Below are 89225 nucleotides of genomic sequence, written 5' to 3'. Positions count from 1 at the left end.
CCGCCGCCTCCGGCGCCCGCACCCACGAAGCCACCCAAGCCAAACGCCTGCACCTACCCGCCCGACTACGCCACCACAACCTCGCCATCATCTGCGACCGCATCCACACCCGCCTCGACGACCAACCCGACACCCCCACCGTCATCACCGGACGCCACGGCAACCGCCACCACCGCCTCACCCCCGCCCAACACACCGTGAACACCCTCACCAGCCGCGAACGGGCCGCCAACGAACACGCCCACGCCCACCTCAAGAACTGGCGTTTCCTCACCCGACTACGCCACGGCTGACGCCAAGACACCACCACCCTGCTACGCGCCCTACTCGTCCTCACCAACACCGAAATCAACCGCTAGGCAAACGATCAACACCGAAACTCCACCCCACCCACCAGCACCCCACCACACCAACAAGACCTGTCAACCACTCCTGAACAGCCCAAACAGGATGAGACAAGCTCCTGGATCGAGCGTGATCTTGCCGGCTCCGGGACGCCGGGACGCCGGGACGCCGGGACGCCGGGACGCCGGACACCGTCCCACGTCGCGCCGGGCGCCAGGCGGGCCTCCGTGCACCGCACCGGCGCAGGACAGCGGTGATCCACCCGAGATCGCCGAAGTAGGGGTGACCCGCGTGAGCGGACACCCCCATTTCCGCGATCTCGTGTGGATCAATACCCGTCAGAGGCGGCAGGCGTGGATGTTGGTGACCAGGATGGCGCGGGCGCCCAGGTCGTACAGCTCGTCCATGATCCGGTGCACGTCGTCGCTGAGCACCATGGCCTGCACGGCCACCCAGCCCTCGCGGTGCAACGGCGAGACCGTGGGCGACTCGATGCCGGGGGTCAACCCGCTGGCCCGGTCGAGCAGACCGGCCGGCACGTCGTAGGCGAGCATCACGTAACGGCGGGCCACCAGCACGCCGTGCAGGCGACGCAGGAGCTGCTCGGCCTGCTGGTGGGCCGGCGCGCCGGCACGGCGCACCAGCACCGCCGACGAGCGCAGCAGCGGCTCGCCGAACACGACGAGGCCCGCCTGACGCAGCGTCGCTCCGGTCTCCACCACGTCCGCGATCACGTCGGCCACCCCGAGGCGTACGGCGTTCTCCACCGCGCCGTCGAGGCGGATCACCTCGGCCTTGACGCCCGCCTCGTCGAGGTGCCGCTCGACCAGCCCCGGGTACGCGGTAGCGATCTTGTGCCCGCCCAGCTCCTGGACGGAGGCGATGTCGTCGGGGCGGGCGGCGAAGCGGAAGGTGGCCCGGCCGAAGGCGAGGTCGACGACCTCCTCGGCGGGCGCGGCCGAGTCGATCAGCAGGTCACGGCCGGTGATGCCGAGGTCGAGATCACCGGAGCCGACGTAGGTGGCGATGTCCTTGGGACGCAGGTAGAAGAATTCGACGTCGTTGGCCTCGTCCCGGCAGACGAGATCCTTGGGGTCGGTGCGCTGGCGGTAGCCCGCCTCGCGCAGCATCTGGGCGGCCGGCTCGGCCAGGGTGCCCTTGTTGGGGATGGCGACACGCAGCATGACGGAGTGCTCCTTCGATCGGTTCTGATCAACGACGGGGCGCACTCACAGATGTCGGTAGACGTCCTTGAGCTCGAGACCGCTGGCGAGCATCAGCACCTGGACCTGGTAGAGCAGTTGGGAGATCTCCTCGGCGGTGCGCTGCGGCCCCTCGTGCTCGGCGGCCATCCACGACTCGGCCGCCTCCTCGACGACCTTCTTGCCGATGAAGTGCACGCCCTTGTCCAGAGCGGCGACGGTGCCCGAGCCCGGGGTGCCGGCGGCGGCCTTGGCCTGCAGCTCGGCGAACAACTCCTCGAACGTCTTCACGGGGAACGATTCTTCCAGCCGCCGGGCCACCACCGGACGTCCGGGTCCGGCCCAACCCAGCAGGCGGACAATTCCCTATCGTCACGGTGGGAAGATCTTCGATCGATGCCCGTGGAGCTTTACGCTGTCCGCCATGGCCAGCCGCTCACGTCTTCTCGCGCTCACCCTCGTCGGCGCCGTTGTCGGCGCCGTCGCCGCCTGCGCGCCGCAGGACGAACCGACCCCCACCGTCACCGCCGCGCCGTCCTGCGTCAAGGACAGCCTGCCCACCCGTACGCCGGGCAAGCTCACCATCGCCACCGACCAGCCGGCGTACGAGCCGTGGTTCCGGCAGGACAAGCCGGAGAACGGCGAGGGCTTCGAGGCCGCCGTCGCGTACGCCGTGGCCGAGAAGCTGGGCTACGCACGGGGGGACGTCACCTGGACCCGGGTGAAGTTCGACACCGCGATCGCGCCCGGGGAGAAGACCTTCGACTTCGACATCAACCAGTTCTCGGTCACCGACGAGCGCAAGCAGGCGGTGGACTTCTCCGCGCCGTACTACCTGGTGCGGCAGACGGTCATCGCGCTCAAGTCGTCGAAGATCGCCGGCAAGAAGACCGTTGCCGACCTGAAGGGCGCCAAGCTCGGGGCCCAGGTCGGCACAACCAGCTACCAGGCGATCACCGACGTCATCAGGCCCACCGCGAAGCCGCAGGTCTACAACAGCAACGACGACGCCAAGAAGGCCCTGCAGAACGGGCAGATCGACGGTCTCGTGGTGGACCTGCCGACGGCCTTCTACATCACCGGCGCGGAGGTCACCGACGCGGTGATCGTCGGTCAGCTGCCGCGGGTCGGCGTGCCGGAGGTGTTCGGGCTGCTGCTGGACAAGAACTCGCCGCTGACCCGCTGTGTGAGCGGGGCGGTCGGTCAGCTCAGCGAGGCCGGCGCGCTGAAGGAGTTGGAGCAGAAGTGGCTCGCGCAGGTGGCGGGCGCGGCCGAGCTGACGTGACGCCGCGGGAGACCACCCCCGCCCTAGCGCCACGGGAGCACATCCCGTCGGCGGCCCAGGCGCGGCGAACGGCGTACCGACGTCGACAGACCATCTACAGCGTGCTGGTCGCGGCCGCCTCCACGGCGGCGCTCGGCACGTTGCTGGTCGTCGCGGTGACCGGCGCGCCGGGCTGGGCCCGGGTACGGGAGTCGTTCCTGGACCCGGGGATCGCCGCCGACGCGCTGCCGGCCGTGCTGGACGGGCTCTGGCTCAACGTACGGCTGCTGGTCTGCTGCGCGGCCGGAGCCCTGCTGCTGGGGCTGGTGATCGCCGTGCTGCGGACGCTGCGCGGCCCGATCTTCTTTCCGGTACGGGCGCTGGCCGCCGGCTACACGTACACGTTCCGGGGTTTACCACTGATCATCGTGCTCTACCTGCTCACCCTCGGCGTGCCGGGGTTGCGGCTGCGCGGCATGCCGTCGGTGCTGGTGCTGGGTGGGCTGGCGCTGGTGCTCACCTACGGCGGCTACCTCGCCGAGGTGTTCCGGGCCGGCATCGAGTCGGTGCACCCCAGCCAACTCGCGGCGGCGCGGTCGCTGGGCCTGACCTACCGGCAGACGATGCGGCACGTGGTGCTGCCGCAGGCCGTCCGCCGGGTGGCGCCACCACTGCTCAACGACGTGGTGGCCCTGCAGAAGGACGTCGGGCTGGTCTCGCTCGCCGGCCCGATCGACGCGGTCCGGGCCGCCCAGATCGCCACCGCCCAGACGTTCAACTACACGCCGTACATCGTGGCGGGCGTGCTGTTCGTGCTGCTCGCAATTCCGCTGATCGCGGTCACCGACTGGGTGACGCTGCGCTCGGCCCGCCGCCAGTCGGGAGGCTGACCATGACGCTGCTGCGCTGCCGGGGGCTGCGCAAGGAGTTCGCCGGCCACGTCGTGCTGGACGGGCTCGACCTGACGGTCGCCGAGCACCGGGTGGTGGCGCTGATCGGGGCGTCCGGGTCGGGCAAGTCCACGCTCCTGCGGTGCGTGAACCTCCTCGACGAGCTGGACGACGGCACGATCGAGCTGGACGGGGAGGACATCTCCGACCCTGGGGTGGACCCCGACCGGGTACGCCGGCGGATCGGCATGGTGTTCCAGGCGTACAACCTGTTTCCGCACCTGAGCGTGCTGGACAACATCACCCTCGCGCCCCGGCGCGTACACCGGCGGGCCCGCGCGGAGGCCGAGGCCCAGGCCCGCGACCTGCTCGACCGGGTGGGTCTGGGCGCGAAGGCGCACGCCTACCCGGACGCCCTCTCGGGCGGGCAGCAGCAGCGGGTGGCGATCGTCCGGGCGCTGGCGAACTCACCTCGGCTGATGCTGCTCGACGAGGTCACCTCGGCGCTGGACCCGGAACTCGTCGGCGAGGTGCTGACGATGATCCGGGACCTGAAGGCCGACGGGATGACCATGGTGCTGGCCACCCACGAGATGGGCTTCGCCCGGGAGGTCGCCGACGAGGTGTGCTTCCTCGACGCGGGGCGCGTCGTCGAGAGCGGCCCGCCGGAGCAGGTGCTCGGCGAGCCGACGCAGCCCCGTACCCGACAGTTCCTGCGCCGGATCATCGAGGCCGGTCGGCTCTGACGGTCAGCCGGCGAAGCCGACCCGCTGCGCGTTGCCCGCCGCCACCGTCCGCACGGCCAGCGCGGCGTCGAGCGCCGCGACGGTCGCCGCCCAGCCCTTGTCCTCCGCGGAGCCGGGCAGCCCGGCCCGGTCCTGGGCCTGCTCGATGGTCTCCACGGTGAGCACACCGTGCGCGACCGGCTTGCCCTCGTCCAGCGCCACCCGGGTCAGCCCGTCGGTGACCGATCGGCACACGTAGTCGAAGTGGGCGGTCGCGCCGCGCACGACCACGCCGAGCGCGACCACCACGTCGCAGCGGCGCGCGAGGGCCTGGGCGACGACGGGCAGCTCGACCGAGCCGGCGACGCGGGCGACCACGGAGCGCGCGCCGCACGCCTCGGCGGCCGCGACCGCGCGCTCCAGCATGTGGTCGGTCAGATCACCGTGCCAGCGCGCGGCCACCACGCCGACGGTCAGCCCCGCCGCGTCCACCGCGTCGACTCCCGGCTCACCGAAACCCGCCATCGTCATGCTCCGATCTCGTCGTTGGCGACCGGACGCCCCAGCGGCGCCTCGGACACCTCGTCCAACTCGTCCAGCAGGTGACCCATCCGGTCCCGCTTGGTGCGCAGGTAGCGCAGGTTCTCCGGGTGAGCGCCGGCCGGCAGGCCCTCGCGGCCGGTGATGGTGAGCCCGTAGCCCTCCAGCCCGGCCCGCTTGGCCGGGTTGTTGGTGAGCAGTCGCATCGAGCGCACGCCCAGGTCGTACAGGATCTGCGCGCCGGTGCCGTAGTCGCGGGCGTCGGCCGGCAGGCCCAGGTCGAGGTTGGCGTCCACGGTGTCGCGGCCCTGGTCCTGCAACTGGTACGCCTGGAGCTTGTGCAGCAGCCCGATGCCGCGCCCCTCGTGGCCGCGCATGTAGAGCACCACGCCCCGGCCCTCGTGGGCGACCCGGGCCAGCGCGGCGTCCAACTGCGGCCCGCAGTCGCAGCGCAGCGAGCCGAACACGTCCCCGGTCAGGCATTCGGAGTGCACCCGGACCAGCACGTCCCGGCCGTCGCCGAGGTCACCAATGACCATGGCGACGTGCTCGGCCGGGTCGTGCTCGGCGCGGTAGCCCAGCGCGCGGAACACCCCGTGCCGGGTGGGCATCCGGGCCTCGGCCACCATCTCGACCTGCTTCTCGGTCCGCCGTCGGTAGGCGATCAGGTCGGCGATGGTGATCAGGACGAGGCCGTGTTCGGCGGCGAACTTCTCCAGGTCCGGCAACCGCATCATGGTGCCGTCGTCGTTGACCAGCTCGCAGAGCACACCCGCCGGACGCAGCCCGGCGAGCCGGGTCAGGTCGATCGCCGCCTCGGTGTGCCCGGGCCGGCGCAGCACCCCACCCTCGCGGGCGCGCAGCGGCACCACATGCCCGGGACGCGCCAGGTCCGTCGGGTCGGTGGCCGCTCCGGCGAGCAGTCGGATGGTGTGCGCGCGGTCGGCCGCTGAGATGCCGGTGCTGACGCCCTCCCGGGCGTCGACGGTCACCGTGTACGCGGTGCCACGCCGGTCCTGGTTGGTGTGGTGCATGGGCGGCAGGTCGAGCCGGTCGGCCTCGCTCTCGGTCAACGGCACGCAGACGTACCCCGAGGTGTAGCGCACCATGAACGCCATCAGCTCCGGCGTGGCCAGCTCGGCCGCGAAGATCAGGTCGCCCTCGTTCTCCCGGTCGGCGTCGTCGACCACGACGACCGGCCGTCCGGCCGCGATCTCGGCGATCGCCTCGTCGATACTCCCGAAACTGGTCACGCGACGGCCTCCGTGTAGGTGGGCGGGAGCGCGGTGGCCGGGCGGGTGGCGCGCGACGTGTGCCACCAGGCGGCGAAGCCCCAGGCGCAGAGGGCGCCGTAGATCAGGTACATGACCGCCGACGGGTAGAACCCGCCGCGCAGCAGCAGCGGCACGCCGACGGCGTCCACCGCGATCCACACCAGCCAGAACTCGACCCAGCCGCGGGCCATGCCGTAGGTGGCGAGCAGACTGCCGGTGAGGATCCAGGCGTCCGGCAGCGGGCCCCAGGAGCCCAGCGCCTTGAGCAGCGGGTACGCCGCGGCGGTGCCGACGACGGCGGCCAGCAGCAGGGCGAGCCGTTCCCGGCCGGTGGCCCAGCGCGGCAGCACCGCGGCGTGCTGGGCGTCGGCCCGACGGTTGCGCTGCCAGCGCCACCAGCCGTAGACACTCACCGCGAAGAAGAAGACCTGCCGGCCGGCCTGCCCGTACAGGTCGTGGGCCTGCGGGGTGACGAATACGCCGCCGAGGAAGACGGTGAACAGCAGCGCGTTCCCGATCATGCCGACCGGCCAGGCCCAGACCAGCCGGCGCAGCCCGAGCAGCGCCGAGAAAAGGCCGAACGCGTTGCCGACGATCTCCCGGACCAGCACCGGCGAGCCGGCCACCTGCACCTGGGCGTCGAGGAGCCAGCCGACGGCGCTCATCAGGCCACCTCGCCGGTCTCGGCGAGCCGACTGCCCAGCAGCCGCTCGACGTACTTGGCCACCACGTCGACCTCGAGGTTGACCGGGTCACCGACGCCCTTCGCGCCGAGGGTGGTCAGCTTGAGGGTGGTCGGGATGAGCCCGACGGCGAACTCGTCGACGCCGACGGCCGCCACGGTCAGCGACACGCCGTCGATCGTGATCGAGCCCTTCTCCACCACGTACCGCGACAGGTCGGCGGGGAGCCGGAACCGCACGGTCTCCCACTGCTCGGCCGGTTCGCGGGAGATCAGCTCGCCGACACCGTCGACGTGACCCTGCACGAGGTGCCCGCCGAGGCGGCTGCCCAGCGCGGCGGCCCGTTCCAGGTTGACCGGGTCGCCCGCGTGCAGCGCGCCCAGCGCGGAGCGGCGCAGGGTCTCGCCCATGACGTCGGCGGTGAAGACGCCGTCCGCCGCGTCCACGACGGTCAGGCAGACACCGTTGACGGCGATGGAATCACCGTGCCGGGCGTCGGAGGTGACGAGCGGGCCTCGCACGGCGATCAGCGCGGAATCACCCGCCGTGGCCGTGACGCGCACGATCTCGCCCAATTCCTCGACAATGCCGGTGAACATGTCAGCCCTCCCTCTTTCGGGGCAAAGCGGTGATCCGGAGATCCGGACCGACCTGCGTAACGTCGACGAGCTCCAGATCGATGGCCTCAGCGATGGTCGTCACTCCCGCGTCGACCAGGGCGGTGGGGCCGGCGCCGAGCAGCCGTGGCGCGACGTACCCGACGATCTTGTCCACCAGGCCGGCGGCGAGGAACGCGCCGGCCAGCCGGGGCCCACCCTCCAGCAGCACCGCGCGCACACCGCGCTGGTGCAGCGCCGCGAGCAGCGCCGGCAGGTCGACCCGGCCGTCCTTGCCCGCGCCGACCTCGGCGGCGGTCGCGATCCACATCCGCGCGGCGCCGTCGCGGACCCGGGCGTCCACCGGGGTACGCCCCGAGCTGTCCACCACGACCCGCAGCGGCTGCCGGATGGCCAGGCTGCCGTCGCGCAGGTTGCGGGCGGTCAGGCGCGGATCGTCGGCCAGCACCGTGCCCACCCCGGCGATGACCGCGTCGACAGTGCCACGCAGCGCGTGCACGTCGATCCGGGCCGCCTCCGAGGTGATCCACATGCTGGTGCCGTCCTCGGCGGCGGACCGGCCGTCGAGGGTGGCGGCGTACTTCCAGATGACGTACGGCCAGCCCCGGCGCATCGAGGTCAGCCAGGCCACGTTGCCGGCCTCGGCCTCCTCGCCGCGTACTCCCAGGTCCACCTGGACCCCGGCGGAGCGCAACGTGGCGGCGCCGCCGGAGGCCACCGGGTTGGGGTCGGGTACGGCGATGACCACCCGGCCCACGCCGGCCTGGACCAGCGCGGTGCTACAGGGGCCGGTGCGGCCGGTGTGGTCACAGGGTTCCAGAGTGACGACCGCCGCGCCGCCCTTGGCCCGCTGGCCGGCCTGGGCCAGCGCGACGATCTCGGCGTGCGGTCCGCCCGCGTACGCGTGGAAGCCCTCGCCCACGACCTGGCCGTCCGCGTCGAGCAGCACGCACCCGACCACCGGGTTGGGGCTGGTGGTGCCCAGCCCGCGCGCCGCCAGCTCGATCGCACGCCGCATCGCCTCGTCGACGGAGACGCTGGCCATCGCCCTGTCCTGCCCTCTCACTCGCCTCATCGCGCGGGCGGTCAGGGAGGCGGTATGGACCGCGGTCAGGCGGCGGCGGATTCCGGGTACGGCACAGCCGCCCCGGGAGGGCGGCACGGCACGCTGAAGCCAGCGGCCGGCTCGGACCCGTCCGTCCCGCGCGCTGTCTCCCATCCGGACTGTCTGGGCGCGAACGAGCCGCCCCCAACCGTCGGCCCCGGATTTTCACCAGGTCCACCGGGCGGCAGAGCCGTCCGGGTCGCGGGCTGACCACGGTTGGACCGTGGATCACCGCCGGTTCGGAATTTCACCGAGTCCCGCCAGCGCGTGGTGGGTACTTCGCAGTCTTACACGCCGAACCCGGCGTGTCGTTATTGAGGCGAGCTACTTCACAGCGGGATCACGCGTCAGGTGACGCCGCGCCGCCGGTCCACGGCGACGTACGACCCCGGTTGGCTCTTGGCGACCGTCTTCATCTCCGAGGCCACCGCGATGGCCTCGAGCGGGTCGGTGAACCGCTTGCCGGCGTCGGACAGCGAGACGCCGATCGAGAGCGTGACCAGGGCCGCCCGGCGGACGTTGCCGCGCCGGTCCTTCAGCTCGACGAAGCCGCGCTCACGGTCGGTCGCGTCGTAGAGCGTGTCGGCGGACTTCTCGAAGTCGACCACCGCCCGGGAGGTGAGCGGGCGGACCTGGTCGGGCGCGCAGACGATCACGAAGTCGTCGCCACCGACGTGGCCCAGGAAGGCCGGCGGCAGCCCTACCGCCACCACGGCCCGGTGCAGGCTGCGGGCCAGGGCGGAGATGAAGTCGTCGCCCCGGACGAAGCCGTACCGGTCGTTGACGCTCTTGAACCGGTCGATGTCGATGTAGCCGACCGCGTAGTCCACCCCCTGCCGGACCCGGTCGCTGATCTCCCGCCGGATGCGACTGTTGCCGGGCAGTCCGGTGAGCGGGGACACCTCCCGGAACTCCTTGTTGCGCCGCAGCGTCGAGGAGACCCGGGCCACCAGCTCGGCGGTGTCGAACGGTTTGACCAGGTAGTCGTCCGCGCCCGCGCTGAGCCCGTGGACCTTGTCCACGGTCATCCCCTTGGCCGTCAGCATGATCACCGGCAGGGCGGAGGTCATCGGGTCGGCGCGCAGCCGCCGGGTCAGCTCCAGCCCGTCGACGCGGGGCATCATGAGGTCGACCACGGCCAGGTCCGGCCGCTGGCGCTCGATGACATCGAGGGCCTCCTGACCGTCGCTGGCGTGGATCACCTCGAAGCCGTGCAACCGCAGGTTGAACTCGACGAACCGGGCGATGTCCTCGTCGTCGTCGACGACGAGGATGACGTCCTTGCGGTCGGCCTCGGGCTCCACCTCAGGCCTCGGGCGCCGCGCGTTCCGCCAGCGCCCGCAGGTGCCGTACCGCCTCCGCCGGGTCGGCGGCGCCGTAGACGGCGGTGCCGGCCACGAACGCGTCGGCACCGGCCGCGGCCGCCTGCTCGATGGTGTCGGCGGCGATCCCGCCGTCCACCTCGATGCGCAGTTCCAGGTGCCCGGCGTTCACGTGCCGACGGGCGGCGCGGACCTTGTCCAGCAACTGCGGGATGAACCGCTGCCCGCCGAAGCCCGCCTTGATCGTCATGATCAACAGGGTGTCGAAGCTGGGCAGCAGGTCCAGGTACGGCTCGATCGGGGTGTCCCGGTCGATGGCCAGTCCGGCCTTCGCGCCGGCCGAACGCAGGTCCTTGGCCAGGGCCACCGGGTCGTCGGCCGCCTCGACGTGGAACGTGACGTTGTACGCCCCGGCGTCGGCGTACCCCGGGGCCCACCGACGCGGGTCGGAGATCATCAGATGGACGTCGAACGGCATCGTGGTGGCGGCCCGCAGGCTCTGCACCACGGGCAGCCCGATGGTCAGGTTGGGCACGAAATGGTTGTCCATCACGTCCACGTGCAACCAGTCCGCGGCGTCCTCGACGGCACGGACCTCTTCGGCGAGGTGAGCGAAATCGGCGGCCAGGATGCTCGGCGCGACGATTGGCGGCGGTACGGTCACGGGGCCAGTGTACGAACGCGGCCACCCGCCGCCCGCAGCACGGCACCAACTCCGACACGCTGTGATCCAGCAGTGACCAGTAGTGCAGAATAAGCCGGTCCGGATCCTCGAATCCCGACGAACAGACATCAGTGGCTGGCCGATCGACCCAAACGCGACGACACTCCAAGCGGGACGGTGCCGTAGGCTGCACGCCCGCCGGGGTCGCGCCACGGGGCGCGGCGACCGGTCGCCAGCTCCCGGGAGGGCGGACGATGCGACGGTGGCTTGCAGCGCTGGCGCTGGTCGGCGTCACGACGATGCTGCTGTCCGGCTGCGCGCCGGCACGCGGCGCGGACGGTGATCTCACCGACGACTGGCCGGACCTGCGGGTTCCCCGACCGTTCACCCCGGCCACCGACACCTGCCTGCCCCGGATCACCGCGGTCGTGCAGGCCAGCACGTACGAGACCGTCGACTGCGCCCGCAGCCACCTCGCCGAGGCGATCCACGTCGGCACGTTCACCGGCCCGGCCGCGCGGGCCGGCGCCCGGCCGGGCCCGGGTTCGACCGCGCTGCGCGCGGCCCGCGCCGAGTGCGACCAGCGGGCCCGGGACGTGCTCGGCGGCGACTGGCACACGGCCCGGCTCACCCTGACGCTCTCGCTGCCCACGGCACCGGCGTGGACCGGCGGCGCACGCTGGTTCCGCTGCGACCTCAGCGAGACCGACAGCATCGACAACACCCGCCCGGTGAACCGCGTCGGCAGCCTGCGTGGCGCGCTGATCGGCGACAGCCCGCTGACCCACCGCTGTTTCGACCCCAAACTGATCGGTGACAACCTCAACTACATGGCCCCGGTGCTCTGCACCGAGCCGCACCGCGCCGAGTTCGTCGGCGTCTACGAGGAGAAGGACCTGAGCTGGGCGGCCTTCACCCGCTCCGGCGAGCAGGCGCACCGGCGCTGCATGGCGCTGATCGCCGCGTACGTGGCCGTGCCCAACAACAGCGAGCTGCCGTACCGGGCCGGGTCCATCTACTACCCACCGTCGCAACGGGAGTGGGAGGAGGGCGACCGTGGGGTGCGCTGTTTCCTGTGGAGCGACGACCGGAAACTCACCCGTTCGATGCGCGGCGCCGGCCCCGAGGGACTACCCGCGATCTGAGCTACGGTGCCGTATGCTGCTGCGCCGTGGCGTTACCGGCCGGCTGGAGGTCGTCCGGAGGTCACCGGCGGCGGGAGGTCGAAGATGCGACGGTGGTTGACGGCGATTGCCGGGGGCGCGGCGGTGGCCCTGGCCCTCACCGGCTGTGGCACGCCCACCGGAGTTGACCGGAACCTCACCGACGACTGGCCGGCGCCCGTGGCGGCGCAGCAGTTCGTTCCCGCGGCCGGTGTCTGCCACCACTCCTCCCAGCAGGTCGGCTTCCTCAGCGGCTACAACCCGATGGAGTGCAGCGAGGCGCACCGGGTGGAGACCATCCACGTCGGCACGCTCACCGGTCCCGGCGCGGAGCGCGGCACCACCCCACCCCCCGGCTCCGAGGGCATGCGGGCCGCACAGGCCGGCTGCGAGAAGGAGGTCACCAAGGCGGTCGGCGGCGACTGGCGCTCCGGACGCCTGGGACTGACCGTCGTGCTGCCGTCCGCGCCCGCCTGGGCCGGCGGCGCCCGCTGGTACCGCTGCGACATCACCGAGATCGCCAGCATCGACGACACCGCCGTCGACCTGCGCACCGGCAGTCTGCGGGGCGCGCTGACCGGCGCGGCCCCGCTGGCCTACCGCTGCTTCAACCCGAAGCTGGTCAAGGACGACATCGAGGCGATGACGCCGGTGTCCTGCACGGCGAAGCACCACGCCGAGTTCGTCGGGATCTGGCGGGCCCCGGACATCAGCTACGCGGAGTTCAACCGCACCACCAAGCGCACCCACCGGGCGTGCCAGTCGGTCACCGCCAAGTACGCCAAGGTGCCGGACGACTCCAAGCTCGACTTCCGCGCCGGGACGATCTACTACCAGCCGTACGAGCAGGAGTGGAAGAACGGCAACCGCGGGGTGCAGTGCTTCCTGTGGATCAGCGACCGGAACCTGACCCGCTCGATGCGCAACGCCGGCGACAAGGGCCTCCCGGTCACCTGACCTGTCCGTCGTACCGCCCCCGGCCCCGTCTCGGGCCGGGGGCGTCGTCGCGTCAGCCCTTGCGCAGGACGGCGAGGAACATCGCGTCGGTGCCGTGCCGGTGCGGCCACAGCTGCACGGTGGGGCCGTCACCCAGGCCGGGCATACCGGCCGGCAGCAACGGTCGGGCGTCGACGAAGTCCACCGCCACGCCGCTGCGGCGGGCCGCCTCGGTGACCGTCACGTGGGTCTCCACCGTGTGCGGCGAGCAGGTCACGTAGGCGACCAACCCGCCCGGCCGGACCGCCCGCAGCGCGGCGCCCAGCAGCTCGCGTTGCAGCCGGGTCAGCGGCGGCAGGTCCGACGGCTGCCGCCGCCAGCGCGACTCGGGACGCCGGCGCAGCGAGCCCAGCCCGGTGCACGGCGCGTCCACCAGCACCCGGTCGAAGTGGCCCTCCGGCAGCTTCGGGTCCGCGCCGACGTCACGACCGTCCATCGCGAGCACGGTCACCGGCAGGCCCCGGGTCGCCTGGGACACCAGCCGGGCCCGGTGCTCGGCCACCTCCACGGCGGTCAGGCGGGCGCCCCGCTGCGCGGCCAGCGCGCCGAGCAACCCGGCCTTTCCGCCGGGACCGGCGCACAGGTCCAACCAGCGCCCGTCCGGGCCGTCCAGCGGCGCGTCGGCGAGCCCGACGGCCACCAGTTGGGAGCCCTCGTCCTGGACGTGGGCGCGGCCGTCGACCACCGCCGCCACGTCGCCCGGGGCGCCGCCCGGCAGATATACGGCGTACGGGGAGAAGGCGCCGGGCGCCCCGCCGACCGCATCGGCCAGCTCGACCGGATCGATCAACCCGGGTCGGGCGCACAGGTGCACCGGAGGACGCTCGTTGTCCTCGATCAGGAGTCGGGCCGTCTCGCCCAGGTCACCGCCGAGCGTCTCGGAGAAGGCCCGCACGATCCACTGCGGGTGGCTGTAGGCCAGCGACAGGTGCCCGACCGGGTCGGTCTCGATCGGCGGCGCGAGCTTGGCCACCCACCCGTCGATGTCACGGGTCGACACCTCGCGCAGCACCGCGTTGGCGAACCCGGCCGCGCCCGGCGCGACCGAGCGGACCAGGTCCACGGTCGACGACACGGCCGCGTGCGGGGGCACCCGCGTGTGCAGGAGCTGGTACGCCCCGATCCGCAGCGCGTCGCGTGCCGGCGGGTCGATCCGGGCCACGTCCCGGCCGGCCGCGTCGCTGAGGATCGCGTCCAGGGTGCCGAGATGGCGCAGGGTGCCGTAGGTCAGTTCGGTGGCGAAGGCGGCGTCCCGGCCGAACAGCCCCTCCTCGCGCAGGATGATGGGCAGCACCAGGTTGGCGAACGCGTCGTCGCGGTGCACCGCCGCCACCGCCTCGTACGCGGCGCGGCGCGGTCGGTCCATCGGTGGCCGGGCCGGTCGACGATCCCCGCCCCGATCGGCCCACGAGCCGGAGCGCGTCGGGCGGGTTCCCTCCGGTGCCGTCACGCGAATTCCTCTCCAGTGCCGACCCGGACGCCGCGCGCCCAGTCGGTGGCCGCCATGGCCCGCTTGCCCGCGGCACGGACCTCGCCGAGGCGCACCGGCCCGGTCGCCGTACCGGCCAGCACCCGCGTCTTCTCCACCAGCAACTCCCCCGGCTTCAGCTCGGGGCCGTCGGGCACCGGGACGACCGGACCGAGCTTCACCCGCTCGTCGCGGAAGGTCGTCCACGCGCCGGGCGCCGGGGTGCAGGCGCGGATGCGCCGGTCCACCGCGAAGGCCGGGTCGCCCCAGCGGACCCGGGCGTCCTCCACGGTCAGCTTCGGCGCGAGGGACACCCCGTCGGCCGGCTGCGGCTCGGCGCGGGCGGTGCCGTCGGCGATCGCGTCGAGCACGGCCACGAGCAGCCCCGCGCCACTGTCGGCGAGGCGTTCCAGCAGGTCGCCGGAGGTGTCGCCAGGACGGATCTCGTCGGTCAGGGTGCCGTAGACGGGCCCGGTGTCCAGGCCCTGCTCCAGCTCGAAGACGCTGGCCCCGGTCAGCTCGTCGCCGTGCAGCACCGCGTGCTGCACGGGTGCGGCACCCCGCCAGGCCGGCAGCAGCGAGAAGTGCAGGTTGATCCAGCCGTGGCGGGGGATCTCCAGCGCGGACGGCGGCACCAGCGCGCCGTAGGCCACCACCGGCACGCAGTCCGGGGAGAGCGCGCGCAGTCGGTCGAGGAACTCCGGGTCGCGGGGACGGGCCGGCGTGAGCACCTCCACGCCGTGCTCGTCGGCCCACACGCCGACCGGGGAGCGGGACAGGCCCCTCCCCCGTCCGGCGGGCGCGTCGGGTCGGGTGACGACGGCGACCAGTTCGTGCTGGGAGGCCGCGACGGCGGCCAGGGCCGGTACGGCCACCGCCGGAGTGCCGGCGAAGATCACGCGCATCCGGGTCACCGACCCAGACCGAAGGGGTCGCTGATGTGCGGGCTCAGCTTGACCGTGGGCGGGGCCGAACCGTCGTACCACTCGGCCTCGCGGATCGCCTTCATGGCCTCCTTGCGCCCCTGCGCGTCCAGTCGGTCCAGGAAGAGCACCCCGTCGAGGTGGTCGGTCTCGTGCTGTACGCAGCGCGCCATCAGGCCGCTGCCGACGATCTGCATCGGGTCGCCGAACGAGCTGAAGCCCTTGGCGACGACGTTCTGCCGACGCTTGGTGTCGAAGTAGAGCCCGGGGATCGACAGGCAGCCCTCCGGGCCGTCCTGCTCCTCCTCGTCGGGGAACTCCAGCACCGGGTTGATCAGGTGCCCGAGCACGTCGTCGACGTCGAAGGTGAACACCCGCAGGCTCACACCGAGCTGCGGGGCGGCCAGACCGGCGCCGTTCTGCTCCCGCATCGTGTCGGTGAGGTCGGCGACGAGCCGACGTAGCTCGGCGTCGAAGGTGACCACCGGATCGGCCGGCGTGCGCAGCACCGGATCCCCAAAAAGACGGATGGGCTGGACGGTCACGCGGGACGGCTCCTTCGTCGGACGGGCGGGCGGTGCCGTACCAGTCTACGGAGTGCCCGGCAGCGCTCCGGCCGGCGTACCTCAATCGGCCACCGCCGGTGTGTCCCGTGTCACCAGCAGGCTCTCGTAGCCGCGCAGGGTCAGCCGGGTCCGGTGCCGGGGCGACCCGGCCAGGGCCAGCTCGGGCAGCCGGCGCAGCAGCAGCGGGAACGCCAGCTGCGCCTCCAGCCGGACCAGGCCGGCGCCGAGAAAGTAGTGCGGGCCGACACCGAAGGACAGTGGGTGCGCCTGCTCACGGGCGGGATCGAAACGCTCCGGGTCGGCGAAGCGGCGGGGGTCGCGGTTGGCCGCGCCGAGCAGCAGCAGCGCCGTGCTGCCAGCCGGCAGGTCGAGCCCGCCGCAGCGCACCGGTGCCGTGCTGGTCCGGGTGGTGAGCTGCACCGGGGAGTCGTAGCGCAGCAGTTCCTCGACGTACGCCGGGACGAGCCTGGGGTCGGCGCGCAGCGCGTCGGCGGACTCGGGGTGGCGCAGCAGCACGACGAGGCCGTTGCCGAGCAGATTGGTCATGGTCCGTTCCAGCGTCCCTAGCCTGGACGTGCGAGAGCCCCCGACGTCTGCCGAGGGCTCTCGTGCGTTGCCTACTCAGCCCACCGGGCCGATGGCCTTCGCGAGGTTGACGAATCCCTGCCATGCTGCCGGTCCGAAGGCCAGCGTTCCGCCGTCACGGTCCTTGGTGTCGCGAACCAGGACAGTGCCGGGCAGGTTATCTGCGACCTCTACGCAAGATCCACCGTTCGACGACGAGTAAGACGACTTGCGCCACAGCGCGGCCTTCACGTCCATGTCTCCGCTACTTCCTTGAGAAGGTCTAGGGATTGCCAGCGCGGGAGCGCCAGACCTCGAACGGTCTCCCACGTCACTCCAAGGCTAGCAATGTCCTCGGCACGTCCCACGATCTGCGCGTCGAGCTGATTGTCGGCGTGGCCGAAGCGAACCGCCCCCGGCAGCTCCGCGAGGATGAACGCGCCCGCTAGCCCCGGGTACATACCAAGCGATGCGGGCACGATGTGCAAGTGGATTCTCGGCCGCTCGGCGCATTCGGTTAGGTGTGCTAGCTGCTCGGCCATGATCGCGCGTCCACCGCATGCTCGGCGGATGACCATTTCATCGAGCACAACGAAGAGCTGTGGCGGTTCTTCCCTGGCGAGTATGTCTTGCCGCTGAAGGCGCGAGGTGACCCGCTGATCGACGGCAGCAGGGGCCAGCGACCCGGCCAACGTCGCCCGCGCGTACGCCTCCGTCTGGAGTAGACCTGGCACGTATGCCGGCTCATACCACCGCAGTGTTAGCGCCTCGCGCTCGACTTCGAGCCATTCGCGCAGCCACGTCGGCGCTGCCCCGTCCTTCACGAGGTCGTCCCACATCCGTACAAGCCGCCCGCCGGCTTCTACGGCGTCGTCTATGAGCTTGACCAGATCGGGCGTCAGCGGCGCACGGCCCGTCTCGATGGCGCTGACTTTTTGCGCTGAGAAGTGGATGCGCTCGCCTACGGCGTCCTGAGTAAGGTTCGCGGCGGTTCGGGCGAGGCGTAATTCACGCAGCAGGAATTCGTATGGCGACATGCTCACGGAATCCTCGCCCTCTCTCCTCTTGGCTAGATCAACTCCCGCATGCCCTTGTCCCTTGCTGACAGTCCCTAGACGACAGCGGGGAGTGTTCCGAGCCTAGGCCGCTTCACGCAGAGTGTCACTAACAGGACCGCTTACGGAGATCGGGCCGGGGGCGGAACTGGCTGGGGCCGCCTCGGGCGGGTGGTGTCGGGGTGGCCCCCTCCGACGACAACACGAGAGGAGTCATCGTGCGCTTCAAGTTCTGGCGCAGCGAACCTGCCCCGAAAGTGCCTGTGCTGCGGCCTGCCCCGCGACTTCCGGCCTGGGCCACAGCGCACACCGAGGCGTTTCGGGTGGACGAGGTCGGCCGGGTGGGTCATCTGACTCGGGCGCAGGAGTTCCGGGCCAACGGGGGTCGGGGATGATCTCCACTCAGGTTTCCGTCCCTGACCGGGGGCCGGTCGCGGACCGCCCGCGTCGGCACGGCCAGGCCCCGCCGCACACGCCGTTGCGGCCGCACTGGGCGTGCCGCGCTGACGGGCAGCCGTGGCCGTGTGCGACGGCGCGGCTCATGCTCAAGGCAGAGTACGAAAACAAGATGCCGAGCCTGTCGATCTACCTGGCCGGGCTGCTCTACGAGGCGATGCGCGACCTGTACCACCTCAACCCGCACGACGGCCCGAGCCCGCGCGCCCTGTACGACCGGTTCGTGGGCTGGGGCCCGTTCCGCAAACCGGTCATCGAGGCTCCGCGTTGAAACGCCTCCCACCACGGCGGGAGAGAGGGCCGCCCTGGTGCCGCCGACCGAGTCTCCCGGATTCATCAACGCACCAGTGCTGAACCACCGAACAGCCACGACCAACCCCCGCTCGTGTCATGAGGAGACGCAATGACCCCCGTTCCGCTTAAGCGACGGATCGCCACCGCGTTCGCCACGCTCGCCCTGCTCGTCGCGGCCAGTGCCGCCTGCCCGCAGTCGGCCGTCGCCGCCCCCCTCGTGGAGCCTGGCTCCACCGTGGCGGGAATGCTGTACTACGGCACAACCCTCACGCTCTCCGGCTCTGGCGTCACGAACGGTTGGAGCAAGGGCAGCATCAACATCCACGGTTACCTCTACCAGCCCAACGGGAGCAAGGACCGGGAATACCACAACTCCTGCTCGAACAGCACTTACTGCACCCTGCCGACATGGTCCTTCTGCCCCGGCCTTCCCGGGGTGTGGCGGTACGTCGTCACCGGCAACGGACCCGGCGGCAGCGATACTGACCAGGCCGTCGCCACGGTGCTGTAGCAACTAGTCAGGAGTAGAGCATGACGAAGCGGCTACCCCGGGTGGAGTTCCCCGTATGGGATCTGAGCGAGCATCCCTCCCTGTCGCCGTTGGATTTCGCGATCGTGGAAGGTGACAACGGCACAACGGCCGTCGGACTCTCCCGGGGTGCCGCCCTCGGCGCTGGCGAGGGGGTCATGATCTGGTCCTTCGCGCCAAGCGTCACCCAGCGGTTTCCGCTCTGGCCCCTGCAACACGCCGCAATGGCCTTCGTCGCACCGTTGGCGGCCGCCGCCGGGATCACGCACCGGCAGGCCGTCGAGCGCATCACACACTGCCTCGAAGACGCCGAACCGGCGACGCTCGACGTTGACGGGCAGGAAGTCCCGGCGACTGCTTGCAGCCTCTACGCGGACTGGCGGGTAGCGGCCTCTACTGCTGCCAGCGTCCCTGTGGCCGTCGCGTCTAGTGGGCGCGACCTCCCAACTATCTTGCACGCCGCGTAACTAACCCTACCGTCACGACCGCCCGCCCTGGGACGTCCTCTCCCCCGTGGGGGATGACCCGGGGCGGGCCTCCTTCTGCCCTGAACACCTCGCGCACCGCTGTCCGACTCGCTGTGTGACCGCATCACAGAGCGCCGAGGAGGCTCCCGAATGCTGATGTCCGCTGGCGCCACGCTGATAGAGCGACTGTCCGAGGCGACCACCGTCGACCACCCATTCTCCGACGAGCCGGGCCTGACCATCGATCAGCATGAAGCCGTCGCGAAGCTGCTCGTCAACCTGAGCGAGGCCGCGTCCGTGCTCGCCGTCGACCGGCGCGGGTCCGCCCGCCTCGCCGGTCTGCTGGACGCAGCCGCTCGTACGTCGGGTACGGATCGACGCGTCCCGGCGGCGACATGAGCAGCGTGAGCGCCTCGGTAGCCTCCATGGCCGGCCTCCCCGTCGATGCGTGGAAGGCTCCATCATCCCGGTGCCACCGCCGGTGGGCAGCCCCTGCCCGGTATCCGTCAGCCCCGGGCGGTCGCCAGCAGGGCACGGACCCGCTCGGCGTCGGGATGGCCGAGGTCGTCGAGGATGCGCAGGGCACGCCGCCAGGTCCGCACCGCGCCGACGGTGTCCCCCGCCGCCTGCCGGCTCTCGCCGCGCCGGGACAGGGTGTCCGCCTCGTCGTACCGGTCGCTGATCCGCCGGTAGAGCCGGAGCGCACGCCCGTAACAGCGGATCGCCTCGGCGTGGTCGCCCAGGCGGGCGTGGATGAAGCCGAGGCTGTCCCAGGTGTTCGCCTCACCGTGCCGGTCACCGGTGCGGCGCAGCAACGTCAGCGCCTGCCCGCAGTGCGTGAGCGCCGGGGCGTACTGCCCGAGCTGGGCGTGCGCCCAGCCGACCGCGTTGCGGGCGCTCGCCTCCCCGGCGAGGTGGCCGGCGTCGCGGTACAGCGCCAGCGCCCGCTGCCCGTGCTCCAGCGCCTCGGCATGCCGGCCGAGGCCGTCGAGCATCGCCCCGAACGCCCGGTGCGTGCGCGCCTGCCCGGTGTGGTCACCCAACGCCCCGAAGATCGCCAGGGCGTGCCGGTAGTTGGTCGCCGCCTCGTCCACCCGACCCAGCCGGGACAGCACTCGGGCGAGGTCCCGGTGGGCGTTCGCCTGCCCGAGTCGGTCGCCCGCCCGGCGGGCCCCGGCCAGGGCGGTCCGCTGGGCGGCGGCGAGGTCCGGCCACCGCCCCCGGCGTTGCAGGAAGTCCACCAGCGTCCACGCCAGCTGCCAGGCATGGCCGTCGAACCCGACGTGCCGGGCGTGCGCGACCGCCGCCAGCAGCACCGGGTACTCGGTGGTGAACCAGGCGAGCGCCCGCCCGTGGTCGACGATCTCCTCGGGCAGCACACCGGGGGCGACCGGGGCCAGGGTGACCGGATCCCGGCCCGGTTGCAGCAGCAGCGCGGCCGCGTGAGCGGTGTGCAGGTAGTGGTCCAGTCCACGCCGGATCGCGGCCCGTCGGGCGGCGGCCGGCTCGAACCGTTCGGCCTGCTGGACGGCGTACGCCCGGAGCAGGTCGTGCGCGCCGAACCGCCCGGGGGCGTGCTCGGTGACGAGGTGCGCGTGGGCCAGCTCCGCCAGCAGTCGGGGCGCCTGCTCCCGGGGCACCCCGGCCAGGCTGGCCGCCGCCGCCACGCCGATGTCCGGGCCCGGATGGCAGCCGAACAGCCGGAACAGCCGTGCGGCCGGGGGCGTCAGGCTCCGGTAGGACCAGGAGAACACGGCCTGCACGTCGGTGCCGGCATCACCGGCGTCGAACGACTCCAACGGGCGGGGCGCCTCGCGCAGCTCGGCCGCGAGGCTGGCCAGGGGGAACCCCGGATTTGCCGCGCCCCGCGCGGCGAGTACCGCCAACGCCAGCGGCAACCGCGCGCACCGCTCGATGATCTCGTCCACCGCCCCTGGCTCGAGGGTCAGCCGGTCCGCGCCGAGCCGGCGGGCCAGCAGCTGCCACGCCTCGGCGGCGCTGAGCAGCTCCACGCCCACCGGCCGGGCGCCCTCGGCGGCGACCAGACCGGCCAGGCGGTTGCGGCTGGTGACCAGGACCAGGCAGGTCGGGCTGCCGGCCAGCATCGGCCGGACCTGCTCGGCGTCGCGGGCGTTGTCCAGCAGCACCAGCATCCGACGGCCGGCGAGCAGGCTGCGGTACAGACCCACCTGCGCGCTCAGATGGGTGGGGATCCGTTCGGGCGGCACCGCGAGGGCCTCGAGGAACCCCCGGACCGCCTCGACCGGCGTCACCACCGTGCCGGTGGAGTCGAATCCCCGCAGGTCGACGTAGAGCTGACCGTCCGGAAAGCGGTCGGCGACCCGATGCGCCCAGTGCACCGCCAGAGTGGTCTTGCCGACCCCGGCCGTACCGGACAGGGTCACCACCCCGGCGGGCGCCGGGCCGCCGTCATCGGCGGCGTCCGGGCTGGCCCAGGCCGCGTCGAGCTCCGCGAGCTGGGCGGTACGTCCGACGAATCCGGGCAGCGCCGGGGGTAGTTGACGGGGTACGGGGAGGCGGTTCGACGTCGCGGCGACCCGTGCGCCGCCACCCTGGGGGCGCGCCGCCCGTACGTCGGTCGCGTGGTCACCGGTCGGGCGTCGGCGTCGCTCCTCGATCCGGTCCCGCGCGGTGGCCAGCACGCCCTGCTCGGTGGGGCTCGCGCCGAGCAACCGGATGAGCGCGTCGAACCGCTCCGGCGGGGGCAGGACGTTGCCGGCGAAGTACTCCCCGATGATGCCGCGTGACCAGCCGGTCTTCGCCGCCAACTGCCGGTATGTCAGCCGGGTCTCGCCCTGCTGCCGTGCTTCGCGGCGGCGCAGTTGGCGCAGCAGACCGGCCAGATCCGGCAGGGTCTGCGCCGCGACGGCGCGGCGTGCCACGTCGCACGCCCCGGGCGACTCCTGCGCCCCGGCACGAACGCCGGGAGGAATCCACTGGTCGGACATGCGGCCCCCACCCCCTCCCGGTCACCCGGCGCCCCGGATGCCGACACGGGCAGGCTAGACGCGGCTACCAGCGGTGAGATAGGAGATGGCCGATGTCTGACAGTTCACATCGGACCTTTCGCCGTCCGATGGTGTCCGACCGTGTCCAATCCCGTCCAGGATCGCCGTCCGGATCGGACGTCGCGTGCCACCGTCCCTGGTGCGGGCCCGGCCCGCGCCACGAACCCTGGGGAAGGGGTACAGATGATCCGTCCACACCCGAACACCCGACGGTCCGCGTCGATGCTGCGTCGCATCGCCGTGGCCGCCTGCGGCCTCACGCTGCTCGTCACGGGCGTGACCGCCACGTCGGCCACCGCCGCGCCGAAGGGCAAGGCCACCACCACCGGATCGTTCGTCGACAGCACCGCAGTGCCGGGCGGCTTCGCCTCCTGGTCGGAGCTGCTCCAGTTGCAGCAGCGGATGAACACCGCCGCCGCCCAGATCACCAACGCCGCGCAGCGCAGCGCGAACTCCGGCTTCGCCGGAATCGTCGCCGATCCCGCCACCCGTCATCTCCAGGTCTACTGGAAGGGCGAGCCGCCGGCCCGACTGGTGGCCAATGCCCGGGCCACCGTCGCGACGACGGTGCTGCCCGCCGCGTACTCGCAGCGGGAGCTGATGGTCGCGGCCGACAAGCTGCGCGCCACGGCCGGCGACAAGATCACCACGGTGGGGCCGCGCGCCGACGGCGCGGGCCTGCTGGTCGGTACGCAGAGCGGGCTACTCGGAGCGACGGCTCTCGCCGGCGTGCCGGTGACCGTCCAGACCGGCGTCGCCGCCGCTCCCGCCACCCGGTGGGACGACTCGCCGCCCTGGTGGGGTGGCGCTGCGTGGCGCAACACCTCCACCGGTGGCGGCTGCTCGACCGGCTTCGGCGTCTGGCAGGGCGGGGTGTCGCGCGTGCTCTCCGCCGCGCACTGCGCCAACCTCAACGTCGTCGCGGCCGACCCGACCGGGCAGACCATCGGCACCGTCACCAGCCGCAACGTCAGCAGCGACACCCTGCTCATCGCGGGCTCCGGGGGCGGCCGGGTCTTCAACAACAGCACGGACGCGGCCGGCGCGGTGGTCAGCGAGTTCAGCAACCAGGTGATCGGCGCGCAGGCCAGCCAGGTCGGCAACTGGGTGTGCACGTCCGGCGCGTACTCCGGCACCCGGTGCTCGATCCAGGTGAAGGCCCGCAACCTGTGCATCAACGTGCGCAACTTCGGCACGGTCTGCGGTCAGGTGCAGGCGGAGAACACCGCCCACACCAACGCGGTCGGCCAGGGTGACAGCGGCGGCCCGGTGGAGATCGTGAACGCGGCGAACACCCTCCAGGTCTGGGCGACCGGCACCAACACGGCCATCGACGACACCAACACGTCGACGGCGTGTACGGGCTACGTTCCGACCGGGCGGGTGTGTGCCTGGCGGTTCTACTACGAGGACATCTTCTCCGGCATGGCCGGCGTGGGCGCCTCGGGAGTCGTCCTGGGCTGACGCCTCCGCACGGCCATCGTCCAACCCGACACCCGGGCCGGCGCGCATCCCGCGCGCCGGTCCGGCGTCGCGCTGGGGCTCCGACTAGGCGCCGACGCCCGTGTCCGCGGCGAGCACGGCGTCGCCGCGGAGCAGCGCCGGCTCCGGCAACGGCAGGTGGATCTTGTGGGCGGCCTCCCAGTCGTAGACCAGGCCCGGCCGCACCTGAGCGGCGAAGTAGTCCACGGCGCTCATCCCGCCGACCACTGGCTCGTCGACCTCGGCGACCAGCTGGGCCGGCACCAGGGAGAAGCCGTTCTGCAGGGCGGCGCTGAGACGCCGGTGACCGTCGACGACGAAGAAGTACTCCCCCGTGAAGCCGATCTTGAGCGGCTCCAACGACTCGTCGCCGGCCTCGGCCACGTCGCCGACGAACTCGCTGTCCCAGAGGCCACGCAGGGTGGCGATGTCCTCGGTCGGGTAGACCCGCGCCGGATCCAGTAGCAGCAGCGGCGTGCCGTCGCGCAGCACCTCGGCGCCGAGCGTGCCCTCGTACGCGGCGACGATGTGCTCGACCACCTCGGCGGCGGAAGCCCGGGTGGTGTCACAGATCAGGTCGTAGTTGCGCAACCGCGCCTTGTCCACCCCGTAGCGGAGGATGAACCGGCTGCGTTCGCTGGCGCTGCGCTCGCGGAGCTTGGCCTTGGCCTCCTCGTGCGAGGCGTAGCTCTCCGCCGGGCCGGACGGGCGGGCCAGCACCCGGCGGGCCGCCTCACCCGGCTCGGTGATCATGTGCACCTTGAGCGCGTCGGTGAAGAAGTGCCAGGCCAGCCGCGAATCCATGACGAGGTGTTCGCCGGAGGCGGCGATGTCGCGCTGGAGCTGGTCGACGTACCCGTCGACGGCCTGGTCCAGCTCGGCGTGCAGGTTGAGTTGCAGGGCGGTCATCTGCCGCTGCTGTGCCATCTCCCGATAGAGATCACCCACGCTGACCCGGCGCATACCGAGCCGCTTGGCGATCTCCACCGACACCGTGCTCTTGCCGCTGCCGAGGTCGCCGTTGAAGACGATCGATTGTCGAACGGTCACGACTGGTCCACCCCTGATAACCGGCTTCCTGACATCATCGACAGCCCGAGCATGACGGGCGATGCTACCACCTCGTCACCAGCGTTCTGCCGGACGCGGTGTGCGGGCACCGGTCGCCGCGCCCGCCTGCCACCGCCCGCAAACGGTCAGAACAGGCTCAACGGATCGACCTGGAGACGAACCGGCTCGGCGGCCTTGCGGGCGGCGCGCACCCCGGCGGCCGAGTGCAGAGCCTCGGCGAGCGCGGCGGCCCGCGCCCGGGGCACCCGCAGCAGCATCCGTTCGCGCCCTTCCTCGGCCGGCACGGGCCCGAGCACCTCGGCGTCGGCGGGCAGCCGCGCCGCGTCGAGCAGGTCGGCCACCGCCTCGGCCGGGCCGGTGACGCTCGCCATGCGTACGGCCGGTGGGAAGCCCAGCTCGCGGCGCTCGGCCAGCTCCCGACCGGCGAACCAGGCGGCGTCCCAGCGCAGCAACGCCTGCACCGGGGCGAGCGCGCCGTCGGCGACGACCACCACGCGGCCGGCCGGCGCCGGGCGGGCCAGTGCCGCCGCGGCCAGCCAGCGGCGCAGCGCCTCCTCGCCGGCACGCAGGTCGGCCCGGGTCAGCAGGGCCCACGAGTCGAGCAGCAGCACCGCGCCGTAGCCGCCCGCCGCGACCGGTTCGGCACCGGGCGTGGCGACGACCAGGGCGGCCGTGCCGGGCACGTGGGTCAACACCTCCTCGCGCCCCGAGGTCCGCACCGGCACGTCGGGGAACGCCCGGCCCAGTTCCTCGGCGGTACGGCGGGCGCCGGTTACCGCCGCCCGCAGCCGCCGCCCGCCGCACTGGGGACAGGCGTACGCGGCGGCGACCCGGGCGCACCACCGGCAGACGGGGGTGCCGCCGGCCGACGGCAGGGCGAGCGGGCCGGCGCAGTGCGCGCAGCGGGCCGGGGTGCGGCAGTCGGCGCAGGAGACCGAGGGCAGATAGCCGCGGCGGGGCACCTGCACGAGCACCGGCAGGCCCGCCCGGAGCGCGTCGCGGGCGGCCGTCCAGGCCAGGCTGGGCAGCCGGGCGGTGGCCGCACCGGGATCACGGGCGAGCTGCGGATCGTCCCCGGTCGGCGCGATGGCCGGTATCCGCGCCCGCACCGTCGCCCGGTCGGCGACCACCTCGCGGGCCCAGCCGGTCTCCAGCAGCAACTGTGCCTCGGCCGTACGCGCGTACCCCCCGACCAGCGCTGCGGCCTCGCCGAGCCGCGCCCGGGTGAGCAACACATCCCGTGCGTGCGGGTAGGGCGCGCGGGGTTCGGAGTGCAGGTCGTCCCCGTCGTCCCAGACGGCGACGAGACCGAGCCGGCCCACCGGGGCGAACATCGCCGCCCGGGTGCCGATGACCACCGGCACCTGCCCGCGACGGGCGGCGAGGAACGCCCGGTAGCGCCGAGCCGGCCCGAGGGCGGCGGAGAGAGCGACGTGCCGGCCCGGGCCCAGCACGTCGGTCAGCGCCGCGTCGAGACGGTCGAGGTCGCGCGCGTCCGGCACGACGACCACCGCGCCGCGCCCACCGGCGACGGTGGCGGCCACGGCGTCGGCGTAGCGGGCGGCCCAGTCCTCGCCGGGCAGGGCCGACCAGACCGCACGGGCGGGCCGGCCGTCGGTGAGCGCCCGCAACAGCGCCGGCCCGGCCGGATAGTCCCGCCATCCCCTCGGGTCGATCGGCTCCCCCGCTGCGGCGGAACCGCCCGGCACGTCGGACTCCCCGGGCACCGCCGGTCCGCCCGGTACCGCCGAAACGGCGGCACCGGACACGGCGGCACCGGACCCGGCCGCATCACCGGACACGGCCGGACCGCTGGGCACGGCGACATCACCGGACCCGGCCGCATCACCGGACACGGCCGGACCGCTGGGCACGGCGACATCACCGGACACGGCCGCATCGCCGGACACGGTCGGACCGGCGGGCACGGCGACATCACCGAGCACGGCCGGACCGGCGGGCGCGGCTGTCGCGGCGGCCTCGTCGGGTTCGGGAGCCTGGGCTGGCAGGTCTGCGGAGGGCTCCTTCTCGACACGGGCGTGTCGGGGTGGCACGGCGAGGCGGAGGACGTCGGCGAGATTGCCCGCGTACCGGTCGGCGACCGCGCGGGCCAGGCGGGCGACCTCGGGGGTCAGCACCGGCTCGGGCGAGACGACCTTCTCCAGGTAGGCGAGGCGGCCGGTGTGCCCGGAGTCGTCCGCCCGGGACAGCAGCCAACCGTCGACCAACTGCCCCGCGAAACGCACCTTGACCCGGGTTCCGGGCACCGCCACGTCGTCCAGCTCGGCGGGCACGAGGTAGTCGAACGGGCGGTCCAGGTGCGCCAGCGGCACGTCCACGCAGACGCGCGCGACCGGCGACCCCGGTGCGGGTCGCCGGTCGCTAGGCCTGGTGGCGGTCAGGCTCCCGCAGCCGACTTGAGGTCGGCGGCCCGGTCGGTGCTCTCCCAGGTCAGGTCCGGCAGCTCCCGGCCGAAGTGGCCGTACGCGGCGGTCTGCTGGTAGATCGGGCGGAGCAGGTTGAGGTCCCGGATGATCGCGGCCGGGCGCAGGTCGAACACCTCGGCGACGGCGCTCTCGATCGAGGCGACCGGCACGGTCTCGGTGCCGAACGTCTCGATGAAGAGGCTGACCGGGTGCGCCTTGCCGATGGCGTAGGCGACCTGCGCCTCGCACCGCTCGGCGAGGCCGGCGGCGACCACGTTCTTGGCCACCCAGCGCATCGCGTACGCGGCCGACCGGTCCACCTTGGACGGGTCCTTGCCGGAGAACGCGCCGCCGCCGTGCCGGGCGTACCCGCCGTACGTGTCGACGATGATCTTGCGGCCGGTCAGGCCGGCGTCACCCATCGGGCCGCCGATCTCGAACCGGCCGGTCGGGTTGACCAGCAGCCGGTAGCCGTCGGTGTCCAGTCCGAGGCTCTCCAGCTCGGGCGCGATGACGGAGTCACGCACGTCGGGGGTGAGCAGCGACTCCAGCGAGATGTCCGCGGCGTGCTGGCTGGACACCACCACGGTGTTCAGCCGGACCGGGCGCAGCCCCTCGTACTCGATGGTGACCTGGGTCTTGCCGTCCGGGCGCAGGTACGGAATCGTGCCGTCCTTGCGCACCGCGGCGAGCCGACGTGCCAGCCGGTGCGCCAGGGCGATCGGCAGTGGCATCAGCTCCGGCGTCTCGGAGCAGGCGAAGCCGAACATCATGCCCTGGTCGCCGGCGCCCTGCGCGTCCAGCGCGCTCTCCGACGCGCCGGTCCGCAGCTCGAAGGCGTTGTCGACACCCTGCGCGATGTCCTCGGACTGCGCGCCGATCGAGACGCTGACTCCACAGGAAGCGCCGTCGAAACCCTTCTTCGACGAGTCGTAGCCGATGTCGAGGATCGTCCGGCGGACGATGGTCGGGATGTCGGCGTACGCCTTGGTGGTGACCTCGCCGGCGATGTGCACCTGGCCGGTGGTGATCATGGTCTCGACGGCGACCCGGCTGTGCGGGTCCTCGGCGAGCAGCGCGTCGAGGATGCCGTCGCTGATCTGGTCGGCAATCTTGTCCGGGTGGCCTTCCGTGACCGATTCGGACGTGAAGAGGCGGCGTGTCACGGCACTCCTAAGCGTGTGATGTCGTTCCGCGGCAGTCTAGTCACCGCTGCGGCCGGTGTCGGGATAGGTCGCGCCTGTTCCACCCGTCAGGAGCGGTTGGCCAACCGCGCCACGACGAGGTCCCACACGGCGTCGGCCACCGCCTCCTTGGCCTGCTCCGGCAGACGACGCACCGAGCCGTCCGCGCCGATGACCGTCACCGTGTTGGTGTCGGCGCCGAAGACCCGGTCCGGACCGACCTCGTTGACCACGATGAGGTCGGCCCGCTTCCGGGCCAGCTTCGCCCGGCCGTTGGCCTCCGCGTCGCCGGTCTCGGCGGCGAACACCACCAACACCTGCTCCGGTCGCTTGCGCTGGCCGAGCTCCGCCGCGATGTCCGGGTTCGTGACGAGCTCGATGGTGGGAGCGACGCCGTCGTCCGACTTTTTGATTTTGCCAGGCGCGTACGTCGCCGGACGGAAATCGGCCGGAGCCGCCGCCATCACGACCGCGTCGGCCTCGGCGGCGGCCTTCAGGGTCGCCTCGCGCAGCTCGGCGGTCGTGCCGACCCGGACCAGGTCGACCCCCGCGGGGTCGGCGAGGGACACGTTGGCCGCGATAAGGGTGACCCGGGCACCCCGGGCGACGGCCGAGCGCGCGAATGCGTAGCCCTGCTTGCCTGAGGAGCGGTTGCCGAGGAAGCGGACCGGGTCCAGTGGCTCGCGGGTGCCGCCGGCGGTGACCACCAGCCGTCGACCGGTCAGGTCCGCCGGAGCGGAGACACCCCGGGCGAGGACCTGGCGGGCGATCGCGAAGATCTCCGCCGGGTCGGGCAGGCGGCCCTTGCCGGTGTCGGCGCCGGTGAGCCGCCCGACGGCCGGCTCGATGACCCGGACGCCCCGGGAGCGCAGCGTGGCGACGTTGGCGACGGTGGCCGGGTGCTCCCACATCTCGGTGTGCATCGCCGGGGCCAGCACCACCGGGCAGCGGGCGGTCAGCAACGTGTTGGTCAGCAGGTCGTCGGCGAGCCCGTGGGCGGCCTTGGCGAGCAGGTCGGTCGTGGTCGGCGCGACCACCACCAGGTCGGCCTGCTTGCCGAGGCGGACGTGCGGCACCTCGTGCACGTCGGACCAGACGTCGTCGGCGACCGGCTGGCCGGAGAGCGCCGCCCAGGTCGGCGCGCCGACGAATCTCAGCGCCGACGCGGTCGGCACGACACGGACCCGGTGGCCCGACTCGGTGAAGAGTCGCAGCAGCTCACACGCCTTGTAGGCGGCGATGCCGCCGCCGACCCCGAGAACGATCGAGGCGGACATCGACGGGGACGGGCCTACGGCTGGTCGGTCGGCTCGGCGGTGAGCAGACCGCCGTTGATCTCGCGCATGGCGATGGAGAGCGGCTTCTCCTGCGGGGTGGTCTCGACGAGCGGGCCGACGTACTCCAGAAGGCCCTCACCGAGCTGGCTGTAGTAGGCGTTGACCTGGCGCGCGCGCTTGGCGGCGAAGATGACCAGCGCGTACTTCGACGTCGTCTTCTCGAGGAGCTCGTCGATCGGCGGGTTGGTGATGCCTTCGGGGTTGGCGATGGATCCCACGAATTAACCTCTGCGTCTTTCGAGCCGCGCGGACGCGGTGCTGAGTCCCGACGGCGGCCGGCCATCAGCCACGCAGGCGCGACCAGGCCGGATCCGGATGAGTTGAACCGAGTAAGCCTACCAGCTCGTCCGCCACCCGATCGGTGCGGTCGTGCGTGAGGGTGTCCGCGAAGGCGGCCGTGACGGCGGCGTCGGGCCGGCGTCCGGGCGGGATCAGCAGCACCAGACGCGCGTCGGGCAGTCGTTGCCGCACCAGCCGGGCTCCGGCCACGTCGAGCGGAAGCAGGACCGGCTGCCCGGCGTCGAGGCGGGCGCCCAGCGGCGGGTGCAGGGTCCCCCGGCGGTACGCGCCGATCCGGGACCACTCCAGCAGCTCGCCGGCGGCCACCCGGCGCTCGAACTCGGCCGGGGCGAGAAAGACCCGTTGCTCCCCGTCGACCTCCGGCTCCCGGCGCGGCCTGGTCGTTGCCGGCACCGGGATCCACACGGACGGGAAACGCGCCCGGACGAGCTCGACGACACTCTCCCTGCCGGAACCCGAAGGTCCAGCCAGGACAGTGAGCCGAGCCGCCGGGCGCGCCTCGTCATCCGTGCTCACTGCTTGTTTCTACACGCTGCCAGGTTCAGTTGGCGGCGAACTCTCCAAGCAATGCCTTGCGCTGCTGCTCGCCGAGGCCGCGCAGACGACGGCTGTCGGCGATCTTGAGCTTCTCCATGATCTGGGTAGCCCGGATCTTGCCGATGCCCGGCATCGCCTGCAGGACAGCCGAAACCTTGAGCTTGCCGACGACGTCGTCGCTCTCGGCGCGCTCGAGGACCGCGCCAAGGGTGGTCTTGCCCTGCTTGAGCTGCTCCTTCAGCTCGGCACGGGCCTTGCGGATCTCCGCGGCCTTCTCGAGCGCGGCAGCGCGCTGTTCGGGGGTCAGTGACGGGAGCGGCACCAGTTCTCCTCAGGTCCCTATCGCGGCGGGCGGGGCGCACCGCCGCATCTGTGAAACGTGGTGTCGCTGTGAACCAAGGGGTCCATGGTTCCCAGCGCGGGGAAAACTAGCGGTCAACGGAGCTTTCGGCAACGTGGGCGCGCGATGATCATCGCAAAGTGACCGAGCCGTCAGTCAGTCACCGGGCAGCCAGAACGGCCCGACACTCGACCAGCACGCGGTCGGCGGCGGCCCGCAGGGCGTCGGTGTCCGGTCCCGCCGACAGGACCTCACGGGAGTACGACGGGAGCACCGCGGCGAGGCTGGAGCCGAAGACGGTACGCAGATCGGCGGCGCCCGCACCCTGCGCGCCGAGCCCCGGAGCGAGCAGCGGCCCCCCAACCGTGGACAGGTCATGACCGGTGTCACCGATGGTGGCCCCGACCACCAGACCGAAGCTGCCGAGAGGGTCCGCACCGCTGTTGAGCTGGGAAATCTCGTCGATCACGGTCTGCGCCACGGTGCGTCCGTCGGCCGTCCGGGCTCGCTGCACGGCCGCGCCCTCGGGGTTCGAGGTGAGGGCCAGCACGAAGACCCCGCCGCCGTGTTTGGCGGCCAACTCGAACATCGGCGCCAACGAACCTACTCCCAGGTAGGGACTGGCCGTCACCGCGTCGACATACAGAGGGCTGGATGGATCCAGGTACGCGGAGGCGTACGCGCTGACCGTTGAGCCGATGTCGCCACGCTTGACGTCGAGCAGAACGAGCGATCCGGCTTCCCGTAACTGTCGGATAGTTGACTCGAGAATCGCCACACCGCGGGATCCGAATCGCTCGAAAAAGGCCGACTGAGGCTTGACAACCGCAACCCGGTCACCGAGCGCATCCACCACGGTTCGGGTGAACCGGTCCAGACCGTCAACGTCGTCGGCGAGGCCCCAGCGGGCCAGCAGGCCGGGATGCGGGTCGATGCCCACGCAGAGCGGACCGCGCTCGGTGACGGCCCGGTGCAGCCGGGTACCGAAGCTCTCCATCGGCGTACTTCCCCTCTTGTCGTCCGGGCGGCGGGCGGCCTCCCGGGATGCTTGTCGGTTCCCGCTCAGCCGGCCGCCACGGCCGCCGCCACCCCGGCCGCGATCCGGGCCAGGTCGGCGTCGTCCGTGACGTACGGCGGCATCGTGTAGATCAGGTCGCGGAAGGGCCGCAGCCAGACGCCACGGTCGGCGGCGGCCGTGGTGGCCGCGCCGAGGTCGACGTCGTGGTCGAGCTGGACCACGCCGATCGCCCCGAGCACCCGCACGTCGGCCACGCCCGCCACGGCGCGCAGCGGCTCCAGGCCGGCGCGCAGGCCCGCGCCGATCCGGGACACCTGCGCCGCCCAGTCGCCCGCCCGTAGCAACCCGATGGAGGCGTTGGCGACCGCGCAGGCCAGCGGGTTGCCCATGAACGTCGGACCGTGCGCCAGGACGCCGTCAGCGGAGATCCCACGGGCGATCTCCGGGGTGCACAGCGCCGCGGCCAGGGTCAGGTAGCCCCCGGTGAGCGCCTTGCCCACGCACATCACGTCCGGGGACACCCCGGCGTGCTCGGCGGCGAACATCGTGCCGGTCCGGCCGAACCCGGTCGCGATCTCGTCGAAGACCAGCAGCACCCCGTGCGCGCGGGTCACCTCGCGCAGCACCCGCAGGTAACCCGGATGGTGAAAGCGCATCCCACCCGCGCCCTGCACCACCGGTTCCACGATGACCGCGGCCAGTTCGTGGGCGTGCCGCTCGACGGCGTCCACCAACGCCGCCACGTACGCCTCGTCCGGCGGATCGGCGAAGCCGCCCGGCGGGACCGGGGCGAAGACCTGCCGGGGCAGCACGTCACCCCAGAGGTGGTGCATCCCGCCCTCCGGGTCGCAGACGCTCATCGGATGGAATGTGTCGCCGTGGTACCCGCCCCGCCAGGTGGCCAGCCGACGCCGTTCCGGCCGGCCGACCGCCCGCTGGTACTGCAGGCACATCTTCACGGCCACCTCGACGCTGACCGACCCGGAGTCGGCCAGGAACACGTGCTCCAACCCCTCCGGGGCCAGCTCGACCAGCGTCCGCGCGAGTCGCACGGCCGGCTCGTGGGTGAGCCCGCCGAACATCACGTGGCTCATCCGCCCGAGCTGGTCGGTCACGGCCGCGTCCAGCACCGGGTGCCGGTAGCCGTGGACCGCCGCCCACCAGGACGACATCCCGTCCACCAACTCCCGGCCGTCGGCAAGGGTCAGCCGTACCCCCTCGGCGCTGCGGACCACGAACGGCGCGTTCGCCGGCGGCAGCGTGGCGTACGGATGCCAGACGTGCGCGCGGTCGACGGCCAGGATCTCCTCGGGTGTCACGCGTACTCCTCGTGTGCCTGAAGCCGGCCGGACGACGGACGTCGCGCGGCCGGGTGGAACCGCTCCGCCGGCCCCGCCCCGACCCCGTACCGCAGGGCGGGCACCGGGCCGGGGACGGTCACCGGCCGGCGACCGGATCCGGCGTCGCCGCCGTGGCGCTCGCGCGGGCCGCCGTCCGGACCAGGGCGGGGCCCCGGTAGATGAAGCCCGTGTAGAGCTGCACCAGGGCGGCGCCGGCGTCGAACATCCGGGTGGCGTCGTCCGGGTCGAGCACGCCGCCGACCCCGACGATGGGCAGCCGGCCGCCGGTCTCGCGGTGCACGAAGGCCACCACGTCCCGGGCACGGCCGGTCAGCGGCCGACCGGACAGGCCGCCGGCCTGTGCGCCACGGTCGGTGTCCACGGCGGCGAGCCCGTCGCGGGCCAGTGTGGTGTTGGTGGCGATCACCCCGGCGGCGCCCCGGGCCAGGCAGACCTCCAGCAACTCGGCGATCGCCGCCTCGGTCAGGTCCGGCGCGATCTTCACCAGCACCGGCTTCTCCCCCACCAGCGCGCCGAGCAGCGCGTCCAGGTGGGCACGGTCCTGCAACGACCGCAGGCCTGGTGTGTTCGGCGACGACACGTTCACCGCGAAGTAGTCACCGTGCCCACGCAGCGCCCGGTACGAGGCCAGGTAGTCCTCGACCGCCTCGTCGAGCGGAGTCACCTTCGACTTGCCCAGCGAGATGCCCAACGGCACGCCGAGTGGACGGGGCAACGCCGCCAGCCGGGCGGCCAACGCCTCGGCGCCGGCGTTGTTGAAGCCCATCCGGTTGACCACCGCCTCGCTGGCCGGCAGCCGGAACAGCCGGGGCCGCGGATTGCCCGGCTGGGCGTGCGCGGTGACCGTGCCGACCTCCACGAAGCCGAAGCCGAGCGCCGGCCAGGCCGGCAGCGCGGCGCCGTCCTTGTCCATGCCGGCAGCCAGCCCGACCGGGTTGGGGAACCGCACGCCGAAGACCGTGCGCGGCGCCCCGACGGCGTACCGGGCCCGCAGCGCGGCCAGGGCGGCGGGACGCCGCGACAGTGCGGCCAACCGCCGCAGCGTCCACTCGTGCGCCGTCTCGGCGTCCCCGCCGCCGAGCCGGAACAACCCGGGCCGGACGACCCGCTCGAACAGCGTCACTGCGCCGCCCGGAGGGTGGCGTGCAGATCCTGCAACGGTCGCACCCGCATGTCGCCCCGGATACGTGCCTCGATCCCCATCACGGCCGCGGCGGCACCGGGGACCGTGGTGATGCAGGGGATGTCGGCGGTGACGGCGGCGCTGCGGATCTCGTAACCGTCGGAGCGGGCACTCGCGCCCGAGCCCTGCGGCGTGTTGATCACCAGCGCCACGTGGCCGCCGAGGATCAGCGACACGGCGTCGTCGCCCTCGCCGGCCTGGTAGTGCTTGCGGATCTGCTCGCAGGCGATGCCGTGCCGGCGCAGCACCTCGGCGGTACCGGCCGTCGCCACGATCTCGAAGCCCAGGTCGGCCAACCGCTTGATCGGGAAGATCATGCCGCGCTTGTCCCGGTTGGCCACCGACACGAAGATCTTCCCGGCGGTCGGCAACGACCCGTACGCGGCCGACTGGCTCTTGGCGAAGGCGTGCCCGAAGTTGGTGTCGATGCCCATCACCTCACCCGTCGACTTCATCTCCGGGCCGAGCAGCGAGTCGATTCCCTTGCCGGCGCGGGTACGGAAGCGCTTGAACGGCAGCACCGCCTCCTTGACCGCGATCGGCGCGTCGGCGGGCATCGTCCCACCGTCCCCCGTCGCCGGGAGCAGACCCTCGGCACGCAGCTCGGCGATGGTCGCGCCCAGCGCGATCCGGGCCGCCGCCTTGGCCAGCGGCACCGCCGTCGCCTTCGAGACGAACGGAACCGTCCGCGACGCGCGCGGGTTGGCCTCCAGCACGTAGAGCACGTCGTCCTTGAGCGCGTACTGCACGTTGAGCAGACCACGGACGCCGACACCCCGGGCGATGGCCTCGGTGTACCGGCGGACCTCGGCCAGGTGCGAGCCCGCCAGGGTGATCGGCGGCAACGCGCAGGACGAGTCTCCGGAGTGGATACCGGCCTCTTCGATGTGCTCCATCACGCCGCCGATGTAGACCTCGCCGTCGGCGTCGCACAGGGCGTCCACGTCGATCTCGATGGCGTCGTCGAGGAACCGGTCCACCAGCACCGGGTGGTCGCCGGAGATGTCGGTGGCCCGACCGATGTAGTCACGCAGCGTCGGGTCGTCGTACACGATCTCCATGCCGCGCCCACCGAGCACGTAGGACGGACGGACCAGCACCGGGTAGCCGATCTCGTCGGCGATCGTCTTGGCCTCGTCGTACGAGGTGGCCATGCCGTGTGCCGGCGCGCGCAGCCCGGCGCGGGCCAGAACGGCACCGAACGCGCCCCGCTCCTCGGCCAGGTGGATCGACTCCGGCGAGGTGCCGACCACCGGCACGCCGGCGTCCTTGAGCCGCTGCGCCAACCCCAGCGGGGTCTGCCCGCCAAGCTGCACGACCACACCGACCACGCCCGGGCCGCCGGCCGCGCGGCCGGAGGAGTCCTCCGCGTGCCAGGCCTCCAGGACGTCCTCGAAGGTCAGCGGCTCGAAGTAGAGCCGGTCGGCGGTGTCGTAATCGGTCGACACCGTCTCCGGGTTGCAGTTGACCATCACGGTCTCGTAGCCGGCCGCCCGCAGCGCCTGCACGGCGTGCACACACGAGTAGTCGAACTCGATGCCCTGCCCGATCCGGTTCGGGCCGGAGCCCAGGATCAGCACCTTCGGCCGGTCCGACGGCACGACCTCGGTCTCGAAGTCGTACGACGAGTAGTGGTAGGGCGTGCTGGCCTCGAACTCGGCCGCGCAGGTGTCGACGGTCTTGTAGACCGGGCGGACGTCGAGGCGGTGCCGCAGGGTGCGTACGCCGTCCTCGGCCGCCAGCTCCGGACGCAGCGCGGCGAGCTGCCGGTCGGAGAGCCCGGCCCGCTTGGCACGGCGCAGCAGCTCGGCGTCGAGCACCGGCGCGTCGACGATCTCGGTCCGCAGCTCGATCAGCGCCGCGATCTGGTCCAGGAACCAGGGGTCGATTCCGCCGGACGCCTCGCTCACCTCGCTGATCGACGCGCCGAGACGCAGCGCCCGCTCCACGGTGTAGAGCCGGCCGTCGTGCGGGATACGCAGCGCGGCGAGGGTGTCCGCCAGGGTGGTGCCCGCCGGATCCGGAGTGGTCCAGAAGCCGACCGCCTTGGTCTCCATCGACCGCATGGCCTTGTTCAGCGCCTCGCTGAAGTTGCGCCCGAGACTCATGGCCTCGCCCACCGACTTCATGGTGGTGGTCAGCTCCGGGTCCGCGCCGGGGAACTTCTCGAACGCAAACCGGGGGATCTTCACCACCACGTAGTCCAGGGTCGGCTCGAACGCCGCCGGGGTCTTCAGCGTGATGTCGTTGGGGATCTCGTCGAGCGTGTAGCCGATGGCCAGCTTCGCGGCGATCTTCGCGATCGGGAAACCGGTCGCCTTGGAGGCCAGCGCCGAGGAGCGCGACACCCGGGGGTTCATCTCGATCACGACGATCCGGCCGTCGACCGGGTTGACCGCGAACTGGATGTTGCAGCCGCCGGTGTCCACCCCGACCTCGCGCAGCACGGCGATGCCCAGGTCACGAAGGTGCTGGTACTCCCGGTCGGTGAGCGTCATGGCCGGGGCGACGGTGACGCTGTCGCCGGTGTGCACGCCCATCGGGTCGATGTTCTCGATGGAGCAGACCACCACCACGTTGTCGTGCCGGTCGCGCATCAGCTCGAGCTCGTACTCCTTCCAGCCGAGCACACTCTCCTCGATCAGGACCTCGTGCACCGGGCTGGCGGCCAGGCCGTCGCCGGCGATGCGGGCCAGGTCCTCCGGGGTGTGCGCCATGCCGGAGCCCAGGCCGCCCATCGTGAACGACGGCCGGATCACCACCGGCAGGCCCAGCTCGGCGACGGTCGCCTCGACCTCGTCCATCGAGTGGCACACCCGGGAGCGGGGCACCAGCGTGGCCGGGTCCTCGATGCCGAGGCGGACGCCGGCCTTCGCGACGATCTCCTTGAACAGCTGGCGGTCCTCGCCCCGGTTGATGGCGTCGATGTTCGCGCCGATCAGCTCGACGCCGTACTTCTCCAGAACGCCGTTGGAGTGCAGGGCGACGGCGGTGTTCAGCGCGGTCTGCCCGCCGAGGGTCGCCAGGATCGCGTCCGGGCGCTCCTTGGCGATGACCAGCTCGACGAACTCCGGGGTGATGGGCTCGACGTAGGTCGCGTCGGCGAACTCCGGGTCGGTCATGATCGTGGCCGGGTTGGAGTTGACCAGGCTGACCCGGATCCCCTCGCTGCGCAGCACCCGGCACGCCTGCGTACCGGAGTAGTCGAACTCGCAGGCCTGCCCGATGACGATCGGCCCGGAGCCGATGACGAGGATGTGCTTGAGGTCGGTCCGCTTAGGCATTCTTACCGCCTTCGATCAGCTCGGCGAAACGGTCGAAGAGGTAGTCCGCGTCGTGTGGACCGGCCGCCGCCTCCGGGTGGTACTGGACGGTGAAGGCGGGCACGTCCACGGCCCGCAGCCCTTCGACCACGTTGTCGTTGAGGCAGACGTGCGACACCCGCACGCCACCGAAGTCGGTGTCGATCACCTGGTCGGGGACCACCGCGCCGGCACCCACGCCCACGCCCGGCACCTCGACCGCGAAGCCGTGGTTGTGGCTGGTCACCTCGACCTTGCCGGTGGCCCGGTCGAGCACCGGCTGGTTGATTCCCCGGTGGCCGTAGCCCAGCTTGTAGGTGCCGAAACCGAGCGCCCGACCGAGGATCTGGCTGCCGAAGCAGATACCGAACAGCGGCACCTGCCGCCGCAGCGCCTCCCGGGCCACCGCCACCGGACCGTCGGCCGTGGCCGGGTCGCCGGGTCCGGGCGACAGGAAGACAGCGTCGGCGCCGGCGGCGAGCAGGTCCTCGATGCTCGACGAGGCCGGCAGCACGTGGGTGGTCACCCCGCGCGCGGCGAGCCGGCGCGGCACGTTGCGCTTGATGCCCAGATCGAGCGCGGCCACCGTGAACCGGTGCTCGCCGATCGCGTCGACGACGTACGGCTGGGGAGTGGTCACCTCGGCGGACAGGTCCGCGCCGACCATCTGGGCTGACTGCCGGACCCGGGCCAGCAGGCTCTGCGGGTCCTTCTCGACGCTGGAGATGCCCACCCGCATGGCGCCCCGATCGCGCAGGTGCCGGGTCAGCGCCCGGGTGTCCACCCCGCTGATGCCCACCACGCCCTCGGTGGCGAGGCGGTCCTCGAGACCTCCGGTGGCCCGCCAGTTCGAGCCGATCCGGGCCGGGTCGCGGACCACGTACCCGGCCACCCAGATCCGGCCGGACTCGTCGTCCTCGCCGTTGACGCCGGTGTTGCCGATGTGCGGGGCGGTCTGCACGACCACCTGACGGTGATAGGACGGGTCGGTCAGCGTCTCCTGGTAACCGGTCATGCCGGTGGTGAAGACCGCCTCGCCGAAGGTCTCCCCGACGCTGCCGTACGCCTCACCGGGGAACGTGCGCCCGTCCTCGAGCACGAGAATCGCGGAACGTCTACGCGTCACTTGATTGCCTTTCCGTCCAGGACCGTCGGCTCGCCGCGCAGGAAGGTCGCCACGATGCGACCCGGCAGCGTCATGCGGGCGTACGGGGTGTTGCGGCTGCGGCTGGCCAGCTCCGCCGGCTCGATGGTGCGGCGGGCGGCCGGGTCGACCAGGGTCAGGGTGGCCGGGACGCCGGGCGCCGGATCGACGCCGTGCCCGGTCAGTCCCGCGATCCGGGCGGGGACGCGGGACATCCGCTCGGCGATCAGGTCCCACTCGGGACCGAGCACGTCAAGCGCGATGGACAGCGCCGTCTCCAGGCCGAGCATCCCCGGCCGGGCGTACGCCCACTCGCACTCCTTGTCCTCCACGGCGTGCGGGGCGTGGTCGGTGGCGATGATGTCGATCACGCCGTCGGCGAGCGCGGCGCGCAGCGCGGCGACGTCGGCGGCCGTACGCAACGGCGGGTTGACCTTGAAGACCGGGTCGTAACTCTCCGCTGGAGTCCAACTGTTCCCGAGTGCGGGGCTCGCAAGCTCACTCCTCCCGCTCACGGCCTCGTCGGTGAGCAGCAGGTGGTGCGGGGTGACCTCGGCGGTGACGCGCACCCCGCGGGCCTTGGCCTGGCGCAGCACCTCGACGCTGCCGGCGGTGGAGACGTGGCAGACGTGCAGTCGGCTGCCCACGTGCTCGGCGAGCAGCACGTCCCGGGCGATGATCGCCTCCTCGGCGACCGCCGGCCAGCCGATCAGCCCGAGCCGGGTGGAGACCTCACCCTCGTGCATCTGGGCGCCCTCGGTGAGGCGGGGCTCCTCGGCGTGCTGGGCGATGATCCCGTCGAACGCCTTGACGTACTCCAGGGCGCGGCGCATCAGCAACGGGTCGGCGACGCAGTGCCCGTCGTCGGAGAAGATCCGTACCCGGGCGGCGGAGTCGGCCATCGCCCCCAACTCGGCGAGGCGCTCGCCGGCCAGCCCGACGGTGACCGCCCCGATCGGCTGCACGTCGACCATCCCGGCCTCCCGGCCGAGCCGCCAGACCTGCTCGACCACGCCGGCGGTGTCCGCGACCGGCGACGTGTTGGCCATCGCGCAGACCGCCGTGTAACCGCCCAGCGCCGCCGCCCGGGACCCGGACTCGACCGTCTCGGCGTCCTCCCGGCCGGGCTCGCGCAGGTGAGTGTGCAGGTCGACCAGGCCGGGCAGGGCCACCAGGCCGGTTCCGTCGATGACGGTGGCGTCCGGCGCGGACAGCCCCGGACCGACCTCGGCGACGACGCCGTCGCGGATCAGCAGATCGGTCGGCGCGGCGCCGACGATGCTCACGCTGGTGATGAGGTACGCGGTCACCGGTTGTTCCCTCCGAGCAGCAGGTACAGAACAGCCATCCGGACGGAGACCCCGTTGGTGACCTGTTCGACGATGGTGGAGCGGGGTGAGTCGGCGACCTCGGGGGTGATCTCCATCCCGCGGTTCATCGGACCGGGGTGCATGACGATCGCGTGCTCGGGCAGGCGACGCATCCGGGGACCGTCCAGCCCGTAGCGGCGGGCGTACTCGCGGGCGGAGGGGAAGTAGGAATCCCGCATCCGCTCCCGCTGCACCCGCAGCATCATCACCGCGTCCACATTCGGCAGCACCGCGTCGAGGTCGTACGACACGTCGATGCCCGGGGCGAGCGCTCCGGCGATGTCGACGGGGATGAGGGTGGGCGGGCCGACCAGGGTGACCTTCGCGCCGAGGGTCGACAGGAGCAGCACGTTGGAGCGGGCCACCCGGGAGTGCAGCACGTCCCCGACCACCGCGACCGACAGGCCGGCGAGCCGGCCCAGCCGGGACCGCATGGTGTACGCGTCGAGCAGCGCCTGGGTCGGGTGCTCGTGGGTGCCGTCGCCGGCGTTCACGACCGACCCGTCCACCCAGTTGGCCAGCCGGTGCGGGGCGCCGGAGGCGGGGTGTCGTACGACGACCGCGTCCGCGCCCATCGCCTGCAGGGTCAGCGCCGTGTCCTTCAGGCTCTCGCCCTTGGCGACACTGGACCCCTTGGCGGAAAAGTTGATCACATCGGCGCTCAGTCGCTTCGCCGCCGCCTCGAACGAGATCCGGGTCCGGGTGGAGTCCTCGTAGAAGAGGTTCACCACCGTCCGGCCGCGCAGCGCGGGCAGCTTCTTGATCTCCCGGCCGGCGACGGTGGCCATCTCGGCGGCGGTGTCCAGGATCTCGGTGGCGGTGTCGGCGTCCAGGTCCGCGCCGGAGAGCAGGTGCTTGATCACTGTGCCTGCCTTTCGTTCGCGACTGCGGGGCTCCGCTGCGCTGCACTCCTCGCGCTCACTGGGCTTGCCTTTCGTTCACGACTGCGGGGCTCCGCTGCGCTGCACTCCTCGCGCTCACAGGGGGGCCACCCCGAAGAGCTTGACCTCGTCCGTTCCGTCGGTCTCGGCGAGTGTCACCTTGACGCTCTCGGCGAGCGCGGTAGGGATGTTCTTGCCGACGTAGTCGGCGCGGATCGGCAGCTCGCGGTGGCCGCGGTCGACCAGCACGGCGAGTTGCACGGACGCCGGGCGGCCGACGTCGTTGAGCGCGTCGAGCGCGGCCCGCACGGTGCGGCCGGAGAAGAGCACGTCGTCGACGAGGATCACCCTCTGACCGTCGATGCCGCCGCTGGGCACCTGGGTGGGGCCGATCGCGCGGGTGGCGTGCCGGCGCAGGTCGTCGCGGTAGAGCGTGATGTCGAGCACACCGACCGGGACGACGACGTCTTCGAAGGTGCTGATCCGGGCGGCGAGTCGCCGCGCGAGGGGGACGCCGCGGGTGGGAATCCCGAGCAGCACGGTGTCGGCCGCGCCCTGGGTCTTCTCCAGGATCTGGTGGGCGATGCGGTCAACCACCCGCTGTACGTCGGCGCTGGCGAGGATCACCTTCACCGAGGGTTGTCGCGGTGGTGACGGGCGGGCAGCCGGTGGGGACGCCACGGCGGACCTCCTTCCCCGCCTCACGGGACGGGTCGTTAAAGGATGTCGGGCACCTCCGGCCGGGGAGCGCGAGCTGACCTGGCCGGGGCTTCACGCCACGTTACCAGTGGTCACCGCGCCGACCGACAGCGGCCGCTGACCATCGGATCAGATCCAGGAAACACCGATGACCCCTCGGCCCGCCCCAACGGTAAGGTCACGACCACTTGACCAGGTGTCCCATTCCCCGTACCGTCACGCTCCGTAGCGATCGACGGGAGAACCCCGAGCAGCACTGGGAGTGTCCGAATGCCCTCTGAATACGCCAAATCTCTGGGCGCCCGCCTGCGCTCCATCCGCCAGCAGCAGGGCCTCTCCCTGCAGGGTGTGGAGGAGAAGTCGAACGGGCGGTGGAAGGCCGTGGTGGTCGGCTCGTACGAGCGTGGCGACCGGGCCGTGACGGTGTCCCGTCTGGCCGAGCTGGCCGAGTTCTACCGTGTCCCCGTTTCGGAGCTGCTGCCCGACGGCAGCGGTGTCCGGCACGAGCCCACGAGCAAGATCGTCCTGGACCTGGAGCGGCTCTACGACGAGGCCTCCGAGGACCTGGCCTACGTCGCCCGCTACGCCCGCGCGATCCAGCAGCAGCGCGGTGACTACAACGGCCGGGTGCTCTCCATCCGCGCCGACGACCTCCGGGCGCTCGCCATCGTCTACGACGCCTCACCGTCGGGTCTGATCGAGCGGCTCACCGAGCACGGCGTGCTGGTGGCCGACCCCCGGGCGTTCTTCGCCTCCTGAGCTGTCGCTTCACTGATCTGCCGTTCGACGAGAAGGGCCCGTGCCGCTGGCCCGGGCCCTTCTCGTTCGCGGTGCTCGCGTCGGCTCAGCGGGTGGCGTACTCGGCGATGCGGCCGAGCACACCGTTGAGGAAGCGCGGCGAATCATCGGTCGACATCTGCCGGGCCAGCTCGACCGCCTCGCTGATCGCTACCGCATCGTCGATCTCGTCGACGTAGAGCAACTCGTAGACGGCGATCCGGGCCAGGTTGCGGTCGACCACCGGCATCCGGTCGAGGGTCCAGCCCTCGGCGTAGCTGGCGATCAGCTCATCGATCCGATCCAGGTGCTCGGCGACCCCCTCGACCAACCCCACGGCGTAGCCAAGGTGCTCCGGCCGGGGCTGTTCGATGCGCTGCAGGTAACCGGCCAGGACCTCGACCGGCGGACGATCCCGCAGATCGGCCTCGTACAAGACGTCCAGCGCCCGCTTGCGCGCCTTGCGGCGCGCCGGCATCTGCTGCTTGGGACCCTCAGCCATCAGGCGCGGCCGAGGTAACGGCCGTCGCGGGTGTCGACCTTGATCTTCTCACCGGTGGTGATGAACAGCGGAACCGGCACGGTGGCGCCGGTCTCGACGGTCGCCGGCTTGGTGCCACCGGTCGAGCGGTCACCCTGCAGACCCGGCTCGGTGTAGGTGACCTCGAGCACGACGCTGGTGGGCAGCTCGATGTAGAGCGGCACATCCTCGTGGGTGGCGACGGTCGCCTCCGCCTCGGGCAGCAGGTAGTTGGCTGCCTCCCCGACGGTGCCGCCGGGCACGGTGATCTGGTCGAAGGTCTCCAGATCCATGAAGACGAAGTCCTCGCCGTCGGCGTACAGGTACTGCATCGTGCGCTTGTCCACGGTCGCGGTCTCGACCTTGGTGCCCGCGTTGAAGGTCTTGTCGACCACCTTCCCGGACAGCACGTTCTTCAGCGTGGTGCGGACGAACGCACCACCCTTACCGGGCTTGACGTGCTGGAACTCGACGACGGACCAGAGCTCGCCGTCAAGGTTGAGTACCAGGCCGTTTTTGAGGTCGTTGGTGGAGGCCATTTCCTGCCTTGATCATCAATTGGCGGACAGACCTCACGAGTCTACTAGCTGCCGCGAATCGGCCGCCCGCCGCTTCCGGCGGCATCCGCACGGTCGGCCAGATGGTGCAGCGCGAGACGATAGCCGTCAATGCCGAGACCACAGATCACCCCGGTCGCCACGGCGGAGATCACCGAGTGGTGCCGGAACTCCTCGCGGGTGTGGATGTTGGAGATGTGCACCTCCACCAGCGGCCCGCGCAGCATGGCGCAGGCGTCGCGCACCGCGTACGAGTAGTGCGACCAGGCGGCCGGGTTGAGCACCACGGCGGCGCCCTCGTCGGCGGCGTCGTGCAGCCAACCGAGCAGCTCGTGCTCGGCGTCGGTCTGCCGGACCGTGACGTCGAGTCCCAGCTCCCGACCCGTGGCCTCGCACAGCGCGACGAGGTCGGCGTAGGTGGTCGAGCCGTACACGGCGGGCTCCCGGGTGCCCAGTCGACCCAGGTTCGGCCCGTTCAACACGTACACCCTCATGGGGTGCTTTCTTTCGATCGGGTGGTGGCCAGCTCGCGGTAGGCGGCTTCGAGCAGGGCGTCGTCCGGGCCCTCCAGCATCGCCGGGCGGGCCAGCCCGTCCAACACCACGAACCGCAGCCGGGCGCCCCGGGCCTTCTTGTCCACCCGCATCGTGGCCAGCAGCCGCGGCCAGGCCTCGGCCGGATAGCTCACCGGCAGGCCGAGCGCCGTCAGGGTGCTCCGGTGCCGGTCGGCGGTCGGGGCGTCCAGTCGGCCGGCGAGCCGGGCCAGCGTGGCCGCGTAGACCAGGCCGACCGCGACCGCGTGACCGTGTCGCCAGCGGTAGCCCTCGTTCTGCTCGATCGCGTGCGCCAGGGTGTGGCCGTAGTTGAGCACCTCCCGCAGACCCGACTCCCGCAGGTCGCCGGCGACGACGTCGGCCTTGACCCGGATGGCCCGCTCGATCAGCTCCCGGGTGACCGGCCCGCGCGGATCGGTGGCCGCCACGGGGTCACGCTCGACGAGATCCAGGATCACCGGGTCGGCGATGAACCCGCACTTGACCACCTCGGCCAACCCGGCCGCGAGGTCGACGGCGGGCAGGCTGTCGAGGGTGGCCAGGTCGGCGAGCACACCGACCGGTGGGTGAAACGCGCCCACCAGGTTCTTGCCGGCGGCGGTGTTGATCCCCGTCTTGCCGCCCACGGCCGCGTCCACCATGCCCAGCAGGGAGGTCGCGACCGGCACCCAACGCACCCCGCGCAGCCAGCAGGCCGCGACGAACCCGGCCAGGTCGGTCACCGCGCCGCCGCCGACCCCGACCACCGCGTCGGTACGGGTGAAACCGGCCGCGCCGAGCCGGTCCCAGCAGGCGGCCGCCGCGTCGATGTGCTTGCCCGACTCCGCGTCGGGCACCTCGATCGGCAGCGGGTCGACGCCCGCCGCGCGCAGCCGTTCACCGAGCGCGTCGGCCAGGGCCTTGAGTGGGGGCGTGTGCAGCACCGCCGCCCGGGTCGCGCCGGGCAGCAGCCCGGGCAGCGCGCCCAGCAGGTCGCGTCCGACCAGCACGTCGTACGGTCGTTCGCCGCCGACCGGAATCCGGGTCACCTCGTCCATCGCCGGCAGCCTAGTCCAGCGGACGGCGTGGCGAGGGCGTCTGTCCACCTGCTGGCCGGGCGGCCCATTCGGCCAGCAGACGGGCGTGCTCGGCCACGGCGGTGCGCAACGCGTCCGGGTGGCGCACGGTGAACGGGCAGCCCAGGCCGGAGAGCAGCGCGGCCATGCCGGGCAGGCTCTCGGCCCGCGCCCGCAGCAGCACACCGTCGCCGCGGGCGGTCAGCTCGGCCACACTGCTCGGTATCCGCCGCCGGGCGGCGACCAGATCGGTCTCCAGCAGCACCTCGACCTCGTGCCGATACGGCACACCGGCCAGCGACCGGGTCAGCCACGCCACCGCGTCGAAGCCGTCCGGCACTGTGAACGTCTCCGCGCCGGGAGTGACGGCGCCGATCCGGTCCAGTCGAAACGTGCGCACCTCGCCGCGCCGGTGGTCGTGGCCGGTGACGTACCAGCGGCCGGCGTGGAAGACCAGCCCGTACGGGTCGAGGTCACGATGCGACCGCTCACCGCGCCACGAGCGGTAGTCCAGGCTCACCCGCTGCCGCCGCCGAGCGGCCGTGGCCAGAGTCAGCAGGGTGCCCGACGCCGGTCGCGCCTCGGGCTCGGGCCGCCGCAGTGTGAACCCGAGGTGCTCCCGCACTGCGGTCAGCCGGTCGGCGAGCGCCGCCGGCAGCACCCGGCCGATCTTCGCCGCCGCGGTCGCCGTGGCCGGCAGTTCGGTGGCCAGCCCGACCCGCTCGGCGACGACCAGGCCGAGCAGCACGGCCACCGCCTCGTCGTCGGTGAGCATCAGCGGCGGCAGCTTGTACCCGGGATGCAGCCGGTAGCCGCCGTGGCGGCCCCGGTCGGCGAGCACCGGGATGCCCAGCTCGACCAGGGTGGCCGCATAGCGGCGCACGGTCCGTTCGTCCACACCGAGCCGGCTCGCGAGGTCGCCGGCCGTCGCCCGGTGCCGGGCCTGGAGCAGCTCGAGCAGGGCCAGCACCCGACCGGCGGGATGAGACACGGGCCACTCCTTCAAACCGGGCGGATCCTGTCCGGTTTCGATCGTACGGTCGGTCGGTAGCCGAGAGAAGGAGTGATTGATGGCGACGTTCGTACTGGTGCCGGGCTTCTGGTTGGGTGGATGGGCGTGGCGGGAGGTGACCGGCCTGCTGCGTGCGCAGGGCCACGAGGTGTACCCGGTGACGCTCACCGGCCTGGCCGAGCGTGCCCATCTGGCCGGGCCGCAGGTGAGCCTGGAGACGCACACCACCGACATCGTGCGGCTTATCGAGGTCGAAGACCTGCGCGACGTCCTGCTGGTGGGGCACTCCGGCGGCGGCATGCCGGTCGCCCAGGCGGCGGACCGGATCCCGGACCGGATCGCCCGGGTGGTCTACGTGGAGAGTGGCCCGCTGCCGGACGGTACGGCGCAGTTCGACACCGTGCCGCCGGAGGAGCAGCAGCGGCTGCGCGCTTTGATCGGCGACGGTGACCTGCTGCCGCCGCCGGCCTGGGACGCGGCGGCCGACTCGACCAACCTGGCCGGGCTGGACGAGTCGACGCTGTCCCTCCTGCGTGAGCGCTCCACCGCACAGCCCTTGCGGACGGCGACCGATCCGGTACGCCGCACGGGTGGCCGCCCGGTGCCGACCGCGCTGGTCGCGAGCACCTTCCCGCTGGCCGTGGTGCGCCAGATGATCGGCGAGGGGCACCCGTTCTTCACCGGCCTGGCCGACGGCCAGCTGCACGAGCTGCCCACCGGGCACTGGCCGATGCTCAGCGAGCCGAAGGCGCTGGCCGACATCCTCGACCTGATCGCCCGAGCCTGACACCGCGCCGATCTTGCGATTGTGGTCGTCGAGATACCGGAAATGCCCCGGTACGTCGGCGCAGCAACTGCACGATCGCGCGGAGGGGCGTGGGCAAGGCGGGGCGGCCCGGGCGGCGTCAGCGCGGAAGCAGGGCGGCGACCTCGGCGACCACCGTCGCCGGGGTGCGGCCGTCGGTGACCACCGTGTCGGTCGCCACCTCGGCGTACAGCGGCTTGCGCTGGTCCATGAGGTGCTTGAGGGTGGCTCGCGGGTTGATCGCCAGCAGCGGCCGGCCCGCGCCGAGCCCCACCCGCTTCACCGCGTCGGGCAGCTCCACCGACAGGTGGACGACCCGATGCCCCACCAGGGCGGCCCGGGTCTCCTCGGCCAGGACGGCGCCGCCACCCAGGGCGAGCACACCCGTGCCGGATGCGAGCGCCGCCGCCACGGCCGCCCTTTCCAGGGCCCGGAAATGCTCCTCCCCCTCGTCGATGAAGATCTCCGGGATGCTCTTGCCGGCCAACTGTTCGATGTCGGCGTCGGTGTCCCGGAACTCCACGCCGAGGGAGGCGGCGAGCGCCTGCCCCACGGTGGTCTTGCCGCAGCCGGGCACCCCGACCAGGACGACGACCGGCGCCATCAGCGGATGACCAGCGCGTCGAGGTAGCCGGCCACGTTGCGGCGGATCTCGGCGACCGAGTCGCCACCGAACTTCTCGGTGGCCGCCTCAGCCAGGACGAGGGCCACCATCGCCTCGGCGACGATCGCGGCGGCGGGCACGGCGCAGACGTCGGAGCGCTGGTTGATGGCGGTCGCCGGCTCGCCGGTGACGACATCCACGGTGGCCAGCGCCCGGTTGAGCGACGAGATCGGCTTCATGGCGGCGCGCACCCGCAGCGGCTCGCCGGTGGTGATGCCACCCTCCAGCCCTCCGGCCCGGTCGGTGACGCGGCGGACGCCGGTGGCCGACGGGATGATCTCGTCGTGCGCCTCGGAGCCACGGGAGCGTGCCTGCTGCCACCCGTCGCCGATCTCGACGCCCTTGATCGCCTGGATGGACATCAGCGCGGTGGCCAGTCGGGCGTCGAGCTTGCGGTCCCACTGCACGTGACTGCCCAGGCCCGGCGGCACCCCGTACGCCAGCACCTCCACCACGCCGCCGAGCGTGTCGGCGGCCTTCTTCGCGGCGTCGACCTCGGCGACCATCAGGGCGCTGGCGTCCGGGTCGAGGCAGCGCAGCGGGTCGGCATCGATGCGGTCGGCGTCCTGCGGGGTCGGACGCAGCCCGGGCTTCGCGGCCACCGGACCCAACTCGACCACGTGCGAGACGATCTCGATGCCGAGCGCCTGCCGGATCAACGCCTTGGCGACCGTGCCGACGGCCACCCGGGCGGCGGTCTCCCGGGCGCTGGCGCGCTCCAGGATCGGGCGCGCGTCGGTGTGGCCGTACTTCTGCATGCCGGCCAGGTCGGCGTGGCCGGGCCGGGGGCGGGTCAGCGGCGCGTTGCGGGCCTGCCGGGCCAGTTCATCGGGATCGACGGGATCGGCGGCCATCACCGTCTGCCACTTGGGCCACTCGGAGTTGCCGACCCGGATCGCCACCGGGCTGCCCAGCGTGAGGCCGTGCCGCAGTCCGCCGATCACCTCGACCTCGTCCTGCTCGAACGACATCCGGGCACCACGGCCATAGCCCAGCCGGCGGCGGGCCAGCTCGCCCGCGATCTCGGCGGTGCTCACCTCGATGCCCGCCGGCACCCCCTCCAGCAGCGCGACGAGGGCGGGGCCGTGCGATTCACCTGCAGTCAACCAGCGCAACACAGCGGTCAGTCTGTCACGGCGCGCGACGGGCACGTCGCGCTGCCCGTCGCGTCCCGCCCTGCGGACGGTGAGGACCGTCCGCAGGGCGCGACGGATCAGATGCCGCGACCGCGCTTGTGCAGCGTGCGCAGCACCGAGTCGGCCCGGACCACCCGGCCGGCGACCGCCAGCGCCAGGTAGGCGCGTGGCTCGCGAGGATTGCGGCGCAGCGTGTGCCGGGCCCAGCGCAGGGCCCCGCGCCGGTCGCCGGAGGCGGCCCGCGCGAAGGCGATCTGCCCGGTGACCCGGGCCTCGCCGGCCGGTTGCCCGGCGAACTCCGGGTAGCGCCGCAGCAGCCACTGCAACGCCTCGGAGATGGTGTCCCAGCGCTGCGCGAAGTACGACCGCTTGTGCCAGCGCACCAGCACCGACGGCGTCCGCAGGTTGATCAGCGGAGCGCTGCGGGCGGCGCGCAGCAGGAACTCGTAGTCCTCCGCGTAGCTGCCCGGGATCTCCTCGTCGACCAGACCGAAGCCGTCGCGCAGCGCCGTCGCCCGGATCAGGAAGGTGGACGGGTGCAGCTCCGTCAGCCGGTCCCGCAGGAGGTCGTCCAGGGTGATCCGGTCCTTGTCGAGCACCCGGTCGACGGTGTGCCCGTCGTAGCTGACCCGGATGCCGCAGCAGACGAACTCGGCGGTCGGGTCGGCGGTCAACGCCTCCACCTGGGCGGCCAGTTTGCCGGGCAGCCACTCGTCGTCGTCGTCGCAGAACGCGATCAGCTCGCCGTCGGCGGCGAGGGTGCCGCTGTTGCGCGCGCCGGCAAGCCCCGGGGAGCGCCCGTTCGCGATGACGTGGACCGTCCGGCCCGGACCGCCCAGGGCGGTCAGCGACTCGTCCGGGGTGGACTGGTCGAACACCACCACGGCCTCGATCGTGCCCGGGTACTCCTGGGCGATGATCGCGGCCAGGGCGGCGCGCAGCAGTTCGGGGCGGTCCCGGGTGGGCACCACCACGCTGACGCTCGGCTGCCGGGTCATCGGGTCTCCTTCGTCGCCTGGCCGGTGCGCGGCCAGGTCCGCCAGCGGGGTCGGTGCCGGCTCGACCGGGCCACCAGGTCGTCCACGATCTGCCCGACCCGGGCGACGGCCGCGCGGCGGGCCTCGTGCGCGGCCGGGTCGGCCTGCACCGCGTACCGGGACGGGTCGGCCTGGCCGGCGGTGAGCGCGTCGTGCAGCTCCTCGCGGGTCTCGCAGAGCGCCACCAGCCCCGCGGCGCCGAGGCGGCGCGCGAAGAGCTGCTGGTGGTCGTCGACGTGCTCGCCGCGCGACGGGTCCCGGGGCACCACGATGGGCAGGTGGCCGTGCCGGCGGGCTTCCAGGATCGTCGCCGGGCCGCCGTGACACACCACCAGGTCGGCGTCGGCCATCGCCTGTTGCAGGGCGTCGTGGCCGAGGAACGGCACCGCGCCGGGGAGGGTCGGCGCGGCCGTGTGCCCGTGCTGCACGGTCAGCCCGACCGGACCTGCCTGCGCGTGCCACTGCGCCAGCCAGTCCACGAGCCGGTCGAAGGGGTGCTTGTCGGTGCCGACCGCGACGAGCAGCCGGGGCTGCTCGACGGGTGTCGTGTCGCGCTGGCGCGGCAGCCGGGACGCCTCGGCGGCGGCGTCGGACCGGGGCGACTGGGCGCGGCGCGCGGTGTCCGCCTCCCCGCTCACAGGAGCGTCCCCACGACGGTGGCCTCCGGGTACTGCCGGCGCTGCTCGTCCCACTGCACGAGCATCGCGGACAGGAACGGGCGGCAGAGCCGAGCCGTCAGCGTCGGGGTGTCGATCCGGTCGTACACCTCGATGTAGACCGTCGGGATGCGACGCAGGCGGGCCAGCACCACGAACGGCACGGCCACGCCGGCGCCGGTGGTGACCACGGCGGCGACCCGCCGACGCCGCAGCACCCGCCAGGCCAGCCGCGCGTTACGCAGCAGATTCGGTACGTTCCGGGTGGTCGGATGGTGCGCCGGCACCAGGTCCTCACCGGTCAGCAGCGACACCGCCTCCGGGGTGTCGAAGGTGACCCAGCAGCGCCGCCACCGTTCGTACCAGGGCCGCAGGGCGAGAAGTTGGGCCAGATGGCCACCGCTGGATCCGACCAGCAGCAGCACCGGCGACTCGTCGTCGATGTTCGTGTCCACGCGACTCCCCACAAGTCCGCTTGGAATTCCTATTCACGTAAGGCAGAAGCAGATCACAGGTTTTCCGGTCGTTGAATAGCGCGACCGGACGAGGCGACGATCTCCCCCTGTGGTGCTCAGGCCCCCTGTGGCGCCCAAACCCCATCGACCACCGTCACGACCTGCCATTATGCGGTCACTCTATGACGCGCCCCCGGCGTCGGGAATTCTCCTGTTCACTCGCTATGTCGTTTCTCAATGACGTCCAACAGTGCGGGATGCAGCGCCGGGTTCCACCCGGCGCCGGCGTCCGCGAGTCGCCACGTACGCAGCCACATCTCCAGCAGGTACGCGTCGGCCACCAGAGCGCACCGCGCCTCGTCGAGGCCGAGCCGCCCGCCGTGTCGTACCAGGCACGCGTCCACGGCCGCGGCGGCGACCTGGGCCGGCTCGCCGCGCAGCACCAGCGACCGCTGGAACGCGTCGTGCGCCAGGTCGAAGCCGACCGGCACGTCCGGGCCACTGTGCTCCCAGTCCCAGGCGACCAGGCGGCCGTCGTGCGTGCCCAGGTTCCACGGCACCCAGTCGCCGTGCCAGTGACCGAATTCGACGGTCGTGTCGCCGTGTCGGCGGGCCAGCGCGGCGACCGCCGCCACCGCCCGCGCCCCGGCGGACCCGGCCACGGCGGCCCGCTCCGCGTGGGCGGCCAGTCGAGCCAGGAACGTCGACGAGGCCAACGGGCGCGGCACGCCGGGCTCACCGCCCCGGCGGGCGACCGCGAGCAACGCCGCGATCCGCGGCGGGTCGTCGACCGGCACTCCCCGTACGTCCGGCGGCAGCGGCTCGATCACCGCGACGGCCTGACCGGCCCACGCCGTCTCGGTGAGCAGGCCGGGCGGCGCCGGATGGTCGGGCACACCGGCCACGACGCGCAGCGACCGCAGCGCGGCGGCCTCGGCGGTGACCAGGGCACGGGTGGCGTCGTTCCAGCCGATCTTCGCGTAGCCGCGGGGACGACCGTCGACGGTGAACAGTTGCAGCGTGGGCTTGGCGTTCGGGTCCGGCGGACGAACGCCGCACGCGGCCAGCAGGGGCGCGCCGCCCAACGCGGCCGCGAGCCGCTCGCTCAGCACCAGGTCGGCCACGGGCGCCCCCACCGGCACCGACACGGTCAGCGTCGGAAACGGCGCCAGGCCCGCCCCGCCCAATCGGGCCAGAGCACCGAGCGCGGCCCGGAACGCCCGCACCTTCGGCGGCCGCAACGCGTTGTACGCCAGCAGCGACGCCGCGCCGGCCCGGGGCGCGCCCAGCGGCACCAGGAACCGCGCCCGCGCCACCGACGGCACCACGGCGTACCGGGCGACGGCGCGCTGCCCGGCCGGCACCGCGCCGCCCACCGTCAGGTGGACCCGGTCGTCCGGGAACACCGCACGGCTCACCCAGCCCAGCCCGTCCGTCCGGGACCGGGGGTCCGTGGCCGGGGTGAACCCGGTCGTCACGCCGCCCGGTCCGCCCAGTCGAGGTCCAACCCGAGCCGCTCGCGCAGCGCGTCGTTGTACGGGCGGTAGTAGTCGGTCAGCTCGGCGCGGACCGCCGGCTCCAGCGGGGCCGAGCGGCGGTCGTTGTAGACCTTGAAGTTCGGCAGGTCGTACGCGGGCAGCGCGAGGAAGTCGAGGGCGCGTCGGTAGGTGGCCCGGGAGTCGCGGTACAGGTCCTCGCTGGGCAGGAAGAGGATCTGGGCCGGGTCGAAGCGGTCCAGCCACGGCTCCAGGTGCTCCAGGTAACGCCCGCGCGCCCGGTACGTGTACCAGTCGTACGCCTCGCTGAACGCCTCCGGCTCGGCGATGAGCCGCTCCCGCTCCCCCGCCGTACGCTCCGGCTCGGCGGCCAGCGCGGCCGCGAAGTCCAGCGGCTCGATGCCGTGCGTACGGCGCTCCTTCCAGTGCGAGTACGCCCGCTCGACCGGATCACGCAGCAGCACGATCAGCTTCACGGTCGGCATGAGCGCGGCGACCCGCTGCGCGGCGAGCGGGTGGAACATGTACAGCGGCGCGGCCTCGCCGACGCGGACCGGCCCGCCGTGCCGCTTCGCGAGGGCCTCGCGCTGCCGTTCGGTCGCAAAGTGCGAGCGGTACCACGCCTCGCCGCGACCCCAGTGCTCCTCGAAGTAGTGCGCCGACTTGGTGTTCCACGCGGGGAAGAGCCGGGGCACCAGCGGATGCTGGATGAGGTAGTTCCACAGCGAGGTGGTGCCACCCCGTTTGGTGCCGATGATCAAAAAGTCCGGCAGGGGTCGCCGGTCACTGGTGCGCACCCCGTAGTCGACCAGGGAGTCCTTCACCCGGGTGGTCACCTGGGTCGGCACCAACTGCTTGACCCGGTCACGGATGGACGCCACGACGGCCCTCACCTACCTCTCGTCGATGCCGGGGCCGGCCCGGCGGCCGTGGCCGCCTCGTCGGACCCACGGATCTGCCTCATGGTCACCCGGATGCCGGCGCGCACCCGGGGCAACGTCAACAAGCCGACGCAGCCGGCCACCAGCACGGCGAGCGCCACCGCCAGGCCGGGCAGGCCACGCCCCGCGGCGAGCACGCCGACCGCCGCCGCGACGCCCACACCGCCGACGGTGGCCGCCGCAGCGCGCAGCGTCGCCCTGCTGACAAGCGGTTCGCCGACCACCGACCGGGCGAAGCCGGCGGCGGTGAGGTTCTCGGTGGCGATGCCGGCGGCCCACGCCAGCGCCGCGCCCGTCGCGCCGTGACCGGGGATCAGCCAGAGTCCGAGCGAGACGGTCACGGTGAGCCCGGCCAGCGTGGAGACCAGGTGCAGGCCGCTGCGTCCGCCCATCAGCAGCAGGCTCTGCACGTTGCCCACCCCGGTGTTCACCAACATCGCCAGCGCCAACACCGTCATCGCCGGCACACCGGCGGTGAACTCCCGGCCGAACAACTGCAGGAACGCGAGCGCGAACACCGCCAGCAGTAGGTACACCGGCCAGGACAGCACCAGCCCCCAGATGGTCAACTGCCGGTGCACGGCCGCCGCGGCGGCCCGCTCACCGCGCCCGAGCAGCCGGGACAGCTGCGGTGACACCGCGACCCGCAGGCCCTGCATGGCGAGCTGACCGGCCAGCACGTACCGGCCGACCGCGCCGAACACGCCCGCGTCGGCCGGTCCGGCCAGCACCGACGTCAGCAGCACCCCCACCCACATGCTGCCCGCGTCGATGGCCGCCGAGGCGGCCCGGGGCAGGGCGAAGCGCCAGAACGTCGACCAGTCGGACCTGGTCGGCCGTAGCGCCGCGCCCCGGCCCAACCCGAGCGGCCCGGCCACCAGCACCAGGCAGGCCAGCAACGCCAGCGCCGCCGGCACCAGCCAGCCGGTCATGCCGGCGAGCAGCCCGCCGCTTGCCAGCGCGGCCGCGCCGACCAGAGCCGGGCGGGCCACCGGCAGCAGCAGGAACTGGACGCCGACGTACGCGCGGATGGGCCGTACGCAGCGCAACGCGGCCAGCAGCAGGGTCATCGCCACCACCACCGGCACGGCGGCGAAGGTCAGCGTCAGTAACCCGTGCGCCGCGTCGCCCGAGCCGCGCAGCAGGCGGGGGGCGAGCGCGTCGGCGCTCAGCGCTCCCACGACGGCGACGGCGACCCCGGCCAGCAGTGGTGGGATCAGCGCCACCGGAAGCACCCGGGCCGCGTCACCTCGAACACCGAGACGCCGCCGGGGCACCGCCCACATGAGGCCGGTCTCCGCGCCGAGCGTGCAGACCGCGGTGGCCACGGTGACCACGCCGATCGCGGCGAAGAACGCACCCGCGCCGGCTGGCCCGTACCCCCGGGTGATCACCACGGCCAGCACGAACCCGAACAGGCCGCTGATGGCCGCGCCGAGCAACCCGGCCGCCCCGCTGCGGGCGCTGCGGCGCGTCTCAACCGCGCCGGTGTCCGCGGCCGCGCGCTGCGGGCCGTCCCGGCCGGCGTCGGCCGGCGGTCGGGTGGCGGCGGTCATGCCGGCACCGCCGTGGTGGAGACGAGCGGCGGATGCCACCGGTACGGGCGGGGCGCGCGTTCGCGTTCGGTGAGCGCCATGGCGAAGCCGACCGCGAAGAACGCGACAGTCAGGTTCTGGTTGGCCATGCCGTAGAACGGGATCTGCACGAGGCAGACCACCGGCACGACAGCCAACCACTGACCGGCCGCCGACGTCGCCCGCGCGCAGACCACCGCGGCGGCCACGAACCAGCCCAGGAAACAGAGCAGCGCCGGTACGCCGTGGCTGAACAGCACCATCCACAGTTGCCCCTGCGTGCCGATTGGCGCGTCGGCGGAGACGGTGTCCACGTTGACCGGAGCGCCGTAGCCCAGCCACGGCGAGTCCTGCACGCGGCGGATCACCTCCGAGTAGAGCGACAACCGGTCGGTGTTGGTGTCGCTGGAGTCGACCCGGTTGTTGATCAACTCGGTGATGGGGATGAAGAGCGTGGCCACAGCTCCAGTCACGACCACGCCGACGATGGACGCCGCGACACGGATGTTGCCCCGCAGGCTGGCCCGCACTCCGAGCACGGCGAGCCCCGCGCCGAGGCTCAGGAACATCGCCCGGTTCAGGGTGAGGAACGCGGGGGCCAGCGACAGCGGCAACGACGCCAGCAACGCCCACCGCAGCAGCCCGCGACGGCGCAACATGGTGTACGCCACCACGCAGGGCAACGTCATCGCGTACGCGCTGCCGTAGTTGTTGGTGTACGCGAACGGCGCGGCGGGCCGGTAGATCGGGTTGAGCGAGCGAGGGCTGTACTCCGCGGTGGTCAGGTGCACCATGTCCTGGATGAACGGCGTACGGGCGACGCCGGCGGGCAACAGCACCTCCACCGGGGTGGCCAGCGCGAACCGGGGCACGAGCACCCCGAGCCAGCCCAGCACCACCAGCGCGAACCAGAACGCGCAGAGCGGGGTGAGCACCGCCACCAGGTCGGCGCGTTCCCGGGCGGCGGCGTAGACGTAGACGCCGACGACCAGCGCGGTCAGGTAGAAGGCGAGGCGCAGGGCGAACGTCAGCAGCGAGGCCGGTGAGGACAGTTGGGTGGCGCTGACGACCACGATCGCCAGGAACAACAGCCAGATGCTGGCCACCGGGGGCAGCGGCACCCGACCCCGGGTGAGCAGCACCGCCAGCAGCAGCGCGCCCAGCAGGGACCAGCCCAGGTAGAACGCGCCGAGCGCCCACCAGAGCGGCACGAGGCCGAACATCAACGCCAGGGGCCAGAGCGGCAGCCGCGCTGGTGGCGGTGTCGGCGGCGTCACTGCGGCGGCGGCCGGTGTGTCACCGGGTGGCGGCTCGGTCGCCGGGGCGCGGGTGACCGACACCGATCAGGCCCGGCCGTTGCGGGTGAGGACGAAGCCCAGCGGGGTGACCCCGGCGGCGCGCAGCCGCTCCACGAGCCGCCGCAGGTCGCTCTGGCGGCTACGGTCCCGCTCGACGACCACCACCGCGCTGCCCTGTCGGGCGACCGCGACGCCCCGCTCGTCAGACTCGGCAGGTGGCGCGTTGAACAGCACCAGACCGTGGTCGGCGCCCTGCCGCCAGGTGCCGAAGCGGACGCTGCCCACCCCCACGGTCACCTCGTCCGTCGACGGCGGACGGCCGTTGTCGGTCCGGGCGGACGCCACCCGGGGCAGGGTGAGCGTCGCGTCCGGGTCGGTGGACGGGCGGCTGCCGGGCGGGTGCGGGGAGGGCCGCCGAGTCGCCGACGTATCGGCGGGAGCACCGCCGGCCGTTGGCGTGCCGGCCGGACGCGGCTTGGGCACCAGCGGGCGGGACGGGTCGACGGGCAGCCGCCCACGGTCGGCGAGGACGGCGGCACGCAGGCGCTCGACGCGGCCGCTGTCGTCGGCGACGAAGACCTCCCGACCGTCGGCGGCAAGCGCCACGGCCAGCCCGGCGGTGAGCGCCGTGACGTCCTCGCGGGAGGTGACCAGCGCGACCCGGGCCGGCTGGCGTACCCGCTCGGCGACCGCCATCGCCACGTAGCGGATATCCGCGTCGACCGCCCGGGGACTGCCCCGGAACGGCGGCCGACGTACCGTGCCGAGCAGCGGCAGGCCGGTGGCGTCCCGGCCGTCGGTGACCGAGCGGACCCGCCGGTCCGCCGACTCCCACGCGTACGCCAGCACGACGCCGATCAACGCGCCGCCGAGCAGGCCGGCGACCAGGTAGAGCGGCCGGTGTCCGGAGGAGGTCACCAGCGCCTTCTCGGCGGTCTGGGTGACCCAGCCGGGGTTGACGTCGACCGCGGCGATCTCGGTGCGGGCCGTGTTGAGCTGGGTGAGCTGGTTGTTGATGCCGGACAGCTCGGCCAGCGCCGCGTCGCCGGCGGCGGTGCCCTTGGCGCTGCTCGCGCGCTTCTGCACCGCCGTCTGCTGGGCGACGACCTTGGCGATGCTCGCGTCGTAGGAGCGCAGCATCTCGGCGCGCTGCTGCTCGTACATGGCCCGCCGCACGTCGAGGTAGGCCCGCGCGGCGAGGTTGGCACCCTGCACCGCCCGCTGCGCGTCGTGCGTCTGGTAGGTGAAGCGCAGGATCTGCCCGCCGGTGGGCACCTCGACCTCCAGGGCGTTGCGGACGTCGCGCGGCTCGCCACCGACGGCGTCGGCGAGCCGCTGAACCACCTCGGTGCCGGTGGCGAGGCCACTCTCCACGTTCATGTTGACGGCGCGGTCGGCGCCCGCGCCGCTGGGCGTAAAGGCGTCGGTGACCACCGGTCGGACCGCCACGACCGCGCGGGCGGTCACCGCCGCCGGGACCAGCAGCACGTAGCCGAGGGCGGCGAGCAGGCCGACCAGGGCGACCGCGACCACCAGCCGCAGCCGGTGCATCGGCACCCGCACCAGGTCGGAGAGCGTCACCACGCGGGCGCCGCCGGAGCTCGACGAGTCGGGTGGCCAGGGGGCGGGCGTCGCATCAGTCATGGAACTTCTTCACCGTCTGTTGAGGATTGCCCACGACGACGACGCCCGGTGGCACGTCGGTGCGCACCACCGAGGCCGCGCCCACGACGCTGTCCCGGCCGACCCGGACCCCCTTGAGCACCAGGGCGTGCGCGCCGACCCAGACGTTGTCCTCCAGCACGATCGGCGCGCGGGTGGCCGGACCGGGCGGCGCGTGCCGTTGGTCGGGCGGCAGGTTGTGGAAGTCGTTGTCGAGCAGCTCGCAGTCGGACAACAGGCACCTGTCGCCGACCGTCACCGACGTCCAGGTGCCGATCCAGGTGGCGTTGAGCAGACAGTCGGCGCCGACGCGCACCTCGCCGGGGCCGGCGAAGCGGACCAGCTTGTTGATGCGCGTGCGGTCCCCGATGGTGACGCGCACACCCCGACGCAGCCGGATCCGGCCACGGATCTGCACGTCCCGTCCGAGGGTCAGCCGCCGGTAGCGCAACCCGTACCAGGCACGCTTGAGCGCGAAAACCAGGTGGACCGCGCGTTTCGCGCGGAATCCAGCGCCGCCGACCAACGACCCCTCCCCCACATCGCGGGGCCGGCGGCGGTGGTACCGCCGCCGACCCGACGTGAACAATCTACCGATCCTCCGTTACGAACGGTTGACCGTCACTGCACGGAGAAGAACATCGAGGGGACAGACCACGACAACTCGGGCGTCGCTGCGGCGATGAGCGTCGTCGCGGTGCCGTTGACCACCGCCGTCGGCGCGGCCGTCGGGTCGAACGGGACGCTGCGCAACCCGCCGTCTGTGGCACCGTAGACGATCCGACCGTCCACCCAGGCCATGCCACGCACGCTCGACCAGGTGACACCGCTCGTCGGCAACGCGAACTCGGTCGCGCCGAGGTAGCTGCCGTCGATCTCGAAGTAGCGGTAGTAGAGGCTGTTGGCGCCGGTACGGGTGTAGTAGAGCCGGCCGTCGAGGTAGAAGGCGCCGGTGAGGATCGCCGGGTTGAACCAGTCGTTGTAGCCGGACGCCTCCCACGACGAGCCGATCGCGCCGCCGTTGAACAGCGAGACGTCGATCCGGCTGCCGGTGGGCGTACCCGCCACCGTGTGCGACCAGTAAATCCGGTCGTCCACCCGCCAGGTCGCGCCGGACGCGGAGTAGGCCGGCTGGCTGACGGTGGTGGGGGTACCCAGCGTCACGCCGTCGAACGGCACCTTCGACACCTCGCCCGCGCCGGTGCCCAGGTAGAGGTTGCCACTGCTGCCACTCGGCGGGTTCTTCGCCGTGAAGGTGCGACCGCCGGCGAGCGGGAACATGCCGAGCCGCCCGTGGTACTCCTCGCCCATGCCGTCCGAGTTGTGGCCGAAGTAGAGACCGTCCGAGCCGCGCCAGAGCACCGGCACCGCCGAACCCCAGGCGGTGGTGCCGGACGGCATCGAGGCGCTGCCGCTGCGCCGCGGGTTCCAGTTCACCGGCAGACCCGTGGCCGGGGTGACCGCGCCGATACCGAGGCGGTCGATCGCGCCCGGGCCGGCGTTGTCGCTGGCGTTCGGGTTGTTCAGCCAGCGGAAGTGCCCGCCCAGGTAGATGACGTTGTCGGCCACCTCGACCGAGGTGATGGTGTCGTTGCCGGTGAAGTCGACCCAGGTGCCTACCTGGCCGGTGCCCCGGGCTGCGGTCTCGAACCGGACCAGCGCATCGCAGTACGCGCTCGGCCAGCCGGCGCCGCCGTTGCTGCCGACCACGAACCAGGTGCCGTCCTCACCGAACTTGAGGTCCTGCACGTAGTGCACGAAGGTCGTCGGGGCGGCGCACGGCGCGACGTACTTCTCGCTGCTCCAGTCCAGCACGGCCGGAGTGCCGGACACGTCGACAAGCGCGATCTGGTTACGCGGCAGGTCGTTGAGGAGCGTGAAGTTGCCGCCGACGGCCAGGGTGTTGCCGTCCGGAGCGACGTCGATCGTCCACACGTACGAGGTGGTGCCGTGCCGTCCGACGGTGGCGTCGACGGAGAAGGTCGGGTCGATCGCCCCGGTGGTCGCGTTCAACCGGCCGAGACCAGCGTGCGCGGTGCCGTTGAGCCAGTTGAACGCGCCGGCCACGTACAGCCAGTTGCCCGACAGCGCCAGATCGCGGATGGTGCCGCCGTCGGAGCGGCCCACCCAACTGTCGATGATCGCGCCGGTGCTCGGGTTCAACGCGACCAGGTTCTTGCGGGAGACCCCGTTGACGTTCTTGAAGGCGCCGCCGACGATCAGCGTGCCGCCGGGCCCCGCCAGCAGCGTGTTGACCGCGCCGTCGAGCACCGGCAGGAAGCTGGTGGACATCGCGCCCGTGGTGCGGTCGTACGCGAAGAGGTAGCGCTGGGTGACCCACGCGGACGTGGCGGTCTGCCGGAGCTGGGTGAAGCTGCCGCCGACGAACACGGTGTTGCCGACCTGCGCGAAGGCGCGGGTCTCACCGTCGCGGGCGTGCGGGGTGAGGTCGGCGGGATTCGCCGACACCAGGGTCGCGGTCCCGGGGACCGGCACCACCGCCGCCGAGGAGGCCCCGGGGGCGCTGAGCACCGCGGCGAGGACCGCAAGCGCGACCACCCCCGCCCGGGTACGACGTCGTCCTGACAAACGCCATGAGTGCGAGAGTGTGGGCACGCTACGCCTCCAAGATGGATGAGAACCCGAGGTAGCGTGCCTCGCCCAGCCTGGTAGGCGCATCCGCCGATTGGGCGGTGCGTGAATCTGCTAGCCGACAGAACGCCGGAAGATCAGCTGGTGAATCTCCGATGAACGGCGGCTGTGTTCACGTTTTCGTCACAGGTGTCAGCGGCTCCCTCCGGTCGGCTGCCGCAGGTACGCGTCCTTGCCGGCCTGGGTGAACCCGGCCACGGCGGAGGCGTCGTGGTTCATCGTCATGTCACAGGTCGCCGTGCGGCTCGTCATGCCCGGCGAATTGAAGTAGATGGCGGCCTTGATCTTCGGGTGCGCCTTCAGGGCCGCCGGGAACTCCTGGAACCAGCGCTGCTTCGCGCCCGGGTCCTTGGCGTCGAAGTTCGTGCCGAACTCGGCGAGCATCCGGGGCTTGCCCGCACCGATGCCGTTCTGGTCGAGCCAGTCGTAGAAGCCGCCGATCGTCGTGCTCGGGCTCTTCCACACGGTGCTGCCGTTGCAGACGTGGAAGTTGTACGGGTCGTAGGCGACCCAGTCGACGTAGCGGTCGCCGGGGTAGAGGCCGGCGTACCGCGAGTAGTGCCCGGACCAGCCCATCATCGTCCACACCCAGACGGCGTTGTCCGCGCCCGCCTTGGCGAACCGCTCGTACACGTACTTCCAGGCGCGGACGAAGTCGGCGTCGCTACCCTTGCCCGGCTCGTCCTCCGGCTCGTGGTCGAAGCCCATGAACACCGGCACCTTGGCGGCCCGGATGCGACCGGCGACCGCGTCGATGGTGGCGTCCTGCCGGCCGCTGTAGATATCGGACCACTTCAGCGTCGTACCGGCGGAGAAGTCGCGCGACTCCCAGGCGAAGAACATCAGCCGGCCCTGGCGCATCTGGTCCTGCTCGTACGCGTCCGGGAACGCGCCGTTGCTGCCTTCGTTCGAGAAGTCGTGGTAGCGGTGCACGATGTCGAACTTGCGCCCGACCTGGGCCTCCACGTCGGTGATCGCCTTGCCGTGGTCCCAGCCGCTGCCGGCGTTGGCGGGTGAGTACATCCCCCACCAGGCGCCACAGGAGGGCACCAGCGTGTCGGACACCTGGCCGCACTTGCCGGACGGGAGGGTGGGGCTCTGGGTCGGGGTCGGCGTACGGGTCGGCGCGACCGTCGGCGTGGGCCGGGGCGCGGCGGTGGTCGGCGCGACCGTGGGCGTCGGCGCGGGTCGGGTGGTCGGCGCCGACGTCGGCCCGCTACCCAGGTCGTAGCTGATCACCAAGCTGGGCCGCAGGTCGGCGTTGCGGTTCTCGACCGACGCCCAGTAGACCCGGGTCTCCAGGCCGGTCTGGGCCAGCGACACCGTCCAGGTGCCGTTTCCGGTGACCAGCTTGGAGACGTCCCACTCGTTGACGCCCTTGGCCACACCGGTCACCGAGTCCAACACGGTTCCCGCCTTCGCCGGGGCCGGTCGCGCCTCGCGGGCGCTGACCGACGAGGCCTGCGCGGTCACCGTGGCGGCGAACTGCTGCCAGGTGTGCATGCGCAGGGTCGCCCGGACGTTGACGGCGGCGGCGGGAAGCGTGGTCACCGCGAACTCGACGACCGCCTCCCGGCCACCGCGCGGGTTGCCGTCGCAGCGCGTCGGGCAGGTCGCCAGGGTCCCCTTGGTGGAGTTGTCACCGTCCTGGGAGACGATCGTCGCGGTGGTGTCCGCCACCGCGCGGATCGACAGGTCGTCGCTGGCCAACAGGGGCATCATGGTCGCCACGATGCCGGCCACCACCGAGCCGCCGACGACGCCGATGGCGATCGCCTTGCGCCGGGGGCCGTTGCGGAACCGGGTGATGCGGTGTAGTCCGTGCCTGGTCAAGGAGAACTCCCTGTGTCTGGTGCGATAACCGTGAGCAGCGTATCGATGACCAGGGCACGTCGTCGGTAGGACAGTTTTCCGTAAGCGCGTCTTAACCGTGAGCTAAGAAAGACACCGGGGCGGTCCGCCGAGCAGATGGGTGGGTGGGACTCCGATCTCGAGCCCCACCCACCCACTCCTGCGCATCACCGGACCGTGTCAGCCGGGCAACGGCGGCTGAAGGTCCCGATCGTCAGCTACGGCGTTGCCGGAGCCCCGCGATCAGGAAGGTCACGCACGGGACGAGGAGCAACGCCAGTGCGTAGAGCGGCACCGAGAGGTCGGAGGTGAGGTACAAGATCGCTCCCACCAGCCACAGGACCGTAACCAAGGCCCCTAGCAGCAGGTACTGCTCGCCAGTTCCCTGCGGTCGCACCACACCGGCGCGGACCCTCCGCCACACCTGCACGACCACGACCACAGCCAACAGGGCCATGACCGCCACGATGGGCCAACCGAGCGAGCCGTACCCGAGCGCGGCGACCAGCACCAGGACGCTGAGGGCACCGATGGTGAGAAGCACCAGGACCGACATCAAGACCTCCGGCGGAAGGAATCATCAGAGGAGACTGCTCGCGCCGCGAGCGAAAACCCCGCCGACCAGCCCACCTACGGCACCCGCGAAGCAGTTCAGCGCGACGCCACTCACCGTTGACTCGCCCTTCTGGGAAATGAGCGTACCGACTGCGCCAGCGGCACACCCTCCGATGGCCCACGCGGCCAGCACCGGTGCGCCGAGGGTTGACGCGAACGCCCCGACCGCTACACCTGCGATGGCCCCGCCGATCAATGCGAAGGCGTCGTTGGCCTCCGCGTCGGTCGCAAGTCCCGTGGGGTCGGTGTTGTTGGCCGGGTTGCAGGACGCGTAGCTGTACGCCAGATCCTTGCCGGACGGGTCACGCTGGGTGAACCGGCCCAGGCCCGGGTCGTAGTAGCGGGCACCGAACTTGGTGAGACCGGTCGCGCCGTCGAGGTGACCGGACGCGTACCGCCAGGGGTTCGACACCTGCTGCGACGCCGACAGTTGGATGCCGTACGGGTCGTAGCTGTAGGAGTTGACCTTCGCAGCGCTTCCGTTCACCAGACCCACCACCGAGCCGAGACCATCGACGAGGTAGTAGTACCGCACCCCGTTGGCCCGCAAACCGATCAGCGAGCCGGTGTTGTCCCGGGTGTAGTAGTCGGTGGTCCCCGGCGCGGGGTCCGTCGAGTTCGCGGTCACCGTGCCACCGGAGCCCGCCGGCGCCTTCGCCGAGGCGACACCCAGGGCCGAGCTGACGTACGTGGTCGAGCCCGCGCCCCGCCGCTCGGTCTGGTCCGCGCCACCGTAGGTGAGCGGAGTCAACGCCGTCCCGCCCGGCTTGGTGATCGAGGTGGTCTGGTTGTTCACCGTGTTGTAGGAGAACGACCAGCCCGACGACGAGCCGGTGGTGTTGCCGTTGGCGTCGTACGAGTACGTCGTCGAGCCCGCCGACGTCAACTGGTGGGCGTCGTTGTAGCTGTACGACGTGGTGGTGCCGCTCTCCGTCTTCGAGGTGCGGTTGTAGTTCTCGTCGTAGTCATAGCTGCGCGACAGCGCACCCGACGCACCCGACAGCCGGTTCAGCTTGTCGTAGGTGTACGTCGTCGTTCCGGACAGATCGGTGACCTTCTGCCGCTGGGCGGTATCGGTCGTGACCCCGTTGACCGTCTTGCTGTAGTCGTAGGTGAAGGAGGACAGCTTCTCCGACGTGCTGTCGTTGGTCGCCGTGATCGACGTCTGCCGGCCGGACTTGTCGTACTTCATCTCCACGGTGATCCGTGGTGAGGTCGGCAGGTACATGAACCGCCGCCGGTTGTTCTCGTCATAGGTGAAGGTCACCGCAGTGGACGCACCCGGCTCCAGCAGCGACGTCACCAGGTTCACGGCGTTGTAGCCATAGGTGACCGAGCCGCCCCCGTCGGTGTACCTGGTCATGTTCCCGTTACGGTCGTACTCGTACCCGATCGGCGCCGCCCCCGGCACGGACTTGCTGCTGGGTCGGCCGAGCCTGTCGTAGCCGAACGTCGTGACACCGGTCGGATCGGCCACCTGGGTGAGGTTGCCGTCCTTGTCGTAGGTGTAGTCGACGACGACGGCGCCCTTGAAGGTGATCTTGTCGACCCGGTCCAGTTGGTCGTAGACGTACTGGGTCTTCTGACCCTTGCCGTCGGTGTGTTCGAGCATGCGCGACAGCGCGTCCGGCAGGATGGTGACGTCCCCCAACGGCCCCGGGTTGTCCACCAGGGTCAGATTGCCCTTGGCGTCGTAGGTGTAGTTGGTGCGGACGTCCTTGCCGTCCTCGCGCCACTTGACCGTGCCGTTCGAGTTGTGCTCCGCCTCGTCGATCTTCTGCCCCGGATACTGCGAGCTCTCGGTGCCGGTCTTGTTGCCCGCCGCGTCGTAGGAGTAGGCGTTGGTGTTGCCCTGGGGATCCGTCGACCCGCTCACCGAGTTCGGGTGCGAGGTGTCGTTGTAGGACATGGTGGACTTCGCCCCGGTGGCGATGCCGACCGACGTCATGTTGTTGGTGTTGGCGTCGTACCCGAAGGTGGTGGTGTTGGTCAGCGAGTCGGTGGTGGTCTCGATGTTGTCGTTGGCGTTGTACTTCTTGGCCCGCTTGTGACCGAGGGCGTCCTTCACCTCGGTGACCCGGTCGCGGGTCTCGTAGGTGTGGGTCGTGATGCCATCGGTGGTCGAGGCGGTGGCGTACCCGTTGGGATCGGTCACCTCGGTCTTGCCGGAGGAGTAGGTGAGCAGCCACCGTGCCTCGGCCGGCGTGCCGAACGGGTTGGTCAACTCGAAGTAGTCGAGCATCCGGGAGGTGTCGGGCTCGTAGCCGAGGTTGGTGACCCGCCCCTCGGGCGTGATGATCTTCGTAAGTCGATCGCCGGTGTATTCGTAGACCGTGACGCCGTTGGCGGTGTCGGTCACCGTGTTCAGGTTCTGGTCCGAGTTGTAGGTGTAGCTCACTCTGCGTCCCGTCGAGTCGGTCATCGAGGTCAACCGACCCGAGGTGTACGACAGGGTCACCACTCGACTCTGGGTGTCGGTGACGGTGGTTAGGTTCCCCGAGCCGTCGTACCCAAAGGTGATCTTGTTGTTGTTCTTGTCCTGGGTGCGCAGCTGCCGGCCGATCGCGTCGGCGAAGTAGAAGCTGCCCTCGCTCTTGTCGAACTTCAGCCGCAGTTCCCCGGTGCTGGTGTTACGAGTCAACTTGGCGTCCAGACTCGGCGGGGTCCGCCAGGAGTTGGTGCCGTCGTTGACGAACCGTGCGGTGAAGCCCGTGGGCGCCTGGTACGTGATGTCGGCGGTGGCGTGGTCGGTCTTGGAGAATGTCAGCTTCACGTCCTGCCCGGCGCCGAGCACCCAGCCCTTACCAAGCGTCGACGTGGCCGTCGACCGGGAGTTGTAGTAACGGTCCAGCACCAGGTCGGTGCCGGTGCCACGGATGTTGAAGTCGGTACCCTTGAGCAGCAGGTTGCCGTTGGCGACGTTCACCTTGAGCTGCAACCGGTCGGTCAGGTCCTGGTCCTGGAAGGAGAACCGGCCCTGCTCGCCGTTGGGCGAGCCGTCCGAGGTGGTCATGAACCGCCAGCCCGACCACGGCCCGGCGACACTGCCGTCGTGGCCGCGAGCCCGCCACTTGTACGTGGTGTTGGCGACGAGTTCACCGGACGGCACCGTCCAGCTCGACTCGCTGCCGTTCGTGACGCTGCCACCCGAACCGGAGACCTCGAGCGTCGACCCGCTGCGGTCGTAGATCTCGAAGTCGACCCGGCCGCTGCCGCCGTCCGGGTCGCTGAAGACACCCTTCATGGTCGGCGTCCGCGTCTCGGTCTCGCTCGCGTCGCCCGGCTGCAGCTTGGTCGGGTCCAGCGCGTTGGGGTAGCTGTTGTAGTTCACGACCGCGTACGGGACCTGGCTCTGGATGTCCGCGTCGTCGGAGCGGAACTGCTTCCAGCTGTCCGTGTCGGTCTCGCTGGTGGCCCGGATCCCCATGTAGGCGGTGGCCTGGTTGGCCGTGGCGGCCCGCTGGAAGAAGCCGGTGCCGGTGATGCTCACCCAGCCGTCGTCACAGGTGCTGTTCAGACCCTTGGTGGCGGTGGAGGAGGCCTCCTGGTAGTTCCACGCCGGCTGGTTCGTCCAGAGCGTGCCGGAGCTGGCCGCCCCGGTGGACCAGATCTGCCAGGACTTCGCGGCGCAGGTCGTGGAGTACCAGTTCCAGAAGTAGACGGTGGCCGAGGTGATCTGCTTGCCGCGCAGCGCGCTCGTACCCCAGTGGACGAATCCTCGGGCGACTCCGGGGTTGGCCCCGGAGGCCTTGCCGATCTGGATGTCGTTCGCACCCGAGCGGGTCACGGTGTCGTCGGACTTCACGTAGGTCGCGAAGGTGGGCGAGACCGGATTGATCGACGGATCCACGATTACCGGGTACACCGTCGAGGGGTCCGCGAGGAACGCCTGGTCGGGGGTGAGCGCCAGGTCCATCGCGCCGGCCCGCGCCGTCTGCTTGGCGGCGATCTTGACCAGCCGCTTCGGGCCGCCGGTGGCCGGGTCGACGGACGAGTCCCACATCTCGGGGGTGGCCGAGGTGGCCACGATTCGGCCCTTGTCATCGGCGAAGCGCAGACCGCCGGCGCCGTCGCCGGTGGTGACCAGGCCCTTCGCCCGCACCGGCAGCCGCACCGACGCCACCTGGGCTGCGGCGGCCCGGTTCTTGACCAGCAGGTACTGCCGCACGCCGGTACGGCTGGCCTCGACCACGAGGTCGACACCCGGCCGGACCTCCGGGTACGTCGCGCGGTTGGCGGCCAGCACCGGCTTCGGCAGCGCGCCGGTCCACCCGATCGCGGTCCGGTGCGCGCCGACTCCGACGCTCAGCAGGTCGTGCTCACCCGCGCCCACCGCGCCGGAAACCTTGAGACCGTTGGGGTGAGCGACCGGTGCGACCGAACCATCCGCCTCCGCACGCATGGTGAGGTCGATCGGAACGAGCTGACCCCCTGCGTCCCGCATCCGGATCGGGCCGGAATAGACCTGGGCGGTCGACGTGCCATCGGGGTTGACGAAGACGTCCTGTGTCTCGCTGCGGGCAGCGAGGTTCTCCACCCGCTTGGCACACCGGCGAGCGGCGTCCACCGCGGCGGCCTCGTCGGGCTGCTGGTCGGCGCAACTGGTGTCGGGACCGGACGCCGGCGCTGGTGCGGCGACCGGGGCCGCGACCGCCGGCCCGGTCAGAATCGGCAGCGTACCGGCCACCAGGGCCAGCGAAGCGGCGACCGCTAATCGTCGAGTGTTTCGTGTTCCACGTCGGAAAAAGGCATGACTCACCTACGGACCTCCGAGTCCGAAAACGACAGTGATCGAACCGTAGGAGAGATACTTGCCGCACGTCAATCATTACTTTGTGTTGCGTGATCAGCAGTTCGACTGCCCGATTAATCATCTATAAAGTGACGCCTATACGTCGCAGATGGGGCAGACCGGTCACCATCGCGGCAATTTCAGATGGTTCCGAGTGGATTCCCAAGGAGTTGCGTACGCACCTCTACCAGGGATGACGCACCTGATCCGGCCATAGATGCCGACTACCGACGAAGAGAATTCGCTACGCTGCCGAGACGGGGCAGCGGGCCGGAGCACCTACCGCCAAGATGGACTCAGGTCGATTTTTGAGGGCTATCGGCATTAATTCTCCGCCTACCCGAACAGCGCCGAAGTCTGTTTAAATTCAGGGCGCAGCACGGTCATCGAAAGTCCAGCAATTGCGCCACTGCTCCGCGCGCAATTGTCAGCGGCGGGCCGCCACCAGAGCTTCCCGCATCGCCGTGAATGGCGCGGTCACGCCGGTGAACTGCTCGAACTGACCCACCGCCTGTGCCAGCAGCAGGTCCAGTCCGGACACCACCCGCAGGCCGGCCGCGCGGGCGGACGCCGCCATCGGCGTCGGCCACGGGTCGTAGAGCGCGTCGAAGAACACCGCGCCCGGCCGCCAGGTCGCACCGCCGGCCAGGGGATCGGCGACCCCCTTCGGCACGGTCGACACGACCACGTCGGCGGCCGAGACGTGCCGTTGCGCATCGGCCCAACGGCCGGCGGTCAGGGCGACACCCAGCGCCGCCGCCACCGGTCGCAACTCGTCCACCGCCTCGGCCCGACGGGCCACCACGATGACCGACGAGCAGGCCAACCGCGCGGCGGCGGCGAGGGCGGCGCGGGCCGTTCCACCCGCGCCGAGCACCGTCACCGCCGCGCCGGCCACCACCCCGGCCTCGGTGAGCACGTCCACCATGCCGCCGACGTCGGTGTTGTCCGCGTACCACGTGCCGTCCGTACGGCGTACCAACGTGTTCGCCGCGCCAACGGCGACGGCGACCGGCGACGCGGCGTCGGCCACGGCGAGCGCCGCCTCCTTACCCGGCATGGTCACCGACAGTCCGGCCCACTCCGGGCCCAACCCGGCGACCAGATCCGGCAGCTCCGTCGCCCCGCACTCGATCCGGGTGTACGACCACCCGGTCAGCCCGGCGGCGGCGTACCCGGCGTTGTGGATCACCGGAGAGAGGGAGTGCGCGATCGGCGCACCGACCACGGCGGCCCGCACTAACAGTTCTCGCCGCTGAGCACGCCGTTGCGGCACATCTGTCGCTGCAGGTCCCGGAAGTCGGCATCGTTGGAGCCGTAGCCCATCGTGCCCTTCTTGTCGACGGTCATGAAGTAGATCCAGTTGCCCACCGGCGGGTCCATCGCGCCCTTGAGCGCGTCCTCGCCGGGGTTGCTGATCGGCGTGATGGTCAGGCCGTTGGCGCCATGGGTGCGGTACGGGTTCTTCGGATCGTTGAGTTCGCTGGCCTTGAGGACGTCGGAGTCCTTCGGGTCCTTGCCCTGCAACCGCAACCAGTAGTTGATCGCACTGTCGATCTCCAGGCACCTGCAGTGGTACTTGTCCGTGTACACCCGGTTGTAGATCACTCGGGATACCTTCGGAAAGTCGACGTGGTTGACCGACTCGGCCTGCGCGATGGAGGCGGTGATCAAGGCTTCGTACGGGGAGATGCCCCGCTTGTCCTGGACGGTGTCGACGAACTTGATCTGGTCGGTCACCTCGAGGAACTTGTCCACCATCAGCGACAGGATCTGCGCGGCAGTCGCCTTCGGCGGAAGCTCGTACGTCGCCGGGAACAAGAAGCCCTCGAGGCTCTTCGGCCCCTTCTTGCCGTCGCCCCGGTTGAACCAGAAGGCCGGCACCCCCAGCTTGACCGGGTCCTTCGCCGCGGCCTTGAAGTCGGCGACCGGAATCTTCGTCGCCTTGGCCAGCTCGTCATAGATCGCCAAGGTGATCATCCCCTCCGGGATGGTCACCCCGTTCACCACCCGGCTCTTCGGATCGAGCAGCAGGAGCAGGGCCTCGGACGCCTTCATCTCCTTCTTGACCTTGTAGCGACCCACCTGGAGGTTCTTGCTGCGGGAGTTTCCGTCCGCCGCCTCGATGAAGGCCTTGACGCTCTTGACCACACCGGCCTCGTACAACGTGGCACCGACATCGGTCGCGCTGTCACCGGCCTTGACGTCGACCAGCACCTCGCCCGAGCCGGCACCGTCGTAGTCGGGCGTGACGAAGTAGTTCTGGATCCGGTCGAACCCGTAGTACGCGCCACCACCGATGGCGCCCAACAGGACCAGGGCCATCATCAGCGCCAGGAACGTCTTGCCCCGGCCGCCGCCGGAGCCTCCCTTGCGCTTGCGGAAGCCACGCCGGTGCCGGCCCTTCTCACCCCGCTCCGGCTCGTCGAACCCAAGGTCCAGATCGTCGATCATTACGTCCGCCTCCGCTGCGCGTCCAGCCAGCTCTGCAGGATCTCCACCGCGGCCGCCTGGTCGACAACCGCACGTTGACGCTTGCCACGAACGCCACGCTCGGCAAGCCTACGAGAAGCGACCACGGTCGACATCCTCTCGTCGGTGAGCGTTACCGGGACCGGCGCTATCACATTGACCAGTCGGTCAGCGTACGCCGTGACGCTGAGCGCGGCCGGGCCATGTTTGCCGGCCAGATTGATCGGAAGCCCGACGACCACCTCGACCGCCTCGTGCTCGGCCACCAAGGCCGCGAGCTGGGCAATGTCACTCGGCACCGCCTCCGGCGCGGCGGTGAGATCGCGGGCGAGGGTCACCAGCGGCGTGGCCAGCACCCCGTGCGGATCCGAGCGGGACACCCCCACGCGCACCTGACCGACGTCCACACCGAGGCGAACTCCCCGTGTGAAGCCGCTCACCGTAGGTCACCCCTGTGCTGTCGACGAACCAGGGCGGACCATTCGGTCCGCCCTGGTCGACACTGACCGTCCATCACGCCTCGGTGATCGCCTTCTCGACGGTGAGCAGCAGGTTCGGCGCCTCGGTCGCGGGCAGACCGCCCCCCTGGGCCAGATCGGGGCTCCCCCCGCCGCGCCCGGAGAACGCCGCCTTGACCAGGTCCGACGCGGTGAGGCCCCGGCTGCGGGCCGCCGCGTTGACCGCCACCACCAACGACGCCTTGCCGTTCGACCGGGCCGCCACGGCGACCACCGCCGGCCGCGCCGGATCGATCTTGCCGCGAATCTCCTGGGCGAGGGTCCGTACGTCGTTGCCGGCCGCGCCCTCCGGCGCCTCGGTTCCCACGTACGCCACCCCGCGCACGTCCTTCGCCTGCCCGGCGAGCGCGCCCGCCCCACCCAGCACCAGCTGGGCGCGCAGCTTCTCCAGCTCCTTCTCCGCGTCCCGGAGCTGGGTGACCGTCTGCTCGACCCGGTCGGCGACCTGGTCGTTGGGCACCCGGTACAGCTCGGCCAGCCGGGACACCAGCAGGTGCTCACGCGCCAGGAAGCCGAAGGCGTCCATGCCGACCAGCGCCTCGACCCGGCGTACGCCGGAGCCGATCGACGACTCGGAGAGGATCTTCACGAGGCCGAGCTGCGCCGAGCGGGCCACGTGCGTGCCGCCGCACAGCTCCCGGGCGTAGTCGCCCACCTCGACGACCCGCACCTCCTCGCCGTACTTCTCGCCGAAGAGCGCCATCGCGCCGATCCGCCGCGCCTCGTCCAGCGACGTGATGAAGGCGTGCACCTCCAGGTCGGCCAGCAACACCTCGTTGACCTGCTGCTCCACGTCGCGCAGGACCGTCGGCGACACACCCGTCGGGGTGTTGAAGTCGAACCGCAGCCGGCCCGGCGCGTTCAACGAACCCGCCTGGGTGGCCGACTCGCCGAGGAAGTTGCGCATGGTCTGGTGCACCAGGTGGGTGGCCGTGTGCGACCGGGAGATCGCCCGACGCCGGGTGGTGTCGATCTCGGCGTAGCCGGTGTCGCCGGGGTGCACCTCACCCCGGATCACGCGGGCCCGGTGCACGATCAGGCCCGGCACCGGCTGCTGCACGTCGAGCACCTCGACCTGGCCGTCCCCGACGGTGATGATGCCGTGGTCGGGCTGCTGGCCGCCGCCCTCGGCGTAGAACGGGGTCGTGTCGAGCACCAACTCGACCATCTCACCCTCGGTCGCCGCCGCACGCGGGCCGTCCGAGCCCAACAGCGCCCGCACCCGCGACTCGCGGGCCACCTCGCTGTAGCCGGTGAAGGTCACCGGGCCACCCTCGTCGAGCACCGACCGGTACGCCGACACGTCGGTGTGCCCGGTCTTGCGCGCCTGCGCGTCCGCCTTGGCCCGGGTCCGCTGGTCGGCCATCAGCCGGCGGAAACCCTCGTCGTCGACCTTCAGGCCCTGCTCGGCCGCGATCTCCAGGGTCAGATCGATCGGGAAGCCGTACGTGTCGTGCAGCTGGAACGCCTTCGCCCCGGACAGCGCCGCGCCACCCGCCGAGCGGGTCTCGGCGATCGCCGTGTCCAGGATCGTCGTCCCGGCACGCAGCGTCGACAGGAACGCCTCCTCCTCCGCGTACGCGTACTGCGAGATGCGGTCGAAGTCGGTCGCCAGCTCCGGGTACGAGGGCGCCATGCAGTCCCGCGCGACGGGCAGCAGCTCAGGCAGCGCCCGGTCCTGCCAGCCCAGCAGCCGGATCGACCGGATCGCCCGACGCATGATGCGCCGCAGCACGTACCCACGGCCCTCGTTGCTCGGCGTCACGCCGTCGCCGATCAGCATCAGCGCGGTCCGCACGTGATCCGCGACCACCCGCAGCCGCACGTCGTCCGGGTGCGACTCGCTCGCCACGTGCCCGGAGTGCGCGCCGTACCGCTTGCCGGTCAGCTCCGCCGCGCGGGCGAGGATGGGCCGGACCTCGTCGATCTCGTACAGGTTGTCGACGCCCTGCAGGATCGAGGCCATCCGCTCCAGGCCCATGCCGGTGTCGATGTTCTTCGCCGGCAGGTCACCCAGGATCGGGTAGTCCTCCTTGTTGGTGCCCGGACCCCGCTCGAACTGCATGAACACGAGGTTCCAGTACTCCATGTACCGGTCCTCGTCGACCGCCGGACCACCCTCGGCGCCGTACTCCGGGCCCCGGTCGTAGAACAGCTCCGACGACGGACCGCACGGCCCGGGGATGCCCATGGACCAGAAGTTGTCCGCCTTGCCGCGACGCACGATCCGCTCCGCCGGCACACCCACCGACCGCCAGATCTCGTACGCCTCGTCGTCGTCGAGGTAGATCGTCGGCCAGATCCGCTCCGGATCAAGCCCGTAACCACCCTCGGCGACCGGCTTCGTGGACAACTCCCACGCCAGGGGAATCGCCCCGGCCTTGAAGTAGTCACCGAAGGAGAAGTTGCCGTTCATCTGGAAGAACGTGCCGTGCCGGCTGGTCTTGCCGACCTCGTCGATGTCCGGGGTGCGGATGCACTTCTGCACGCTGACGGCCCGCTGGTACGGCGGGGTCTGCTGACCCAGGAAGTAGGGCACGAACTGCACCATGCCGGCGTTGACGAACAGCAGGTTCGGGTCGCTGATGGCGGGCAGCGGAGCGGACGGCACCACGGCATGGCCGTTCGCCTCGAAGTGCGCGAGGTACCGCCGCTTGATCTCCGCCGTCTTCATCGCTGGTGTTCCTCCGGAAAAATCTCTCGATCGCCGATCCGCGGGGACTCCCGCAGCTCGGCGAACTGGTCGTCGAACGCCTCGCCCTGGACGAACGCCTGGTGAATTTCCTGCTCGCGCTCGGCCATTCCGACCCGCACGTCCTCCACGAAGCTACGCACCGACTCCGCCAGGCTGCCAGCGGATTCCGACAACGAGCTGGCGATGCCGGCCGGGGTGTACGCCTGCGCGGTCCGGGTCGCCCTGCGGACCACCACCACGCCCACGGCCACGCCGATGCCGAGCCAGAACAACCGCTTCATGTCGCGCTACCTCCTGTGGCCGGGTCGGTCAACGGTTGCCGCGCCGGGCGGCCCGCCGCTGCTGCTTGATGGTGTCGCGCACCTCGCGCTCGGTCTCGGCGTGCCGGCGGCTGGCGGCGGCCCGGCGCACGCCGTAGCCGAAGGCGGCCACCTTGACCAGCGGGTTCGCGGCCGCCGCGGAGACCACCGTCGCCAGGTTGGCGACGTTGGCGGTGACGTTCTGGGCGTGGCTGGTCATCGTGTCGACCTTCGCCAACTGCAGGTTCACACCGTCGAGCGAGGTCTGCACCTGCTCCAGCGCCACGTTGACGTTCTTCACCGTGGTGTTGACGTCGCCGAGCAGCGGTGCCGTCCGGTCGTTGAGGTCGTTGATCATCCGGGTGGTGGCGTCCACCGTGTGCCGCAGCCGCAGGATCGGCAGCGTCAGGATGAGCACCAGCACCGCGAACGCGCTCGCCGCGATCAGCGCCGCGACCGCCAGAATGTCGCCCACGCGTGTCCTCCTCAAGCAGATTTCCGCCGGACCCGACGTCCCCGGAACGCACAACCGTGGTGCCCACCGAACCCACCGGACCGTCGCCGGCCGGCGCGTTCGCCAGCCCCAGACCCTACCGTCCGTGATGGAGAGCGGCTCAGGACGGTGAGGGTGTCACATCGCCCAGCGGATCCCCGCTGACCGTCGGGAACGGATCCTCCCCGGTCAGTGACGGATCGGTGCTGGGCTGCGGCCTGGTCCGCTCGTCGTCGATCGCGTTGCGCACCTTCACCGACACCAACGAGCCGGCGCACTCCCCCGCAGCGGCCGACGGCTCGGGGGACGGCACGATCGCCGGCTCCCCGTCGACCGGCGGCGGTACGCAGGCCGGCGCGCGCACCCACAGGTCGAGCGTCAACTCGTCCTGACGCCAGCACGTGTAACTGCCCTTCGTCTCCTGCTCGGGGCAGCGGCTTACCTTCCACGGCCGCCAACCGTCGCCGCGCAGCGCCTCCTCGTAGACCTTCGCCGTCTCCTCCGGCGACTTCTCGGAGGTGACGGTGCGCTCGCGCAGCCGGCAGTCGAGCAGGCACCAGCGGCTGCCGCTGACGTCGTCGACCGTCTTCGTCGCGGCCCAGGCGGGCACGTTGAGCTGGTCCAGGTTGTCGAACACCGGGTCCCGGCTGAGGGTGCGGAGGCCGAAGAAGAGGGGCACCGCGCCGAGCAGCACGATGCTGACCAGCGCCAGGACGGCGACCCGCAGCCGGCGTCGTTCGCGCGACTGCCGGTGCTGCTCGGACCGGGCGCCCGGGGCCGCGTCCTCGTCGTCGGCGACGTCCCCGCCGGCAGCGCGCAGCGCCGGCTCGTCGACCGGTTCGGAGGCTGGCCGGTCCACGGGGCCAGCCGCGCCCGGTGGCACGACCGCGGCACGGGCGACCGGTTCGCCGGCACGACCGGACGGCGGCACGGGGGCGACACCGCTGGGCTCGGGACGGCCGCCCTCGCGGGGCGGCGGCAGCGCCCGGCCCGCAGCGCGGTCCGCCGGACGCGGGGCGGCGGCACGCGCGGTCGCGGGCGATCCGGGGCCGGGTTGCTCGGCGCCCGTCCGGACGCCGCCACCGGGTGGCTGGGCGATGCCCGGGGGGCGGACGGCGGCGCGCGCCGGGCCATCCGGCCGGGGTGGAGCGTCCGGACCGACGCCCGGCGGGACCGCCGCACGAGCCGGACCATCCGGCCGGGGCCGGGCCGTACCAGGGCGGGGTGGCGCATCCGGACCGACGCCGGGTCGTACCCCCGCACGAGCCGCACCCTGCGGATCGACGCCGGGTGGGACAGCGGCGCGGGCCGCGGCGTCCGGACCGACGCCCGGCGGCGTCGCCGCGCGAGCGGGACCATCGGCGTTCGGCGGCACCGCCGCGCGGCCCGGACCCTCCGGGCCGGACCGGGGCGGACCGTCCACGCGTGGACCGGGCGGGCTGTCGGGACGGGCGCCCGGCGGCACCGCCGCGCGCGCCGGTCCGTCGGGGCGGGCCACGCCGGGCCGGGGTGGCCCGTCGGGCCCACGGCGGCCGGCGCCGGAGACCGGCGCGTCGCCGGGCGCGAGCCGGGCCCGGCCACCGGGTGGGACGGAGCGGGCGCCGCGCACGGGTGCGCCGGGCCCGGGTCGTCCGCCGCCGGGCGGACCGGCGTACGAGTCGTCACCGCGCTCGCCCGCCGGGCCGGGCCGCCCCTCAGCAGCCGGCTCGGCCGACGGGCGGCGGCGACGGTTGATCGGGTCCGGGGCGGTGCCCGGAGCATTCCGACGGCCGACCGGGCGCTCCCCCGGGACCGGCGGCTGCGGCAGAGGACCGCTCGGGTGCTCACCGGTGGTTTCCGGGGCGCGGGCGGCCCGGCGGCCGGTGGGAGCGTCCGCGCCCGGGTCGGCAGGCGGTCCGGCGGCCCGGCGGCCGGCGGCACGCTCCGCGGCCGGGTCGGGTACGGCGAGTGGAGCACCGGAGCGGTCGTTCAGGTCACCGGCGGGCGGTGGGCCGGTACGGCGGCCGGCGGGCCGCTCCGCGGGCTGCCCGCCGGCCCCTCGACGGTTCACCACCGGCAGGCCCGGGTCGGTGTGCGGCAGCCGGCCGGCCTGACGCAGCCAGTCCGCCGGCCGCTCCGGACGGTCCCGGCGTTCCGGCTGCGGCTCGCCGCCGGTCGCCGCGCGTCGGTCCTGCTCGTCCGGGACCGCCCGACGGCGACCGGTGCCGTCGGTGGCCGTGCCGCCGGTGGGGACAGCGCCGCTGGGCGACGCGTCGGGCAGCGGCGGGGCGTTGCCCGAGCGGGGAACCGCCGCCTCGTCCGGTTCGGCGGCACGACGGTGGCCACCCCCGGCGGGGCGCGCTGGCTCCGGCGCGCCCGGGTCGACCGGCCCGGGACGACGCCGGGCCGTACGCTGGTCGTCGGCGATCGCGGGATCGGGTCGAAGTCCGTCGGCGACCTGCGGTGCGACACCGGTCACCGCTCCGTCGAAGCGGGCAGCGCCACCGGCGGGCCGCGCCGGTTCGGGCGTACGCCGTCCGGACGGCGGGCCGTCACCGCTGAGCGGCCGCCCGCCCGCGCCCGGCTCCGGAGCGGGTCGACGGCCCGGCGGTACTGCGTCGGGCCGGCGCAGTGGCGGCACGGCCTCCGCCCGGCCGGCGGGCGCGGGGACCTCGGCACGAGGGCCGGTCGGAGCGCCCACGGCCGGTGGACCCAGGGGCGGGCCGGACGGCCCCACGGTCGGACGCGCTCGCGCGGGGCCGGTGGGAGCGCCGCCCGTCGGTCGGGGGCCGGCGGGGCCGGCCGGGTCACCGCCGCCCGGGCGGGCGGGCGGCGGCGTACGCGGGCCCCCGGCGGCGCGCGGGTCGACGCCGGGAACCGACTGGTTGCCGCGCGGCGACGGCGGACCGGTTACGCCGGACGGCCCGGGCTCACGCGGGCGCTCGACCGGCGCCCGGTCGGCGGGCGGGCGGGCGTCCGGGCGACGACCGGGCGGGGGCGTCTCGCCGGGCCAGGGTCCGTCGACACCTCGACGCGCCCCGGCGGCCTCGGTGTCCGGCCGGCGCGGGCCGGGGGGCGCGTCCGGGGGCGTCGGCATTCCGGCACGCGGCGGCACCGGCTCGACCGGAACCCCGTCCGGGCCCAGCTCGCCCCGTTGCTGCTTGGCCGAACGCAGGTCGTCGATCCAGCCGAACTCCTCGCCGGCTACCGGCTCCTCCGGCTCGGCCTCGGCTCGGCCTCGACCCCAGCGGCGGCCCTTGGCGCGGGGATCACGCCGCTCGTCCGGGCCCTCGTCGGGGCGGTCGGCACCACGCGATCTCACTGTTGACCCTCTCCTGCGGCGTTCGTGCCGCCGTCCTGCGTCGTAGCGGCACCATCCACACCCGTGACCGCCCGGCCGTTCCGACCAGCAAGCGCCGTCGCCGGCTGCGGCGTTACCGGTTCCCCGGCGGCCGGCCCGGCTGTGGCGGGCGATCCAGCTGTCGCGGTCGCCCCGGCGGCCGGGCTTTCCGGGCGGGCCGGCGGGACCGGCAGCCCACGTACGATCCGGCGCAGCAGCGGCAGCCGCGTCGCCACGGACCGTTCCGCCCCGTGCGGGCCGGGCTGGTAGTAGTCGACGCCCACCAGGTCGTCGGGGACGTACTGCTGGGTGACCACGCCGCGCTGGTCGTCGTGCGGGTAGCGGTATCCGGTGCCGTGGCCCAGCCCGCGCGCGCCGGCGTAGTGCGCGTCGCGCAGGCCCCGTGGCACCGGACCACCCCGCCCGGCCCGTACGTCGGCGATGGCAGCGCCGATCGCGGTGGTGGCCGAGTTCGACTTCGGCGCGGTGGCCAGGTGGATCACGGCCTGGGCCAGGTTGAGCTGCACCTCGGGCAGGCCGACGTACTCCACCGCGTGCGCGGCGGCGGTGGCCACGCTCAGCGCGGTCGGATCGGCCATGCCGACGTCCTCGCTCGCGAAGATGACGAGTCGTCGGGCGATGAACCGGGCGTCCTCCCCGGCGACCAGCATCCGGGCCAGCCAGTGCACCGCGGCGTCGACGTCCGAGCCGCGCATGCTCTTGATGAAGGCGCTGACCACGTCGTAGTGGGCGTCGCCGTCGCGGTCGTACCGCACCGCCGCCACGTCGACCGCCTGCTCGGCGGTGGCCAGGTCGATGCGCCCGGCGCCGAGGGCCGTGGCGGACGCCGCCGCCGCCTCCAGCGCGGTCAACGCCTTGCGGACGTCACCGGCGGCGAGCCGGACGAGATGGTCCTCGGCATCGGTGGCCAGGGTGAGCGCGCCGCCGAGGCCGCGCTCGTCGGCGACCGCGCGGCGCAGCAGGCCGCGGACGGCGTCGTCGTCGAGCGGTTGCAGGGTGAGCAGCACACACCGCGAGAGCAGAGGCGAGATGACCGAGAAGTACGGGTTCTCGGTGGTCGCCGCGAGGAGCGTGACGGTCCGGTCCTCGACGGCGGCGAGCAGCGAATCCTGCTGCGTCTTGCTGAACCGGTGCACCTCGTCGATGAACAGCACCGTCTGCGGGCCGCCCGAACGGCGCTGACGACGGGCCGTCTCGATCACCGCGCGGACGTCCTTGACGCCGGCGGACAGCGCCGACATGGCGACGAAACGGCGGTCGGTCGCGCCGGCCACCAGGTGCGCGATGGTCGTCTTGCCACTGCCGGGCGGACCCCAGAGGATGACCGACATCGGCGCACCGCCGGAGACCAGTTGCCGCAGCGGCGCGCCGGGGGCGAGCAGGTGGTCCTGCCCGATCAGCTCGTCCAGGCTCGCGGGTCGCATGCGGACAGGCAGGGGCGAATCGTCCGCTACCGGAGTGAAGCCGTCTACACCGGCGGGACCCTCGGGCGCGCCACGCGGCCCGGTGGGGGCACCGAGGGAGAAGAGAGCGTCGGACTCCATCACGAAGACAGTACCGGGCCCGACCCGAGACGCCGGAATCGCGCTACGGGCCGGGCCACCGCTGATCGGTCTCGGTCAGCCACGACCGGGGCGACGACCCCGGTACCAGCGGCCACCACCACTGCCGCGCGGCCCGCTGCCGACGCCGCCCAGGTAGAGCGCGAGCAGGAAGAGGCCGATGAGTACGAGGGTGTTCCAATTGAACAGGTCGGGCGCGCCGAAGTTGGTGTCGAACAGGTCGATCAGCAGGGCGAAGCCAAAGACGATGGCGGCGAGAATGGCGAGCATGTCGGTCCTCCGGTGGGGGTTCCCAGTAGGTCGGCGCGTGATGTACCCAATCGGTCGACCCGCCAATCTCCACCGTGGATCGGCTGCGAGACCGCGCCGGCCGTCGCCGCTCACCCACGGGCTGGGCCGACCGCAGGATCGCGCCGCATCCTGGATGTAGTGGTATCGGCACGTCGACGAGGCCACTACATCCAGGATCGCGCGCGATCTTGCGGCGTGGGCCGAACCGCCCCGGGTCGGGCCGCCTCGCGCTCGTCGCCGCTAGTTCATCGCGGGTCGTGCGTTGCCGGGCGTCGTCATCAAGATCCGCGCAACGTCGGGGATGCTGCTGCTTCCGGCGCGGCTCAGGCAACGACATCCCTGAAGTTGTGAGGATCTCGGGCGCGGAGCGCGGGCGGAGCGCGGGCGCGGGACGCGGGCGCGGCACGGGCGCGGAGCCCGGGCGCGGCACGGGCGCGGTCGCATCGCCGACCCGGCGCGGTCGCCGGCACGCCGGCTCCTAGGCTGGTCGCATGATCTTGGAGGACCAGGCGCTTCACGACCGGGCCACGATCCTGGCCGCCGCCGGCGGGCACCCGTTCGTCCGGCACTCGCTCTCGCCGGGCACCCCGGCGCGTGGCTGGCAACGCGACGGCGCCGTGCTGTGGTTGTTGCCACCCGAGCGCGGCTTCGGCGCCGACGCCGTGGGCCCGGCCGGGCCGGTACTGGACCTGTGCGCCGCGCTGGTCGCCGAGGGCCTGCTACGTCCGGAGAACCGGCTGCACCTGCCCCGATTCGACCCCGCCCTGGCGGTCGGGCGGGTGGCGGTGGCGCACCACGTCGACTGGGACTTCCACTGGACCACCGTCGCGCCGCAGGAGCAGCCCGACGAGCAGCGGGTCGTCCGGCTGACCGACGCCGACCGCCCGGCGCTGGAGGCGCTCGTCGACGAGGCGTTCCCGACCACCACCACGCGGCCGGGCGACCCGACGGTCGTCGACTGGTACGGCATCCGGTCCGGCGACCGGGTGGTGGCGTGCGGCGCGGACCGCAGCCGGGGGGGACGTCGGCTTCCTGGCTGGCCTGACCGTCGCCCCCGACCAGCGGGGCCGAGGGCTGGGCGCGGCGCTGACCGCCGGGATGACCCGGGCGCTGCTGTCCCGGCACGACACCGTCGCGCTCGGCGTCTATCCGGACAATGTCGGGGCGGTGCGGCTCTACCGTCGCCTCGGCTTCACCGGCACCCTGTCCCGCACCTCGATCCGCCTCGGTCCCGAGCGCTAGGGCCCGTTTCCCTTTACTGGAACAGGCCGTTAAGGCCGCTCGACCGGCACTGCCGCCGCGGTCGGGTCCACGCCACCGGCCGTCAGGTCCGGATCGAAAGCGGCCGGGCCGGCGTGGTCCACGCCCCCGCCGCGCGGAGCGGGCGGATCCACAGCGACTCCGGGGTCATCCGGGGCCGGCCCACCGGCCCGGTCCGACACGGCCCGCCGGTCGGCCCGCCAGGCGGGCAGGTAGAGCGGGGCGGCGACGGCCAGCACGACCGCGCCGACCACCATCGCCGTACCCACGCTGGTGCTGGCCGCGAGCGCGGTCAGCACGACTCCGCCGAGCGCGGCGGCCGGCTGCGCCATCATCGAGTTCAGCGACAGCACGCTGGTGCGGTACGGGCCGTCGACCTGGCGGTGCAGCAGGCCACTGTGCAGCGGGTTCGACGCGCCGTGCACGGCGTAGCAGGCCAGGTAGGCGACGAGCACCCCGACCGGGCCGGCGAGCAGTCCCATCCCGACGACCGTCGCCCCTTGCAGGATGCGCAGCAGGGCCGCGCCCGGCGCCGCCCCGGGCCAGCGCAGCAGTAGCGGGGTGAGCGCCGCGCCGGCCGCGTTGGCGATCCAGGCGGCGGAGCTGGCCGGCCCGAGCAGCGCGGCGGCGCGTTCCGGGTCGCCGACCACCTCGGCGAGCCGGACCGGGAGCAACGACTCGAAGGTGACCATGCCGAAACCCCAGAACAGCTCCACCGCCACCAGCGCGAGCAGTACCCGGGATCGGCGCAGCAGGCCGATCGCCTGGCCGATCATGCGGGGGGCCTGCGTCACCGACGCGCGCACCGCCGCCAGACCGGTGGCCGGGCGCTCCTCGACCAGCAGGACCAGCAACGCGCCGAGCGCCACCGCCTGCGCGAGGAGCGCGGCCAGCACCGGCACGGTGAGCGCGCTGACCGGCCCGAACGGCCCGAGCGCGACCAGTCCGCCACTGAGCAGGGCCCCGCCGCCGATGGCGATGCCGACGACGGTGCCGGCGTACCCGAGGCCCTTCTCGTACTCGGCCTGCGGGTCGGCGGCCAGCGTGGCGTCGACGTACCAGGACTCCAGGGGGCCGCTGTCGAGCGCCCGGTAGACGCCCTGCAGGGCCCAGACCAGGAAGAACAGCGCGAACGAGTCGGCCACCGCGAACACGGCGAGGGAGGCAAGGTTGAGAACTCCGGCGGCGAGCAGGACCGGCTTGCGCCCGAGGGCGTCGGCGAATCCACCGGTGGGCAGCTCCAGCGCGAGCACCAGCAGCCCCTGCGCGGTGCTGACCAGGCCGATCTGCGGCAGCGACAGGCCGCGCTCCTGCATGAGCAGGATCATCACCGGGATCATCAGGCCCGTCGGCAGCCAGCGCAGGCCGTACAGCGTGAGGTAGCGACGCCGAACCTGGCGTACGGTGAGCGCGCTCACGACCCTTCCTCCATTCGCGACTGCGGGGCTCGCAAACCCGGCTCACTCCTCGCGCTCACGACGCCACCTCCATTCGCGACTGCGGGGCTCGCAAACCCGGCTCACTCCTCGCGCTCATCGGGGACCGTCCAGCAGCGGATAGGCGGCCAGGAAGACCTGCACCGGGCGGGCCTGCGGGTCGGCGGGCTCGGCTGTGTCGACCGACTCGGCCTCGCGGTGGTACCGCTCCAGCACCTGCCACACCTCCGCCTTGAGCGCCTCCAGCCGCTCGGGCGGGACGGTCATGAAGATGTCGCCCATGCCGAAGGCGTCCCGCCAGGCGGGGGACCACTCATTCTGGTTGGCGAACCAGCGGTCGGCGTGTTCGACGAGGAGGCGCACCTGGTCGCCCTGGATCCACTCGATAGCGGCACGGGCGTCGGGGTCGTCGTCGAAGTCGCTCGGCTCCCAGCTCGTGACGTCGTGCGCGGCCTGCCACCAGCGCTGCCGTCCGCTGCCCCGGTCGGGATCCTCGGTGACCAGCCCGACCTCGGCGAGTTGGCGCAGGTGATAGCTGGTCGCGCCGGTGTTGGTGCCGAGCAGTTCGGCGAGGGTGGTGGCGGTGGCGGGCCCGTTCACCCGCAGGGCACCGACCAGTCGCATCCGCAGCGGGTGCGCGAGCACCCGGACCTGCCGCTTGTCGATCCGCACCTCCCAGGGGGTCGGCTGCGGGGTCGCTTCGTCATTCACCATGACTGCACACTATCTCTGCACACTTCCTATGCACAAGAGTTGTGCATAGGAAGTGTGCAGGATGTCAGGCCAGGATTTCCCGCACCCCGCGCAGGCGCGTCCGCAGCAGACCGGCGGCGCGGGCGGAGTCGAGGCGTACGTCGCTGGGGCGCACGACACCCACGGCGGCGGCCGTCGTGGTCTTCAGCCCTGTCGCGTCCAGCCCGAACCGCTCGGCTACCAACAGGCCCAGCTCGGCCCGGCTGACGGCGTCCGCGCCGGCCACGTTGAGCAGCCCGGCGTACGACGAGTGGGCCAGCTCCAGCACGGCGTCGGCCAGGTCGGTGACGTCGACCGGGCACCGGACCTCGTCGGTGAACAGGACGGCCCGCTCGGCGAGCGCGTCGCGGCAGAGCTGGATCTGCTTGCTGCCTCCCCCAGGATCAGCGAGGTACGCACCAGCGCCGCGCCGGGATCGATCGCGCGCACGGCGGTCTCGGCCGCCGCCTTCGCGGCCCCGTACGCGTTGACCGGGCTGGGCGGCTCGTCGTCGGCGTACGGCGTGGGCCGGCCGCCGTGCAGCGCGTCGCTGGACAGGTGCACCAGCCGGGCGCCCACCTCGGCGGCGGCGAGGGCCACGTGGGCGGCGCCGTCGGCGGTGACCGTCCAGTCGTCGTGCCGGTAGGGGGTCGCGACCACGGCGTCCGGCCGCACCTCGGCGACCAGCGCGCGCACGGCGGACCGGTCGGTCACGTCCAACCGCCGCGCCGCGACCCCCGGCACCCCGACGTCACCGCCGTAGAACGTGCCGACGACCGAAAGCCCCGCCTGTACGCCCCGCCGACAAACCTCCCGGCCGAGAAACCCACTGCCTCCGACGACAAGCACCCGCATCCCCAACCACTCCCCCGTTGATCAAGAGGTTCGCGTCATCTCGCGGGGCGATGATGACGCGAACCTCTTGATCAACCAAAAACGGGGTGGGTCAGACGGGGTCGGCCACCGGGGCTGCGGGGCCGGCCGTTCCGGTGTGGGCCGTTGCGGCGAGCTTGGGCTTGGCGTCGATGCCGGCCTCGGCGCGCTGCTGGGCGGTGATCGGGGTCGGCGCGCCGGTCAGCGGGTCGAAGCCGCCCCGGGTCTTCGGGAACGCGATGACCTCGCGGATCGAGTCCGCGCCGGCCAGCAGCATGCAGACCCGGTCCCAGCCGAACGCGATGCCGCCGTGCGGCGGGGCGCCGTACTTGAACGCCTCCAGCAGGAAGCCGAACTTGTCCTGCGCCTCCTCGGGGGTGATGCCGAGCAGGTCGAACACCCGCTTCTGCACGTCCCCCCGGTGGATACGGATCGACCCGCCGCCGATCTCGTTGCCGTTGCAGACGATGTCGTACGCGTAGGCCAGGGCCTGGTCCGGGGCCTCCTCGAACCGGTCGACCCACTCGGCGTTCGGCGAGGTGAACGGGTGGTGCACGGCCGTCCACGCGCCCTCGTCCGTCGTCTCGAACATGGGCGCGTCGACCACCCAGCAGAACGCCCAGGCGCTCTCGTCGATCAGGCCGGAGCGCTTGGCGATCTCGACACGGGCAGCGCCGAGCAGCTCCTGCGCCTCACGGGTGGTCGTGCTCGCCGCGAAGAAGACCGCGTCGCCCGGCTTGGCGCCGACCGCGTCGGCGAGCCCGCCCAGGTGCTCGGCGGAGAGGTTCTTGGCCACCGGACCGCGCGCCTCGCCGGTCTCGGCGTCCAGCACCACGTACGCCAGGCCCCGCGCGCCGCGCGCCTTGGCCCAGTCCTGCCAGCCGTCCAGCTCCTTGCGGGTCTGGGACGCGCCACCGGGCATCACCACCGCACCGACGTAGCCGCCCGCGTCGATCGCCCCGGCGAACACCCGGAACTCGGTGCCGCGCAGGTAGTCGGTCAGCTCAGTCAGCTCGACGCCGTAGCGCAGGTCCGGCTTGTCCGAGCCGTACCGGGCCATGGCGTCGTGCCAGGTGATCCGCGGGATCGGTCGGGTGATCTCGTGCCCGGCCAGGTCCTTCCAGAGCGCCGAGACGATCGCCTCGCCGAGGTCGATCACGTCGTCCTCGGTCACGAAGGACATCTCGATGTCGAGCTGGGTGAACTCCGGCTGCCGGTCGGCGCGGAAGTCCTCGTCGCGGTAGCAGCGGGCGATCTGGTAGTACCGCTCCATGCCGCCGACCATCAGCAGCTGCTTGAAGAGCTGCGGCGACTGCGGCAGCGCGTACCAGCTGCCGGGCTGCAACCGCACCGGCACCAGGAAGTCCCGGGCGCCCTCCGGGGTCGACCGGGTCAGCGTCGGCGTCTCGATCTCCAGGAAGTCCCGCTCGTGCAGCACGCCCCGGGCGAGCTGGCTGGCGCGCGAGCGCAGCCGCAGCGCGTTCGCCGGGCCGCTGCGGCGCAGGTCCAGGTAGCGGTACTTGAGCCGGATGTCGTCACCGGCCTCGACCTGGTCGTCCACCGGAAGCGGCAGCGGCGCGGCCTCGGAGAGCACCTCCAGCGCGGCGGCGGTCACCTCGACCTCGCCGGTCGGCAGGTCGGGGTTCTCGTTGCCCTCGGGGCGGCGGGTCACCTCGCCGGTGACCTTCACGCAGAACTCGTTGCGCAGCGCGTGCGCGTCCTCCTCGCGGAACACCACCTGCACGACGCCGGAGCCGTCACGCAGGTCGACGAAGATGACACCGCCGTGGTCGCGCCGGCGGGCCACCCACCCGGCGAGCGTCACCGTCGAGCCGGCGTCCGCGGCGCGCAGGCTTCCGGCATTGTGGGTACGGATCACGCTGGCAACTCCTCATCGTGGAACAGTCCTCACCCGCATTCTGTCAGGGGTGGCCGGCCCGGCTCGGGGGCACCCGTCAGCCCGACGTGATTCGCTGGTGGGCGAGCCGGCGAACCCGGCTCGCCGGGCCCTGACGCCGGTTACCGTGACCTGGTGCGCGCCGTACCGAACTGGGGCGTCGCCACGGCGGTCGCCGCGCCGGTGCTGCTCGTGGGCGGCTGGACGGTCGCGGGCGCCCGGCAGCCCGCCGGATACGACCCGATCCGGGACACCATCAGCGAACTGGCCGGGCGCGACGCCACCGATGCCTGGATCATGATCAGTGCCCTGGTGCTGCTCGGGTGCTGTTACCTGGCGACCGCCGCAGTGCTGCACGCGGCCGGACTACCGAGCCGCTTCCTGCTCGCCGTCGGCGGCGTGGCCACCATCGCGCTCGTCGCCTTTCCCCGGCCGACGGTCGGCGGCTCGCTCAGCCACGGCATCGTGGCGACCGTCGCCGTCCTGGCGCTGGCACTCTGGCCGGTCGGGTCGGCGCTGCGACTGTCGCGTGGCCCGGACGCCTCGCATCCATGGACGCCGCAACCGCCCTGGGCGTTCCGGCGCGGCGTGGCGTTGAGCGCCACGCTGGTGCTGCTGGCCCTGTTCGGCTGGTTCGCGTTCGAGGTGACCAGCGGATCCCGCACCGGCCTGGCCGAACGGGTGACAGCGGTGGGCGTATCACTCTGGCCGCTGCTGGCGGTGTTGTCGGCCCGCCGGGCGCACCTCGCGTGGGCCACCGGGGCCACGCCGCTCGGTCCGACCCTCTCCGCGACCGGTGTCGTACCCCCGGATCCCCTGCTGCCGACGGACGGGCCCGACCGGCTCGCGTGAGCCGACCCGCACGCGCGACGCGGGCCGCCGGAGTGCCCCGGCGGCCCGCGTGCGGTACGTCGATCAGAAGACGCTGACGCCGTAGCGGCTCAGGGCTTCGGTGACGGGCTGGAAGTAGGTCGTGCCGCCGCTGCTGCAGTTGCCGCTGCCGCCGGAGGTGAGGCCGAGCGCGGTGCCGCCGGAGAAGAGCGAGCCGCCGCTGTCGCCACCCTCGGCGCAGACGTTGGTGCGGATCAGGCCGGAGACCGAACCCTCGGCGTAGTTCACCGTGGCGTTGGTCGCGGACACCGAGCCGCTGCGCAGACCGGTGGTGCTGCCGGAGCGCTGCACCGACTGGCCGACCGACGCGTTGCCGGAGCCGGTGATGTCCCGGTAGCTGCCGTTGTAGAGGTAGACGTTGCCGGCGGCGTTCGCGGAGTTGCTGTGCCGCACGATGCCGTAGTCGTTGCCCGGGAAGCTGGTGCCGGTACGGGTGCCGAGCAGGCTGGTCTGGCTCGAGTTCGAGTACCAGTTGCTGCCGAGGTTGGTGCAGTGCCCGGCGGTCAGGAAGTAGTAGGTGCTGCCGCTGCGCACGTTGAAGCCCAGCGAGCAGCGGTAACCGCCGGTGTAGATGGCCTGGCCACCGGAGATCCGGGTGCTCAGCACGCCGGCCTCGGCCTCGACCCGCACCGCGCCGTTGGCGCGCGCGGCGGCCGCCTTGACCCGCTCCAGCTTGGCGCCGGTGACGGTGCTGTCGACGGAGACGACCACCTGGTTGGTGATCGGGTCGCTCCACCAGGCGGTGCCCGGGATCTTCGCCGAGCGCTCCAGCTCGGCGGTGGCCCGGTTGAGCTCGGCGGCGCCGCGGGTGACGTACTTGACGCTCGCTCCGGCCTTGCTGACCGTGCGGGCGGCGGCGGCGTCGGTCACCGTGACGACGGTCTTGCCGCTGGCGTCGATGTACGAGCCTGCGGAGCGGTCGCCGAGCTGAGCGGAGAGGGCCGCGCCGGCGTCGGGCGAGGCGGCGGGGGCGGCCTGGGCGGGTGCGCCGATGAGCGAACCGACGACCAGGGTTCCGCTCACGGCAACGGTCGCCGCAACACGGAAGGAGGACCTCGTGGGTCGCATGTAACAAACCTCCTGGGCGGGGGAGACGGGTCTGACCGGGGATGGCTGACCCGAGGGCAACCCGGCCGATCTGCGAAAACCGGTCGAGCGAACTGAAGTATTCACATACTTAAGATCATTGACAAGACCTGGTTTCGCCCGAATTCGTCGAACGTCACCGAGGACGTCGGCGCAACACCATCGACACACTCGGGGACATCTACCGTCACACCCCGACGACCGCCGGATCCCTTTCGGGCAGCGCCGGGCAACGGAAGCGGTTGACGCCACAACAGGCTGACGCGGGCGACGCCGGCACGCCCGCTCCGACGGACGTCTACGACGCCGGCAAGCCCCGGCGGACGCGTGCCACGCCGGCACGGCCCGGCGGAGGCGTGTGACGCTCGGGTGGGCGGCCGGCGGCGTCAGGGGGCGCGGCGGCGCGCGCCGGGCCCCGGGCGGGGCAGCACGTCACGCGGGTCCCGCACCTCGTGCCCGTCGACGCAGCGCAGCTCGGCGCGCACCTCGGCGCCGCAGTCGCGGTGCTCCACGCGCAACGGCGCACCCTCGGCGTCGGCCAGGTACCGGTCACCCCAACCGAGCACGGCGACGAGCACGGGCCAGAGGGCGAGGCCCATCTCCGTCAGCCGGTACTCGTGGCGCAACCGGCTGCCGGGCTCCCGGTACGGCTCACGACGAAGGACGCCCCGCTCGACCAGCAGGGCCAACCGGTTGGTGAGAACCTGCCTGGGGATCCCGGTACGGACCCGCATGTCGTCGAAGCGTCGTACGCCGCTGAACACCTCGCGCAGCACCACCATGGTCCACCGCTCGCCGAGGATCTCCATCGCGCGGGCGATGGTGCAGTTCTCCACCGACCAGTCCAGTGCCGCGGGCCTCATCCGACCAGGCTAGGTCTCATTGACAGACTCAGCAACATCCTGCGACGCTGCGTCCATGACACAGACTCAGGAGCCGGCGCGCAGCCGTACCTTCACCTGGTCGGACCCGGCGGCCAACGCGGCCCAGGTCGGTCAGCGCAGCGGCCTCGACATGCTTCGCGCGATGATCGCGGGCGAACTGGCCGCGCCCCCGGTGATGCACCTGCTCGACATGGCCCGCATGGAGGCCGACGAGGGGCGGGTCGTCGTCGAGCTGACCCCTCAGGAGTTCCACTACAACCCGCTGGGCACCGTGCACGGCGGCGTCCTCTCGACACTGCTGGACACCGCCGCCGCCTGCGCCGTACACACCACGCTGCCCGCCGGGGTCGGCTACACCTCGCTGGACCTGAACGTGAAATTCCTCCGGCCGGTCACCGTCGCGAGCGGCACGTTGAGCTGCGAGGGCACCGTCCTGCAACGCGGACGCCGCACGGCCCTGGCCGAAGCCCGCCTAACGGACGCGCAGAGCCGCCTGGTAGCCCACGCCACCAGCACCTGCCTGCTCCTCCCCCTCCCCTAACTCGAAAATCGAACCGTGCGTAGACACGCGGCAGCATCCCGCGTCGCGAAGCGGCGTGGGATGGGTTGTG

General features: G+C 72.2%; 80 protein-coding genes, 3 pseudogenes and 1 riboswitch. Of the genes and pseudogenes, 16 read left to right on the top strand and 67 right to left on the bottom strand.

Translation table 11 applies throughout. From position 1 onward, the window contains the following. Positions 1-293, top strand: a pseudogene (locus ACLQ25_RS18675) (hypothetical protein); the annotation flags it as partial. A 390-nt stretch (positions 294-683) separates the two neighbouring features. On the opposite strand, the gene hisG reads toward ACLQ25_RS18675, so the two are convergent. Both hisG and ACLQ25_RS18665 read right to left on the bottom strand, forming a co-directional pair. Next, complete coding sequence (gene hisG, locus ACLQ25_RS18670) at positions 684-1529, bottom strand: ATP phosphoribosyltransferase (RefSeq protein ID WP_425732111.1); 846 nt, start codon at positions 1527-1529, stop codon at positions 684-686. A gap of 45 nt (positions 1530-1574) precedes the next feature. Beyond that, a complete protein-coding gene (locus tag ACLQ25_RS18665) occupies positions 1575-1838 on the bottom strand; it encodes a phosphoribosyl-ATP diphosphatase (protein ID WP_089016570.1) in 264 nt (87 codons plus the stop codon). 133 nt (positions 1839-1971) lie between these two features. Between ACLQ25_RS18665 and ACLQ25_RS18660 the strand changes: the two genes are divergently transcribed. Genes ACLQ25_RS18660 through ACLQ25_RS18650 form a run of 3 tightly spaced genes read left to right on the top strand, consistent with a single transcriptional unit; the run spans position 1972 to position 4447 of the window. Further along, positions 1972-2832 (top strand): ABC transporter substrate-binding protein, encoded by an 861-nt coding sequence (locus ACLQ25_RS18660; protein ID WP_425732110.1) that lies wholly within the window; start codon positions 1972-1974, stop codon positions 2830-2832. Continuing rightward, positions 2829-3701, top strand: coding sequence for an amino acid ABC transporter permease (locus tag ACLQ25_RS18655; RefSeq protein WP_425732109.1), 873 nt, complete (start codon positions 2829-2831; stop codon positions 3699-3701). Before ACLQ25_RS18660 ends, ACLQ25_RS18655 begins: the two co-directional genes overlap by 4 nt. A 2-nt stretch (positions 3702-3703) precedes the next feature. Continuing rightward, positions 3704-4447 (top strand): amino acid ABC transporter ATP-binding protein, encoded by a 744-nt coding sequence (locus tag ACLQ25_RS18650; protein ID WP_425732108.1) that lies wholly within the window; start codon positions 3704-3706, stop codon positions 4445-4447. Positions 4448-4450: 3 nt separating this feature from the next. Here the strand turns inward: ACLQ25_RS18650 and ribH are convergent, their stop codons facing one another. The 7 genes from ribH to rpe form a co-directional block, all read right to left on the bottom strand. After that, positions 4451-4951 carry a 6,7-dimethyl-8-ribityllumazine synthase gene (ribH, locus tag ACLQ25_RS18645; RefSeq protein ID WP_425732117.1) on the bottom strand — a complete coding sequence of 167 codons (501 nt, stop codon included), beginning with the start codon at positions 4949-4951 and terminating at the stop codon, positions 4451-4453. A gap of 2 nt (positions 4952-4953) precedes the next feature. Beyond that, on the bottom strand, positions 4954-6219 hold the full coding sequence (locus ACLQ25_RS18640) for a bifunctional 3,4-dihydroxy-2-butanone-4-phosphate synthase/GTP cyclohydrolase II (RefSeq protein ID WP_425732107.1): 1266 nt from the start codon (positions 6217-6219) through the stop codon (positions 4954-4956). Then, positions 6216-6905: a nicotinamide riboside transporter PnuC gene (gene pnuC / locus ACLQ25_RS18635; protein ID WP_425732106.1), complete on the bottom strand. Its 690-nt coding sequence runs from the start codon at positions 6903-6905 to the stop codon at positions 6216-6218. The genes ACLQ25_RS18640 and pnuC overlap by 4 nt, the downstream gene beginning before the upstream one ends. Further along, positions 6905-7522, bottom strand: coding sequence for a riboflavin synthase (locus ACLQ25_RS18630; protein ID WP_425732105.1), 618 nt, complete (start codon positions 7520-7522; stop codon positions 6905-6907). Before ACLQ25_RS18630 ends, pnuC begins: the two co-directional genes overlap by 1 nt. 1 nt (position 7523) lies before the next feature. Then, on the bottom strand, positions 7524-8585 hold the full coding sequence (gene ribD / locus ACLQ25_RS18625) for a bifunctional diaminohydroxyphosphoribosylaminopyrimidine deaminase/5-amino-6-(5-phosphoribosylamino)uracil reductase RibD (RefSeq protein ID WP_425732104.1): 1062 nt from the start codon (positions 8583-8585) through the stop codon (positions 7524-7526). Positions 8586-8743: 158 nt separating this feature from the next. Further along, a riboswitch (FMN riboswitch) is annotated at positions 8744-8914 on the bottom strand. A 78-nt stretch (positions 8915-8992) separates the two neighbouring features. Beyond that, positions 8993-10057, bottom strand: a complete 1065-nt coding sequence (locus ACLQ25_RS18620) for a GGDEF domain-containing response regulator (protein WP_425732103.1) — start codon at positions 10055-10057, stop codon at positions 8993-8995. Further along, positions 9951-10631: a ribulose-phosphate 3-epimerase gene (gene rpe, locus ACLQ25_RS18615; RefSeq protein WP_425732102.1), complete on the bottom strand. Its 681-nt coding sequence runs from the start codon at positions 10629-10631 to the stop codon at positions 9951-9953. The genes ACLQ25_RS18620 and rpe overlap by 107 nt, the downstream gene beginning before the upstream one ends. A gap of 254 nt (positions 10632-10885) precedes the next feature. On the opposite strand from rpe, the gene ACLQ25_RS18610 reads away from it, so the two are divergent. Together ACLQ25_RS18610 and ACLQ25_RS18605 are read left to right on the top strand one after the other, a co-directional pair. After that, positions 10886-11776: a septum formation family protein gene (locus ACLQ25_RS18610; RefSeq protein WP_425732101.1), complete on the top strand. Its 891-nt coding sequence runs from the start codon at positions 10886-10888 to the stop codon at positions 11774-11776. An 84-nt stretch (positions 11777-11860) separates the two neighbouring features. Next, positions 11861-12751, top strand: a complete 891-nt coding sequence (locus ACLQ25_RS18605; RefSeq protein WP_425732100.1) for a septum formation family protein — start codon at positions 11861-11863, stop codon at positions 12749-12751. 52 nt (positions 12752-12803) lie between these two features. Here the strand turns inward: ACLQ25_RS18605 and ACLQ25_RS18600 are convergent, their stop codons facing one another. From ACLQ25_RS18600 to ACLQ25_RS18575, 6 genes and pseudogenes are all read right to left on the bottom strand, one after another. Next, positions 12804-14240, bottom strand: a complete 1437-nt coding sequence (locus tag ACLQ25_RS18600; RefSeq protein WP_425732099.1) for an RsmB/NOP family class I SAM-dependent RNA methyltransferase — start codon at positions 14238-14240, stop codon at positions 12804-12806. Beyond that, entirely contained in the window at positions 14237-15163 is a 927-nt protein-coding gene (gene fmt, locus ACLQ25_RS18595) for a methionyl-tRNA formyltransferase (RefSeq protein WP_425732098.1), read from the bottom strand. The genes ACLQ25_RS18600 and fmt overlap by 4 nt, the downstream gene beginning before the upstream one ends. 5 nt (positions 15164-15168) lie before the next feature. Further along, positions 15169-15726: a peptide deformylase gene (gene def, locus ACLQ25_RS18590; RefSeq protein WP_425732097.1), complete on the bottom strand. Its 558-nt coding sequence runs from the start codon at positions 15724-15726 to the stop codon at positions 15169-15171. Between the two features lie 81 nt (positions 15727-15807). Continuing rightward, a pseudogene (locus ACLQ25_RS18585) lies at positions 15808-16296 on the bottom strand (cytochrome P450); the annotation flags it as partial. A gap of 72 nt (positions 16297-16368) precedes the next feature. Further along, a complete protein-coding gene (locus ACLQ25_RS18580; protein ID WP_425732096.1) occupies positions 16369-16569 on the bottom strand; it encodes a DUF397 domain-containing protein in 201 nt (66 codons plus the stop codon). Beyond that, entirely contained in the window at positions 16560-17348 is a 789-nt protein-coding gene (locus ACLQ25_RS18575; RefSeq protein ID WP_425732095.1) for a helix-turn-helix domain-containing protein, read from the bottom strand. Before ACLQ25_RS18575 ends, ACLQ25_RS18580 begins: the two co-directional genes overlap by 10 nt. Before the next feature lie 409 nt (positions 17349-17757). Between ACLQ25_RS18575 and ACLQ25_RS18570 the strand changes: the two genes are divergently transcribed. The 4 genes from ACLQ25_RS18570 (at position 17758) to ACLQ25_RS18555 (ending at position 19511) form a co-directional block, all read left to right on the top strand. Beyond that, entirely contained in the window at positions 17758-18093 is a 336-nt protein-coding gene (locus ACLQ25_RS18570; RefSeq protein ID WP_425732094.1) for a hypothetical protein, read from the top strand. Between the two features lie 132 nt (positions 18094-18225). Further along, positions 18226-18627, top strand: coding sequence for a hypothetical protein (locus ACLQ25_RS18565; protein WP_425732093.1), 402 nt, complete (start codon positions 18226-18228; stop codon positions 18625-18627). Positions 18628-18647: 20 nt separating this feature from the next. Continuing rightward, positions 18648-19112, top strand: a complete 465-nt coding sequence (locus tag ACLQ25_RS18560; protein ID WP_425732092.1) for a hypothetical protein — start codon at positions 18648-18650, stop codon at positions 19110-19112. A 150-nt stretch (positions 19113-19262) separates the two neighbouring features. Beyond that, complete coding sequence (locus tag ACLQ25_RS18555) at positions 19263-19511, top strand: hypothetical protein (RefSeq protein WP_425732118.1); 249 nt, start codon at positions 19263-19265, stop codon at positions 19509-19511. Positions 19512-19618: 107 nt separating this feature from the next. Here ACLQ25_RS18555 and ACLQ25_RS18550 read toward each other — a convergent pair whose 3' ends face one another. Next, entirely contained in the window at positions 19619-22081 is a 2463-nt protein-coding gene (locus ACLQ25_RS18550) for an ATP-binding protein (RefSeq protein ID WP_425732091.1), read from the bottom strand. A 243-nt stretch (positions 22082-22324) separates the two neighbouring features. Here ACLQ25_RS18550 and ACLQ25_RS18545 point away from each other — a divergent pair, with 243 nt between their 5' ends. Further along, complete coding sequence (locus ACLQ25_RS18545; protein WP_425732090.1) at positions 22325-23605, top strand: hypothetical protein; 1281 nt, start codon at positions 22325-22327, stop codon at positions 23603-23605. A gap of 84 nt (positions 23606-23689) precedes the next feature. On the opposite strand, the gene ACLQ25_RS18540 is transcribed toward ACLQ25_RS18545, so the two are convergent. The 16 genes from ACLQ25_RS18540 to pyrR all read right to left on the bottom strand — a co-directional run bounded on the left by ACLQ25_RS18540 (position 23690) and on the right by pyrR (position 41758). Then, entirely contained in the window at positions 23690-24673 is a 984-nt protein-coding gene (locus ACLQ25_RS18540) for an AAA family ATPase (protein ID WP_425732089.1), read from the bottom strand. 146 nt (positions 24674-24819) lie between these two features. Beyond that, positions 24820-27033: a primosomal protein N' gene (locus tag ACLQ25_RS18535; RefSeq protein WP_425732088.1), complete on the bottom strand. Its 2214-nt coding sequence runs from the start codon at positions 27031-27033 to the stop codon at positions 24820-24822. Between the two features lie 59 nt (positions 27034-27092). After that, positions 27093-28286 (bottom strand): methionine adenosyltransferase, encoded by a 1194-nt coding sequence (metK, locus tag ACLQ25_RS18530; RefSeq protein WP_355053087.1) that lies wholly within the window; start codon positions 28284-28286, stop codon positions 27093-27095. 86 nt (positions 28287-28372) lie between these two features. Further along, positions 28373-29581 (bottom strand): bifunctional phosphopantothenoylcysteine decarboxylase/phosphopantothenate--cysteine ligase CoaBC, encoded by a 1209-nt coding sequence (gene coaBC, locus ACLQ25_RS18525; RefSeq protein WP_425732087.1) that lies wholly within the window; start codon positions 29579-29581, stop codon positions 28373-28375. 14 nt (positions 29582-29595) lie between these two features. Then, a complete protein-coding gene (gene rpoZ / locus ACLQ25_RS18520; protein ID WP_074318577.1) occupies positions 29596-29859 on the bottom strand; it encodes a DNA-directed RNA polymerase subunit omega in 264 nt (87 codons plus the stop codon). Positions 29860-29923: 64 nt separating this feature from the next. Beyond that, positions 29924-30457, bottom strand: a complete 534-nt coding sequence (locus tag ACLQ25_RS18515; RefSeq protein ID WP_425732086.1) for a guanylate kinase — start codon at positions 30455-30457, stop codon at positions 29924-29926. A 25-nt stretch (positions 30458-30482) separates the two neighbouring features. Beyond that, a complete protein-coding gene (gene mihF / locus ACLQ25_RS18510; RefSeq protein ID WP_007458370.1) occupies positions 30483-30800 on the bottom strand; it encodes an integration host factor, actinobacterial type in 318 nt (105 codons plus the stop codon). Positions 30801-30978: 178 nt separating this feature from the next. After that, positions 30979-31815, bottom strand: coding sequence for an orotidine-5'-phosphate decarboxylase (pyrF, locus tag ACLQ25_RS18505; protein ID WP_425732085.1), 837 nt, complete (start codon positions 31813-31815; stop codon positions 30979-30981). A 65-nt stretch (positions 31816-31880) separates the two neighbouring features. Further along, positions 31881-33155 carry an adenosylmethionine--8-amino-7-oxononanoate transaminase gene (locus tag ACLQ25_RS18500; RefSeq protein WP_425732084.1) on the bottom strand — a complete coding sequence of 425 codons (1275 nt, stop codon included), beginning with the start codon at positions 33153-33155 and terminating at the stop codon, positions 31881-31883. Continuing rightward, a complete protein-coding gene (locus ACLQ25_RS18495) occupies positions 33152-33277 on the bottom strand; it encodes a hypothetical protein (protein WP_425732083.1) in 126 nt (41 codons plus the stop codon). The genes ACLQ25_RS18500 and ACLQ25_RS18495 overlap by 4 nt, the downstream gene beginning before the upstream one ends. Then, the gene (locus ACLQ25_RS18490; RefSeq protein ID WP_425732082.1) at positions 33274-34320 is read right to left on the bottom strand and encodes a quinone-dependent dihydroorotate dehydrogenase; all 1047 of its coding nucleotides are present in this window, start codon (positions 34318-34320) and stop codon (positions 33274-33276) included. Before ACLQ25_RS18490 ends, ACLQ25_RS18495 begins: the two co-directional genes overlap by 4 nt. Continuing rightward, the gene (gene carB, locus ACLQ25_RS18485; protein WP_425732081.1) at positions 34317-37664 is read right to left on the bottom strand and encodes a carbamoyl-phosphate synthase large subunit; all 3348 of its coding nucleotides are present in this window, start codon (positions 37662-37664) and stop codon (positions 34317-34319) included. The genes ACLQ25_RS18490 and carB overlap by 4 nt, the downstream gene beginning before the upstream one ends. Beyond that, the gene (gene carA, locus ACLQ25_RS18480; RefSeq protein ID WP_425732080.1) at positions 37657-38808 is read right to left on the bottom strand and encodes a glutamine-hydrolyzing carbamoyl-phosphate synthase small subunit; all 1152 of its coding nucleotides are present in this window, start codon (positions 38806-38808) and stop codon (positions 37657-37659) included. The genes carB and carA overlap by 8 nt, the downstream gene beginning before the upstream one ends. Beyond that, on the bottom strand, positions 38805-40136 hold the full coding sequence (locus ACLQ25_RS18475) for a dihydroorotase (protein ID WP_425732079.1): 1332 nt from the start codon (positions 40134-40136) through the stop codon (positions 38805-38807). The genes carA and ACLQ25_RS18475 overlap by 4 nt, the downstream gene beginning before the upstream one ends. Next, positions 40133-41059 (bottom strand): aspartate carbamoyltransferase catalytic subunit, encoded by a 927-nt coding sequence (locus ACLQ25_RS18470; RefSeq protein WP_425732078.1) that lies wholly within the window; start codon positions 41057-41059, stop codon positions 40133-40135. The genes ACLQ25_RS18475 and ACLQ25_RS18470 overlap by 4 nt, the downstream gene beginning before the upstream one ends. Before the next feature lie 114 nt (positions 41060-41173). After that, on the bottom strand, positions 41174-41758 hold the full coding sequence (pyrR, locus tag ACLQ25_RS18465) for a bifunctional pyr operon transcriptional regulator/uracil phosphoribosyltransferase PyrR (RefSeq protein WP_425732077.1): 585 nt from the start codon (positions 41756-41758) through the stop codon (positions 41174-41176). A gap of 288 nt (positions 41759-42046) precedes the next feature. On the opposite strand from pyrR, the gene ACLQ25_RS18460 reads away from it, so the two are divergent. Next, positions 42047-42535 carry a transcriptional regulator BldD gene (locus ACLQ25_RS18460; protein ID WP_007458348.1) on the top strand — a complete coding sequence of 163 codons (489 nt, stop codon included), beginning with the start codon at positions 42047-42049 and terminating at the stop codon, positions 42533-42535. An 85-nt stretch (positions 42536-42620) separates the two neighbouring features. Here ACLQ25_RS18460 and nusB read toward each other — a convergent pair whose 3' ends face one another. From nusB to ACLQ25_RS18435, 5 genes are read right to left on the bottom strand one after another with little or no spacing between them, the layout of a single operon-like run. Beyond that, entirely contained in the window at positions 42621-43031 is a 411-nt protein-coding gene (nusB, locus tag ACLQ25_RS18455) for a transcription antitermination factor NusB (RefSeq protein ID WP_355243328.1), read from the bottom strand. Between the two features lie 23 nt (positions 43032-43054). After that, the gene (gene efp / locus ACLQ25_RS18450; protein ID WP_355053076.1) at positions 43055-43612 is read right to left on the bottom strand and encodes an elongation factor P; all 558 of its coding nucleotides are present in this window, start codon (positions 43610-43612) and stop codon (positions 43055-43057) included. Positions 43613-43656: 44 nt separating this feature from the next. Further along, positions 43657-44124, bottom strand: a complete 468-nt coding sequence (aroQ, locus tag ACLQ25_RS18445) for a type II 3-dehydroquinate dehydratase (protein WP_425732076.1) — start codon at positions 44122-44124, stop codon at positions 43657-43659. Continuing rightward, the gene (aroB, locus tag ACLQ25_RS18440; protein ID WP_425732075.1) at positions 44121-45221 is read right to left on the bottom strand and encodes a 3-dehydroquinate synthase; all 1101 of its coding nucleotides are present in this window, start codon (positions 45219-45221) and stop codon (positions 44121-44123) included. The genes aroQ and aroB overlap by 4 nt, the downstream gene beginning before the upstream one ends. 10 nt (positions 45222-45231) lie before the next feature. Continuing rightward, positions 45232-46230 (bottom strand): helix-turn-helix transcriptional regulator, encoded by a 999-nt coding sequence (locus ACLQ25_RS18435; RefSeq protein WP_425732074.1) that lies wholly within the window; start codon positions 46228-46230, stop codon positions 45232-45234. Positions 46231-46309: 79 nt separating this feature from the next. Between ACLQ25_RS18435 and ACLQ25_RS18430 the strand changes: the two genes are divergently transcribed. Beyond that, positions 46310-47038 carry an alpha/beta fold hydrolase gene (locus ACLQ25_RS18430; protein WP_425732073.1) on the top strand — a complete coding sequence of 243 codons (729 nt, stop codon included), beginning with the start codon at positions 46310-46312 and terminating at the stop codon, positions 47036-47038. A 118-nt stretch (positions 47039-47156) separates the two neighbouring features. Here ACLQ25_RS18430 and ACLQ25_RS18425 read toward each other — a convergent pair whose 3' ends face one another. From ACLQ25_RS18425 to ACLQ25_RS18310, 24 genes are all read right to left on the bottom strand, one after another. After that, a complete protein-coding gene (locus ACLQ25_RS18425) occupies positions 47157-47660 on the bottom strand; it encodes a shikimate kinase (RefSeq protein WP_425732072.1) in 504 nt (167 codons plus the stop codon). Further along, a complete protein-coding gene (gene aroC / locus ACLQ25_RS18420; RefSeq protein WP_425732071.1) occupies positions 47660-48838 on the bottom strand; it encodes a chorismate synthase in 1179 nt (392 codons plus the stop codon). The genes ACLQ25_RS18425 and aroC overlap by 1 nt, the downstream gene beginning before the upstream one ends. A 95-nt stretch (positions 48839-48933) precedes the next feature. Further along, positions 48934-49854, bottom strand: a complete 921-nt coding sequence (locus ACLQ25_RS18415) for a glycosyltransferase family 2 protein (RefSeq protein WP_425732070.1) — start codon at positions 49852-49854, stop codon at positions 48934-48936. Beyond that, positions 49851-50417, bottom strand: a complete 567-nt coding sequence (locus tag ACLQ25_RS18410; RefSeq protein WP_425732116.1) for a glycosyltransferase — start codon at positions 50415-50417, stop codon at positions 49851-49853. Before ACLQ25_RS18410 ends, ACLQ25_RS18415 begins: the two co-directional genes overlap by 4 nt. 110 nt (positions 50418-50527) lie before the next feature. Beyond that, entirely contained in the window at positions 50528-51004 is a 477-nt protein-coding gene (locus ACLQ25_RS18405) for a UDP-N-acetylglucosamine--LPS N-acetylglucosamine transferase (protein WP_396802345.1), read from the bottom strand. 215 nt (positions 51005-51219) lie between these two features. After that, positions 51220-52482: a hypothetical protein gene (locus ACLQ25_RS18400; protein ID WP_425732069.1), complete on the bottom strand. Its 1263-nt coding sequence runs from the start codon at positions 52480-52482 to the stop codon at positions 51220-51222. After that, the gene (locus tag ACLQ25_RS18395) at positions 52479-53381 is read right to left on the bottom strand and encodes a sulfotransferase domain-containing protein (protein ID WP_425732115.1); all 903 of its coding nucleotides are present in this window, start codon (positions 53379-53381) and stop codon (positions 52479-52481) included. Before ACLQ25_RS18395 ends, ACLQ25_RS18400 begins: the two co-directional genes overlap by 4 nt. A gap of 8 nt (positions 53382-53389) precedes the next feature. Beyond that, the gene (locus ACLQ25_RS18390; RefSeq protein WP_425732068.1) at positions 53390-54997 is read right to left on the bottom strand and encodes a lipopolysaccharide biosynthesis protein; all 1608 of its coding nucleotides are present in this window, start codon (positions 54995-54997) and stop codon (positions 53390-53392) included. Further along, the gene (locus ACLQ25_RS18385) at positions 54994-56238 is read right to left on the bottom strand and encodes an O-antigen ligase family protein (RefSeq protein ID WP_425732114.1); all 1245 of its coding nucleotides are present in this window, start codon (positions 56236-56238) and stop codon (positions 54994-54996) included. Before ACLQ25_RS18385 ends, ACLQ25_RS18390 begins: the two co-directional genes overlap by 4 nt. A gap of 120 nt (positions 56239-56358) precedes the next feature. After that, complete coding sequence (locus tag ACLQ25_RS18380; RefSeq protein ID WP_425732067.1) at positions 56359-57957, bottom strand: lipopolysaccharide biosynthesis protein; 1599 nt, start codon at positions 57955-57957, stop codon at positions 56359-56361. Then, the gene (locus ACLQ25_RS18375; protein ID WP_355053064.1) at positions 57950-58501 is read right to left on the bottom strand and encodes an acyltransferase; all 552 of its coding nucleotides are present in this window, start codon (positions 58499-58501) and stop codon (positions 57950-57952) included. The genes ACLQ25_RS18380 and ACLQ25_RS18375 overlap by 8 nt, the downstream gene beginning before the upstream one ends. A 95-nt stretch (positions 58502-58596) precedes the next feature. Further along, on the bottom strand, positions 58597-60534 hold the full coding sequence (locus ACLQ25_RS18370; protein WP_425732066.1) for a hypothetical protein: 1938 nt from the start codon (positions 60532-60534) through the stop codon (positions 58597-58599). Between the two features lie 225 nt (positions 60535-60759). Further along, the gene (locus ACLQ25_RS18365; protein ID WP_425732065.1) at positions 60760-62460 is read right to left on the bottom strand and encodes a glycosyl hydrolase; all 1701 of its coding nucleotides are present in this window, start codon (positions 62458-62460) and stop codon (positions 60760-60762) included. 232 nt (positions 62461-62692) lie between these two features. Further along, positions 62693-63034: a hypothetical protein gene (locus ACLQ25_RS18360; RefSeq protein ID WP_425732064.1), complete on the bottom strand. Its 342-nt coding sequence runs from the start codon at positions 63032-63034 to the stop codon at positions 62693-62695. 24 nt (positions 63035-63058) lie between these two features. Next, positions 63059-67780 (bottom strand): RHS repeat-associated core domain-containing protein, encoded by a 4722-nt coding sequence (locus ACLQ25_RS18355; protein ID WP_425732063.1) that lies wholly within the window; start codon positions 67778-67780, stop codon positions 63059-63061. 532 nt (positions 67781-68312) lie between these two features. Beyond that, positions 68313-69125: a shikimate dehydrogenase gene (locus ACLQ25_RS18350; RefSeq protein WP_425732062.1), complete on the bottom strand. Its 813-nt coding sequence runs from the start codon at positions 69123-69125 to the stop codon at positions 68313-68315. Then, positions 69125-70339 (bottom strand): endolytic transglycosylase MltG, encoded by a 1215-nt coding sequence (gene mltG, locus ACLQ25_RS18345; protein ID WP_425732061.1) that lies wholly within the window; start codon positions 70337-70339, stop codon positions 69125-69127. Before mltG ends, ACLQ25_RS18350 begins: the two co-directional genes overlap by 1 nt. Then, entirely contained in the window at positions 70339-70797 is a 459-nt protein-coding gene (ruvX, locus tag ACLQ25_RS18340; RefSeq protein WP_357133484.1) for a Holliday junction resolvase RuvX, read from the bottom strand. The genes mltG and ruvX overlap by 1 nt, the downstream gene beginning before the upstream one ends. A 73-nt stretch (positions 70798-70870) precedes the next feature. Then, positions 70871-73549 carry an alanine--tRNA ligase gene (gene alaS / locus ACLQ25_RS18335; protein ID WP_425732060.1) on the bottom strand — a complete coding sequence of 893 codons (2679 nt, stop codon included), beginning with the start codon at positions 73547-73549 and terminating at the stop codon, positions 70871-70873. Beyond that, positions 73546-73851: a hypothetical protein gene (locus ACLQ25_RS18330; protein ID WP_355243072.1), complete on the bottom strand. Its 306-nt coding sequence runs from the start codon at positions 73849-73851 to the stop codon at positions 73546-73548. Before ACLQ25_RS18330 ends, alaS begins: the two co-directional genes overlap by 4 nt. A 28-nt stretch (positions 73852-73879) precedes the next feature. Beyond that, positions 73880-74344, bottom strand: coding sequence for a DUF948 domain-containing protein (locus ACLQ25_RS18325; protein WP_425732059.1), 465 nt, complete (start codon positions 74342-74344; stop codon positions 73880-73882). 139 nt (positions 74345-74483) lie between these two features. Further along, positions 74484-75182: a hypothetical protein gene (locus ACLQ25_RS18320; RefSeq protein ID WP_425732113.1), complete on the bottom strand. Its 699-nt coding sequence runs from the start codon at positions 75180-75182 to the stop codon at positions 74484-74486. Between the two features lie 2477 nt (positions 75183-77659). Beyond that, complete coding sequence (locus ACLQ25_RS18315) at positions 77660-79246, bottom strand: replication-associated recombination protein A (RefSeq protein WP_425732058.1); 1587 nt, start codon at positions 79244-79246, stop codon at positions 77660-77662. A 75-nt stretch (positions 79247-79321) separates the two neighbouring features. Then, the gene (locus tag ACLQ25_RS18310) at positions 79322-79534 is read right to left on the bottom strand and encodes a hypothetical protein (protein ID WP_355053618.1); all 213 of its coding nucleotides are present in this window, start codon (positions 79532-79534) and stop codon (positions 79322-79324) included. 1053 nt (positions 79535-80587) lie between these two features. Between ACLQ25_RS18310 and ACLQ25_RS18305 the strand changes: the two genes are divergently transcribed. Continuing rightward, positions 80588-80797, top strand: coding sequence for a GNAT family N-acetyltransferase (locus ACLQ25_RS18305; RefSeq protein WP_425732112.1), 210 nt, complete (start codon positions 80588-80590; stop codon positions 80795-80797). 29 nt (positions 80798-80826) lie between these two features. Here the strand turns inward: ACLQ25_RS18305 and ACLQ25_RS18300 are convergent, their stop codons facing one another. The 4 genes and pseudogenes from ACLQ25_RS18300 to aspS all read right to left on the bottom strand — a co-directional run bounded on the left by ACLQ25_RS18300 (position 80827) and on the right by aspS (position 85735). Then, the gene (locus ACLQ25_RS18300; RefSeq protein ID WP_425732057.1) at positions 80827-82233 is read right to left on the bottom strand and encodes an MFS transporter; all 1407 of its coding nucleotides are present in this window, start codon (positions 82231-82233) and stop codon (positions 80827-80829) included. Positions 82234-82347: 114 nt separating this feature from the next. Further along, a complete protein-coding gene (locus ACLQ25_RS18295) occupies positions 82348-82965 on the bottom strand; it encodes an ArsR/SmtB family transcription factor (protein WP_425732056.1) in 618 nt (205 codons plus the stop codon). 64 nt (positions 82966-83029) lie between these two features. Next, positions 83030-83838: pseudogene (locus ACLQ25_RS18290) on the bottom strand (SDR family oxidoreductase). Between the two features lie 91 nt (positions 83839-83929). Then, on the bottom strand, positions 83930-85735 hold the full coding sequence (aspS, locus tag ACLQ25_RS18285; RefSeq protein ID WP_425732055.1) for an aspartate--tRNA ligase: 1806 nt from the start codon (positions 85733-85735) through the stop codon (positions 83930-83932). A 153-nt stretch (positions 85736-85888) separates the two neighbouring features. On the opposite strand from aspS, the gene ACLQ25_RS18280 reads away from it, so the two are divergent. Then, positions 85889-86605, top strand: coding sequence for a DUF998 domain-containing protein (locus tag ACLQ25_RS18280; protein WP_425732054.1), 717 nt, complete (start codon positions 85889-85891; stop codon positions 86603-86605). Positions 86606-86668: 63 nt separating this feature from the next. Here ACLQ25_RS18280 and ACLQ25_RS18275 read toward each other — a convergent pair whose 3' ends face one another. Together ACLQ25_RS18275 and ACLQ25_RS18270 are read right to left on the bottom strand one after the other, a co-directional pair. Further along, a complete protein-coding gene (locus tag ACLQ25_RS18275) occupies positions 86669-87712 on the bottom strand; it encodes a S1 family peptidase (RefSeq protein WP_425732053.1) in 1044 nt (347 codons plus the stop codon). Between the two features lie 404 nt (positions 87713-88116). Beyond that, on the bottom strand, positions 88117-88593 hold the full coding sequence (locus ACLQ25_RS18270) for a winged helix-turn-helix transcriptional regulator (protein ID WP_425732052.1): 477 nt from the start codon (positions 88591-88593) through the stop codon (positions 88117-88119). Between the two features lie 55 nt (positions 88594-88648). Here ACLQ25_RS18270 and ACLQ25_RS18265 point away from each other — a divergent pair, with 55 nt between their 5' ends. Continuing rightward, on the top strand, positions 88649-89155 hold the full coding sequence (locus ACLQ25_RS18265) for a PaaI family thioesterase (RefSeq protein ID WP_425732051.1): 507 nt from the start codon (positions 88649-88651) through the stop codon (positions 89153-89155). Positions 89156-89225: the final 70 nt, after the last annotated feature.

It is taken from the genome of Micromonospora sp. DT44 (assembly GCF_049841635.1).
GTDB lineage: Bacteria > Actinomycetota > Actinomycetes > Mycobacteriales > Micromonosporaceae > Micromonospora.
This window is presented reverse-complemented; position numbering and strand designations above follow the sequence as displayed.

What these genes read in the sequence shown, in the direction of transcription:
- hisG (WP_425732111.1), bottom strand. Translation starts at nt 1,529, where the DNA reads ATGCTGCGTGTCGCCATCCCCAACAAGGGCACCCTGGCCGAGCCGGCC.
- ACLQ25_RS18660 (WP_425732110.1), top strand. Translation starts at nt 1,972, where the DNA reads ATGGCCAGCCGCTCACGTCTTCTCGCGCTCACCCTCGTCGGCGCCGTT.
- ACLQ25_RS18650 (WP_425732108.1), top strand. Translation starts at nt 3,704, where the DNA reads ATGACGCTGCTGCGCTGCCGGGGGCTGCGCAAGGAGTTCGCCGGCCAC.
- ribH (WP_425732117.1), bottom strand. Translation starts at nt 4,951, where the DNA reads ATGGCGGGTTTCGGTGAGCCGGGAGTCGACGCGGTGGACGCGGCGGGG.
- pnuC (WP_425732106.1), bottom strand. Translation starts at nt 6,905, where the DNA reads ATGAGCGCCGTCGGCTGGCTCCTCGACGCCCAGGTGCAGGTGGCCGGC.
- ACLQ25_RS18630 (WP_425732105.1), bottom strand. Translation starts at nt 7,522, where the DNA reads ATGTTCACCGGCATTGTCGAGGAATTGGGCGAGATCGTGCGCGTCACG.
- ribD (WP_425732104.1), bottom strand. Translation starts at nt 8,585, where the DNA reads ATGGCCAGCGTCTCCGTCGACGAGGCGATGCGGCGTGCGATCGAGCTG.
- ACLQ25_RS18610 (WP_425732101.1), top strand. Translation starts at nt 10,886, where the DNA reads ATGCGACGGTGGCTTGCAGCGCTGGCGCTGGTCGGCGTCACGACGATG.
- ACLQ25_RS18605 (WP_425732100.1), top strand. Translation starts at nt 11,861, where the DNA reads ATGCGACGGTGGTTGACGGCGATTGCCGGGGGCGCGGCGGTGGCCCTG.
- fmt (WP_425732098.1), bottom strand. Translation starts at nt 15,163, where the DNA reads ATGCGCGTGATCTTCGCCGGCACTCCGGCGGTGGCCGTACCGGCCCTG.
- ACLQ25_RS18580 (WP_425732096.1), bottom strand. Translation starts at nt 16,569, where the DNA reads ATGGACGTGAAGGCCGCGCTGTGGCGCAAGTCGTCTTACTCGTCGTCG.
- ACLQ25_RS18575 (WP_425732095.1), bottom strand. Translation starts at nt 17,348, where the DNA reads ATGTCGCCATACGAATTCCTGCTGCGTGAATTACGCCTCGCCCGAACC.
- ACLQ25_RS18570 (WP_425732094.1), top strand. Translation starts at nt 17,758, where the DNA reads ATGATCTCCACTCAGGTTTCCGTCCCTGACCGGGGGCCGGTCGCGGAC.
- ACLQ25_RS18565 (WP_425732093.1), top strand. Translation starts at nt 18,226, where the DNA reads ATGACCCCCGTTCCGCTTAAGCGACGGATCGCCACCGCGTTCGCCACG.
- ACLQ25_RS18560 (WP_425732092.1), top strand. Translation starts at nt 18,648, where the DNA reads ATGACGAAGCGGCTACCCCGGGTGGAGTTCCCCGTATGGGATCTGAGC.
- ACLQ25_RS18555 (WP_425732118.1), top strand. Translation starts at nt 19,263, where the DNA reads ATGCTGATGTCCGCTGGCGCCACGCTGATAGAGCGACTGTCCGAGGCG.
- ACLQ25_RS18550 (WP_425732091.1), bottom strand. Translation starts at nt 22,081, where the DNA reads ATGTCCGACCAGTGGATTCCTCCCGGCGTTCGTGCCGGGGCGCAGGAG.
- ACLQ25_RS18545 (WP_425732090.1), top strand. Translation starts at nt 22,325, where the DNA reads ATGATCCGTCCACACCCGAACACCCGACGGTCCGCGTCGATGCTGCGT.
- coaBC (WP_425732087.1), bottom strand. Translation starts at nt 29,581, where the DNA reads ATGTCCGCCTCGATCGTTCTCGGGGTCGGCGGCGGCATCGCCGCCTAC.
- pyrF (WP_425732085.1), bottom strand. Translation starts at nt 31,815, where the DNA reads ATGGAGAGCTTCGGTACCCGGCTGCACCGGGCCGTCACCGAGCGCGGT.
- carB (WP_425732081.1), bottom strand. Translation starts at nt 37,664, where the DNA reads ATGCCTAAGCGGACCGACCTCAAGCACATCCTCGTCATCGGCTCCGGG.
- ACLQ25_RS18460 (WP_007458348.1), top strand. Translation starts at nt 42,047, where the DNA reads ATGCCCTCTGAATACGCCAAATCTCTGGGCGCCCGCCTGCGCTCCATC.
- nusB (WP_355243328.1), bottom strand. Translation starts at nt 43,031, where the DNA reads ATGCCGGCGCGCCGCAAGGCGCGCAAGCGGGCGCTGGACGTCTTGTAC.
- efp (WP_355053076.1), bottom strand. Translation starts at nt 43,612, where the DNA reads ATGGCCTCCACCAACGACCTCAAAAACGGCCTGGTACTCAACCTTGAC.
- aroQ (WP_425732076.1), bottom strand. Translation starts at nt 44,124, where the DNA reads ATGAGGGTGTACGTGTTGAACGGGCCGAACCTGGGTCGACTGGGCACC.
- aroB (WP_425732075.1), bottom strand. Translation starts at nt 45,221, where the DNA reads ATGGACGAGGTGACCCGGATTCCGGTCGGCGGCGAACGACCGTACGAC.
- ACLQ25_RS18430 (WP_425732073.1), top strand. Translation starts at nt 46,310, where the DNA reads ATGGCGACGTTCGTACTGGTGCCGGGCTTCTGGTTGGGTGGATGGGCG.
- ACLQ25_RS18425 (WP_425732072.1), bottom strand. Translation starts at nt 47,660, where the DNA reads ATGGCGCCGGTCGTCGTCCTGGTCGGGGTGCCCGGCTGCGGCAAGACC.
- ACLQ25_RS18415 (WP_425732070.1), bottom strand. Translation starts at nt 49,854, where the DNA reads ATGACCCGGCAGCCGAGCGTCAGCGTGGTGGTGCCCACCCGGGACCGC.
- ACLQ25_RS18390 (WP_425732068.1), bottom strand. Translation starts at nt 54,997, where the DNA reads ATGACCGCCGCCACCCGACCGCCGGCCGACGCCGGCCGGGACGGCCCG.
- ACLQ25_RS18385 (WP_425732114.1), bottom strand. Translation starts at nt 56,238, where the DNA reads ATGTTCGGCCTCGTGCCGCTCTGGTGGGCGCTCGGCGCGTTCTACCTG.
- ACLQ25_RS18380 (WP_425732067.1), bottom strand. Translation starts at nt 57,957, where the DNA reads ATGACTGATGCGACGCCCGCCCCCTGGCCACCCGACTCGTCGAGCTCC.
- ACLQ25_RS18360 (WP_425732064.1), bottom strand. Translation starts at nt 63,034, where the DNA reads ATGTCGGTCCTGGTGCTTCTCACCATCGGTGCCCTCAGCGTCCTGGTG.
- mltG (WP_425732061.1), bottom strand. Translation starts at nt 70,339, where the DNA reads ATGATCGACGATCTGGACCTTGGGTTCGACGAGCCGGAGCGGGGTGAG.
- alaS (WP_425732060.1), bottom strand. Translation starts at nt 73,549, where the DNA reads ATGAAGACGGCGGAGATCAAGCGGCGGTACCTCGCGCACTTCGAGGCG.
- ACLQ25_RS18330 (WP_355243072.1), bottom strand. Translation starts at nt 73,851, where the DNA reads ATGAAGCGGTTGTTCTGGCTCGGCATCGGCGTGGCCGTGGGCGTGGTG.
- ACLQ25_RS18315 (WP_425732058.1), bottom strand. Translation starts at nt 79,246, where the DNA reads ATGGAGTCCGACGCTCTCTTCTCCCTCGGTGCCCCCACCGGGCCGCGT.
- ACLQ25_RS18310 (WP_355053618.1), bottom strand. Translation starts at nt 79,534, where the DNA reads ATGCTCGCCATTCTCGCCGCCATCGTCTTTGGCTTCGCCCTGCTGATC.
- ACLQ25_RS18295 (WP_425732056.1), bottom strand. Translation starts at nt 82,965, where the DNA reads ATGGTGAATGACGAAGCGACCCCGCAGCCGACCCCCTGGGAGGTGCGG.
- ACLQ25_RS18275 (WP_425732053.1), bottom strand. Translation starts at nt 87,712, where the DNA reads ATGCGACCCACGAGGTCCTCCTTCCGTGTTGCGGCGACCGTTGCCGTG.
- ACLQ25_RS18270 (WP_425732052.1), bottom strand. Translation starts at nt 88,593, where the DNA reads ATGAGGCCCGCGGCACTGGACTGGTCGGTGGAGAACTGCACCATCGCC.
- ACLQ25_RS18265 (WP_425732051.1), top strand. Translation starts at nt 88,649, where the DNA reads ATGACACAGACTCAGGAGCCGGCGCGCAGCCGTACCTTCACCTGGTCG.